Source organism: Prosthecobacter sp. (assembly GCF_044232965.1).
Taxonomy (GTDB): domain Bacteria; phylum Verrucomicrobiota; class Verrucomicrobiia; order Verrucomicrobiales; family Verrucomicrobiaceae; genus Prosthecobacter.
Genome location: NZ_JBIIKX010000006.1, coordinates 1 through 115,343 on the forward strand (window position 1 = coordinate 1; position 115,343 = coordinate 115,343).

Consider the following 115,343-nt stretch of genomic DNA (forward strand, 5'->3'; position numbering starts at 1 on the left):
GGTCCGTCAGCTCCAGGTGATGGATGCCACCCACCCAGCCCTGCGCGATGTCGGTGAGGCGGATCGAGGACTCCGCGTCATCCTCCAGCAGCACGTTGCAGGGGCGCAGGTTGCCGTGCGGCAGGCCATGCTTGTGCAGCCAGGAAAGGGCGTCCGCCACTTCGTAAATGTGCCGCCAGGCCTGCTCCGGCGGCAGACCGCCGCAGGCGGACTCCAGCGTGGGCGTCTGCCACATGCGGCGGCCGTGGTTGTCCTTCGTCATCACGCCGACGAGCGGCATGACGCAGAAGTAAGGCGTTTTTTCAAAGCTGAAATTCTCCACCGGCAGCACACCGCGATGATGCGGCATTTGCTGCAAGGCGCGGAAGGCCGTGGCCAGCGCCTTGCGGTTGATCGCCATCGAGCTGAAGACCTTCACCGCGCAGGCCTTGCCGTTGGTGGAGACCGCCCGGTAAACCGCGCCGCACCTCCCGCTGCCGACCAGGTCCTGCAATTCATGTCCGGCAATTTCGGGCAGACTCATGCGTGCTTCGTGGTCTCTAGGAGTGGAGGGTTGGGTCTCAAACGCCGCGCGCCACAGGTTGGAGCGGCGACGAAGGGCGCGTACGATGGGGGCGGAATGCGAAATCTCAAATCTCAAATGCCGCTTTGCAAAAATCGCGTGCCACAAATGCCAGCACGTCCATGCTGACTCCACGCAGCATGAAAAACCCGAAACCGACCGCGCATCGTGCCGAGATCGAGGCCATCTACGCCGAGCTGGAGCGCCGTCCCCTGCCCCGCCAGTGCGAGATGCGCACAGGCTGCTGCCATTTTCGCATCGCCGGGCACACCCCGCTGCTCACGCGTGGCGAGGCGCTCCATGCCGCCGACGGCGTGCGCCGCAGCGGCCGCAAAGTCCTCAAACCGCACCCCGACGGCGCCTGTCCTCTTCTGGGACGCGATGGCCGTTGCACCATTTATCAGCACCGCCCTTTCGGCTGCCGCACGCACTTCTGCGCCGAGGCCGGTGGCATGTACCCGCGCAAACACGTCGCCGATCTGATCCAGCGCCTCGAAGCCCTCGACGAACGCCTTGGCGGCCACGGCTCACGCCCGCTGGAGGCCGCTGTCAGTGACGCTCTGGCAGAAAAGTAGATTCGACTGCCAGTCGAATCTACGACTTCACGGTGCGCCCGATTCCTGTGCCTGCTTCACGCTCTCCGGGCTCAGTTTCGCCAGCGGATAGGGAACCTCGGCACCGTTCGCGGGCATGCGCAGCACCACGTTTTCACCATCCAAACGCACAAAGCCCGCGCGGATCGTCTTACCCTCCAGATTCGTCCAGCTCATGATCGGCGGGAGGTCTTTCTTTGGCGCGGCGGCCACCATCGGCTTCGTGCCGTCATTCTTTTCAAAGCTCGCCCCCTCGGTGATCCACTCCGTGAGTTTTTTGATGTCACCGCTTGAGAGCTGGTCGTCCGGCGGCATGTGGCGGTCGTGGTCGGGATTCACAATGACCTCCAGAAAGTGGCTTTCCGCCGGCTTGCCAGGCCGGATCTGCGCCACGTCGTTGTCAGCGATGTCGAGCTTGAAGGTCTCCAGCTCGTCAAACACGAAGCCGCCCTTCCGCTTTTTGTTCTTCTCGCTGTGGCACTCGTAACAGTTCTTTTCCAAGATCGGCTCGATGTCCTTTTTGAAATCCACCGCACCGGCGGTGAGGACGGTCAGAAACAACAGAGGAAGCGTGGGGCGGGGCAGGATCATGGGGCGCGTTGGGGGGACCGCTGAGAACGTGCCACCCCGCTTTTCCTTAGCCAGCATGTTCTTCCCGTGGCATGAAGGCCCATGCCACCCCAGCGCCCCGTCACCGAAGCCGCCACGCTCCTGCCTTTTCTCTTCGAGAACTGGCCGGACATGAAGCGCACCCGCATCAAGCAATGCCTCAAATTCGGCAGCGTCCGTGTGAACGACCGCTCCATCACCCGCCACGACCACGCCTTGAAGCCGGGAGACAAAGTGACCATCAAGGTCGAGCGCGTGCCGCAGAAAGCCGCGCCGCCCATGCCCTCCGGTTTAAACATCGTGTATGAGGACGAGTCCATCATCGTGCTCGACAAGGGCGCGGGCTGGCTCACCGTCGCCCTCGACTCCGGCAATGGCCGCACCGCTTACGCCGCGCTCACCGACCACGTCCGCGCCACCGACGCCCGCAACCGCGTCTGGATCGTCCACCGCCTCGACCGCGACACCTCCGGCCTCATCGTCTTCGCCAAGACCCAGCCCGTCAAACGCGTGCTCCAGCTAAACTGGCACAAGTTCGAGAAAACCTACCTCGCCGTCGTCGAAGGCGTCGTAAAGCGCGATTCCGGCACCCTTCGCTGCCATGTTAACGAGGAATTCTCCCTTCGCGTCCGCAGCGTCCCGCCCGACGACGACACCCGCGAGGCCATCACCCATTTCAAGGTGCTCAAACGCAGCCACAACACGACGCTCGTCGAATTGAAGCTCGAAACCGGCCGCCGTCATCAGATCCGCGTCCACCTCTCCGACATGGGCCACCCCATCGTCGGCGACAAGCCCTACGGCGCCGTGACCGACCCCGCCAAGCGCCTCGGTCTGCACTCCAGCGAACTGCGTTTCATCCATCCCGTGAGTGACGAAAAAATGGTCTTCCAGTTGCCGCTGCCGGGCGTTTTAATGAAACTGATTTAATCATCCCCCATGAAAACCTCGCTGCTCGGTTTTTGAAAAAAGCAGCCTGCATGCCGCTGTGGGCGGTTTCAACACGCTGAATCAATGCCAATGACACACTTGGCTGGTTTGGTTCCAGATAAATTGTGCCCATGAATAGGCACCTCCGCTCTGGTTGAGACGCGCGGCCCAGGCAGTGTGGTGCCAAGCTGATACCGGGTTGATTTGCGTAACAAATGGGGCCATTCATGGCTCATGAGTCCGCTTTACGATCCTGCAATCATTGAAAAGCAAGCCCGCATGATGGCCGAGGAGGCCCGGCTAAACGATCCTGGCATCACGGGTGTTTTCTTCTTTCCAACAGATCAGGAAGTGCGTTTGATCGAGGTGGTGTCGGACGTGCCGGTTGCATCAGGCGACCGGGTGAACGTCTTTTACTTCAACCCAGCACCGGATTATGGCATGCCAGCCCTGAGTGGCGTTGGGGTTGTTCGCCCCGATGATTTAGGGCGGGTTGCCTTGCCGGAAGGGTGGGGTGATTGGAAAGACGGGATCGAACTTTATCCGAAACAGGCCGCATGACCTGGAGCGAGGCATTCTTACGGCAGGCGGCCAGCGACTTTGAGGTTCACGAGCTGCTTTCCCGCCAGTCTCATCTGCCGCGCTGTCATGGTCTGCACTATCTCCAGATGGCCGTTGAGAAGCTCGTCAAAAGTTTCCTTTGTCATGGGGCCAGCGGGCCGCCGCGCGAAAGTCATGCCGTGGTAACCAGCTTTATCCGCTCATGCGCTTCGAACCGCTGGCTTCGTGGCCGTTTTCAGATGCAGCATCAGCCATTCAGTTCCATGCTTCGCAAGCATGCTCGGGTGGCGGAATATATCGAAAACCTTGCTCCGGCGATGAGTGACAATGTAAACGCGGAGTATCCCTGGGCGCGTGCTCCAGGCGTAGCCATTGCGCCACGAGATCATCCTTTTGAAGAAGTGTCCGCTACTGAGATGGTCCAGTTTAGGCACTTTGTGGCCGAGTTATTGAAGATACAGGAAGGCAGCCGCTGAATCTCCCATCTTCTCACGCTGCCGCTAGGCGCTGGGCCATGCGCTCATGCACCACGTCACCTGGCGGCGCATGCGCAATTTCGCCGAGCTGTTCTCCACGACGAATCTGACGGTGGAAACGATTTCTCACGAAGTCGGCCACCCAAACAACTTCGTTTTCAGCAACATCTTCAAAAAGTGGATCGACTGGCGGCCAAGTGAGCAACGCTCACGGATGGGCGGGTGATTCAAGACCAAGGTATGTTCGAGCAGATGGATCAGACACGACGCGTTTTGCCGCAAGATTTTTGGAGAATGTTTGAAATTGGGTGGAGGTGCATCCGTTAGCCCAAAGGCTCCCTTTCCACATAAAATTTCGCTAACTCCCAAACTCTGCGTGTAATCATTTGTACGCACGCTTCGTGCCTTACCCAAAAAAACCAAACCATGCAAAACCGTAGATCAAATCGTATTCAACAACGCCTCTTTGAGGAACTATCCATAACTCCCGAAGGCCCAAATCGGACGGCGGTCATCTGCGAAGATTCCATCGCAGTCGAGATGCTGTCTTTCATCGCCAATCATCCCGAATCGGTGGCTTTGGAGGCTTCCGTCCACAGCGAACGACTCGGAGAGAACCTTGGTGTCATCTTCGGAATCAGCTACCCAGATGACAAAGTGAAGCAACTCAGCCGCGAGTTTGTCGCGTCACTGCCTCAAGAGCGGCTTCACGAGATCGAAAACCAGATGAACCAATCATTTGCCCACATTAACCACGCAGCACTATGAGCTACCAACCATTCAGCAAGTATCATGTTATCGTCAGTTCTGGAGACAATCCAGGCGGTGCCGAAAGCCTCTGCCAGGCAGCAGAAAAACAATTTCCAGGACTCATGACAGAGTGTGACGGAATTGAATCCCAACCCACAGGACTCGTGATGGGCCTTAGCGGAGGGAATGCCAAAGAGCGCCAACTGATCAAAGAGTGGTTGATCTCCAAAAGGGAACATTTCTGCTAAAAACCAAACGAGACACTTTCGTGGATCGCCCTACATTCCGCGACGCTTAGATTGCTCATCGCGCATGCGTCGTAGCTGCTCAAGACGCGCACGGATCTCATTGCTATCGTTGTTTGCGTCTAACTGCTGTAGCAGCTTTTCAGCTTCTGTTAAACCTTGCTTTGCAGCTTTCCGAAGCCAGCTAATGGCAGTTGGGACATCCTGCTTAACCCCTTCGCCATTTGCATATAAAACTCCTAGCGCGAGCTGAGAAATGGCAATTCCTTTCGCTGCCGATTTGGAAAGCCAATAAAACGCCTTTGCATGATCCTTTTCTATTCCATTTCCAGATGCGTACGAAACACCAAGAGCACCTTGAGCTAAAGCATTTTCCTGTTCTGCAGCTTTTCTAAACCAATGGTTAGCTTGCACAGCGTCTTCTGGAACTCCGTTACCCTGCATGTAGCATATTCCTAGATTGTGCTGTGCAATTGCCTCTCCCTTTTCAGCAGCCGTGCGTGTCCACTGAACGCCTTCCGCGATGTCTTTTTTAATACCATCTCCAGCAAGCAAGCAGGCGCCTAGTGAAGACTGGGCAAACAATAAACCAGATTCCGCAGCTTTTCTTGTTAGCAGAACTGCTTGCCCAATGTCTTTTACAACACCTTCACCTGATGCGAAGCATTGCGCCAAAGAAAACAGTGCCGTCACATCACCTTGATCTGACGCCTTGCGGAACAACTCGGCTGCGGTAGCGGCATTTTTAACGACTCCTTTACCATTCAAATAACAATCACCCAACGAACCTTGCGCCCATGCTAGGTTTGTCAGTGCTGATTCATTGAATAGCTCGGCTGCTTTTTTTTCGGATTTCAGCACGCCTAAACCTTCTTTATAACACTTACCGAGTGCGGTCTGTGACCAAGCATCTGCTTTTTCAGTATCTGCCAAAAGAGTGGGCACTGCTTTTTGAAACAAGACTTCGGCATGAGCAGAATTCTTGCTGGTTCCAACGCCATCCATATAATTGACAGCGAGACTGTAAAGACCCAGGGCATCATTTTTATCAGCCGCCAAAAGCGCGAGCGACTGTGAAGAATCTGGGTCCACAAGAGTTCCAATTCCAAGACGCTTCATTATTGATTCAATGGCCATTTTGCGCGCTGGTGAATAGAATGTCACCAGAGGCACGCCGGGCTCCGCGGAGTGAAAAATCTCCTCCAAAGGCTTTTGCAGCCTCTGCCAAGCGAAAACTGCAGATTGATCATCCCGCAGGACTGCCACATCACCAAGCTGTGGTGGCCCCTCGCGTTTGGGGCCGATGAGCATTTCGCCTTCCGTCTTGGATTCAACGAGCACCTGAGGCGGGTGAGGAATTGCCAAAGGGACTTGTTGATCTTCATCGACCGCTAGGAGACGCCCCTGCAGCGTTTCCTTCTCCCGCCATTCCAGGCGATACACCCCAGAAGGCACCGTGGTTTCGGCGGGGCCTTTGCGCCAGACATCTTCACCCCAAAGACGCCACTCCGCTTTTTCTGCTGCGGTCACGCGCAGTTTGCCAGACTTCCCGCTTGGTTTTGTCTCATGGATTGGCTGACCATTCGTGCCTGTCAGTGTGCCAAGGCGCAAAACTTCACCACTCACCACTTCAAATGCCTTCGCACCCACCCGCCATGTGCCTGCTTCGAGTGCGAGGCTGTTCGTGACTCCAGACATCCCTGCGGTTTTTACAGAACGCGCGCCCTCAAACGCCACCAGCCCGTCACAGGAAAACTCGACAAGACCGATACCTGCAAATGCGGCTGAGCCACAGATGCAGACGATGAGCACGAGAATGAGTTTCATCATTATTGGGGATCGACTTGGATGCCTTCTCCTGAACCACCAACGGTCATGACACTGCCTTTGGCAAGCGGCTCCCAGCCACATTCCAGCCCGCACTCGACGCAGGCCTGCTGCGCACGCATGAAGATCTCAAAACCCGAGGCATAAACCAGCAGACCCACACGCTCGCTGCCAGCATCAAGGGTTCGCAAAAAGGTTTTGAACTCACTGAGATCAAGACCCTTCTGCAAGTCGGGCTTGAGTGACGCATACAGCGGCCTCGCACGTAAAATCTCGATGTCGATGTGGCCACTGAGCTTCCCATTCATCATCTTGGGAAAGAATTTCCCATCGGCGACAAAAACCAGAGCCGCTTTTTTTGTGCTGGTCTGACGGCTGGGCAGACGAACCTGCTGGGTCAGGGAGCTGAGGTGTTTCTGCTGAGCGGCCTCAAGCGCCGACAGTTCGGTGTTCTTGGTTTCGATGCTTTGCCTTGCCTCCCGCAGAGTGCGGTCGGCGATCTCCAAACGGTTCATCAACGGGTTGGGCGCGACATTCGCCGGGTCTTGAGCGGCAGCCACCTTGCTTTTCAACGTGGCGACTTCAGCCTTGAGGGCGTTTAACCCTGCTGCTGCATTCCGCAGTCTAGCGGCCACGCGTCTGGCGGCATCGATCTGGTCATGCAAAGCCAGGGCCTGCGCATGCGCCGCCGTTACATCTTCAGGCTTTTCCTGCCCCAGACGCTCCTGCAAATCGTTCGTGGAAACAACGATGAGCAGGGTGATCAAAATCATTGAACCCAATGAATTGCACACTGTATCAAGCAGCAGCTCCAGGCTGTCGGATGGGCCTTTGGGCTGCGTATTCATTGGGGCAGGAAGCTGAGCCGTTCGTTTTCACCCACTGCCTGGTAGCCGAAGGTGAAGTCATGCTTTTTGAGGAAGGCCCGCAATTCTTCGAGTAGCTCAATCGAAGACGGTCTGGCATAAAGGACGACATGCACTTTATCACGACTGGTCTGCGAAAGTTTCGCCTGAAACAAGTCACCCTTCAGTGTCCCCCATTTACCATCGGGCGCGGTGACCACTTGGATACTCGCATTCGCTAAGACGGCGATGATAGGAGTGCGATCACCGTGCAGTGGCCGGTAGGCCAGACGAACCGAGCCTTTTTCCTGGCGCATGCGATCGTATTGAGCCTGTGCTTGAGTGATTTGCTCCTGAATCTCACTTCTTGCCTGGGAGGCGGCGTCAATTTCTTTCAACCGCTGCTGATAGGCCTGCTCGGCGGCCTTGGGGTCTGTCTTGACCAGCAGTTGCGTCAGGCTTTCGCGCTCCTGCTCCAAGACCGTCTTTTCACCATTCATTTGCTCAGCCACGGTTTTTTCCGCACGCAGCTTGTCGAGTTCATGGCGAAGCGCCGCAAGGTTTTCCACCTCGCCGACACTGCTGTTGTTGCCAAACGCGGCGAAGAACAGCGCGATCAAAATCATCACGCCAATCAGCCCCATGATGACCGCCTGAAAGGCAAAGAAACTTGGGCCGGGGCCAGGGAGCTGACGGTTTTTCTTCATTACTTCTCACCAAGATAATCCACTCGTTCGGCAATGTACTCCTCACAGAAGTCGGCCACCTCGGCCATGAATTCTTGCTCCTTGTTGAACTGAAACGTATTCCACATCTGCACGAGGATGGCTGCCAGGAGTGCCAGCAGGGTTGTGTCAAAAGCCGTTGAGAGTCCCTGCGTCACGCCAATCAGAGAGTTTTTAACCTCAGCGATTTCCTTCACGCTCTGCAAGGTGGCACCAAAGCCGCCGACAGCCTGACCCAGCCCCAACACCGTGCCGACGAAGCCGAGCACCGGAATCACCCAAACAATGCCACCCAATAAATTAAAGCTGCGCTGCACCGCATCATCGTCGGCTTCTGCCAACTGCTTGAGACAGGCCCGCACCTCGTTCGCTGGCAGGCCGTGTGCGGCGAGATGCAGGGAGCGTTCCGCCCGCCCCAGCAACGCAAACTTTCTAGGATCATCCACGGACTGGTAAAGGCGCTCAAGCAGCTTGGTGCTGGTGGCCTCATCAATCACGACTCCTGAGCCACGCGGCGGGATGCCAACTTCAAAAGCTCTGGCCTGGACCGCCAGTTTCCAGCGCTTGAACACCAAAATGACGAAAGCCCATGACGTGAAAAACACCGTGGCCTGCTGCGTCCACCCGCGCTCAAAAAACAAATCGCAGAGTGTGCGGGCGGCAGGTACGGAAACGCGCAGAAACCACAACACTGCGTAAAAGCCCACGGCAACAAACACCGCAACAGCGAAGCTGAACTGGCGGTTCACCGCTGTCAGACGCCCGGAGGTCACGCCAAGCCGCGCCTCGAAATCAGCCTTGCTGTAGGACAGTTGGGGACCGTCGCCAAGCTGGATTCTCCTTCGCAGCGAAGTAGGCCGGGCATGCGGGGCATCTCCTTCTGGCAGATTTTGCGGTTCTTCGGTCATTGGATGGTGGGATCAAATTACTTGGCGTGGGCAGCATGACAGAACACTGGGCTGCCCAATACTGGATGATCACCCAGCCATTTGATTTTGCCCAAGCTGGAGCGGAAGCCAACAACAGCAGTGCCTTTGCCCCAGGCAAGTAGAACGCACTGCTCCGGCAGATTTCCCAAGTAGTGGATTCTGCCATCTTCGATGACCACACCCGTCTTCCGCCATGATGGCGCGGCTGCAACCAGGAGCTGGAGCGCGGCAGCCTCCTGCTGAAAATCAACGTCCCGGTGGTCCGTGAAATAGGCTTCCAGCAGAACGAGTTTTTCAGCCGAAAGGCCAACGCCTTTGCCCAACAGAGGATCTGGGCTTTTGCCAGCCAGCTTGAGCACTTCACTCAACTCCTTGCTGGCGGACGGACACCAGAACATGCCCCAAGACATCGAATCCTGGCTGATGAGGCCATCCACAATCTGGCAGAGGAGCGCCTTCTCGAATGGCTTCATCCACGGGTCCGCGTAGATGCGATCCAGAAAAAACAGAGCGGATTGATTGAACTGAGGCGCGGAAGTCGCATCCCGCATGGCAGCCCATCCTGCCAAGGAACGTAAATGATACCGATAGGTGTCGGGAGGGTCTGGCGCTGGTTGTGCGGCGGCGGCTTCCAAGGCAGGCAAACGTTCTTTGAGAAAGCTTATCTCTGCCTCCGTGCAGGGACGAGTTGGAAACAGCGCTTTGTTTGAGGCTGCGGTTACACCCATCGTTTGCATGGCCTGCTGATGCAGCACGGCTGCGCTCATGCCTTTTTCCAACACGGCGGCAAAGCCACTTTTGATCCGATGGCTTTCAGGCAGTTTTGCCATCATGCCTTGCAGGATTTGGGCATGAGTTTCGGCGGTGGTGTGTTCTCCGGCCATCTGGTCGAAACTTTTAACCCAGGCCATTGAGCTTGCTTCGATCTGCTGGTGCTTGCTGAGAGCACGCTCCATCTTTTTTGTCATCCGCTCCTCCAACCCAGGTGCCTGCGCTTCAACAACCTTCGCCGCAACACGCCGCATCTCAGGCAGCAGCAACACCAATGGCTCACCAAACACGCCGTCCGCCTGAATCAGGCATGAATCAAGAGCACTCAGCACCACCTCAGCCGAAGATGTCGTCTCACGCAGCCACTCCTGTTTCAATTCGCTTATTTTGGTCGTTAACGCGGCGATCTTCTGTGCGTCAGACGGGTTGAATTCCTTGGCATTGATCTCGTGAAAGGATTGCAGCGTGGAAACATCCTTGATCAAGATGCGGCGCTTTTCTGGCGGCAGGCTGCCCCAGTTTTCAATCTCGGCCTCAACTCTGCCAAGCTCTGTAAGCCATGAGTCACACGCCGTCTTTTTCGTGGCAAGCCAAGCCGCCGCCAGCGAGCGAATCTTGACCGCATTCTCTGCGCCACCTCTGCCAGGCTCAAACCGCCACTTTTCATCAAGCAGTGATTTCACGTCGGCAGTGCTGCCATGCAGAAGCGCGGCCTCCATGCGTGCTGCGTAGTTCTGAAAATGGGCGTTGTATGCGTATTGCCAGCCGAGCAGCATTAACGTGGCACATGCAGCCACAGCGATACCGCCACCCAAAAGCATTTTCTTGGTTCGCCGTTTTTTGATGGCACTGGTTACATGCGATTCAATAACGCCCAGCCGCTCCCAAAAAGGATTCTCCTGATCCACATCCCAGCGCGATGTGCGATTCAGCAAATGAATCTGATGCAGCAGCGCATCCAGGTTTTCGGGATAGCTGGCGAACGCCTCGGTCTCAAGCTGGCTCAATGCCGCCATATGTTCGTCAGCTTGGTTCATCATCGTTTCATCTGGAGCGCGTTTGTTTCTGACAAGTCTCGATTCGTTCGTCAACCGCAAGGCGTTTTCCGTGTTGGCATAAGGGGAGAAGTCATTGAAGTATCTAGTCGCTTAAACCCCTACTAGACCGGACGTTTGAACGAATTTGATCGAATCACTAGCATGAAACCATCACTCCTACTTCTCCTCACTTTCACCACCATCACCCAAGCCGCCGACTGGCCGGTCTGGCGTGGGCCGGACAAGAATGGCATCTCCTCAGAAAAACTGGCCGGGACCGAGGTGAAGCCGCTTTGGAAGGCTCAAATTGGCATCGGCTTCGCATCGTTCACGGTGGCGGACGGGCGCGTGTTCACCTCGGGGCATGAGGACGGCAAGGACACCGTGTTTTGCTTCGACGCGGCGACGGGCAAGGAGGTGTGGAAGCACTCCTACAAGGCGGATCTCGGCGACAAGTATTATGAAGGCGGCACCAGCGCCGGGCCGGTGATCGAAGTGAACAAGGCTTGGCATCTCAGCCGCTGGGGCGATCTGATTTGCTTCGAGGCGGCGACAGGGAAAATCGTGTGGCAGAAGAATTTCCTGGCGGAGACAGAGGCGGAAATTCCTGAGTGGGGTTTCTCGGGTTCGGCGCTCATCCATGGCGCGAATTTGATCCTCAACATCGGCCAGAACGGCGCGGCGTTTGAAAAGGCCACTGGAAAGCTGGTGTGGAAGTCGGAGGCGGACACGGCGGGCTACTCGACACCGCATTTGATCACGGTGAATGGCAAGGAGCAGGTCGTGCTGAGCACACGACGCGCCTACAAAGGCGTCGATCCGAGCAACGGCACGGTTTTGTGGGAGCACACCTGGAACACGAGCTACGGCGTGAACGCGGCCGATCCGATCCTCAGCGGCACGAAGCTCTTCATCTCGTCCGGCTACAACAAAGGCTGCGCCGTGCTCGATCTGGCCTCCGCGACGCCTTCCGAGGTCTGGCGCAGTCGCGTGATGAAGAACCAGTTCAACTCCTGCGTGCTGATCGGCGGCCATCTATACGGCAGCGACGGCGACGAGAGCAAAACGGCCTCACTGAAGTGTATCGACTTCGCCACGGGCACTGAAAAGTGGAATGCGGTCGACGTGGGCTTCTGCTCACTGACGGCTGCGGATGGCAAATTGATCGTTTTGAGCGCCAAAGGCGAATTGATCATCGCCAAGGCCGATCCGGCGAAGTTTGAGCCGATCTCCCGCACGAGCATTTTGAATGGTCGCTGCTGGTCCGTGCCGGTTTTGGCGAATGGACGGATTTATGCCCGCAACGCAGCAGGAGACATGGTTTGCGTGAGCGTGAAGTGATGGGAAATAGTGGTCCGCACAGTCCTCTGTGCGGCGCTCCGATTTCACTCCAAGCTCCATGCCAGGAAAAAACACCTCTGTGAACTCAGTGGTCAAGCGGCCTGCAATGCTCATGAGCTTTTGATGACTTGCAGGACTACGGCGCGCCGCACAGAGGACTGTGCGGACCACTTTGGAGTCACGCGCCACCACCCATGGCTTTGTGGATGCGGACCCAGGCGGCGGTGGCGCGGGTGCGGCTGAGGACGATGTCGTTTTGGGCGCTGAGGGCGACACGTTCGGCGTCCAGGACCGTGAGGAAGTCGGCAACGCCGTCTTGGTAGCGTTGGCGGGCCAAGGTGGCGGCTTCGCGGGCGCTGGCGGCGCTGGCTTCGAGGTGGCGGAGACGCTGGCGCTCGCGGTCGTAGCTGGTGAGGGCGTTTTCGACTTCTTCAAGGGCGAGGAGGACCGTTTGCTCGTACGTCGAGAGGGCGGCATCGGCGCGATTTCCGGCGGCTTTGATCTGCTGGCGCACACGTCCGAGATTCAGGAAGGCCCAACTGATACGTGGACCGAAGCTGTAGGCATTCGAGCCGTATTGGCCGAGGCTGGCGAGGGTCTGGCCTTCGAGATTGAGGCGTCCGCCGAAGGTGACGCGGGGGAAGAGATCGGCGGTGGCGATGCCGACTCGCGCGGTCTCGGCGGCGAGAGCGTTTTCGGCGATGCGGATGTCGGGGCGTAGGCGCAGCAACTCAGCGGGTTTGGCGATGGCAACGCTGGAGGGCACGGCGGGTTGTCGGGTGCTTTTTTGCAGGCTGGAGCGCAGTTCGGAGGGATTGCGACCGCAGAGCACGGCGATGCGATGAATGGCTTTGGCGACGCTTTCCTCGTAAGTGGGGATTTGGGCCTGGGTGGCATTCAAGAGGGCGTTGGCACGCGCGACATCGAGCTGCGTGCCGCGTCCGCCCTTGAGAGAGGCTTCGGCAATGCGCAGGGCTTCGGATTGGTTGCCCGCGTTTTCGCGGGCGACGTTGAGTTGAGCCTGGGCGCCGCGAAGTTCGAGGTAGTTGATGGTGACCTCGGCCTGGAGCGTGATTAGCATGTCCTGCACGTTGGCTTCGGCGGCGGCGCTGGTGGCTTTGGCGGCCTTCACGCTGTTTCGCACGCGTCCGAAGAAGTCGAGCTCGTAATCGGCATCGAAGCCGGTGCGCCAGGTATCGACGGTTCGTCCTCGGAAAGCCGCGTTCATGGAGTTACCGAGTTGCGTCGTGTCATAAGTGCCGCTGGCGGTGACAGTGGGCGCGAAGTCGAACTGAGCCTCACGCCACAAGGCACGGGCCTCCTGCAGACGCGATTTGGCGACGGCGAGGTCTTTGTTTTGCTCGGTGGATTGCGCGATGAGGTTGTTCAGCGTGCTGTCGTTGAGTTTGCGCCACCAGGTCGAGGAAACAGCGGTGGAGTTGGAAGATTTGGAAGCGTAGTCCGCAGGCATCTTGGGCTGCGGTTGGAGGAACTTCGGACCGACGGTGCAGCTCGAAAGCACGCAGAGAAGCAGCGGGATTGATTTAGTGGGCCGCATGGAGTGCTGGAGTGGTGGAGTCTTGATGAGCGGGAGGCTGCTTGCGCTCGCGACGTTCGACGATGGCGCGGAGGATGACATAAAACACGGGCGTGAAGAGCAAACCAAAGACGGTGACGCCGATCATGCCGTAGAACACCGCCGTTCCAAGGGCTTGGCGCATTTCCGCGCCAGCGCCGGTGGCGAGCACGAGCGGGAGCACGCCGAGGATGAAGGCAAAGCTGGTCATCAAGATGGGGCGCAAACGCAGGCGGCAGGCCTCGACGGCGGCTTTGACGCGGTCCATGCCCGCGTCTTGAAGCTGCTTGGCGAACTCGACGATGAGGATGGCGTTTTTGGCCGCGAGGCCGACGAGCACCACCAATCCGATCTGCGTGAAGATGTTGTTGTCCTGCGCGCGCAGCCACACGCCGAGGAGGGCAGAGAGCAGGCACATCGGCACAATCAAAATGATGGCGATGGGCATGCTCCAGCTCTCATACTGCGCGGCGAGCACGAGGAAGACGAAGATGACGCAAAGCGGGAAAATGTACATCAGCGTGTCACCGGAGAGGATCTGCTGGTAGGTCAGATCGGTCCACTCGATGGCGAAACCGGTGGGCAGATGCTCGTTGGCGAGGCGCTCGATTTTTTCGACCATCTGGCCGGAGCTGACGCCGGGAAGCGTGTTGCCGTTGATGTCGGCGGAGTAGTAGAGGTTGTAGCGCTGCACGCGGTCGGCACCGCCGGTCTTGATGACTTTTACCAAGGCACCCAGCGGCACCATGTCGCCGGTTTGATTGCGGATCTTGATGCGGGAGACGTCGGCGGGGTCTTTGCGGAACATCGGATCAGCCTGCGCGGTGACCTGGTAGGTTCTGCCAAAGAGGTTGAAGTCGTTCACATAGACGGAGCCGAGATAGACCTGCAGCGCCTCGTTCAAATCGGCGAGCGAGACGCCCATCGTCTTCGCCTGGGCGCGGTTGATTTCGAGTTTGAACTGCGGTGTGCGGGCGCGGAAGCCGGTGACGAGGGAGATGAGGCCCGGTTCGTTCTGCGCGGCGGCGAGCAGCTTCTGCGTGGCGGCTTCGAGGGCGTCGAGACCGGCGTTGTTGAGGTCCTGCACCTGAATTTTGAAGCCGCCGGCATTGCCGAGACCGCGCAGCGCGGGCGGTGGTAACACGAGCACGCGACCTTCTTGGATCGTGGCAAATTTTTGGCGGATTGTGGCCAGCAGACGGTCGCCTTTGAGCGAGGGATCGCCGCGCTTCGTGAAGTCGTCGAAAACGAGGAAGGCCGCACCGACGTTGGGCTGGTTCGCCTGTAAAATGGAGGAATAACCCGAGATGGCGAAGGTGTGGGCGATGCCGGGAATCTCCCGCGCCATGGCGTCCATGCGGCGCACGACGGCGTCGGTGCGCTCGAAGGCGGAGGCATCCGGGAGCTGCACAAGCACGATGGCGTAGCCCATGTCCTGCGAGGGGATGTAGCCGGAGGGCACGGCCTCAAACACCTTGCCGGTGAGGAAGACGAGGCCGCCGTAGCCAATCAACACGAAAAGCGCAAAGCGGATGAGTTTGCGTACGAGTCCGGCATACACATCGGAGCCGAACTGGAAGATTTTGTTAAAGAGGCGGAAGAACCAGCCGAACAAGAAATTGATGAGCTTCGTGAGCCAGTCGGTCTTGGCACCGTGCGGTTGCAGCAGGATGGCGCAGAGCGCGGGGCTGAGCGTCAGCGAATTGAAGGCCGAGATGACCGTGGAGACGGCGATGGTGAGCGCGAACTGTTTATAAAACTGACCCGTGATGCCGCTGACGAAGGCGGTGGGCACGAACACCGCGCAGAGCACGAGCGCGACGGCGATGACGGCCCCACTGACCTCTTTCATGGCCTGGATGGAGGCTTCACGAGGCGCTAGACCTTTGGCGATGTTGCGCTCGACGTTTTCGACCACGACGATGGCGTCATCGACGACGATGCCGATGGCTAGCACGAGACCGAACAGCGAGAGATTGTTCAGCGAGAAGCCGAAGACCTGCATGACGGCCAGTGTGCCGATGAGGGACACCGGAACGGCCAGCAGCGGGATGATGGACGCGCGCCAGCTTTGCAGGAACAGGATGACGACGAAGACGACGAGCAGCACGGCCTCAATGAGCGTGGTAAGCACGGATTTGATCGAGGCGCGGACGAACTTCGTGGTGTCGTAGTTGATGCGGTAGTCGATGCCGGGCGGAAAGCGCTCTTTCAACTGCGCAAGACGCGCATAGACGGCGTCGGCGGTTTCGATGGCGTTGCTACCGGGAAGCTGGAAGACACGGAGCGAGACGGCGTTGTAGCCGTCCATGTAGGTTTTGCTGGAGTAGTCGCGGGAGCCGAGCTCGATGCGTGCGACATCGCGCAGGCGCACCACATCGCCGATGTCGCCGGTTTTGAGCACGATCTCGCCAAATTCCTCAGCCTTCTTCAGTCGGCCCGGAGCGGTGAGCGTGTATTGGAACTCCAGTCCTTCCGCGGCAGGCGGCTGGCCGAGTGATCCGGCGGCGACCTGCACATTTTGCTCGCGGATGGCGCGCACGACATCACCAGCGGTGAGTCTGACTCCGGCGATCTTTTCGGGATCGAGCCAGACACGCATCGAGTAATCCAAACCACCGAGTGACGAAGCCTCGGCGACACCGGGAATGCGGGCGATCTCGTTTTGAATCTGCAGCGTGACGTAGTTGCTGAGATAGCCGACCTCGCGCGAGCCATCGGGGCTGAAGAACTGCGCGGCGAGCGTGAGGTCGGGCGAGCGTTTGTTCACGATGACACCCAGTCGGCGCACCTCCTCGGGAAGTCGCGCGACGGCGGCGTTCACGCGGTTTTGCACGAGCACCTGGGATTTGTCCAGATCCGTGCCGAGCGCGAAGGTGACGGTGATCTGCACGCGCCCGTCGCTGGTGGATGAGGACGAGAGGTAGATCATGTCCTCCACGCCATTGATTTCCTGCTCCAGCGGCGTGGAAACCGTTTCCGCGAGCGTACGGGCATCCGCGCCGGGATACGTCGCAGAAACGACGACAGTGGGCGGGATGACCTCGGGATACTGCGCCACAGGCAGCGCGAAATAGGACAAGGCACCGAGCATCGTGATGACGATGCTCAGCACGCCCGCGAAGATGGGGCGGTCCACGAAGATGCGGGCGAAGTTCATGGCTGCTTGTCTTTCGTGGGTGCGGCGAGAGCCATGTCGGCGAGAACGGGCTTGACCTTGTTGCCATTGCGCACGCTCATGAGGCCGAGAATGATGACCCGGTCATCAGCCTTCAAGCCGCCGCGCACGACGCGCAGGCCATCGAGCAGCGGCCCGAGTGTGATGGGGCGATAGACGGCCTTGTCCTCGGCATCGAGCACCCACACGTAGCTGCTGCCCTGGTCATCGCCGACCGCGGCATCGCGGATGAGCAGGCCGTCGTATTCGCCACTGCCGGGGATGCGCACTTTGGCAAAAAAGCCCGGCGACATGAGGCGGTCCTTGTTCGGAAACACGGCGCGGGCGCGGATGGTTCCGGTGGCGGGATTGATCTGGTTGTCCACGAAGTCGATCTGCCCTTGGTGCGGCCAGCCGACTTGGTTCACGAGCGCCATCTCGGCGGGGATCAGGCCAAACAAGGCGCTCTCCCGCTCGCCGCTCTTGTGCATCTCGCGGTACTTCAAGGCGGATCGTTCATCAACCTCGATGTCGCAGTAGATCGGGTCGAGCGCGACGATGGTGGTGAGCAGTGTCGCGTCCTTCGTGCCACCTGTGACGAGATTGCCCTCCGTGACTCGCGCATCGCTGATGCGGCCGCTGATCGGCGCGCGGATTTGTGTGAACTCGAGATCGAGCTTCGCCGCGCTGACCATGGCCTCGGCGGCGCGGACGGCGGCCTGCTCCCCTGCGGCGCTTTTCAGACGGCGCTCGGATTCCTCCGTCGAAATGACCTGCCCCTGACGCAGCGTGGTGGCGTTTTTGGCCTCAATGTTCGCCAGCTCGGCGTTCGTCTTCGCCTGCGCCAGCACCGCCTCGGCACGTTGCACGATGGCCTCATAAGGACGCGGGTCGATGGTGAAAAGCAGATCTCCCGCTTTCACCTCGGTGCCCTCTTTGAGGCTGACCACGGTGAGGTAACCCGAGACCCGGGCACGGACCTCGACTTTCTCACGCGAGGTCAGGCGGCCCGTGAACTCGTCCCAGTCCGTCAACCGGCGCGCAATGGGTTTGGCGACGGTGACATCGGGGATCGTGGCCTGCGGCGGACCGGCTGGGCCTTTGGCAGCCGGTTTGCAGGCCGACAGGCTGACCGTGATGAGAAGTCCAGCGGCGAAAGACCGCCAGAACAGCCTGGATGAAGCGCGTGAGGATGACATGGGGTGCATTTCCCTGGTATCTACGAACTTGGGGCGAGCTTAAACAGTGCGCATCCGACATAGCGCTTATACACTAAACGCATGACCCATCTGAATGACCTCCAGCAGATCCGCGAGTTCGTGCAAATCGCCGAGTCGGGCAGCATCTCGGCGGCGGCCAAGATTCTCGGCATGGCGCAGCCCACCCTGAGCCGCCACCTCGCCGCGTTGGAAACACAAATTGGCTCCCCGCTCATCCGTCGTGACACTCACACGATGAGCCTGACCGACGCGGGCCGCATCGTGCTGGCCGATGCCCGCGAGCTGCTAACCCTGGCCGACCGCATGGGCAGCCGCCTGCGCAGCGAACGGCATGCGCTTCGCGGCCATCTGCGCATCGTTTCCGTCGTCGATGTGGGTCAGTGGATTGTCTCGCGCGTGCTGTCCCGTTTTCAAAAACAGCACACACACGTCACCACCGAGCTGCATCTCATCAATCGCCCCACGAAGTTCGTGAAGGAGGGGTTTGACTGCGGGATCATGGTCGGCGGCCCCACCGACCGCCGCGTGAATGTGAAAACCATCGCGCAACTGCATCGCCGCATCGTTGCCGCGCCATCGCTGCTCCAGCAGCACGAAACACCGCGCCATCCCGACGACTTGAGCCGCTTCCCATGGCTGGGCATCCTTCAGCCGCACTTTTACGCCCGTGACCGCGTGGATCTCGTGCGGCACAGCAAGGTCGTGAAGCTCAAATTCGCCCCCGTTATGCTGCTCGACACCGTCACCGCCCTGCGCGAGGCCGCCATCGAGGGCGCAGGCTTCACCAGCCTGCCCGAATGGATGGCCGCCCGCGACATCACCGCCGGCCGCCTTATCCAACTGCTACCCGACTGGCACATCGAGCCCGTCGATCTCCAGCTTGCCCACGCCTCTCACGAGCACCTGCCACAGCGCGTGCAGAGCCTGCTGGAGTATCTGGAGGCCGAGATTCCCAAAGAAATCCAAAAGCTGGACCTCGGGGAGAGGTAAGCCGGGCTGAAATTTCCAGAACAGGCCGGAAGGCGGGAAAAATTCGATGCGCATCGAGCACGCGATGTGCTAGACATCCCGCCCCCGCCGCCCGGCGGCTTTGTTTTCAGCCCCCTTAAAACCCATGCCCAAGCAGACCATTCGTGACCTCGACCTTGCCGGAAAACGCGTATTTGTGCGCGTGGACTTCAACGTGCCCCTGGAAGAAAAAGACGGCCAGATGGTCATCACCGACGACACCCGCATTCAAGAAACACTGCCCACGATCAAGTTCCTGATCGAAAAAGGAGCCAAAATCATCCTGGCAAGCCACTTGGGCCGTCCGAAAGGCCAGCGCGACCCAAAACAGAGCCTCGCGCCCGTCGCACCGGCTCTCAGCGCCCTGATCGGTCAGCCGGTCGATTTCGCCAGCGACTGCATCGGCGAAGAAGCGAAGGCCAAGGCGCTCGCGCTCGGCAATGGCGACGTGCTTTTGCTCGAAAACACCCGCTTCCACGCCGGTGAGGAAAAGAATGATGCCACGCTCGCGAAGGGCATGGCTGACCTCGCGGAGATCTTCGTGAACGACGCCTTCGGCTCCGCGCATCGTGCGCACAGCTCCACAGCGGGCATCGCGGATTATCTGCCGGCCGTTTCGGGCCTGCTGATGGAAAAAGAGCTCACCTGGCTCAATGACGAGCTCGAAAATCCGGACCGTCCGTTCGTCGTCATCCTCGGCGGTGCGAAGGTCAGCGACAAAATCGGCGTCATCAATCGCCTGCTCGAAAAGGCGAACACGATCATCATCGGCGGCGGCATGGCCTACACTTTCCGCAAGATCGTCCAGGGCATCTCCATCGGCAAAAGCCTCTACAAACCCGAGTGGGAACCCATCGCGCAGGCGGCTCTCGACAAGGCCAAGGAGCGTGGCGTGAAGATCCTCATCCCCGTCGATGCGATGATCACCGACGCCTTCGATTTCGACGCGAAGAAGTTCGGCAACATCAAGTTCACCGGCGCGGGCGAAAGCATCCCGGATGGCTGGGAAGGTGTCGATATCGGCCCTGAGTCCGTGAAGCTCTTCGCGGAAGAAATTTCCAAGGCGAAGACCGTCATCTGGAACGGCCCGATGGGCGTGTTCGAGATCAAAGAGGCCTCCAAAGGCACCTTCGACATCGCGGAGGCCATGGCGGCCAATGCCGGCGCGAAAAACATCATCGGCGGCGGCGATAGCGTGAAAGCCGTCAAGAAAGCCAAGCTCGGCGACAAAATGACCTTCATCTCCACCGGCGGCGGCGCCTCCCTCGAACTCCTCGAAGGCAAAATACTGCCCGGCGTCGCCTGCTTGAAGGAAAAATGACGTTAGCCGTGGTTGGCAGTCGTTGGCGATGGTTTGCAATTGCTTAAACCTCCCGACGCTTCTGATAAACCACCGCAAACAACCCTAAACCATCGCAACCCACCGCAAACCTCCCCCCCTATGGCCCTCGCCCACTTCCGCAAACCGATCATCGCCGCCAACTGGAAAATGCACATGACACCCCAGGAGACGGATGATTTCCTCCGTGCCTTCGCCCGTCTCGTGCCGGACAAGATTCCCGTGCAGATCGTCGTGGCCCCGCCGTTCGTCAGCCTGGAGCGCGCGAGCAACGCGCTCGTGGCCGCTCGTGAGCAGAGTGTGGAACTGGCCGCGCAAAACATGAGCGCCCAGCCTGCTGGTGCCTTCACGGGGGAGATCAGCGCCCGCATGATCAAGGAATGCGGCTGCAAGCACGTCATCCTCGGCCACAGCGAGCGCCGCAGCCTTTATGGTGAGACGAACGCCATCGTGAACGCCAAGGTGCTCGCCGCCCTCGAAGCCCGCCTGCACCCCATCCTTTGCATCGGCGAAACACTTGCGGAACGCGATGCCGACCAGCTTGAGCAGGTGCTCGAAAGACAGCTCCGCGAATCCCTGGCCGAGGTCGGCCCACGCCGCATCATCGACTGCGTCATCGCCTACGAACCCGTCTGGGCCATCGGCACCGGCCGCACCGCCAGCGCCCAGCAGGCGCAGGACGCGCATGCCTTCAGCCGCAAGGTGCTCGGCGACATGTTTGGCGAGGACGTGGCCGTGAAAATCCGCATCCAATACGGCGGCAGCGTGAAGCCCGGCAACATGGCCGAACTCATCAGCCAGCCTGACATTGACGGAGCCCTCGTCGGCGGTGCCAGCATGGAGACAGGCTCCTTCTGGGAAATTTGCCGAGCCGCCATCGACTGGGCGAACGCCAACGCGTAGCGGCAGATGCCACATTTGGCATCTGTAAAAATCCAGCCTTGTGTAAAGGGGGAGAATTTGTGCATGATCAAAAAATGCACAAGAAACTCTTCCGGGCGCTTTTGTTCCTGGTCATTCCAGGGGTGATGTCGGCGCAGAACAGCACGGGTTGGAAGGCTGGAGCGGCCCACATTGACATCACCCCGGATCATCCGGTGCGTCTCAGCGGCTACGGCAGTCGGACAACGGAGTGTGACAAGATCGCCGCCCGCATCCATGCCAACGCGCTCGCGCTCCAGTGGCAGGGTGAAGCCCCGGCGGTGATCATCACCGTGGACAACTGCGGTGTTCCGGCAGCCGTGCGAACCGAGGTGCTCAAACGCCTCGCCGCCGCAGGAAAGACCGTTCAGGACGAGCGTTTCGCCCTGCACTCCACCCACACGCACTGCGCCCCCATGCTCAAGGGGGTACTGCCTTTCATGTTTGGCGCGGACTTGCCTGCGGATCAGCAGGAGCGAGTGGATCGTTACACCGAGGAACTGACCGCCCGCATGGTGAAAACCATTGGTGAAGCGCTGGGCAAGATGCAGCCCGCGCAGCTCGACTGGGGCGGCGGAAAAGTTTATTTCGCCTATAACCGCCGCCTGAAGACTGAAACCGGCTTTCAAAATGCGCAAAACTTCAACGGCCCCAGCGACCGGGCCCTGCCCGTGCTGCGGGTGCGGTCCGCCGATGGCAAAAAGCTCATCGCCACCCATGCGAGCTACGCCTGCCACTGCACCACACTGGGCATCGACGAGATACATGGCGACTGGGCGGGCATGGCGCATGCCGAGATGGAACTGCGCTTCCCAGGGGCCGTTTGCCTCGTCGCCATCGGCTGCGGCGCGGACCAGAATCCCTACCCCAGACGTGAACTGCGCTTCGTCACCAATCATGGTGTCAATCTCGCGAAGGAGATCGTGCGTGTCATCAACCAGCCCATGCGCCCGCTGACCGGCCCGCTCAACTGCGCCACCAGCGAGGTCATGCTCCCTTACGACAACCTGCCCACCAAAGAAGAGTGGCAGGCCAGGGCGGCTGACAAAAACAAACACACCGCCCACCATGCGAAGAAACATCTCGAAATGCTCGAACGCGGCGAGAAAATCCCGCCCGCCCTGCCTTACATGGTGCAGGTATGGCATTACGGCGACGACCTGCTCACCATCAACCTGCCCGGCGAGGTCGTGGTGGATTACAGCCTGCGCTTCAAACGCGAATTCGACCACGCCCGCACTTGGGTGAACGGTTACACCAACGACGTGCCCTGCTACATCCCCTCCCAGCGAGTGTGGGAGGAAGGCGGCTACGAGGCTGCTGACGCGATGATTTATTACGGCCGCCCCACTCGCTTCGCCTCCGGCATTGAGGGCATCATCGCCAGCACCGTGAAAAAGCTCGTGCCGCAGAACTTTGTCACGGAGCGGGTTCAACTCATGTCACCGGATCCGCTGAGCAGCAGCGTCAAACGCTGAGCCGCAGAACCCGCAGCAGTTCACGCCCTTCCCGGCCCGGATACGCGGCTTCCGGCGTGTAGCTCTCGATCACCTCAAACTGATCCGCAAAAAGCGCGGCCAGCTCCTCAGGCGAGATGCCAAACGGCGGCCCGCTTTCACCTGGATCCATCTCGGGATTCACGAACCAGGTGCCGATCAGCAGCCCGCACGGTTTCAGCAGCCTTGCCACCGCGTCCCGATACCTCTCCCGCCACTCCGGCGGCAATGCACAGAGGCAGGTGTGCTCGATAATGGCGTCAAACTCGCCCTGGTGCTCAAACAAATCCGCCAGCACAAACCGCTCCGCCAGTTGAGGGTAACGCTCCTTCGCCCTCGCAATCGCCGTAGGTGCGATGTCGAGCCCGTGCGCGTCGATGCCAAGCGAGACAAGATGCGCCACGTCATGACCCACGCCGCATCCCGGCACCAGCACGCGCCCCGCGAGTTTGTTTCGCGCCAACCACTCCACCAGCGGCGGAGAGGGCTGCCCCTTGTCCCACGGCGTGAAGTTTTCCTGATAAGCCTGGTCCCAGTTGGTGATGTTCATGACAACAGTCGTTCGTGAATGAGTTGTTCGCCGCATGGCGTGAAGGCGACCACATCGCCTTCCAAGTCATGCGTGACGAGTTTACGCGCATCATGCTCGTAACGGGCGATTTGATAGCCGTGTGACCGCAGAAAGCCGAAAATCTCCGCCTCCGTGACGCCGTAGCGCTCATACGAGTGATTCATCTCGAACAGGATCACCGGAAGGTGTCCGGCCCGCATCGCGTTTTCCGCGCCTTGAAACACGGACAGCTCAAAGCCCTCCACATCCACCTTCAGCAGCGAAATTTCACCCTCGGGCAAGATCGAGTCCAACGTGCGCACCGGCACCCTCGGACCGTCTCCGTCCAGTTCGACATGTGCGAGCGCGTCCGCGTCGCAGAAGGCCATTTCGCCCGCTTTTTCACCCAAGGCGCAGGCTTCGACCATCACGCTCGTGATGCCGTTGAGCCGCAAATTCTCCTCCAGCCGCTCCCGGTTCCGCAAACTCGGCTCCACGGCCACCACTTGACCCCGCTGGACGATCCTCGACGCCGGCAGAGTGTACAACCCGATGTTCGCCCCCACATCGACAAAAGTGTCCCCTGCCCTCAAGAACTCCGTGATGAACTTCGCCGTGTCCCAGTCATGAAACTCCCCACGCTGCACCACATGCAACGCGATGATGCTGTCTGGATAACAGCGCAGTTTCAAATCACCAAACACCGGCAGCGTCCACGGCCCGCGCAGCGTTTTCTTGTTCACCAGCCACAGCACACTGCGCAGCAACACCTTCAGCCGCCGTCCGCGATTTCCAGGCGCGCGCCAGATGCGCTTCACAAGCTCCCAATAACTGCTCACGGCGCTTTTTGCTTCTCGTGCTTGATCGTTCCTTCCAACGTCGTCTGCCCCGCGTCGCCAGTGAAGACGACCTTGCTCTCAATCACGTCTTTCTGCTCGCCTTTGAAGCTGTCGAGCACGGTGATGCTGCTCTGGCCGTTGCCAGTGACGGCCTTCAGTTCAAGCGTGAGGTTCACCTCGGAGACATTGCCTTCAAAACGGATCGTTTGGGAGGCATCCGCGCCGCTGAGGATGGCCTCAAACATGTCCGTGCCCGCGTTATGCGTGATCGTCCACTTGAACGGCTGCGTGTCGCTGTTCAGCGTGCGCGTGCCTTCGATCAGGAAGCCGTTTTCGCCATCCGCCTTGCCCGTCCACTCCTCCGTGATCGTGACAAGATTGTCGTTCTCGCCTTTCAACTCGCCCGCAGCCTTCCAGGTGCCGATGAAGTGCTTGAAGAACGCGTGCGTGGACAAATCTGCCCAGGCGGGTGTCGCGAGCAGAACAATGAGGAGAAGCGTCTTCATGCGATGATGTCGTGAATGACTTTGCCGTAGCTGATCGGCACGTCGCGGCCGATCACGTCTTTGACCATGGTTTCGGAGTGGATGCCGAGCAGGTGATACATCGTGGCCGCGAGATCATCGGGCTTCACCGGCTTGTCGGCAGGATGCTCGCCGTTCTTGTCAGACGCGCCATGCACAAAACCGCGCTTCACACCGCCGCCGGCGAGCAGCGCGGTGTAGCACTGCGGCCAGTGGTCGCGGGAGATGTTCTTGTTGATCTTCGGCGTGCGACCAAACTCTCCGACCCACACGACGAGCGTCTCGTCCAGCAGACCGCGTTCATCGAGATCGGTCAAAAACGTCGGCAGCGTCTGCTCGGTGATCGGCAGGTGATACTTCTCGATGATCGGGAACATGCGCGTGTCATTGAACCCATGCGTGTCCCAGCCGCCCTCGGTCGTGCTCTGGCCGCCTATGCTCTGCGCGAAATTCACCGTGACGAATTTCACCCCTGCCTCGACCAAACGCCGCGCCATCAGCAAACTTTGCCCGTAAGGCGAGCGGCCGTACGCATCGCGCACCTTGTCTGGCTCCTTCGTAAGATCGAAGGCGGCGCGCAGTTTCTCGCTGTGCAGCATCGCGAGCGCCTTGTCGTAGTAGCTTTCGATCCCGCGTGCCTCGGCGGAGAAATCGAGCATCCGCGTCTGCGCATCGACGAGCTTTTGCAACTCACGCCGCGCATTGAGGCGCTCGAAGCTTACGTTGCTTGGAAGGCTCAGCTCCGGGAGCGCAAAGTCCTTTGCCGAAGGATCGCGCAGCACGATGAAAGGATCGTGCTCCTTGCCGAGAAAGCTCGCCCGCTGCCCCGGCGTCACGGAACCATCGCTCACAATGTATGGAAAGGTCGTCGCCGTCGGAATTTCGCCTTCCAATGGAGCCAGGGCATCCACCACGGACGAATAGGCAGGAAACAGGTCGGGCGAATCTTTGAGACGCTGGTCATCACTCGGTGGCGCATGGCCGCTCAGCGCGTAATAGCCCGCGCTGTTGTGATTCTTCATCGTGTGATGCACGGAGCGGACCAGCGTGACCTTGTCCATCACCTTCGCCGTCTTCGGCAGCTTCTCCGAGACCCAGATGCCGTCCGCGCTCGATTTGATCGGCTTGTGAAAACCACGGATGCCTTCGGGAGCATCTGGCTTCATGTCAAAGGTCTCCAGATGACTCGGCCCGCCCCACTGGAAGCAAAAGATCACCGACTTCGCCTTCGCCACGAGCTTCTCCAGCGGCTGATGCTCCGCAGCACGCAGAAAGCGCGGCATCGTCAGCCCGAACATCCCCAAACCGCCTGCGGAGAGCAGTTGGCGGCGGCTGATGCGCGCGCAGGCACCGGTGGGATTGAGGCGAAGGGACATGTGCGAAAGCAAACGTGGTGCAGCATGGCGCTATTTCCTCACGATGCCAGCAGGCGGATTGACATCCGGCAGCCCGGTTGTTTGCTTCGCCCTCATGACCAGCGATCCTTCGGTACGTCGTCCATTGAAGTCGCGCAGCACGGCTTGGGCACAATTTTTTTCGCGTGGCATGCTGCATCTAGGGTTAAAGCCGAACACCGTTTCCTTATTGGGAATCGTTTGCGCGGCTGTCGGTGGTGGCGCGGCGTTGATGGCGGCCCGGTCGGATTCGGCGTGGGTGTTCTGGCTCATCGCGGCCGCAGGAGTGCAACTGCGCCTCTTCTGCAACATGATGGACGGCCTGCTCGCGGTTGAAGGCGGGCTCAAATCGGCCACGGGCGAGCTTTTCAATGAGATCCCCGACCGCATCGACGATGCCTTCATCCTGGTGCCGCTGGGATACGCCGCAGGCACCGAATGGAGCATCGCGCTGGGCTGGGCGGCCATGGGCGGCTCGGTGTTGACCGCCTATGTTCGTGCGCTTGGGGCCAGCCTCACCGGCAAACACGATTTCTGCGGTCCGATGGCGAAACCGCACCGGATGTTCACGGTGACGATGGGCTGCCTGGGAATGCTGACGCTGGACTTGATGCAGGTCACATGGCCGCTGCTGACCTGGACCATTGCTGTCATCAATGCAGGTATCGTTATTACCGTCTGGCGTCGTGTCAGTCATCTGGCGAAAGTCCTTCATCAAAGACCCTCATGAACTCAGAACGCCTCCAATTCACCACCGACGACGGACTCTCGCTGCACTACAAAGCCTGGAACGTCCAGGGAGCCACGAAGGCGCTGGTGCTGCTGCATCGCGGCCATGAGCATGCGGACCGCTGGGACACGGTAGTGCCCTCGCTTACAATGCCGGACACGGCGATCTATGCCTGGGAGGCACGCGGTCATGGCCTTTCGCCAGGAAGGCGCGGTCATGCGGCGGGTTTCATGGAGTATGTGCGGGATCTCGACACGTTTTTCCATCACCTTCAAAAAGCGCACGGTCTGACGCCGGAGCGCACCGTGGTGGTGGCTCACAGCGTCGGCGGAGTTGTGGCGGCGGCCTGGGTGCATGACTTTGCACCGCGCATCGCGGGTCTGGTGCTCGCCACACCAGCGCTGGAGGTGAATCTGATCGTTCCGGGGGCGCTGACGAGCATCCGAGTGATGCAGAAGCTCAAACCCGACGCCACGATCAAGAGTTATGTTCGCGGCTCCTGGCTCACCCGCGATCTGAGCGCCGCCGCCGCTTACGATGCCGACAAACTCATCTCGAAGGACATCTCGGCCAAAATCCTCGTCGATCTCTTCGGCACCGCGCAGCGCGTGATCAGCGACGCGGAAGTCATGGACCGCCCGCTGCTGCTTTTTTCCGCCGGAGCTGACAAAGTGGTGAAGCGCGAGGCCATCGACGCGCTCTACACCAACTACGGCTGCGAGCAAAAAACACACCTCACGCTCAAAGGCGCGCGCCATGCCATCTTCCACGATCTTTGCCGCGATGAAGTGTGCGGCGCGATCAAACGCTTCGCCGAGCGCTGCATCGCGAATTTCACGCCTCCACGCCTGGAGGCCGATTTGACGCATCCGGCGACGAATGCGGAGTTTGCGAGCCTGAAGAAGCCGCTGCCATCCCCCTCGCTGCGCGGGCTTTCATTCATTTTCCAGCGCGCAGCTCTCGGCACGACCGGCAGGCTCAGCCAGGGCATCCGTATCGGCCATGCGACGGGTTTCGACTCCGGCGAGTCGCTCGATTACGTTTATGACAACAAGCCGCGCGGCAATCTGCTCGTCGGCAAAGTCATCGACTACTTTTACCTCAACGCCATCGGTTGGCGCGGCATCCGCCAGCGCCGCGCGTGCATGAATCAGGCGCTGCGCTTTGCGCTGAAGCAAGTTCGAGAGGCGGGCATGCCGTTGCAGCTCATGGACATCGCCGGTGGAGCAGGGCGTTACTTGCTGGACGTGCTCGATGAGCCCGATTTGAAAATTCTGTGCCGCGACTGGAGCGAATCCGCTCTGGCACGCGGCCGTGAGTCCGCGCAGCAGATGGGTCTCAGTGAGCGCATCACGCATCTGCGTGGCGATGCCTTTGACGAGCAATCGCTGGCCACCGTCGAGCCGAAGCCCTCCATCGCCGTCGTTTCCGGCCTGTATGAGCTGTTTCCAGAAAACGACAAGCTCCAGCGTTCGCTGCGCGGTCTCTTCAGCGCGGTGAATCCGGGCGGCTGGCTCATCTACACCGGCCAGCCATGGCATCCGCAGGTCGAAATGATCGCCCGCACGCTCACGAATCGTGACGGCCAGTTCTGGGTGATGCGCCGTCGCCCGCAGGGTGAGATGGACGCGCTCGTCGAGCAGGCAGGCTTCAAAAAAGAGAAGCAGTGGATCGACGACTTCGGCATCTTCACTGTCAGCATCGCCCGCAAGCCCGCATGAACCGCGCAAAACGCGAACCCGGCCTGTTCTGGCCCGCGATCTGGCGGCTCGCGCTCGCGGGAGCGACGTTTGTGCTCGTGTACAGCGGCTGTAATCACTTCACCGCCACGCGTGGTGATGTGCCGACGCTGATGTTCGAATGGGAGCGGCACATTCCCTTCGTGAGGGAGCTGGTGGTGCCGTACTGGTCGCTCGATCTGTTTTTCTGCGGCGCGTTTTTTCTCTGTGGCAGCAAGCTGGAGCTGAATCTGCTCACGAAGCGCCTCATCGCCGTCACCATCGCCAGCGGTGTGTGCTATCTGCTGTTTCCGCTGAAGCTCGCCCTGCCTAGGCCGGAACCAGTGGGCTGGACTGCGCCGCTGTTTCACGCGCTCTACTTCAACGACCTGCCCTACAACCTCGCGCCGTCGCTGCACATCAGCCTGCGCTCGCTCGTGTGGGTGTTTTACGGTGCGCATCTCACCGGCCGGCTGCGCACGGCGGTGAAGGTGTGGTTCATCCTCATCGGCCTCTCCACGCTGCTCGTCTGGCAGCATCATCTGGTCGATGTGGCGGGCGGTTTCGTCATGGGCTGGGCCATCGCGGCCATCTTTCCTGATTCACGGCAGCTCGGGACCAGAAATCCTTCCTCAAAATACGGACAACGCTACGGCATCGGTGCCGTGGCATGCACGGCGCTGAGTTTTGTCTCGATCTTCTTCGTCTGGCCCGCCGTGGCGTGCGGGATCATGACGCTGGCGTATGCCACGGGCCTGTCGCGACTGCTGGGCAAAGAAAACGGCACGCTCTCGCCTTCCGCCGAGTGGTGCCTGCTGCCGGTGCTCATCGCGACGGCACAAATCCAGCGCAAGTGGCTCCAACGAAAGCCAGGATGGCATGAAGTCACGCCCGGCGTGCTCTTTGGCCGCAAAGTCACCGCCAAAGAGGCCGCAGCACTCGTGCGCGAAGGCGAACTCGCTGTTCTCGACCTCACCGCCGAAACCAACGCGCCCGTGGCCTTCCGCGAGCATGCGCATTATCACAATCTGCCGCTGCTGGACCTCGTGCCGCTCAAACCAGAGCACATCACCGCTGCGCTGGACATCATCCGCGAACAGCGGGCCGCTGGACGCCGTGTCTTCATGCACTGCCAGCTCGGCTTGCAACGCTCCGCGCTCATCGCCGCGCATTGGCTGGTGGAAAAAGGCGTTGCGGCCGATTTGGAGGCGGCGAAGCACAAGATTCGCGCATTGGAACCCAGCGTGGTCATTTAGAGCGCTTGCCCTCGCGAATCGTCCGGCTAATCAAAGAACCATGCCCAACCTCACCGCCCCTACCGGATTCAAAGAATGGTCCTTCGTCTGCGATGCCCTCGTGCAAGGCCAGCTCAGCATCATCCTGCGCAAAGGCGGCATCCATGAAGGCCGTGGCGGCTTTGAGTGGAAGCATCGCGAGTTCTTCCTGTTCCCGACCTGGTTTCACAATCAGGCCGAAAAGCTCAGTTGGGCACCCGAGAACACGCAGCGTGCCTTTCCGCCGGAAGAAGAACGCCAAACTGTCGATATCGACGGCTGCGCGACGCTGGAACAGGTCTGGAAAATCACGGACTGGGACAAGGTGGCCGCGCTGGCCCCGCTGCACATCTGGAACGAGGACGTGGTCAAAGAGCGCTTCATTTACGACGACGAAAGCTGCCTGCATGTCGCGCTCGTGCGCGCCTACAAGCTCCCGCAGCGCTGGCACTTCGCGTATGCGAAGAGCTACGGCGGCTGCCGCTCATGGATCACACTGCCGGAGGAAGGTCTGCTCATGGCCGCCGCGGCGATACCAGCATTGAGTGATGAAGCGTTCGCTGATGTGTCAGCGAAGTTGAAAACGATCCTCGGCTGATCGGCTCAGCGCATGAAGACCGTGATCATCTCCTCGACGACCGGTTTCACAGCGCGGAGCTTTTTGTCCGTGGAGGAGATCTGCTTGTCACCGATCAGGTAATCCGGAATTTCATCCGTGCTCGGATTGAAGCGCAGGCTCACCTTGGCCTCGAGCTTGCCGCCCTCAAAGTTGGCGTAGCCGCCGTAGTCCCAGCTAAAACCCATCACCTTGAAGGGCTTGCCGTTGATCTTCTCGACCTGCTCGATGGTCATGCCCGCCTTGAGTCCGTTTTCAAACTTCCAAGCCTTGCCAATGACACGAACGTCGAAGACGATCTTCTTCGACTCCTTCTCAGGATCCCAGACGATCTCCAACTCGCGATCACTGTCTGCGAAGAGCTTGGCTCCGGGGAAAGTCGATCCTTCGGGACCGGGAAGGTCCATGTTTTTGAGGTTCTTCTTCCCGTAAGCACGCTCAATGTCGCTGCTGCTCATGCCGGGCTTGATCAAGCCGACCCGCTGGCCCAGAACGATCGTGTTGTCCGCGGGATCGAACTCATCCGCATGAAGAAAGGCTCCAAACAACAGCAGAACGGCGAGGACACGTTTCATGCCTCAATTACAGAGGCAGCGGGACTTGAAATCAAGCCATCATTCCCGCCAGACTTCACAATCCACCTTGGCAAAACCTCGGCCACCTCTCACAATCCGTCCGTCATGCCCGCCGCTGCCAAAAAAAAAACCGCACGCCCGAATCCCGCCCGCGAACTCGTGTTTGGCGATCTGTGGGAGTTTGATCCCGCGCCGGAGACCGCTGATCCGAAGCTGAAGAAGCGCTACGATTTGTTCATCAACGGTTCCTTCCTGGCACCGAAGAAGGGCAGATATTTCGCCACGATCAATCCGGCGAGTGAAACGAAGATCGCCGACATCGCGCTCGCAGACGCGCAGGATGTGGATGCGGCCTGCAAGGCGGCTCAAAAAGCTTTCACGAGTGTGTGGGGCAAGATGCCGGGCAAGGAGAGAGGCAAGTATCTCTATCGCATCGCGCGGCTGCTGCAGGATCATGCGCGGGAGTTCGCCGTCGCGGAGACGATGGATGGCGGGAAGCCGATCAAGGAATCCCGCGACTTCGACATCCCGATGGCAGCGGCGCATTTCTTTTATCATGCGGGCTGGGCGGACAAACTGGAGTTCCTCGCGCCCGGTCGCCAACTCGCACCTCACGGCGTCGTGGGGCAGGTCATTCCGTGGAATTTTCCGCTGCTCATGCTCGCGTGGAAGATCGCCCCGGCGCTCGCGGCAGGAAATTGCGTCGTGTTGAAGCCTGCGGAGACCACCAGCATCACCGCGCTGAAGTTTGGCGAGATTTGTCAGGAAGCCGGACTGCCAAACGGCGTCGTGAACATCGTCAGCGGCGCGGGCGAGACCGGCGCGGCGGTGATCAATCATCCGCTCACGTCGAAAGTGGCCTTCACCGGCAGCACCGAGGTCGGGAAGATCATCCTGCGCAGCCTCGCGGGCACGGACAAGAAGCTCACGCTCGAACTCGGCGGCAAGGCCGCGAACATCGTCTTTGACGACGCGCCGCTCGACCAGGCCGTCGAGGGCATCGTGAACGGCATCTTCTTCAATCAAGGCCATGTCTGCTGCGCGGGCTCGCGACTGCTCGTGCAGGAAAGTGTGGCGGATGAAGTGCTCGCGAAGCTCAAGCGCCGCATCGCCGTGCTGCGCGTCGGTGATCCGATGGACAAAAACACTGATCTCGGTGCCATCAACAGCCGTGAGCAACTCACCAAGATCACCGACCTCGTGCAAAGCGGCGTCGCAGAAGGTGCTGAGATGCATCAGAGCGCGTGCCGGCTGCCGACGAAGGGCTTCTACTTCAAGCCCACGCTGTTCTCCGGCGTCAGCATGAGCCACCGCATCGCCCGCGAGGAAATCTTTGGCCCGGTGCTCAGCATCCTGACCTTCCGCACGCTCGAAGAAGCCGTCGAAAAGGCCAACAACACTTCCTTCGGCCTCAGCGCCGGAGTGTGGACGGACAAAGGCAGCCGCATCCTCAAAATGAGCACGCTGCTCAAAGCCGGCGTCGTCTGGGCCAACACTTACAACAAGTTCGATCCCGCGAGCCCCTTCGGCGGCTACAAAGAGTCCGGCTTCGGTCGCGAAGGCGGCAAGCAAGGGCTGCTGGATTATTGCAAACTCGTCTAAACCGCCATGTCACGACTTCACATCACCAAAACCCCCAAGTGCTACGTCGGCGGTGCCTTCATCCGCAGCGAGAGCGGACGCGTGGCCGAGTTGCATGATGCCTCCGGTGCGTTCTTCGCCAACATCCCGCAATGCACGCGCAAAGACCTGCGCAATGCCGTGGAGGCTGCGGCGAAAGCTGGGCCGAGCTGGGCGAAGCGCACGGCTTTCAATCGTGGGCAGATTCTTTACCGCATGGCGGAGATGATTGAGGCGCGGGGCGTCGAGCTGGCTGACAGCATCACCTTGAGCGGTGTTTCGAAGGCGGAGGCCTCGCGCGAGGTCGCGGCGGCGATCGAGCGCGTGGTGCATTTCGCGGGCTGGGCGGACAAATACGAGCAGGTGCTCGGCAGTGTGAATCCGGTGGCCTCGGCGCACTTCAATTTCACCGTCACCGAGCCGATGGGCATCGTCGGCATCCTCGCGCCGGATGACGCGCCCGTTTTGGGCCTGCTGTCGCTGATTTTGCCCGCGATCACGAGCGGGAACAGCGTCGTGGCGCTCGCCAGCACCACGCAGCCGTATCCGAGCATTCTTTTGGGCGAAATGCTCGCCACCAGCGACCTGCCCGGCGGCGTGGTGAACCTGCTCACCGGCGTGCGCAGCGAGCTGATCCCCACTTTTGCCACGCACGAGCACCTCCGCGCCCTCAGCGGCGTGGCGAACGAGGACGAACGCAAGGCGCTGCGCCTCGGCGCGGCCGAAAGCGTGAAGCGCGTGCATCTTCGCAAGGCCGAGGAGCCCATCGACTGGCTCGCGGACAAGATGCAGGGCGCGGAGGAGATCCGGGCGCTGATCGAGTTCAAGACGACGTGGCATCCGGTGGGGGCTTGAATGTCGGGAATTGAATTGATTGAGAAAATCACGTTTGCTAATCTCAAACCATGAATGTCCTCAAAATCCTGCTTGTTCTGCTTGTGTTTGTCTCTGGTGCACATGCTAACCAGCCCAAACTCACCGAGGCGAACGACCGGCTGGAGAACGCACTCAGGCAAATATTGAACAGCGCTGAGGGGAAAACGAAGGCTCACCTCGAAAAGGCCAAAACGGCCCTGCAAATGGCCCAGTCCAGCCTAGAAACTGCCGCCAAAAACAAGGGAAGCCACACACATGTTGCGATTGAAAAAGTTCAAGCCGCCATCAAGGAGATCGACAAGTTGCAGGGCACCTCTTCGAACCGAGACAAGACAGTCGAAGAGATCAAGTCTGCCATTGAGGAAGTGAAACAGGCGCGGCGGGCAGGTAACAGATAATTCTGTGGACGCATCTGCGTCGACTATGATGTGACTTGCTAGGCAGCGTGTTCTCGCCACGGCTTCACGCATGACCGCCTATCAATCCCTTTGCGACGTTGTTTCTGAAATTGCCCTGATCACCTCCACGGAGTCCGTGTTGGGCTGGGATCAGGAAACTTACATGCCGGAGAAGGCGCTGGAGCATCGGGCGCGGCAGTTGTCGTATCTGACGGGGAAGGCGCATGGGCTGCTGACCTCAAAAAAGACACTGAAGCTGTTGGAGCGTGCGGAGACGGAGATGCCGGAGAATGCGACGCAGGCGGCGAACGTGCGCGGATTGCGACGTGACATCGATAAGGCAACGAAACTGCCGCAGAAGCTCGTGGAGGAGGAAAGCCAGGTGACGACGCTGGCGAAGGCGGCGTGGGTGGAGGCACGGTCGAAGTCGGATTTCGCGATGTTTGCGCCGCATTTGGAGAAGGTCCTCACCATCGCGAAAAAAAAGGCGGATTTGTTTGGCTACGAGGACGAGCCGTATGACGCGCTGCTGGATTTGTATGAGCGTGGTGCCAAGACACGCGAGGTGGCGGCGCTGTTTGCCAAGCTGCGGCCGCAACTGGCAGAGATCGCCCGTGAGGCGGTGGCGAAATCGAAGAAGGTGAAGCCGGGCGCACTCAAGGGGTGCTATCCCATCGAGAAACAGCAGATTTTGAACCGCGAGATCGCGGAGAGCCTGGGGTTTGATTTCGAAGCAGGCCGCATCGACACGACGGCGCATCCGTTTTGCACCACACTCGGCCCTGGCGATGTGCGACTGACGACGCGGTATGACGAGTCGGATTTTCTATCGTCGCTGTTCGGCGTGATGCACGAGGCGGGGCACGGTTTGTACGAGCAGGGGTTGCCAGGACTCGATTACGGCCTGCCGAGCGGTTCAGCGGCCTCGCTGGGCATTCACGAGTCGCAGAGCCGGCTGTGGGAGAATCATGTGGGCCGCAGCCGCACGTTCTGGGCGAAGTGGCTGCCGCGGGCGAAGGAACTCTTTCCGCATCTGCGGAAGGTGAAGCTGGAGGCGTTTATGAAGGAGATGCTGCGCAGCGAATTCAGCTTCATCCGGGTGGAGGCGGACGAGGCGACGTATGACCTGCACATCCTGCTGCGCTTTGGCATCGAGCGTCGTCTGGTGAAGGGCGAACTGGCCGTGCAGGACGTGCCGAAGGTGTGGAACGACGAGTATCGCGAGCTGTTCGGCATGACGCCGCCGGATGACCGTCGCGGCTGCCTGCAAGACATCCATTGGAGCATGGGCGGTCTCGGTTACTTCGCGACGTACACGCTGGGAAACCTCAATGCGGCTCAACTCTTCGCGACGGCGAAGAAGCAGAAGAAAATCGCCGCCGCGCTGGAGAAATGCGACTACGCGCCGCTGCTGAAGTGGCTGCGCGACCATGTGCATTCGCAAGGCGGTGCGCTGCTGCCGCAGGAAATCATCACGCAAGCAACGGGCAAGCCGACGGATGCGAAGTGGCACATTGCGCACCTGCGGGAGCGGTATGTGGGATGAGGTGAGTCAAGAGGTCAAGGAGGGGCCAAGCGTCGCGACTTTCACTTCTTGACCATGCTTGACTCCTTGACGGCGCAGCCTTGACAAAACTCACGCCTTCTACTCCCGCCGCATGTGCCGGATGAGGCCGATCATGACCCCTTGAATCATGAGCTCACGCACCGGAATGAGATCGGGGAACTCGGGGTTCTCGGCCTTGAGGAAGGACTGTGAGTCTTTGACGAGGTAACGCTTCAGAGTTGTTTCGCCGTCGATGAGCGCGGCGACGATGTCACGGGGGCGTGGCTCTTTGATTTCGAGGATGACGAGATCGCCATCGCCGATGAGGGCGCCGATCATGGACTCGCCACGCACCTTGAGCGCGAAGCTTTTTGCGCTGCGCGGGATGCCGAGGGTGTTCACATCCACGGAGATGCATTTCTCGGCGTGCTGCACCATGTCCGCCGCGGCCATGCCTGCAGGGATGCTGCCAAAGACAGGAATGTCGATGATTTCTGCGCGGTCGAGATCCTCAGGAAAGACGACGGCGCGGGCCTTGTGCGCATGGCGCTGGATGACACCTTTCTTTTCCAGCGCGCGCAGGTGGCTCATGGCGGCGGTCTGGCTGGAGAAGCCGAAGTGGCGCTGGATGTCACGCGTGGAGGGCATGACGCCCTCACTGCGCTGGTAGCTGCGGAGGTAGTCGAGCAGCTCCTGCTGACGGGCGGTGAGACGGGTGTCGGTGTCGGGCATCATGGCGGCGATTGGGCTGTTCGGGCGAACATTCCTGTTCACAAGGCATGCGCAAGGAGTTTTCCTGCGCCGCTTTCTGCGCATGGTCGGGGAATGAGGCTCCTCAAATTGATCCAAATCTCCGTGCTGACCCTGCTGGCCATTGCTGGTCATGCCCAGGAACTCGCGCCGATGACCCCGGCCAACATGAACAAAACCGGCATGCTGCCGCCGCACACCAAGGTGCTGGGGGAACGCGCCGTGGCGTATTTTGCCAGAAAGGACTGGGCCGGAGCTCGCAAGGCCTACCAGGAGATGCTGGAACTGGATGATGGCAACGCGCTGGTATGGGCAAACCTCGGCGCGGTGGAGCAGCAGGCAGGCGAGGTGAAGCGCGCCATCGAGTGCTTTGAAAAATCGGTGCAGTTCAATCCGCAGCTCGCCCCATCATGGACAGCGCTGGGCTTGCTGCTGCAACGGCAGGGGGACACCTACCGTGCGATTTCGTGTTTCACACGGGCCATTCACGAGGAACCGGAGGATGCGCGAGCGCACAACTTTCTGGCAATCACGATGAAGGAGTTCGGTTGGGCGGACGCGGCGGAGGCCGAGCTGCAAAAGGCGATCGATCTGAAGCCCGACTACGGCATCGCACACTTCAATCTCGCGCTCATGCTGCTGGAACACCGCCCGCCGGCAATCGAGCTGGCACGACGGCATTATGACAAGGCGCTGGCCCTCGGTGTGGCGAAGGATGACGTGGTGGAGCGTCGTCTGAAGGAATAAAGCACATGGACTCCTGGAACATCGCCGCACGGCTCGATGAACTGCGCGCGCAGGGCCTGTGGCGCGAGCTACGGCCTCTGGATGAGGCGAACGGCGCGATCGTGCGCTCCGGTGGGCGCAAGTGGGTTAATTTTTCCTCGAATGACTATCTTGGCCTGGCGGCTTCGTCGCAAATCCGTGCTGCGCTTGAAGAAGGCGTGGCAAAACACGGCGGCGGCTCAGGCGCGTCTCGTCTGGTGTGCGGCACGCATCGTGCGCATCTCGATCTGGAGGAAGCGCTGGCGGATTTCAAAGGCACCGAGGCCGCCTTGACCTTCAACAGCGGCTTTGCGGTGGCGCTGGGCGCCATCCCGGCGCTCGTGGGACCGGGGGATACGATCATTCTCGACAAGCTGTGCCACGCCTGCCTCGTCGATGCGGCTCGCTTGAGCGGGGGGACGATTCGCGTGTTTCCGCACAATCATTTGGAAAAACTCGAACGCCTGCTCGGCACGGCGAAAGGACGCGTGCTCGTCGTCACCGAGTCGATTTTCAGCATGGATGGCGATGCCGCACCGCTGCGGGAGATCGTCGAGCTCAAATCAAAGCACGGAGCCTGGCTGATGGTCGATGAGGCCCACGCCGTGGGAGTGCTCGGACCGCAAGGACGCGGTCTGGCGGCAGAACTCGGTGTGGACCAGCAGATCGAGCTGCACATGGGCACATTGAGCAAGGCCTTCGGCCTCAGCGGCGGCTATCTGGCGGCCTCACGACAAGTCATCGACCTGCTGATTAATCGCGCTCGCAGTTTCATCTACACCACGGCACCGCCGCCGCATCTGGCTCATGCGGCGCTCACAGCGCTGAATCTTTTGCGTGGTGAGCAGGGCTCTGCTTTGCGAAAGGCGCTGCGTCGAAATGCGCAGGCGTTGATGCCGATCCTGCGCGGCAGCGAAGTGAAAGCGGCGATTCTGCCGCTGATTCTCGGCACGGAAGCGGCGGCCATGAGTGCGAGCCAGACTCTGAATGATGCAGGTTACCTTGTTCCCTGCATCCGCTATCCCACCGTGGCACGCGGCAGCGCCAGGCTGAGGCTCACCGTCAGCGCGTCACACGACATGGCACAGATCGACGCCTTAAAGCAGACGCTCAAGGCTTTGCCGATGGATGAACCGCCGCAGGCAAGCGCCTTGTGACGGCTTACTTGGCGGGTGGCGTTGGCGTCTTCTGCTGCTCGTCCTTCTGGATCTTCAATGCAGGCAGCAGTTCTTTGGGAATAATCCTGATTTGCCCGTCTTGGAGGGTCGGCGCGGCGGGGGGCGTGGGGTTTTTGTCTTCGTTGGGAAGAATGAGCGCCGGCCCGTTTTTTTTGAGCTTCTGCGACTCCGGAAGTTGATCGTGTCGGCGTATGGACAGCACCCGCGCCTTTTCACCGGATGTGACAGTGGCTACGGGAGCTTTCACCACCGGATTCGGTCTGACACTGGGAGCTTTGATTTGCGAGGCAGTCATCCCAGGGATGGCCCGGGGAACCAGCTTCACAGGTTCGGCAGACGGCATGCGATCCATGGCCAGCAGGCAGCCAGCGCACACAAGCCACCCACAGCAGGTCGGGAAATGCATGAGAGGACGGCTGCCCGCGCGACAATACGCCGGATGACGAGCATCCTCGTGGCTGGGATTTTGGCTCATGTGTGGACTCTAGCGCCTAACCTTGCCCATTAAAACTGGGAAGATCTCTTGATCTGCACCGCGCGTTGTCGCGCCGCCTGGATTTCCTCCTTGTTTAGCTCCGTGCCGCGCAGGCCGGGAGCCATGAGGCATTTGCGGTCCTCCCGGTGTTTCAAGGTCAGCGCATGGCCCAGTTCATGCGCGGCCACACGGCCCACCGGATGCTCCGAGCCACCACGAACACTCCTGGAAGTCGTCACCTCGCTGACGACAGCCGGCTCACCGTAATAAAAGCCATTCGGCCCCATGTCATGGATGAAGCACACGTTCAGAACCCCGGAAACCAACTGATCCATCGGCAGGGCCTCCTTCACCCAGTTGCGCGAGCGTTGGAAAAAGCGCTTGGGAGGGATGTTCAGCGCCTGCATCTCACGGATGCCCTTCACCTCGAAACGAATGCCCGCCGGAGCCCAGATGCGGTTCACCTCGGCGAAGACTGCCTGGATCTCGCTCTCAGTGATGGCGCATTGAAGCCAAGGATGCACCGCCGAGCGCACTAAATGCACCTGCACGGGCAAAGTAACGAGTTCCACCGGCTCCTGCGCCGGCAGCATGGCTGGAAAGAGCAGGCATGAGATTAAAACACGGAACATGGCGCGCATCTTGGATGCTTAGCGCCGGGACGAGAAAGCTGCAATCCTCACTCACCGGCGTTTCATTTTGCGCTTCAACAATCCTCCCAGGTGAGGCAAGATACGGCACCATGGCCTCCCTGCTTTCCTCACTCTGCGGCACCTGCGGCCGGAACTATCAGTCATTGATGCTGCGGGCGGCGAAGGCGGGCGGGCCGCTTTCGGGCATGGTCGGGCTGGCGGCGGATCTGGGCACGCCGGTGGCAAATTTCATCCTGTGGCTCACGATTGGCGCGGCGGGACTGACGGTGATCGCGGGACTGCTGTGGTTCGGCGGGCATCAGCGACAACTGCGTCGCGCGATGGCGGACGGAAAGGTGACGCAACAGGAACTTGAGCAGGCCACCGAGCACAATGTCTGGAGTGTGAGCTTTGCCTTTGGCCTCGTTTCGACGGTGGTTCTGTGCCTGTTCATGGGCGCTCAAAAACTCGCGGCTGAGGAGGACAAAGGCGTGCTCGCCACGCTCGTGCCGGCGCTGGAGCAGGCGCAGAAATCGCTGTTCAAGATCGAGAAGGACGTGGTGGAAGTGAAGGAGACGACGGAACGCATCGAAACCAAGACCGATCAGGTGCTCACGAAGCTGGAAGACATGAGCGCGGTGTTTGAGCAGGCCACGAAAGGCGGCGCGATCATCGCCAATGCCACCACACCGGCAGAGCACTACCACAACGCCCGCATGTTCGAGCTGAAGTCCGACTTCGCCAGCGCCCGCAAGAGCTACAACGCCTATCTGGCGAGCGGAGTGGATTTCATCGACCCGTATCTGGCCTACACGGACATGTTGAAAGTGCAGGACGGTCTCGAAGGTGCGCGTGAGGTCGTGGCGGCGATGCGGAAGAGCACCACCAGCACGAGTTTGGAGATCGCGGCAGCCCTGCTGCTGCCGAAGGAGCAGCGCATCGCCGCTTTGAAGCAAGGTGTCGAGAAACACGCGGATTTTGCGCCGGCGGTGTATCTGCTGAGCCGTGAATTCTCTGTGGAAAAACTCGGCGACCAGACCCTTGCCGACAAGCGTGAGGAAAAGGCGCTGCTGGAGAAATTCCGTGCCATGGACTCTGCCGGAAAGTTCCAGCGTTACGTCATGGACAAAAAGCAGGCGAAAGCCTGGCTCGATGACGCGGAATCACGACTCGCCAAGCTCACGGCGATGCCAGCGGCGGTGTTGGAGAATCCGGTGACGCTTTCAGCGAACCAATCGAACCAAGGCTGGATGCTCACGCTGGGCTTCGCCGACTACAAAATCAAAAACGTCGAGTACAAGCTCGATGGCGCGGGCGAGTTCAAGTCCACCGGCTTCGCCAACATGACCAACCCGCAGACCGGCCTGCCGATGCCGTCGCAGACCATCATGGTCGCCACACTCGCGCCGGGCGAGCACACGCTCGAAGTGCGCTACACCGACATGACTGACAAGATGAACGGTCCCTTTGTTTTGAAGCTGAACACTGCCGAGGCCACGCTCAAGGCCGGCAAAAACATGCTGGACATGACCGCCACCTCCTGGCTGAGCATTCAGAACGGCAATGTCTATTTCACCGGCTTGCTCACGCATCGCGGCATCCTCAAATCCATCCGCTATTCCTTCGACAGCGAGAAGCTCGACCAGGAGTTCCCCTTCTCGCCGCCAAAGCCCGGTGAAGGCCCCTATGAGATCGGCGAGGGCCTGCCTTACCTTAAAGCGCCAGATGGCTTGAAGTTCGTAGCGCTGCAACTGACCTTCGTGGACGGCTCGAAGTCGGAGGTGAAGAAGTATCCGGCTCCGTGATCAGTGCTTGGGCCCCGAAGGCTTCCAGTCACCCGGTTTCTCCTCGCGAATGTCCAAAGCGACGATGCCCGGACGCGTAAACTCGATGCGGCGCTGCTTATAAAGCGAACCCAGGGCTTGTTTGAAGGCCTTCTTGCTCGCTTCAAAGTGATTGCGAATAACCTCGGGCGGGCTGTCATCATCGAAGTCAAGTTTGCCGCCGTTGTTTTTCAGCGCTTCAAGAATGCGGTCCGTCAATGAAGCCACACGTTGATAACCGGACGCGTCGAGGCTGAGGTCGATCTTCCCGCTGGGATAAACGGCGCTCACGAATCCGTTGAGCTGCTGCCCCACCTGCAACGGCGCACCGACATTCGAGTGGTAGAGCAGTCCGACATGCGTTCCTTCGACAATCGCGTTGTAGCCGAGCGGCGTGCGGGCGGTGATGAGCAGCGCCACCGGCTGCGCAGGCTTGAAGGGCGGCCGTTGGCGGCTCAGATGGCGGTTCAGCCGCGTGGTGGCGATGATGCGGTCCGTTTTTTCATCCAACATGATATAGGCGACGACTTTGTCGCCCACACGAACCGGGTCCGCCTGCTCACGAAACGGCAGCAGCAGATCCTTCAGCAGCCCCCAGTTCAAGAAAGCCCCGACATTGCGGTTCACACTCACCACTTCCAACGTCGCAAACTCGCCCACGGTGGCGAAGGGCTGCTCCGTCGTCGCGACCAGTCGGTCTTCCGAATCGCGATAAATGAAAACATCGAGAGCATCGCCCAGACTCGTGCCCTTCGGGATGTAGCGGTTCGGCAGCAGAATCTCCCCATGCTCGCCTCCATCCAGATAAATGCCATGCGGCGTACTGTGGAGGACGGTGAGTGAGTTGCGTTTGCCAATCTGGGCCATGAGCAGCAGACTAGACGCGGTGAAGCATCATTCCAGCAGTTGCTTTCGTCCCAGGCGACCCAGCCAGGGCTTAAGCGTCAAAATCACGAAGAATGCTCTGATTGGGTATCCAAATGAATGATCAAGAAGCATCAATCCCAGTGGAAAGCTTCCAAACCAACGCGAATGAAAAAGGATGACACGCGAATGGCCGCAAATCCGGCTTCTCCACCTGATTCGTGGTCATTCGCGGCCCATTTGGCTTGGATTCGCGTTAGCCACCATCATCAGTTGCTCATTTCATGCGTAAGCCCTGCGATCCAGCACAGTCAAAAATAACTCGCCTCACACACGGCGGCTCAATTAGAGTCATCCCGCCCATCGCATGAATCCTGATCCCTCTCGCGAAGACACCCTTCCTGCCGCCACCGATCTGGATGCGACGATTCGCATGGATGTGCGCGCCACGCTTCCTCAGGGACTGGAGCAGCCGGGTGACATGCTCGGACGCTACAAACTTATCGAGCCTCTTGGCGAAGGTGGCTTCGGCACTGTCTGGCGGGCGGAGCAGAGCGAGCCGATCCGACGTGAGGTAGCGCTGAAGGTTATCAAGGCCGGGATGGACTCCCGCGAAATCATCGCCCGCTTCGAGGCGGAGCGGCAGGCGCTCGCCTTGATGGATCACCCCAACATCGCCGCCGTGCTCGATGCCGGCACCACCGACAGCGGACGGCCCTACTTTGCGATGGAGTTGGTGAAAGGCATGCCCATCACGGAATACTGCGACGCGCGTCAATTCACCATCCGCCAACGCTTGGAACTGTTCATTCCGGTATGCCGGGCCGTGCAGCATGCGCATCAGAAGGCCATCCTGCATCGTGATCTGAAGCCCACCAATATCCTCGTCATGGAGGTGGACGGCAAACCCGTGCCCAAGGTCATCGACTTCGGCATTGCCAAGGCACTCGGCACCTCGCCGGAGGCGGCCTGGCAGGTCAGCCTGCCGCAAACGCAGGCCGGAGTCGTCATCGGCACGCCGCAATACATGAGTCCCGAGCAAGCCGGAGCCACGCAGGATCTCGACACGCGCAGCGACATCTACACCCTCGGCGTCATCCTGTTTGAACTGCTCACCGGCGACACGCCGCTCGCGCGCGAGTCGCTACGCAAGGCCGCGCTGGATGAAGTGCTGCGGCTGGTGCGTGAGGCAGAGCCCAAGCGCCCCAGCAGCCGCTTGACTCGGGTCACAGATGCGGTCACACAGACCTGCACGGCACGGCAGACCGAGCCTGCGAAATTGACGCGCTCGCTTCGTGGCGATCTCGACTGGATCACGCTCAAGGCTCTGGAGAAGGAACGCGAACGCCGTTATGGCAGCGCTGCCGCATTCGCCGAAGACTTGGAGCGTCATCTCAGAAATGAACCCGTCGAAGCCGGCCCGCCCAGCGCGCTCTATCGCTTCCGCAAGCTGGTGCAGCGTAACCGGCTGGCGGTGGGATCAGCGGCGGCGATGGTGACGCTGTTGCTGGCAGGCATCGCGGTCAGCACCTGGCAGGCCATCAGAGCTGCGCGCGCAGAACAGATTGCTAGATCACAATTGGAGGAAGCGGCGCGATCAGACCGGTTGATGGCTGGGGAGCACTTCCTCAAGAACCAGATGGCCCATGGTTTTGCTCGTCTCTCTCGTGCCCTTTCTTATAAGCCCAATGCCATTTACCCGGCGGAAATGGCCGTCGCAGCCATGAACAATGCCTCGTTCGAGCCCATTCCGGTTAGGATTCTGCGCGGCACCCCGCGCAGTTTGACAAATGCGGAGTTCAGCCCCGATGGCGAGCTTGCATGCACTAATGGTCACGACGGCATCACCCGGCTTTGGAGGGTTGCCGACGGTGTCATGGTGCATGCTCTGGACACGAAAAGCACCATCGTTGGAAAGGCAGAGTTCAGCCCTGACGGACGCCGTCTTGTCGCAAGCTCCGCAGACAACGTGATCCGTGTCTGGGATGTGCTGTCCGGGAACATCGAACGGACGCTGCAAGGCCATGAAGGTGCGGTCAAGAACGTGCGCTGGTCTCCGGATGGCACGAAACTGATCTCATGCTCAAAAGACACGACTGCGAGGATATGGGATTGGAGCAGTGGCAGGTTGCTCCACACGCTGGCTGGTCATCAGGCTGAGCTTCGGGAAGCGCGCTTCAGTCCTGATGGCGAACGGGTTGTCACGGCCTCGGCTGACAAGACGGCGCGACTTTGGAATGCGAACACTGGGAAACTACAGGTGGAGCTCAACGAGCATTCATCTCTTGTGGGCGGCGCACGTTTCAGTCCGGATGGAGAGATTGTTCTGACCATGGCATCGGAAGCCATTCTGTGGAATTCGCACACCGGCAAAAGAATCGCTTCCGTACCCTACAACGGGAATGGGGTTGATGCGGCGGATTTCAGTCCCGATGGACACTATATGGTCTCGCCCAGAGGTGACTACGAGGTTCGGGTGTTTGAAGTTCCCTCCTGCAAGGAATTACTGGCTCTGCCCGGCCACACCAAGAGCGTTGCGAGGACACGCTACAGCCCCGACGGCAGAACCATTCTGACCTGCGCCATGGATGGCACTGCCCGCGTTTGGGATGCCAGAACTGGCAAGGCGCTGTCAGTGCTGCGAGGCCATGAGAACGGCGTGATGGATGCGCAGTTCAGCAAGGATGGGGAATTCATCATCACGGCATCATGGGATTCCACATCTCGAATCTGGGAGGCGGCCCAAACCCAAGCTTCCCATGTATTGCCGCATAACACCACTGTTTATGAAGCTTGTTATACGCATGATGGGAGCCGCATTGCCACCCTGTCTTCGGACGGCAAGGTCAGACTTTGGGATGCCGCGACGCACAGGGCTGAGATGGTGCTCGATGCGCAGCCGTTTGCGCAGGTTGGCGGGATCGTGCAGCCGGGAAGCATCAGCGACATTCGCGGGCTAGCCATGAGTTCCGATGACAAGCTGGTGATGGTTTTCAAAGACGGGATCGTGAGAACCTGGGAGGCTTCGAGCCAGCAGTTGTTATGGACCTTCGGTGGCAATGAAGCCGCGGTGACCGTTGCATGCTTTAGTCCAGATGGACGGCTCGTGTTAACCTGCCCGACCAACAGTGCGTATGAGGTCCTTGATGCGCTTACCGGAAGGCCTGTGGCTGCATTGAAAGGACAGCACGGCAGGGCGAAAAGCGCTCAGTTCAGCCCTGACAGCAATCGAGTAGTGATTGCCACCGATCCGAACTTTGTAACCCTCTGGAGTGTGCCGGAGGGGACTTTGCTCGCAAATCTAAAAGGTCACCGTGGTCAAGTGAACGAAGTTCGGTTCAGTCCGAACGGAAAATGGATAGTGACAGCGTCAACGGATCAAACCGTGGGTATCTGGGAGACGGCAACGGGACGCCTTTTGCAACAGTTGCGCGCGGACCAGTCCGTTACCTGTGCGGCCTTCAGTCCTGACAGCAGCAAAACAGCCGCAGGCACCTTCAACGGCAGTGCGTTTGTTTGGAACGTCGAGGATGGAAAACCGATTGCCTCGTTGCTCAAGCATGAAAGCCATCTGGCGAAAGTTGAATTTACCCCCGATGGACAGCGGTTGGTGACGGCTTCCTCTGACAAGATGGCACGATTGTGGGATGCCAGCACTGGCAAACTCGTGGCAACGCTGCCCGGACACGGGAACATGGTGAGGCAAGCGCTCGTGCATCCCGACGGAGCGGCCATTCTGACAGTGTCGAACGATGGCACGGCGCGTTTGTGGGATATTCTGCCGCCAAACGCAGGCGCTCCACCAGCATGGTTTTGCGATTTTCTGCATTACTTGGCCCAAGAACGGGTGAACTCAGAAGGTGAGTTTGAAATGTTGGGTGCCGAAGAGTGGCTGGCTTTGCGTGACAGACTTCGTAAGCTTCCTAGGACAGCCTCGCGCAATGATCCGTATCTGCAGATTCTGCGCCGTTGGTTGAAGATTCAGTAGATGCAATTGAACTAACTTGGTTCACTTCACCTTCAGCACGACCATCTTTTCCGCATCGCGGGCATAGAGCAGGCCGTTTGAAAAGGCCGCATGGCTGCGGTGGCCGGCGCGGGTGATCTGGGTGCTGCGCAGAAGCTGGAATTTTTCGGGCGTGGCCTGGATGATCCAGAGTTCGCCGAATTCGGTGTGCAGAAGCAATTTGTCGCCAACGACGATCAAGGTGCCACCCTGGAGGCGATCCGGCGCTTCCCAGGCGACTTTGCCATCGACTACGGAAATGCAGCGCAGCGTCATGCCGCTTTCCTGGCGGCCATGCAGGCCATAGACATGGCCGTCGTGATAAACCGGCGTGGTGTAGTGGCAGTCGAGCGCATCGGCTTTTTTCCACAGATTAACCAGTTTGCGTTCCGCCTTGTTCCACTGCCACAAGGCGGCTCCGACATCGTAGGCGGCGGAGAAAAGCAGTTTGCCATCGCCACAAGCCACGGGAGCGGCAGCATTGACGGAGGCGTCGATCTCGGCGCGGAAGAACTCATCGGCAAGCACCTTGCCATCGCTGTTTTGCGTCAAAACGATGCCGCTGCGAGTGAAGAACGCGCTCACGCCGGTGTCTTCAGGGATCAAAATCGGCGACGCATAGCCCGCCTCATGATCCGTGGCCTGCCAGACGCGTTTTCCACTCTGCAAATCAAGCGCGATGATGCCCGCGCCGCCTTTGCCGCCGACATTGAGCAGCACCCTGCCCTCGGTGACGAGCGGCGAGCAGGCGCGGCCAAAGTAACCCTGCGGTGATTCGAGTTCAGCGACGGTGTCGTAGCTCCACAGCAGCTTGCCTGTGTCAAAATCGAGCGCCTGCACGATGCCTTCCGGCCCATGGGTGATGACTTTGCCCTCGGCAATGCAGGGCACGGCACGCGGACCGTTGTCGAAGCCAAAGCTGTCGCGATACGTGGCGGGATAGGTCTGTTTCCAGACCGCTTTTCCATCTGCCGCATCAAGAGCCTCGGTGACCATGTCGGCCCCCTGGCGGTGAAAGACAATCACGCGGCCTTTGGCGACAACGGGACCGGCGAAGCCAGTGCCCAGCATGCGCTTCCACAGCATCTCCGGCTCGGCATCCCCCGTGATGGCCGCCTCATCCTGAGCGGTGCCACCGCGCTGAGGGCCGAGGTATTGCGGCCAGTCGCCAGCGTAAAGCTGACCCAAAGCACAAAAGATGAAAAGCGGCAGACGCATTGAGAAGTGGATGCAGAGTGAACCACCAATGCCGCATTTGAAAAGGTCGTTTATTCATGTTCAAGCCGGAGGTGATTCCTCAATAGCAAAGGGAAGGCCCCGAAGATTTGCTTCATTATTTCAGCCGCAGCACCAAGCGCACGGCATCAAGACGCAAGGCGGAAGATTCAATGGCGAAAGCGAGCGCATCACGTTGATCACTTAAGGCACTGATCTCCTCAGCGCGAATGTGCGGATTGCGGGACTGGAGATCTTCGAGACGGATGATCTCCTCATCCAGGTGCTTGCGCATCGTGATGATAGCACGTTGCTGGAGCGCTTTGAGCTGTGTCTCGGCGAGCTGCTGCGCTTTGCCGAGCATGGTGGGCATCAGCTTGTGGCGGACGGTTTCGTTTTCGACGGTGCGGGTGGGGTCGCCGGGGGTGAGTTTGGCGCGGGTGAAGGCGGGATCGGCGGTGAGATCGCGGCCTTGATGGTCGATGGCGATGCGGATGGGTGTGGCAGGCAAGAAACGTGACGCGTGCAAGGCGGGCGGGGCGATGGATTCGGCAATAAAGCTGGCTTGCAGCACCAATCCTTCGCCACCCGAGGCTTTCCAGAAGGCGAAACCGGCATTGCCTGCGTGCGAGCCGAGCAGGACGTCGAGCGCACCGCAGACGAGCGGGTGATCCCAGGTGAGAAAGGCTTCGTGCTCGCGGGAGAGAGCGCGTTCGCGATCGAAGGTGAAGGTGAGGCCTTCATCAGGCAGCGCGGGCAAGGCATCGGTGATGAGATTGTCGGGACGGATGAACCAGGTGCGGTTGGTCATCTCCTCGACGTGCATGCCGAAATGATCCAGCAGGCGGATGAAGAAGCGCTCGAAATCGAGACCGGCATCGACATCGCGGATGCGCTCAATCAAGCGTGCGGCAAGGCGGGGCTTGCAGGAGTTGAGTTCAAGCAGGCGGTTGTGGCCGCGTTCGAGCTTTTGCCGCACTTCGAGGCGCAGTTTGCTGCTGCGTTTGATGAGGCTTTCGAGTTTGGTGGCATTGAACTTGGCGCAGAGGGCTTCGATTTCGTCCGCGAAGCTGTGGAGAAGCTGCGTGGCACCTTGCAGGCTGTGTTCAAAGGCGTCGAGGCCTTCGTGATACCAACGTGCGAGGATTTCGCCCTCAGAACCCGCGATGTAGGGCACATGGATGTTGATGGTGCCTTTTTGGCCGATGCGGTCGAGGCGGCCGATGCGTTGTTCGAGGAGTTCGGGATCGCGTGGCAGGTCAAACAGCACGAGATGTTGCGCGAACTGGAAATTTCGGCCTTCGCTGCCGATTTCGGAGCAGATAAGCAGGCGTGCGCCTTCGGGATCGGCAAAAGCAGCGGCGTGGCGATCCCTCTGCATGAGAGTGAGGCCTTCGTGGAAGAGAACGGCATGCACATTGATCTCACGCAATAGGCGCTCGTGGATGTCTTCGGCGAGTTTGCGGGTGCGGCAGATGAGGAGGACTTTGGACTCGCCGAGTTCACGCAGCTTCGCGGCAAGCCAGCGGATGAGCGTGTCTTCAGGAGTCGAATTTGGCTCGATGCCAAGCAGGCAGGTATGGCATTGGCGCGGCGGAAATCCCTGGATGACGGCACGGGTGTTTCGAAACATGACGCGGCCAGTGCCAAATTCGTCGAGAAGGTCAGCTACGAGGCGCTGACGGGCTGATTCATCGCCTGCGGTGAGCTGGGCGGCGTGCTGTTGAACGCGAGGCGAGTGGCGGGAGAACAGACCGCGTTCTGGCGAACGCAGCCACGAATCACCGCCTCGAAGAATTTGATCGACGAGACTTGCCACCTCCTCGTAGTGAGTGGATTCGGTGAGGAATTCGTTCAGATCGCCGTAGCGGTCGGGATCGAGGAGGCGAAGGCGGGCGAAGTGACCTTCGGCACCGAGTTGCTGCGGCGTGGCGGTGAGAAGCAGGATGCCGGGAACGCGTTGGGCGATGGCTTCGACGACTTGATAGGCGACACCGGGTGTTTCGACGGTCCATTCGAGATGGTGGGCCTCATCGACGATGAGGAGATCCCAACCGGCGTCTGCGGCTTGTGCGGCACGTTTAGACGAACCACTAAGCAGAGAAAGCGGGCAGAGGACGAGCTGGCTGTCGAGGAAAGGATTGCCCTCGGGGTCACCGGCTTCGATGGCGGCACAGCGCTCTTCATCGAAGAGGCTGAACATGAGATTGAAGCGGCGCAGGAGTTCGACGAACCACTGGTGCGGCAGGGCATCGGGCACGAGGACGAGGATACGTGAGGCGCGGCCAGTGAGGTGAAGACGGTGAAGGATGAGACCGGCTTCGATGGTCTTGCCTAGGCCGACTTCATCGGCCAACAAGACGCGCGGGAGGAGGCGTCCGGTAACATCCGCCGCGATAGACATCTGGTGCGGGATGGGATCGACGCGGCCACCGATGAAGCCCCGCACGAGCGAGGCCTGCATGCGGCAGCGCCATTCGACGGCTTCGGCACGAAGGGCGAAGGCTTGCAGGTCGTCGATGTTTGCGGCGAGAAGACGCTCCTGCGGGCCGCCGAGACTGAGAGTGTCGGCGAGTTCGGCCTCAGGGATGCTACGGCGGCCGCAGTGGTAGGTCAAAACGCCGTCCTGGGAGGTGACGGAGGCGATGGGGTGCTTCGAACCGTCGCGATGCGTGAGTGTATCGCCCGCCTGAAAGCTGGCGCGGCGCAAGGGAGCGCCGCTTCGTGCATAGCGGCGTTTTTCGCCTGCGGCAGGAAAGCGCAGGTCGATGAAGTTGCCTTCGATGCTGGTGACGATGCCGAGACCGAGTTCGGGCTCGCTTTGACTGATCCAGCGCTGGCCGGGTGCGGGTGATTCCATCCAGACGGGGCGCTGTTACTTGTCCTTTTTGCCAAAGAGGCGGCCGAAGAAGGATTTTTTCTTGGGAGGCTCGGGGGCGGGTGCCTGGGCCTGCGGCTGCGCGTATTGGCCGGCAGCAGGCGTGCTTTGCGTGAAGTCGATGACACCCGGCTTGATGGAGGGAGCGGCGCGGGGATCGACATTGATGACCTTGGGCGTCTTCGCCTTGCCGTCGGCCCCGTATTCATAAACGACCTGCTGGTAGCACTGGCCGTTGAGATTGAAAGAGCGCATTTCCTTGGCGCGGCCAAACTCATCGAAATAGACCTGAGAACGGGCGACGAGGTTGCCACGGCCGTCGTAGATGTGGCCCTGGGTGGGCAGGCCGCGCTCATTGAGCAGATAGTGCTTCTTGCTGATGAGAGCGCCTGCGGCGCTATAGGTGGCCTCGGTGAGCTCGTTGGTGGTTTTGTCCACGACGGTCTCGGAATGCGAGTTGTCGGGGTGGTAGGTGCTGCGGGCGGAAATGGGCGCCACAGGCGAGGACGGCTGTGCCTGGAGGGCAGATGCCAGTCCAAGAACGACAAAAAAAGCGGAGCAGGTTTTCATGAAACAGACCAAGATAGCGCGAGAATAACGCCCCCTCCCTGCCGCGACAACGACAAATCCCAAATCCCTCCCTCCCAATGCCCTCCACAGCCCTTTCCTGGAACGATTTCCTCGCACAGACGATCGCTGAATTTGGCTGCACGACTGGGACTCTTCACCGGCTGGATCCAGCGGACAAACATCTCAAGCTGGTGGCGCACCAGGGCATCCCGGAGGCACTGATGCCGATCATTCAATCGATTCCCGTGGGCAAAGGCATCGCGGGCACGGCAGCGGAACGGCGGGAACCGGTGGAAATGTGCAATCTGCAAACCGACACCTCCGGCGTGGCGAAGCCGGGTGCGAAACAGACCCAGGTGCAGGGCACGCTGGCCGTGCCGGTGCTAGACGGCCAGCGCCTCTGCGGTACGCTGGGCATCGGCAAGCTGACACCCTATGATTTCACAGCGGAGGAAAAGGAGAAGCTTCTGAAGACCGCCAGCGGGATCGCGTCCCGGCTGCTGCCGAGTTGATCCAAAAGCATCCCACGAAAAGCCCGGTCACGCCTGATTAGCGGACCGGGCTTTTTGTGGGCTGCGCCCGATTGATTACAAGGAGCCGGTGCGACGGCGGCGGCGGAAGAAGAGGCCAAGGAGGCCAAACATCAGAAGCAGCATGCGGGAAGGCTCAGGGACGACAACCAAGACGCCGTAGGTGGCAAAAGCGGAGGTGTCCCAGAAGAGCTGAGGTGCCAGTGTTGGCAGGTCAAGATCGCCCCAGACTCCACCATTGGTGAAGAAATTGCCTCCATTGATTCCGGTGAAGGTGCCGCTCATTGTGACACTCTGCCAATCGAGAAGATTGAACACATCCCCCTGGACACCGGTGTAGCCCCCCAGGCTCGTGATCGACACCGTGCCATTGCCCAAGGTGCCGCTGGAACGAGTTCCCAAGGAAATCGTGCCGTTGGTGAGATTGAGGTAGTCGTGATTGCCGGGAGAGACTCCAGAGGTTGCCGCCCAGGAAGGAGTGGTATTCGTAATGTAGTCCGAAGCACTGAGATAAGTGGCAGCAGCCAAGGCACCCAAGATACCCGCATCCGCCGCGACGGTTGCCGTGGTGATGCCCATCTGAATCTGCGATCCACTGGCCACCGTCAGGGCTGTCCCGGAAGCCGTCAGGGTCAACGTGCCAATCGCCGCAGGGGTGGCACCCGGAGCGATGATGCCGACGCTGGTCGGACTGCCGACGGTGACCGCACCGGCGATGACACCGGTGGTGGTGCCGTTGCCCGCACCTGCCAGAATCGCGGGAGGCGTGCCAATGGCACCGCCAGTTTCGCCGACGGTCACAGCGCCGGTTCCAGTCAAACTGCCAGTGATACGCAATTCGCCATTGCTGACGTTGGTGCTGCCAGAGTAGTCGTTGGTGGTGTTGGACAAGGTGGTAATGCCCGTTCCTGCCTGCTGGAAGGAACCCGATCCAGTGATTTGTTGTGCAAAGGCGAGTGCGGTTGGTGTGGCCAGATTCACCACAAGCGCACCATTGTTAGTGACAGGCCCAACAGAGGTGCTGATGGTGCCGGTGGTGCCACCATCGCCGATCTGCAAGGTGCCCGCATTGATAGTGGTCGTTCCAGTATAGGTGTTGGTTCCAGAGAGGATGACCTTGCCGTCGCCGACTTTAGTCAGATTCGTGCCCGTGCCAGAAATCACACCACTGATGGTGAGAATATCTGATGCGCTGGCGGCTCCGACGGAACTGCTGGTAGCCATGACGACTGATGCGCCGCTCAAGGTGGCGGTGCCTGTGCCAGTGAGGGCACCGTTGCCGCCAAAACCAGCGCCGTTGAGTGTCACGGGCGTTTCGGCCACGGTCACCCCGCTGATGTTAAGTGTCGCGCCGGCGGCGACGGTGGCACCGCCTGCGACAGTGCCCAAGCCAAGAGCATTCGAAACGACCACCGTGCCGCCGTTGATGGTGGTGGCACCGGTGTAGGTGTTGGCGTTGGCGAGGGTCAGTGTGCCTGTGTCGTTCTTGATGAGAGTCCCAGCACCGGTTCCGATGATGCCGTTGATCACGGTATTGCCCGCGCCTTCGACGGTCAGCGGGAAGGCACCGGTAATGCCGCCGTTGATGTTCAAGGTTCCGGCGTCGGACTGGAGGGTCGCGCCGGGGGTGCCCAAGGTGATGGCACCGGTGACGATGTTGTTCCCGCTGAGGTTGCGCAGGGCACCGCCGCTGGTGTCCGCACCCACGGTGGCCCCGTCGCCTGTCAGATTCAGAGTTTCGAAGGCGATGGTGACATTGCCCTGAACTTCGAGAGAGCCATTGTTGGCCACGGTGGTGTTGCCCGGTGCCGTGCCGAGAGCGAGGTCGTTGGCGGCGCTGAGGATGCCGGCGCTGATGGTGGTCGCGCCCGTATAGGTGTTGGCTCCGCTGAGGACCAGGGTTCCGGTGCCGGTCTTGGTCAGTGAGGTTGCCGCTCCGCTCACCTGTCCGGCGAGGGTGAGCGTGTTCGCACTATTGACCGCGATGGTCGGAGTGGCGTTCGTCAGGGCGATCTTGTTGTTAAAGGTGGCTGCGCCAGAAGTTGCATCCGAGGTAATCGCTGCGGCTCCACCGATCGTGAGGGTGTAATCACCCGTGCTTTGGAGAACCACTGGAGTCCCGCTGGTGGCATTGAGCGTCAGGCTGTTGATGCTCATGTTGGAACCGAGGACCATGTTATTCTGATCGGTCGGAGTGGTGACCGAGAGGAACACGTTGGTCGTGGAGGCGGGAACAAGACCCGTATCAGCTCCAGCGAGGTTGGTGGCCCAGTTGCTCTGGCTCGAGCCGTTGGAAACCGCCCACACATTGGTGTTTCCGGCGAAGCCGCCCTTCCAATAGGCATCGGCGAGGGCAGTGGCAGCAGCCACATCGAACTGAACAAGGGTGTTGGTCGCGGTGATGCCGGTGACGGTGAAGTTGGTCACGTTGTAGAGGTTACCGACGGTGTAGGTGCCACCACCGCTTGTCAGACCGCCGCCCTGGGCGACGAGGATGTCCGACTTGCCCGCGTGGGTGACGATGCCCGGGAGGAAGTAGGCATCCACCGTCACGTTGCCCGTCACGGAGGCCACAGCACCTGGATTGAGGCGGATGCTGCTGCCGGTGTTTTCACCCGCGTTGCTGCCGACGTTGGTGCCGGTGTTGGGACCAACTTCGACACCTAGGCGGCTGCCGCCAGCGAGTTCGAGGGTGGTGCCGCTGGTGCCCGCGAGGGTCAGGGTGCCGCCGATGCTACCGGTCACCGCATTGAAGGTTGCTCCGTTAGCAACGGTGAGCTTGGAGGTGTTTTTGATGCCGTCGATCACGGCGGTGCCTGCGGTGCCGGTGGCGTGGGTGACTTCGAGGATGCCGCCGTTCACATTGGTCTCACCCGTGTAGGTGTTCACGTTGGTGAAGATGAGTTTCTGGCCACCGGCCTTCGTCACGGCGACGTTGTTCTGGATTACACCGCCGTAGGTGCTGCTCGCCGTTGGGGTGACGGTGAGGGTCTTCATGACCGTGGCACTGTTGGTGATGAAGCCTGCGGAGCTGTTGAAGACGGCCCCGGTGATGACAGAGCTGCTCAGATTGCCGATGGAGGCATTAAAGCCGCCGAGGTCAAGGACACCGCGACCGGAGGTGGTGACGTTGGTGCCGGTGGGCAGGGCGGTTCCGGAACCGAGGCGGAGGGTGCCGTTGGCGACGTTGGTCGCGCCAAGGTAGGTGTTGGTACCGGAGAGGATGACGGTGTCAGAGCTCTGTTTGGTGAGGCCGCCTGCGCCGCTGATGTCCCCCTTGATTTCGAGGATGGCTCCGCGGGCGTTGGCGACGAGTTCGCTGTTGTTGTTGGTATCGGGGCCGACACCGGTGGTGATGTCCTGAGTCCTGCCGTTGTCGGTGCCGTTCGGGCCATCGGTGAAGGCGTTCTGGCCGACGAAGGAGTTGCCGAGCAGGCTGATGCTGACGCCGGAGCCGAGGGTGCGGAAGACGAGGCCGTTGTTGCCGCTCGACACGTCATCGGTGCGGAGGAAGCCTTCGATGGCACCGCCGTTCATCTGAATCGTCGCGGTGGTGGTGTTTTGGTCGGCGTTCACTTGGAGGGAACCCGCGCCGAGGTTGATGGTGCCGCTGCGGGCGTTGTCCACGCTCCAGCGCTCGATGGAGCCAGCCTCGTAGGTCACGGCATTGGTGAAGCCGGTGGTGAGGATGTCGAGGATGCCGTAGCGCTTGGCCGTGATGCTGGCGGCGTTAACGAGGGCGTTGGCGTTGGTGATCCCCAGCGCGCCTTGCTCAATGCTGACGTTACCCGTAAAGCTGGTGTTGTTGCCGCCGACCCAGAGGTTGCCGTTGCCCCACTTGATGAGGTCGCGGCTGCCATTTAGGCCGGCGACGTTTAGACCGGTGCCAGTAGTGCCCGCGGTAATCTGATTGTTGAAGCCGCTGGCATTGATGGAGAGGATGGAGTTGCCCGCGCCGGTGAGGAAGAGGGTTCCAGCATTGAGGGCGGAGCGAACGCTGGCCAAGTTGACGCTGAGGCGTGCGGGGGAGAGTCCAGTCGTGTCGGTCGAATGGACTTCAAGGGCACCGATGCCGATGGCTGTATCCGTGCCCGGAGTGGCGGCGACGATGGCGTTGTCAACTGCGATGATGCGGCCCATGGTGTATTGGCCGTTGAGCGTGCTACCGGGGGCGGCAGACAGGTTCAGGGTCGTGCCGGAACCGGAAGTGATTCCGCTGGCGTTCAGGGTGATCGTGCCGCCGTCACCGGAAGCGCCGAAGGTGTTCAGGGTCAGGGCACCGCCATTGACGGTCCAGTTACCCGCAAAGCCGGTGCCGTTGGCGGCGGCGGTCTGGTCTTTGGCGATGGTCAGCGTGCTGCCACCGAATTTGGTGATGCTGCCTGCGTAGATGTCACCGCTGAGGATGGTGTTACCAGCCGTGTAGATGATACCTTCCTTGGTGCCCGTGGTGCCGAACCTCAGGTTGGTCGCGATGGTCGGCGTACCGGTGGTGATGAGACCACCGCGCTCCGCATCGGTCGTGCCATCCGCGAAGGTGAGGGTGTTGTATTGGCCAACCCCGCTGCTGATGTTCTGGTTGGTGCGCAGGGCATACACGGTCTGGTCCTGGATCAGGACCATGGCGGCGGTGGTGACGTCCACCACGCTGGTGCCGGTGGTGGCGGCCGTGAACGTGCCTGCGTTGAAGGTGTTGCTGTAGGCTGCGTTGACGAAGCCATTGGCACCATAGGTCACGAAGGTGTTGTCGGTGGCGTTGACGTAGTAGGCCGGCTTGATGCCGCCGACGATGGCTCCGGTGCTGGTTCCGGTGACGACCACGCGCTCCGAGTCATTGTTACCTGCCACACCGAGGTTCCCGGCGGTGGAGATGATGGACAGCGTGCTGCCAACACCCGAGCGGATGAGGTTGGACGTCGTCAACTGCATGTCACCGGCGGCAACACCCTTCTGAACGCGGATCGAGGCACCTCGGCCGAAGGTGATGTCTCCAACGACTTCCGTCGAGGTCAGAGCTGCGTTGTTTATCGAGCGCAGGTAAAGTTGAGCACCGTCCAGATTGACGGGGGTGGTGTCAAACCAACGGTTCTGGGTGGAGGCTTCGTTGTCCAGCCACAACACCGAGCCGGGGTGGAGGTTGACGGCATACTGATTAGCCGTGCCAGCAAAGTTAAGCAGCGTGGCACCACTGTAGAGACGGACCTGACCGAAGATGTCCACGGCACCACCGTTGCCGAGGGGGCCATTGGCTCCGGTCGTCGCAGTGCGGGTCAGGAGGCTGGAGGAGCGGCTGATGACGGTGCCGCCGGTGTAGGTGTAGATGTCACGGATGTCCGTTTCACCGCTGTTGCCGTTGCCGGCCTGATTTCCAAACAGCACCCGAGTGCCCGGCGCTGCTCCTTCGACGAAGACGCCTATCACGGATGGCGAATCGAAGTTGAGACGGGCACCACCGCCGCCGATGCGATAGATGTTGTCGGCCCCGACGCCCAGGGTTTCGGCGGTGTAGTCGGCGTTGGCAGTCGCACCAAAGAAGGAGCGACCGTTGCCGATGGTGGCGAGATTCAGCGGATTGGCGATGGAGGCATTCAGGGCAATCACGCCTTGGGAGTTGCTGCTCAGCGCATTCTGCAGGAAGGCCTGGTTCAATGCTGCGCTCTGCACGCGGAAGAGAGACATCTGTGAGCCGGAACTGAGGAGCTCCACCTGACCCGTGCCAAAGTTGATGTTGGCCGGGTTGGTGAGGAAGATGCCGCCGGTCGGATTGATCCGGATCGTGCTGCCGCGAAGCATGGTGTCCAGGTTCATCGCGGTGCCGTTCTCGCTGTTCACATCACCGAAGCGGAGCAGGCCGCCGTTGACGACGATGCCGAGGCCGTTGGCGCTGGTCGATCCGGCGTAGAGTCCGCCGAAGGTGCTGGTGGTGCCGTTGAGCCAGATGCTTGCGCCACCGCCCTTAATCATGGCTTGGCCGATGGTGCCAGGAGCGGAGCCTGCGCCGTCGTTGATGGCACCGTTGAGGAGCATGTCACCGCCGACATTGAGAAGCGGGGTGCCCGTGAGGTTGGTATTACCGTTCATTTCGAGAAAGTAGCCGTTACCAGCCGTGACCGTCAGCGTCGAGCTGCCGATGGTGAGATCCTTGAAGACGAGGTGCTTGTTTGCGGCGGTGCCTGCGACATTGCGGTTCACGGTCACGGTGGAGGAGCCGTTGATGATCAGGTTGTTGCCTGCGGCGTTGTTGCCGACCACGTAGCGCTCGCGGGTGGTGGTGTTGGCACCGTCGATGAGGAGGTTCAGGGTGCCGGAATACATCGTCACGTCGCCGGAGCCGATACCGCCGTTGTTGATCCCGCTGAAGAGGGTGGCGAAGTTGGCCGGCGTGCCCGTGGTGGTGCCGCGGACGTTCACGGTGCCCTGGACGTTTTGGATGCCGCCGGTGAAGGTGTTGATGCCGTTGTTGAAGCCGGTGAAGCCGTTGCCAAGTTCAAGCAGACCGCCGCCGGTGTGGATGAGGGAAGCTCCTCCCGTGACCTGACCGTAAACCGTGAGGGTTGGGTCGGTGCGGATGAAGTTGTAGGCGGGCGCGCCTTCCATAGTGGCGGCGCTGAGTGCGAGCGGGCCATTGACCTGGAGGGCGACGTTGTTCGCCGCGTTTTGCATCAACAAGGACTGTCCCTGCTCGCCGGGGGAACCACCGAAGCGGATGCCACCGGTGAGGATGCTCAGCACGTTGGCGGTGCCAGCGGCGCGATCGTTGCTGATTAAGGCGAGCGGGTTGCCCTCGCCGATGACCAAACCGAGGTTATACACGGTATTGGCCACATCGGAGCGGAGACCGAACACACTGCCGTGGTTGTTGATGACGACGAGGCCGTTGGTGCCGGCGTTCATCTGGGCGAGCGTCGCGGTGCCGCCGAGGTTGGTCTGAATCGTGGTGGAGCGGAAGAAGATGCTGCCCTGGTTCACGATGTAGTTGCCATTGAAGCTGTCCTGCTTGGCATCGATGAAGAGGTTGCCCCCGCCGTGCTTGACGATGTTCGTGGCGTTCGTGATCTGGCCGGTGGTGTTGCCGGCTGTGGCGAGGGTGCCGATGATCAAGTTGTTGTTGTTGAAGATATTGGCTTCCTGCGGTGCCGTGCCGAAGGAAATGCCTGGGGCAATGGCTGCTGCGGCTGTGTTCGCGATCAAGCCGCCGCTCCGAATTTGAATCCGATCCGTGGCTGCCGCAGTGCCGGAGGCAAAGGTGATGCCAAAATCGAGACGCAATGCATAGGTGTCGAGGGCGAGGCCGCCGCCGCCGATCATCGAGGCTGCCGCATTGATGAAGGTGCGCTCCGTCGGGACGCTGGTGGTCCCTAGGGCACCACTGCGGACGCCATCAAAGCCCGCGTTCACAAAGCCGTTGTCTGCGGTGTAGGTGAGGAACTGGATTTCACCACCGTTAATGATCCAAGGGGCAACCATGCCGTTGGTGATGCCGCCGAGGGCGACGAGGCCGGTGGCTCCGGTGCCGCCGAAGAGCTTGATGCGCTCGTCGCTGCCGAGCTGGCCACCGTTGGCTGGGTTGATCTGGAGGGTGCCGACGTTGCCGGTGATGGCGAGGCCGTTGTTGGTCTGGGGGGTCTGGCGGGTGATGTCCGCTCCGGCTCCGCCGCCGACGACGAGGGTCACGGTGCGGTTCAGCAGATCGCGCTGGATGGCGAGCTGGCCGAACTTGCCGACGGTGAGGTCGCCGATCGTTTCCGTGACTTCGATGTCGCGGTTGCCGAGGAGGCGGACTGTGGAGTTATTGAGGACAACATTGGTGTCGTCATCCCAACGGCCCTGACCGCCGTAGCCTTCGAGGCGGTTGGTGGCGAGGAGACCGGTGGAGTAATCAAAGCGGAGTTCGGAGGTGTTGCGCAACGTGATGTTGGCCGTGAGGGGGGCGGTGCCAGCCGCGTTCATGAAGGTGCCGCCGAGACCCCCGGCAGTCAGGGTGCCCCAAGTGTCGAAGCTGCTGGTGGTCAGGCTTCCGCGGAACTCGAGGGTGCTGGCGCGGTTGACGGTGGTGGCTCCGCCGTAGTTGTTGTTGGTCATCAGCACCACGGTGCCGCGACCATTGCCGCCGGTGATGGTGTCCGCGTTCAGGCCGCTGTGGGGCATGCCGACGGTCAGGGCCGCACCCGTGCCGGTGAGCACGTTGCTGTTCGCCATGTCGCTGGCGACATAGAGGATGCTGCCACCCGCGCCGAGGCGGTAGGTGTTGCCTGCGCCAACGCCGAGGGTGGCGGCGTTGTAGCTGCCGTTGAGGCCGACGCCGTTGGTGGTGGAACCGAGGAAGGCGGTGCCGTCACCGATCTTGGCGAGGTCGATGGTCTGGGTATAGACGGTGTTGAGGGCGATGATGGCGCTGCCTGCATTCTTGCCGCCGCCGTTGAAGCCATTGCCACCGGCAAGACCGAAGTAGGAGGTATCTTGAGGTCCGCCGAGGTTACCGATGAGGAGATTAAAGTCGGAGAGCGGGGCATTGGCAGCCATGCGCAGGATACCGTAGTTGGCCATCGCGTTGCTGCGGAGATCGACGCTGCCAGAACCGACCTTGTTGTCAGTGCTGTTGAACTGGATGGCGGTGGCGGGCTGGATGAGTGCGTTACCGGTGCCGTAGTTGGAAGACGCCACGAGACCGGGGATGCTGCCGGGGGTATCGCTGAGAGTGATCACGTTGCCTTCAAAGGTGCCGAAGAAGGTGGTGCCGCCTGCGCTCACAAAACCGCCCGCGAAGGTGGCCGCGTTGTTGCTGTTGATAAAGAAGTTGCCGCTGGCGGTTTTCTGGATGGTGCCGTTGCCGCTGATGTTGCCGTTGATGGTCAGGTTCGGGCTGCCGGTGCTGAGATCGATCAGGGCGTCCTTGACCAAGGTGAAGGCACTGACTTCCATGTGATAGCCATTCGCCATATTGACCCTCAAGCTCGGCGTACCGAGCGGACCACCGAAGTTGAGGTCGCCAAACTTGATGGTCTTGTTGGAGGCACCTGCGCCCGTGCCGCGATCCAGACTAAGCACGACCGCGCCGCTGCCGATGTAGCTGCCGCTGCCGATTCCGGCGGTGGAACCGATGGTCAGATTATTGTTCGCGAAGGTGGTGAGCCTCTGCATCGCGGAGGTGTTGTCACCGTCGTGACGGATGTTAAGAGTGGCACCGTTGAGCGTGATCGGGGCAACGGAACCGAGCGGATTGGAAGCGCCATTGGAGAGGCGGACTTCGGTCGTGCCAGCCATGAGCCTCCAAGCTCCCACGTCGTTGGCACCGGACCCGGTGTCGCCGTTGGTGAGGAAAAGGTTGCTGGCACCGGTCTTGACGAGGGTCTTGCCAGCCGCGTCGATCTTGCCGCTGATCACACCTTGGTTGAGGGTATTGAGGAAGGTCTCCCCTGCCCCGTTCACGGCGAGGGTGCCGTTGATCTGGACGTTGGTGTTCTGACCGCCGGTCCAGGTGAGGTTATTGGCATTGAGCGTGACGTTATTGATCAGGTTCCAGGCCACAGGAGCCGCGCCGGTGGCGAGAGCTGAAGTGGTGTTGGCCTGACCAAAGCTATTCAAGGCATCAATCGTGACGTTGTAGCCGCTGCCGGATCCGAACTGGATGGTGGGGATGCCGTCGGTGAGTTCGCCTGCGGCGTAGCCGTTGCCAGCGATGGCAGCGAGGTCGAGGATACCGCCTCTGAGGGTGATGGGGCCGGTGCCGAGGGCGAGGGTGTTACGGACGGCGAGGGTGCCAGTGCTGACCGGGGCGACGGCGTTGGCGCTGGTGACGCGGCCTGCATTGATGATGGTGCCACCGCTGTAGGTGTTGGCGAGGGATGCGCCATCGGCGTTGCGTGGTGGGTTCAGGGTCAGGGTGCCGTCGCCGGACTTCGTGAGGGCCAGGGTGCCGTTGAGGGTGCCGGTGAAGGTAGTGCTCTGGCCGATGCCGGTGTTCACCGTGAGGGTGTTAGAGGCACCGCTGTTGATCACGCGACCGTAGCCGGAGAGGCCGCCGACGGTGATGGTCTGGCCATTGAGGTCAAAGCCGTTGGCACTGCTGTTGACGACGAGGTTGATCAGGCCGGACTGCGGGACGCTGCTTTGGCCAGCGAAGCGCACCGTGCCTTCCTGAATGCTCAGATTGCGCAGACCGGTGGTGAGCGGGGCCATGACATTGGCCGTTCCGGAGAGGAGGAGGGTTCCTGCGCCGCCCTTGGTGAAGTCGGCGGCTTCAAAGTTACCAGAAATCGTGGAAGCACCAGCCTGACCGCCGCTGCCCCAGACGAGGGCTTCCTGAGCGGTGCCGCCGATGCCGAAGCGGAGATTGCTGCTGATGACAGGAGCCACTCCAGTGCCAGCAGCGCCGTTCATGATGAGACCGCCATTGGAGAGACGGAGGAGCGAGGTGCCATCGGTCGCGCTAATGTTAGAGCTGGTGCGGAGGGCGAGGAGATCGATTGTGCCGGCAGCCACAACTTGGGCAGCGCTGAAATCACCCAGAGAGGTAGCGGCGGACACGCTGAGGTCGGAGGCCAGGGACGCATTGTGGAGGAGGAAGCCGTTGGTCACGTCGTAACGGAGGAAGTTCAGCGAATTCGTATCCGCACCGGTCGAGGCGCGACCAACGATAGAAGGAAGGGCGAGGATGCCGCTGCCGTTGGTCGGAGGCGTCGTGGTGACGGTGAAACGCTCATTGGTGCCGAGGTCTGTGGCCAAGTTCGACGAGACAATCGTCGCCATGCCGTTGCTGCCGCGGGTGAGGGTGCCGCTCAGATTCAAAGTCGAGGTCACTCCGGTGCCCTTGGTGAGCTGGATGCGACCGGCGTTGTAGGTCATGGCGGTGGCGGTGAGAGCTTGGTTGACGACGCCGAAGGTAAGGGCCTGACCGGAAGCGATGGCTGCCGTGGTCGGCGCGCTGATCGTGATATTGTTGCCGGAAACCCCCGTCACCACAGCGCCGGCCGGGATGCTGGCGTTGGTGATGGTCATACCGGGGACGATGCCTGCGTTATTGCCGACATTGATGATGTAGCTGGCTGCTGCTTGAGCGGTGCCGACGACGACGCCGACTGGAGCAGTGCCCACGGTGCCTTGAAGGGCCAGGGTTCCATCGGTGACGGTGATGGCACCTGCGCCAAAGGGCGTACCAGTGGTCATCTGCGTGAGCACAGTGCCGCCGCCGCCGGGAACTCCGCCGATGGTGAGGCTGGTGTTCACATTCGGGGTGGAGTTGAGGACGAGAGTGCCGGTGCCGATCTTGCTGAGCGCCTGGGCGGAGCCGGTGTTCGCAACGCTGATAGGGAGGACGATGCCAAAGGTATTGCTGCCGGAGACCTCAATGGAACTGGCGGCCGTGTTCAGGAGGAACTGGTGCGCCGAGGTGAAGGAGCCGCCCACGGAAAGTGTACCGCCGCGCAATTGCACGTCGGAAGGCAGGCCCGCCACGATGTGGGCGGGGGTGCCAACTGCAAATAGAATGGACGTGTCACCGAGGTTGTTGTCATTGGTCACGCGGAGTTGACCGGCATCAATGAACCATGAGGTGCCGTAGTTGGCGTTGGTGGTGATTCGGTTCGACGCCTGATTGGTGCCGGTATAGACCAAGATGCCGCCACCCTGCTTGACCAAGTTGGTGCCTTCAGTCGCAGTCAACGTGAGGTTCGCATCAAGCTGGATCACGCCCTGGGTCGTATTGACCACCAAGTTCCGCTGACGGAGGGTGGTGGCTTCGGTGTTGAGGTTCAGCGCGGTGGTGTTGATGAAGGTGAGGTTGCCACGGCCTTCAAAGGTGACCGGCAAGGTGGCAGCGGTTCCCATGCCAGCGAGGGCATTCGCGATGATGCGGTTGGCACCATCTGAGCCGATGGACGTGCCGCCGTTGCTTGATCCAGAGCCGAAGAGAACGGTACCCGTGCCGAAGGGGCTGCTGATGATGGTCAAGAGATTCGCCGGGCCAGAATAGAGGGAATCCGCGCCAATGACGATGCGGGCGGCATCCAAGAAGGTGGTTCCAGAATAGGTGTTCTGCGAGAAGCCATTGGCATCCGCGCCGAAGTAAACGACACCCGAGCGGATCGCGGTGGCGGCATTGTCACCGATACGGACGTTAACGGCACCGTTGCTGGTGATCGGGCCGAGCAGTTCGAAGCGACCGGTGTTGACAGCCTGGAACTGGGTGATGCGGTTGGTGCCGCCCGCGATGATGCTGGTGCCACCGGTGAGCTTGGAAGTGTAGAGCGAGTTACCAAGGATGGAGACGTTGGTGGTATCTGTGGTGTTGCTGACAATGATGTCGCGTCCAAAAGTGATCTGCCCACTCAGAGCAATGCCGGCGTTGTTCCCAGCCTGACCCGCCCCATTATAGAGGAGTGGGGTGTTGCTGTTACCAAGAGCACCAGCGACGTTTGGAAGCACGTTGGTGCCAATCACCAACCCGGAGAATGCCCCAGCTTGCTGACCGGTAGGCGCCAGTGTGGTGGTGCCGGTGTAGGTGTTCAGGCCATTGAGGACGAGGGTCTGGTTGCCGCTCTTGATCAGGTTACTGCCGTTGCCGCTGATGATGCCGTTGATACCGACGAGTGAGGGCTGGGTTCCGATGCCGACTTCCAGAACACGGGTGCCACCAACGCCGCCAGGGGCGAGGTTGACGTTGCCACGGAAGACGAGGTCGCCATTGCCCTGCCAGCGGAGATCGGCGGCGAGGTCAACATTGTTCAGGGGACTCATGGCACCACCGAAGGTCTGGAGCGCGCCTTCCGATGCTTGCCCGATGTTCACGCCAGTAGCGCTGGTGTGATTGACGATCAACTTGCCGGAACCGAGGGCGAAGTTGTTTTCGAGATTGAGCGTCGTTCCACGATTGGCCCAGGTGTCACCGGTGTAGTTGTTCCGGTTGGCGAGGGAGAGGTTGAAGTTACCGTTGATGACGGACTGATTGTTGTAGGCATTGCTGCCAACATCGCCGACGAGGGCACCAATGTGGACGGTGTTACCGCCGGTGAGGACGTTTTCAAAGGCAGCGGCACCGATCCGCAGGGTGCCCTGGTTGCCACCACCGCCGAGGCGATAAATGCCGTCGGTGGAAGCTCCGAGGGTCGGAGCGAAGTAGAGCTGGTTGATCGCACCGCTGGTCATGGTACCGAGCCGGAGGTGCTCGACGGCACCGCCGTCGGCGTTGAGGGCGGTTTCCATAGCTCCGATGTTCAACGCGCCATACTGGACGCCGTTGTCGAGGGAGATGACCCCGCGGGTGCTGCCGGTGGTGAGCAACTGGATCTTGCCGTCGGTGGCGGCACCGCCCGTCAGGATGGAGAGGATGTTCGCCTGGGTGAGGGCCGCGCCGTTGTTGTTGTAACCGATGGACACGCCGGAGTAACCCCAGGCATCGCTGTTGGAGATGACCCTCTGGTTGGCGATGTTGGAGGCGTCCGCGAGGCGGATGAGGGTGCCGGGGAGGAGATTGATGTCACCCACACCGAAGGGCGTGCCGGTGAGCGAGGTGCTCATGACCGCGCCGGTGGCGGTGACCTGGGTGGAGGCCCAGACTTCGAGGCCGATCGCACCATCGGTGCCGAAGGTGTTGGCGCCATTGGCAAAGGTCAGGCCACCGTTCCCAGTCTTGACCAACTTGCCGCCGACGGCGCCCGCACCGCTGACGATGCCTTCGAGGATGCTCTGGTTGGAGGCTCCGAAGGCGGAGTTGATGAAGGTGGTGTTGGCTCCCAGGGTGGTGGTGCCGGTGACAGTGAGGCCGTTCTGGACCAGGTCGAGGTAGATCGGCGAATTGGCTCCTAGATCGGCAATCGTCAGATTGTTGATCCGCTGCATGAAGGCCTGGTTGTTGCTCGTGATGCGGGAATCCGCATTGACGAAGACATTGCTGCCGATGTTGCCGGTGAGGCGGATGCCACTGGCGATGTTGGAGTCGCGACCCGCATTGTTGGAAAGCAGGCTGTCGATGACGAGCACGCTGCCGACGCCGGTGTGGCCGTTGAGGATGATGTTCTGGCTGTTCGTGGCGCTGGCGATGGCGGTGCCGGAGTTCGAGACCGGATTCTGGAGGAACAAGGTACCCTGGTTGACGGTGATGTTGCCCGTCAGTCCGCTATTGCTGGAACTAATGAGGAGCTGGGAGCCGCCGAACTTGGTGAGGCCGCCGCTGCCGGTGATCTGGGCATTGATGACGGCATTGCCGCCGGTGTAGATCATGGCCTCACGCGCGCCGAAGGCGAGTGTCATGGCGAGGGTCTCGGCCTTGGTCGTGGCGGTCGCCGCGATGACGGGGCTGACGGTCGGGGTGCCGGTGAAGAGCAGACCACCGAAGGCGGCATCACCACCCGCGAAGGTGATGGTGTTGAAGGTGGCGGTCGGGGTGAGGTTGCCGCTGATGCGGGCGGCGTAGGTGTTGATGTTCACACCGAGGGTTTCTGCGGCGGCGATGTCGATCACGCTGCCTGCACCGGGATCCACGTTGATGGTGCCAGCGGCGATGTTATAAACGTGGCTGTAACCGACCTGGCCGGAGCCTGGAGTCGCACCCACACCATTCGTGGAAGCGGTCTGGCTGCTGAGGAGGGACTGGAAGCCGCTGTTAGCCACCCCAAGAGTGTTGGAGGGGCTGTAGGTGACGAAGGTGTTGTTCTGGGAATCAATGACCCAGGGGGCGACGATACCGGCTGCGGTCACACCGGTGCCGAGGCGAAGACCGGTGCCAGCAGTGGCCGGAGCAGTGCCGGAAACCACGAGACGGGCAAAGGAGGTCGGAGCAGTCGTGCTGGTGTTATTGATCAGACCCAAGGCGCTGGATTGCGTCGTGGTGTTCACGGTGCCGACGAGGGCCAGTGAGCTGTCCGAGATCAGGAGCGTGCCATTGGTGCCGCGGACGAGGCCAGCGGCCGACAACGTCACGGAGCCTGCACCGGCAGGGCGGGCTACCTGGATGGTGGAGCCCTTGTTGGCGGTCAGTGTGCCGACCTGCTCAAAGGACTGCGCATTGGCCACACCGACGTAGCGGAAGACACCGCCATTGATATCCTGACCGGTGGCATCGGCCCAGCGGCCCTGGCCGTCGGCGACGGCACCGAGCTGGTCTTGAATGGTGAGCACGCCGCCGGGGCGGAGCTGAATGACGTTGCTGTTGGCGTTCGTGTTTGAGTTGTAGAACGACGGACTGTTCAGGCCGCCGGGGGCGCCCAGGGTCAGAGTGCCATAGACCTCGACGACGCCGCTGCCGAGCGGGGTGGCGGTGGAGCCGGTGTCAATTAAGACGGCTGAGCCCTTGCTGATGGAGGTGCCGCCGGAGTAGTCGTTGGAGTTGCGGAAGATGACGGTGCCGCTGCCGTTGGTGATGCTGCCGCCGCTGAGGTTGCCGAGCTGGGTGCCGATGATGACGCGGGCTGTGCCAGCGCCGCTGGCGGAACCGAGGACGTTGTCAGAGCCGACGAAGGCGAAGTTCGGGCCGTTATTGGCACCAATGCGGTAGGTGTTGCCCGCGCCGACACCGAGGGTCGGGGCCATGTATTGGATTTCATTGCTGCCGTAGCCGCCGAGGAAGGAGCTACCGTTGCCGAAGGTGGCCATGTCCAGGGCGGTGTTGAAGGCAGGCACAGAGAGCTGGAGTGAGGCTCCGAAGCCGCCGTTGAGCTTGATGATGGAATTCAGCCCGGTGCCGGGATTGTAATCGGTGTCGAGGACGAGCGCCGGCAGGTTGTTGACGTTGCTGTTGAGGTTCAGCGTGGCGACGCCACCGAGGCTGCCATTGCCCGCGATGCGGAGGGCCGCGCCAACATTGACGCTGACGACCGCATTGCTGCCCGATCCACCGAGCGGGGTGCCGGTGGTGCCAGTGATCTGAAGGGCACCGGTCTGGACGGTGGTGCCGCCCGTGTAGTTGTTGGCGGTGCCGGAGATGCGCACCGTGCCGAAGCCGTCACCGCCGATTTTGTTCAGCGAACCCGCGCCGGTGATCGTTCCGGCCAGTTCGAGGTAAGTCGGTACACGAGTGGTGGTGGTGAAGTTGGCGTAAGCGCCGCCGAGGGTGGTGGTGCCGGCGACTTTGAGACCGTAGCTGTTACCCCCCGTGAGGATGAGGGTGTTATTGGCGACGGAGAAGTTGCCGATCTGGATTTGGTTGCCGGTATTCGCGCTTACGCGGTCCACGTTGATGGTGCTGTAACCGGTGGAGACGACATTGAGGCCATTGGGCGTTCCGGCGGACTGACCATAAACAATGACGCCGTTCGGGCCGCCACCATTGCTGTTGAGGGCGAGGACGCCGCTGGTGCCGGTGCTGCCATTGAGAGTGACCGTGCCGGGTGTGGTGCCATTGGCACCGCCGAGGCCGAGCGGATCACGAACGGTGATCTGGCCCTGATTGATGGTCACGCCGCCGGTGAAGCTGTTCTGGCCGGCGAAGGTGTTGTTGGCGGTGATGGTTTCAAGGATCAGCGTGCTGGTGCCGTTCTTGACCAGGGCGGTGGTGCCGGTGCCTCCATTGATACCGTCCACAATATTGCCGAGGAAGGTGGTGCCGGTGATGCCGCTGATGGTCAGCGTGCCGGCGGTGTTGGCGGCGTTGCCGACGGTGCCAACGGTGCCAGCGAGGCTGGCGATGGTGGTGTTTCCGCCGTTGACGTTGAGTTTGGCGGTATCGTTGAGGACGAGGGCTGTGGTCTGTTTGACGGTGGCTCCGCTGCCGAGGGTCAGCGTGCCGTTGTTCACGGTGAGAGCACCGTAAACGCTGTTGTTGCCTGAGAGTGTGAGGGCGCCCGCACCGGTCTTGGTGAGGGTTCGGCCGATCACACCGCCGCTGATGGTGCCGGCGACCCCTGCATTGCCACTGACGTAGATGATGCCTTCACTGGCACCCGTGGTGGCCGAATTGACGGCGAGAGTGAGGTTTGAAGCCGTGGCGGTAGCTGCAACACTGATCGTGATGGTGGTGCCGCTGGCGATAGTGGCGATGGTGGCTCCGGCGGGGATGCCGGGACCGCTGATGCCCTGGCCAACGACGAGACCGGCGGTGCTTGGCAGGGTGACGGTGGTGGTCGCATTGGTCGAGGCACCGGTGAGGTTCACCGAAGGCGCGAAGCCATTGAAGAGGACATTGGAACTGATGGTGCTGGTGCCATTGATGATGAGAGCACCCATATCATTGAGGTTCATGCTGCGCACACTCAGCGTGCCGCCGGAAATGTTGGCGGTGGTGGTGACACCAAAGACACTGGCTGTGCCGGTGATTGCGGTGGCCGAGGTGATGTTGGCGATGGTGGCATCGGTGGAGCCGGTGAAGGTGTTCGTCAGGGCCGAAATCGGGCTGGCGCTGATGAATCCGAGGACCGGGTCGTAACTGACGAAGCTGGCGGAGGCATCCGTGCTGGAGGCGAGGCGGAGAATGGAACCAGCGGCGGCATTGACATTGAGGCCGTTGAAGCCGCCGATGTTGTTGAGGGTGTCGAGTTGCTGGAAGGTCGTGGTGACTTGACCGAGGATGGTGCCACTGAGGACGCGGGCGTCTGCGCCGACGGTGTTGCCGAGGTTGCCATCCACACCGGGGACGATGGCCAGGGTGCCTGCACCGACACGAGCCAAGGTCGTCGCGGTAAGCTGGATGTCATTGCCCATCATCGCATCAAGGCGGATGAAGGAACCACCGGCGAAGTTGACGGTCGGGATGGTGAAGGCGGCACCGGGGCCATTGGTGTTCACGCGAAGGGAGCCGCCGTTGATCGTGACAGCGACATCGCCGAAGGGCGTGCCGGTAGTGGCCTGGGTCAGCAAGGTGGCACCGTTGCTGATGGCGGTGTTGTCGTGGAGATTGCCACCGGTCTGGTTGCCGTTCAGGATGACGGTGCCGGGGCCGTTGATGGTGAGGAGGCCGGTGCTGTTAGCAGTCAATGCGTTGTTTGTGTAGGTCTGACCTGCGGCGACATGGATGCTGCCCGCACCCGTCATGGTCAGCACGCGGTTGGAGGTGTTCGTGGCCGTGACCGCGAGATGGCCGCCGCCAAAAGCGACCCCGCCGGGCGTGACATTGAGTCCGCCGACGCTGCCGAGGTTGTTGTCGGCGCTGATGCTGAGGACACCGGCATTGATGGTGGTGGCACCAAGGTAGGTGTTGGCTCCGCTGAGGACCAAGGTGCCGAGGCCGGTCTTGGTGAGGCCGGTCTGCGCGCCGATGAAGGTGAAGTCACCGCTGATGATGCCGCTGGCCGTCGTCGTGGTGGCCGCGCCCACATCAATGGTGCTGTTCTGGATCAACTGCATGTTGTTAGTGACCGTAAAATCGCGGTCCCAACCGGCGAGGGTGCCGGAGTTGAGGAGGATGTTGCCGGGGAGATTACCGGTGGCACTGAGGGCCAGGGTGCCCTGGCTGATGGCGGTGTTGGTGTAGGTGTTGCCGGGGTTGGTCAGGCGCAGGATGCCGACACCGGTCTTGACGAGGGTGGAGGCACCGGAAACGACACCGGAGAGGGTGACGATGCGTGAGGCATCCGCCACGCTGAGGGCGCGGTAGGTGGCACCGGCGAGATTCACCCCGCCACTGAAGGTCAGGTCAGCCTGGGGGGCACCGGAACCGATGAAGCCATCCGCCGCGAAGGCACCAATGAGATTGCCTGATCCGGCGAGGGCGCTGAGGACACCCGTGCCGGTGAAGTTGACGGCGTTGTTGATGTTAAACGGCTGGAGCATGGTGATGTGGCCCACTCCATTGCCAAGACCGGATTGGTTGCCCTGCAGGGTGCCGCTGTTGAAGGAGATCGTGCCGGAGCCGAGCGCTCCAGCGTTACCGACCTGGACGACAGCGTTGCCATTGATGGTGGTGCCGCCGGTGTAGGCGTTCGGGGTGTTAAGAACGACCGTACCGCCGTTGCCGATGAGGTTGGCTCCGGGTGTGCCGGAAACCGCGCCGACGATGACGGAGTTGGCTCCGGTGAGGACGGATGAGTTGATGGTGAGCGTGCTGCCGCCGGTGCCGAGGCGATAGGCGCTGCCCGCACCCGCGCCGAGTGTGGCGGCGGTGTAGTTACCGCCTGAGGTGGAACCGAGGAAGACGCGGTTGTTGGGTCCGAGTGCGCCGAGATCCACCGCTGTGCTGTAGCCGAGCACGTCGATGGCGAGGGTGCCGTCCACCGTGCCGCTGGTGGTTGCGAAGGTGACCGAGCCTGGAAGCGCACCATTGTAACCGAGGCCGAAGGCACCGATGCCGTCGTTGTTGGTGTTCACCGTGGTGGCGGTGGCACCGATGTTGGCGGCGCTAAGGACACGGAGGACCGCGCCAGGATTCACCGTGATGGTGCCAGCGGAAGTGAGCTGCTCATTGGCAGCAACCGTGCTGCCGACGCGGGCTTCGAGGGCACCCTGGTCCACGATGATGTTACCTGCGTAGGTAGAAGCACCGCCGAGGATGATGTTGGACACGCCCTGCTTGGTGATGGACGGGGTGCTACCAGCAAGGGTGCCGAGGACGTTCAACTGGTTGAAGGTGTGCAGCGTGCTGGCCGTCGCGCCGTCCATGGTGAGGGCACCGAAGATGGTGGTGGTCTGGCCACCTTGGATGCCGAGGGCCGTGCTGCCCGCAGCCATGGTAACGGGACCGACTGCCGTGGAGCCGACCGAAGCCTGCAGGATGCCATTGGCACCGTAGTTCACCGCGTTCTGGACGAAGACGTTGGTGATGTTATTGCTGTATGAACCGCCATTGAAATTGAGGGCGGGGCCGGCGGTGTAGTTGGAACCACCGAGTGCATATTGGTTCCCGACACCCAGCCAGCCATCATTGATGGTGATCGGAGCGGTCAGCGTGGCATTTGAGACGGCATTGACGTTCAACGCTCCGGGGCCGGTCTTCGTGAAGGTGTTGAAACCGCCGCCCGCCGCGAAGGCCGCACCGATCGTCGTGGTAATGCCGCCATTGCCCGCAAAGTTGTTTTCGACGTTGATGGTCGGATTGGCGGTGCCGAAGGTGATGATACCGTTCAGGGTCAGGTTTTGCGCGGAAATACCCGAGATGAGCTGCGTGTTGGCGGTGATGTTATTGGCGATCACGCGCGCGGCCCCACCGGCGAGGATCTTGGCGCCGTCGGTGATGACCAGATTGCCCAAACCGACTGGGCTTGCGGTGATGACGGCACCGACGGTGTTCGGCGTGCTGTCCGCACCGAAGATCAGGGAACCGCCTTGCAGGTTGACGGATGTCGAGCCAATCGCGCCAAAGGTATTGGCACCCGCGAGGACCACACTGCCGGTTCCGGCGAGGTTGAGGACGTTCGTGGCACCCGCGCCGGAAATCACGGCATTGACGATGAGGCTGTTTGGCGAAAGGCCGCCGGTGGTGATGGTGCGGGTCGCATTGTTCAGGGTCATGGTGCCGGCGATGGTCGGCGTGAAGCTGAAGCTGTCATTGTTGGCAACGATGTTGTTGCTCAGAGTCAGAAGACCGCCCGTGGTGACGGTTGGAGTAGCGGCACCGCCAGTGTTATTGAAGGTCAGCGTGCCGGCCATCGTGTTGGCACCGGTGTAGGTTAGAGAAGAGCCACCATTCAAGATGATGTTGGCACTGTTATGAATGGTGGCGGCTACAGTCTGCGTGACCGTGGCATTGTTGATGATGAGCGTGCCATTCGGGACGGAAACCGTAGTGGTGCCGTTGGCGCTGGCCGTGCTGAGAGTCAGAGTGCCCTGATTGACGACCGTGTTGCCCGCGCCGCCACCGTAAGTGTTGTTGCCAGTGAGAGTGAGGCCACCCGCGCCAGATTTCACGAGGCTGACACCCGCTCCACTGATCACACTGCTGACGGTCGTGGTGTTGGCGTTGATGTAGGCGAAGAGCTCCGACCCGCCGGAAGTGAGGTTGCCACCATTGACGGCAAGGGTTTGGTTGGCTGCCATGAGGAGACCGCCGGTGCCGAGGGTGAGGGTGTTGGCGGCGGTAATGTCGATGTTCGTCGCGGCAACCGAGTTGACCCGCAGGGAGTTGATGGTGCGGGTGGTGACCCCTGTGGTGCTGGCGGCGGTGACGAGGATGTTGTTAGTCGCTGCACCTGCGGTGAGTAGCGCGGTTGAATAGGTCGGATAAGCCGTGCCGGGTGTGCCGAGCGCACCGACGCCGCCCGCAGTACCGGATGGGGCGAGGTAACCGGCGAAGTCCGTGCCGTTGACGACGGCCCAGCCGCCGAGGATGCCATCGTCCAGGGTGATGGCACCGCCGTTGATCTGGGTGAGGATGATCTGGCTGTTGTTGGTGCCGCCCGCGCCAGGATTGGTGCCGGTGAAGTTTACCGTGGTGCCCGCATTGCGGATGAGGTTGGCGATGGTCAGGGTGGACGGCAGAACCGTGCCCGCGGCCGGAGTGACGTTGATGACGTTGGCACCACCGGAGCCTGCGCCGCCGGTGAGAGAGACCGTGCCGACCGTGGCGGCGCTCTGGACACCCGTGTAAGCGAGCGTACCGCCCTGCATCGAAATCGGGGCGGAACCGACACGATTGGAGATCACATACAAACCGCCATCATTGAGGGTCAACTGGCCAAACTGGTTGGTGATGCCGGAAGTGCCGGAGAGCTGGCCCTGATCCTGAAGATTGATCACGCCGCCGCGGATGATGGTGGCACCGGTGTAGGTGTTGTTGCTGGTAAATGTGGTCGTGTTGTTGCCCGAGCGCGTGAAGTTCATCACGCCAGCGCCGTCCTGGATGACACCCGCGAAGGTGATGTTGCCGGCTGCGGCAGAGGTGAGAGTGACCGCCGTTGCGCTGGAGTTGGTCACGATGCCGCCGGTGCCCGGCAGGGTGCTGGTCGAGTCAAGCGTACCGATAGCCTGGTTCCTGCCGAACAAATCCAGCGTGCCACCACCATTGACACGCACCGTCTGGAGGGTCGGCGTCGTGGCCGTCGCGATCACGGTCAGGGTGTTGTCCACGCCGCTGTTGAGCTTGAGCAGACCGTTGTTGATGGTGGTCTGGCTGCTATTGGTGAAGAACTGCTGCTTGTTGATGCTCATGGCACCCGCACCGGTCTTGATGAAACCATTGCTGCCGAGGACCTGGGCGTTGAAGTCGAGGGTGTTCACCGTGTCGAGCTGATGAATGATCATCTGGTTGCCGCCGGACTGGATCAGACCACCAGTGAAGTCCGTGCCGCTGGCGTCAAGGACGAGGATACCGCCGCTGCCGATGTTGAGGATGGCCTGGTCGCGGATGGCGTTCAGCGCGGTGGCACCGGAGAAGGTGAGGCTGTTCGTGGTGACTGAGCCGTAGAGCTGGGTGCTGTTGAGTGCGACGTTGGATGCCGTGGAAACGGCGCGGAACAGGCCGGGGGCCAGTTCGGAGGAAGTCAGCGGACGCACACCGCCGATGGCGGAGTAGGTGGCGAAGGCGATGCCGTTGCCCGTGGCGCTAGTGTCTGCGACGGTGTCCACACGAATGTTGATGGTGTTGGAGCCGTTACCCGTGCCGCCGCCGATGAATCCGTTGGCCATGTTTGGAGTGAAGAGATTGGCCACGCCATTGCCCGGAGCGGCACCGAGGTTGTCACCGCGGATGAGCAAGGAGCCACCACCAGAGAGGTTGGCGATGTTGCCGGTAGTGAGCGTCAAGGATTGGGCGGCGTTGGCATCAAGGGTGATGATCGAACCGCCCGACTGAACGCCAATTGAACCGTTGCTGCCGAGGTTGAGCGTTTCCACGGTCGCCGCAGCGGCGTTGCCGATGATCTTGAACTCACCACCCTGCATCGTGATGTTGCGCACCAAGGTCGCGCCGACGGCGAAGTCGGTGCCGCCGAGGCGGTTGTTAAGGTTGGTGCCGCTGTTGTTGAGGATGAGCGTGCCGCCCTCGGGAAGGGTGTAGGTGGTGAACTTCGTGCTGCCAGCCGTGCCACTGAGGACGGAGGTGCCCTGGGAAGTGGTGAAGGTGCCGATGCCCATGGTGCCCGTGCCAGCAGCACTGTCGATGGTCATGATGCCGGTGCCGATCTTGTTCAGGTTGAAGTTCGTGCTCGCCTGGTTGGCGGAGCCGAAGCGACCGGAGAAGGTGAAGCTCGAGTCATCGAAGCCGGTGGCCAGGGTGGACGCACCTGCGTTGTTGGTGACCAAGCCGGTGCCGGAGATAGAACCGGTGACGACGTTCGTCCCATTGATGTCCAAGGTGCCCCCGGTGGCGAGGTTGATGTTGGAGAAGCGGGACAGGGAATTGGTGGCACCAGAGCGGAGGGTGCCGTTGTTGACCTGCGTGATCCCGGTGAAGTCGTTCGCGATGTTGCTGAGGGCGAAGATGCCGGCTCCTTCCTTGGTGAAGGCGAAGGTGCTGGTGTATTTCGCACCCAGCGTGCCCACCACGGCGGGACTTTCAACATTCACGGTGAGCGAACCCGCCACGTTCGGGGTGATCACACCATTGAGGGCCAGATTGTTCGAGGAGACGCCGCCGATGATGAGCGTGTTGTCCGCGAGGGTGACCGGGTTGTAAACCGTCGTGCCAGCACCAATGAGCTTGAGGCCGGAGGCCACCGTGAGCGTGCCCATTCCGAGAGGACCGGCCGCCTTGATGCCGGCATTGAACTGATCGCTCGCACCGATGATCAGGCTGCCAGCGTTCAACGCAACACCGCCGGCGAAGGTGCTGTTGTTCGAGGAGAGGGTCAGCGCCCCGTTGCCCTCTTTTGTGATGCTGCCGTTCTGGACGATGCCGGAGATCACCAGCGAGTTCGGCGAGAGCCCGCTGGTGGTGATGGTCCTGGCCACACCGCCGAGGTTGAGGGCGCTGCTGATCGTCGGCGTGGTGCCGAAGGCGTCATTCACCGCCGTGATCGAACTGGTACTCCCGAGGTTCACGACACCCGGAATGGTGAGGGTGGTGGTGGTCGCGGAGGCGGTGGCCGGTGCAGAGATGGTGATGGTGGTGCCGTTAACAATGGATGCGATAGTAGCACCAATCGGAATACCGGTTCCGGTGATTGGCTGGCCGACGGCGAGACCTGCGCTGGCTGAAACCGTGATGGTGGCGCTGCCGGTGACGGTGGTCGAATTGGTCAGCGAGAACCCGGTGGCGGCGATGGTCGGCCCGGCAGTGCCGCCCTGGTTGTTCAGGGTGATGGAGCCGTTGACGGTGTTGTTGGCTCCGAAGTATGTCAAAGAACCGCCGCCATTGATGATGATGTTGTTGTTGGCACCGATCTGACCGGCATTCAGCGTCATCGTGACTGCCGCATTGTTGATGGTCAGCGTGTTGCCACCGATTGCGACCGGATTGGGGATGGTGACTACGCTGGCCGCGCCGTTTAGGCTGAGGGCGGAGTTGACGACGGAGTCACCCGTGTAGGTATTGGGTGCCGTGAGCGCCACGGTGCCGACACCGGCGATGACCAAGCGAGTCTGGCCGACACCGTTGTCGATGATGCGCGAGTTCACGGTCAGGGTGTTCTGGTTGTTCATGAGGAACAACTCACTGATCCCCGCGGCCGTGCCGCCTGCGGTCAGACGACCGCTGTCAGCGGCGGCACCAATGGTGTTGGCCGTGTTGCCACTCTTGAGCAGACCGCCGGAGACAAGGTTCAAAGTGTTGGTAGCGGTGGCAAAGGTGAGATTAAAATCACCCGGCATATTCAAGCTGTTCAGCGTATCAGCTGTGCCGACTGCGGCTGTCGCAGCGAGTCGGATATTATGAGTGGGATTGGAGCCAGCGGTGATTGTCGTGCCGGTGTAACCCGCATAACCCGCACTATTCAATGCGCCGACGCCTTTAGGAGCAGTCCAAGAGGCGAATTCCGTGCCGTTGACCACCGCCCAGCCGCCGAGGAGGTTGCTCGCCAGCGTCGGGGTGGCTCCATTGAGGTTGGTGAGGAGGATCTGGGAACTGCCGATGTCGGCAAAGCCGAGGTTGACGCCAGTGAAGTTCACGCGTGAACCGCTGCCCGCCGCACGGACGAGGTCGGTGATGGTGAGCACGGCGCGTCCGGTGTTACCGGGGGTGGCGGTGATGGTGCTGTTCCCGTCCAATACGGTGACGGTTCCGAGGGTTTCTGTGACCGTCTCGCCCTGAATGCCGGTGAGGGTGATGGTGCCGCCGCGGGTGCTGATGGCGTTGCCCGCGAGGATGCGGTCCGCGAGGTTGGCAGGGGCGGAGTTGAACGCGGTGCCGGCGTTGTCGATGTTCAGGGCACCGAACTCGAGGTTCAGACCGGCGGTGCTGGCGAGGGTGGCGCTGTCGCGGAGTTGCAGCGTGCCACCACGGACGTTGGTGGCACCGGTGTAGGTCTGGGCGCTGGTGAGCAGGGTCGTGTTATTGCCAGAACGGTCAAAGGTGATCGCGCCGCCGATGACGCCGCCGAAGGTACCGCCGCCGGTGGAGGTGAGGGTGGCTGGGGCGACGCTGGTGATGAGGCTGCCAGTGCCGGGGAGCGGGTTATTGATGCTCGCGATGGCTGCGAATGCCTGGTTCTGACCGTTGAGATCGACCGTGCCGGCATTGGCTGTCAGGGCGATGGTGGTCACCGCCGTGGCGGTGGGGGCGACGAGAAGGGTGTTGGCCGCGCCGCTGTTGAGCGTGGTGGTGCCGTCGTTATTGTTCAGGAAGCCGCTGAAATACTGGGGCCGGTTGAAGGAGAGATTGCCCGCACCGTCCTTGGTGATGCCAGTGCCGAGGACGTAGCTGTCCACGGTGAGGTTATCGAGCGCATGGATGAACATGGAGCTTGCCCCCGGATTAATCTGACCACCGGAGAAACCCAGGTTGCCCGTCTTGGCAAGGATACCGATGGAAGAGATGGTGAGTATGCTGCCGGCGTTGAAACCCGTGAGCTGGCCGCCGGAGTTTAGTGTGACGGTGGCCACATTGTTGGTGGTGAAGGTTTCGTTCGCGCTCTTGGCCAGGTTCGCCGTGGTGGTGAACATGTTGTTGATGGTGGCAAGCGTTTCATTGGCCCCGAGCACCCGGAAACCCGAGCCGGCGGTGTAGGTGAGGAAGCCGGTGCCGGTACCGGTCGCGGAGGCGTCGCCGACCATGTCGGGGCGGGTGCTGATGTTGGCGAGACCGGCGATGGCATTGCCGCCGCTGAAGGCGACGGAACTGGCAAACACATTGGCCACGCCACTGCCGGGCGTGGAGCCGAGGGAATCACCGCGGACGAGGTAGGATCCTCCGCCGCCAAGAGCATGAACGCTGGCAAAGTTCAGCACGGTGGAACCAGCGCCGGGGACGAGGGTGATGACACCGCCGCCGTTTGGCAACGCCAGTGCGCCGAGGGACTCGGAGCTGCCAGCCGCGTTGCCTTGGATTTTGAATTCACCACCGGCCACGGTGAGGTTTTTGAGCAAGCCGCCGAGGCGGTTGTTTACGTTGGTCGTGGTGTTATCGAGGATGAGGGAGCCAGTCTGGTTGACGAGGTTGCTCCCGAAGGCCGTGCTGGCGGTGCCGGAGTAGGTGACCGCGCCGCCGTAGATGTTGAAGTTGGCGGTGGAGGTGCTGACACCGCCAGTGAGGCCGAAGGAGCCGGAGCCGATTTTGCTGACGTTGAGCGTGCTGAGGACCGCATCGTTGAAGGCGAGGAAGCGGCCATCGAAGGTGGTGTTGGCATTGTTGAGACCGAAGGTCAGCGTGCGGCCCGAGCCGGAGTTGTTGGTGATGTCGCCCGAGCCGGAGAGCTGGCTGAGAACTTGCTCAAAGTTATTGAGGTCCAGTCGGCTGGTGCCAGCCATGGTGAAGGTGGAGGCATAGGGAATGGCGTTGGTGGCACCGAGGAAAAGGGTGCCTGCATTGAGGGCGGTGGCCCCCGTGTAGTAGTTCACACCATCCAAGCGGAGCCCGGAGGTGCCTTCCTTGGTAATGCCCGCCGTGGTACCAATCATGGTCGGCAGGATCAGGGCCAAAGCGGCATTGCCATTCGTAGTGATGGTGCGCGTGGCGGCACCGATATCAATCTTGCCGTTCGTGCTGACGCTGAGCAGCGGGAAGGTGGCCAGGCTATCGCTGGTGGAGGTGATGTTGTTGTTCAGCGTCAAAGTACTGCCAAATGTCACCGTGACATCCGTCGCCGCTCCGGTGGCCGGCTGCGAGAGCTGGACGGTGGTGCCGGAAAGGATTGCCGCAACTGTAGTGCCGGCAGGAATATTCGTTCCTGTCACCGGCATGCCAACCGCCAAACCGAGCGTTGAACCAGCACCGGTAAGGGTCAGGGTCGTATCGTTGGCCGCAGTGATGGAGTTGTTCGAGGTGACACTCTGGGTGCGGAAGGTCGGATTGCCCGCGCCTCCTGAATTGTTGAACGTCAGGGTTCCGTTTTGCGTGTGATTGCCCCAGAAGTTGATGACCCCACCACCGTTGATGGTGATGTTGTTGGCGCTGTTGATCTGGTTCGGACTGCCCGCGATCATCGTCGCCGTGGCGTTGTTGATCGTCAGGCCGCCTGCGGGAATCGTCTGATTGGCGACACCGATGAGGTTCGTCGTGGCCGAGTTTAAGACCGTACCTCCTGTGTAGGTGTTTAGCGCGGTGAGGGTGACGTTCGAGGCACCTGCGACCACGAGGCGGGTCTGGCCGCCCGAGGCATTGTTGACGATGCGGGAGTTAATGGTCAGCGTGCTCTCGTTGTTGTAGATATACAGAGAGTTCACGCCAGTGCTGGTTCCACCTGCGGTCAGACGACCGCTGTCCACCGTTGCGCCGATGTTTCCCGTGAAGTTGCCCGACTTGAGCAGGCCGCCGGAGGTCAGGTTAAACGTATCCGCACCATCCGTGAAGTTGATGCTCTGACCGGCCGTATTCGTGAAGAAGCTCAAGCCATTGAGATTGTAAACACCCGCGCCCGCCACATCTGGAATCGAGAAGCTGTTGTTTGCCAACCGGATGTTCTGGGTGGCATTCCCGGGCGTACCCGGCAATGCTGCGCCATTGTACCCAGGGAACCCGCTTACATTCAGAGCCCCAAGGCCATTGGTATTGTTGTAGCTGGCGAACTCCACGCCAGCTGAGGTTCGGACAACCGCCCAGCCGCCAATGATGTTGTTGGTGAGTGAGGCGGCACTGAATGGAGAACTATTGAGGTTGCTCACGAAAATGCGTGAATTGTTCACCCCCGGCTGGCCCAGGCCGTCCGAGTTCACGTCTTCATTCCTAGAGCCACGGAACTCAATGACTGCATCCGCCGCACGGTTGAGATTGCCGATGTTCAGGGTAAGCGCCGAACTGGAGTAGGCGTTGGACATGATGAAATTGCGACCTGCTTCGACATTGACCGTCTGCAGAGCAAGGGTTGAATTGGCGTTGGCAGTGCCGCGTATCTGGAGATTACCCCCCTGAAGGGTAATGGGCGCGGTTGCTGCGATGCGGGTAGGTCCGGTCGTTCCCGGATTGACTCCGTTGTAGTCATCCCAGATAAGGCCGCCGAACCGGACGTTTACAGCAGTGGAGTTGGCAATGGTGCCGCTGCTTTGGAGGACAAGGTTGCCACCGCGAACCGTCGTGGTTCCTGTGTAGGTATTGGCCCCCGAGAAGGTGGTGGTGTTGTTTCCGGCCCGGTCAAAATTCAGATTGCCATTGATGGTGCCAGCAAAGGTGCCGCCGCCGGTGGAGGTCAGGGTGGCCGCCGCGCCGTTGTTAACGATGGAAGCGGTGACACCGGGGGTGATGTTGTTAGCCGCCAGTGTGCTCACCACCTGGCTGTTCCCATTGAGGTCAAGGATGCCACCGTTGACGTTGAGGGCATTGGCCCCGCCGATGGCGTTGACGAAAAGCGTGTTATTGCCGCCGTTGAGCACCAAAGTGCCGTTGTTGACTGAAGTGGCCCCCGTGTAGAACTGGGCACGATTGAGATTCAGGGTGCCGGCACCGGATTTGGTCATGCCAGCGGAGCCGGTAATGCCTGCGCTGAAATTAAGGCCGCCGATGGCGTGAATGAATGCCGGAGTGCCCCCAACCGCCAGCAAGCCGCCGCTAATGCCGCGATTGCCCGCTTGCGCGATGATGCCACCGCTGGTGATGGTAAGAACCGTGCCCTGTGAGATGGGACCTGCAGCCCTGGTGCCGCCATGCTGGTTGAGCGTGAGGCTGTTGATCGTGGTGCCAGCGATGAAAGCACCGCCATGCTGATAGCCTAGAGCAACGTTGGTCGTGGCACCGCTGGAGAGGAAAGGAGCGAGTTCGTTGGCGGCGAGGAGGCGGAATCCGTTGCCACCTGCCACGTTCACGACTCCCCCTGCCCCGATGTAAGTGACGAAACCTGTGCCGCTGCCGGTCAGGGAAAGGTCACCGAGGATGTCAGGACGGATGCTCATGGTCGTGGTGCCCACGGCCCCGGCACCACCGATTTGGCTGATGGCACCACCCGTGGCGATGACGAAGTTACTGGTGCCAACACCAATGGTGCCACCGAGGTTGGTGCCACGAAGCAGGGCCGTGCCGCCCTGAGCGACCGTGCCGAGAGTATGGGCGGTCAAAGTCACGTTCTGGGCGGAGGTTGGCTCCAGATTGATAATGCCGCTGCCGCCCACGAGGTTCAGGGTGCCAACTGACTCCGTGGTGCCAGCGGAGGCATTGCCGACGATCCGCAGGGTGCCGCCGCTGAGGTTCAGGGTGCCGTTGGCGGCCGCCGTGACGGCCATGTTAAGCCTGTTGTTAACGTTACTCGAAGCATTGTTCAGTGTCAGGGTTGAATTCCTCTGAACGGTCACTGTGCGGAAGGTGGTGGCTCCTGCTCCAGAATACTCGATCACGCCGCCAGAAACCGTCAACGCGCCAGTCGTCCCGTTGGTTGTCGATGTCGCGCCGTTGATGACAGTCGTGCCGCTGCCGTATTTCTGGACATTCAGCGTATTGGTGAAGGCGTCAGAACTGCGATTGAACACGCCAGAGAAGGTTGTGTTCTGGTTGTTGAATCCAAAGCCCAAGGTGACAGCGCCGCTGCTGAGATTGCTTACCGTGCCAGAGCCGGAAAGACCGCCGATGACAGTGCTGGTGCCTAAAAGTTCGAACTGAGTTCCAGAAGCGAAATTATAAGTGGAGAAACGTGAACCGGCATTGCCTATCGATCCAAGCACAATGGCACCAGCTTGGACATCGGTAAGGCCCGAGTAGGTCTGGGCGGTGCGCAAACGAAGGGCACCGTCTCCCAGTTTCACAAAGCCGCCAGTGCCGATGATGCCTTCCATTGCGAGAGCCGGCTGGAGAAGGGTCTGCTGTTTGTCGTCAATCTTCGTCGGATTGACCGTGATGTTGTGATTGGTGGCCCCAAGATTGATCACGCCAAAGGTGATGATGGGAGATTCATTGCTTTCCACGCGCACAGTAGAGGCGGAGGCGGTGATGTCGCCCGTCAGGGTCAGCACCCCGAAGTGATTGACATTGTTGCTGATGTTGGTGCCAATGTTGAGGGTGGTATTGCTGCCATCGGCGTCGAATATGAGGCCAGCCAGGGTGTTGTTGCCAAACAAGTTCAAGGTGGCCGCACCACGCATGGTGACCACGTTGGAGGCGTCAATCTGGTTGTTGAAGCCGTTCATGGTCACCGTGGCGCTGCTGATGGTGAGCCCGCCACCAGGAAGCACTACTCCCGCTGCCGCGTTGCTCAGGTTCAGGGTGCCGGAGTTCACCACCGTACCCCCTGTGTAAGAGTTGTTGGTATTGGTCAGGGTGACCGCACCACCGCCGGACGTGATGAGGCGGACGGCTCCGCCCGCATTGTCCACAATGCGGGAGTTGATCGTGAGGGTATTTTGGTTGTTGAAGACGAACAAGTCGGAGTTGGCAACAGAACCACCCGCCGTCAGGCGGCCGCTGTCCACCGTGGCCCCGATGGTGTTGTTAAAGGCACCACTCTTGAGCAGACCGCCTGAAATCAAGTTCAGGGAATCCGTCGCTGTGGTGAAGGTCAAATTGGCGTTGCCGGCGATGTTCAGGCTGTTCAGGCTGTAGCCTGCGACAGTTGGCACCGCACCGGAGGCGGTGATGCGGATGTTCTGGGCAGGTTGGTCGGCGGCAGGGAGAGTGGTCCCGCTGTAGCCGGGGGCACCCGCTGCATTAAGTGCTGCGATGCCAAGTCCATCAATGTAAGTGGCAAACTCTGTGCCCCCGACCGTGGCCCAGCCACCGAGGATATTGTTCGTCGTATTGCCAGCGAAAGTATGTCCAGCAATGTGAATGCGGGCATTGCTGCCGATGGAGCCAAGCGTTCCGGCACCGGACTCGAAGTTCACCGTGGCACCGTTGGCCGCGGTGCGACTGAGACCGCCCAACGTGAGATCTGCGGAGACCACACCACCGGCTGCACCACGATCTGCGCGGATGGTGGAGAGGGAGTCTGCGAGGGTGACTACACCCAGAGTTTCCGCCGAGGCGGAATTGGCACGACCAAAGAATTGCAGGACACCGCCCTTGAGCGTGACAGCGGCGCTGTCGTTGATGCGGTCGGTGGACTCGTAGAGGCCTGTATTGTTGATGGCAAACGTGGCCCGGCTGATGGTCAGGCCCGTGATATTGGCAAAGGAACCGGCGTCAATGAGGCTGGTGGTGGAGCTCAGCAGGATGAGCTTGCCAGTCGTCGTGTTCGCATTCGTGATGTTCAGCGTGCTCGATCCGGTGCGGGCAAAGGTCACATAATCATTGGTGCTGCCGCCGATATTGCCCGCCCAGGTGCGGGCGGTGTTTTGCTGGTTGGCAAGGAGGACACCGTTGCCGCCCGTGCTAATGATCTCGCCACCGTTGATGGTGCTATCCGTCATCAGCTCACGCGTGTACTGGCTGGTCGAATTCAGGTCAAGCTTGCCTCCGTTGATCACCATCGGGGCGCGGAAGTAGAGCGTATTGGTGCCACCAGCGAGTTTCAGGGTGCCTTCGTTGACAAAGTTGATGTTGTTGTCCGTTTCGTCACGTCCCATCATGCTTGGCTGGCTGATCGTCAGGGTGCCCGCACCGGCCTTGACCAGACCCCGCATGCCCAAGAGAACGCTGTTGATGTTTAGATCACCAAGCGTATGCACATAGAGAGGGCGTGAGTTGGTCGCCACATTGACGTTGGCGAGGATCACACCTCCCGTAATTCCGGTATTGCCCGCTTTGGCCAAAATGCCGCCGCTCTGAATGGTGAGCACCGGGACATTTGGGAAAGTGCTGGTGAGGGTGACGCCACCACCAGAATTCAGAGCCAGGGAGTTGATGCTGACGCTTACCGCCGAAGTCGCAGCGGCGCTCAATTCCTGGTTCACGTTGGCAGTCAAGGTGGTCGTGGTCAGTTTCTCGCCTGCGGCAAGAAGACGAATCACACCAGTGGCCGAGTCTGCCGTGGCAAAACCAATGGTGCCAGCCGTGGTATTCTCAGCCAACGCCCAAGGCAGGATGCCCTTGGTGTTTGCCCCCACGGCACCGTTCTGCCCCACGAAAGTGAGGTTGCCCTTGATCGTGGCATTATTTGCACCGGCAGCCAAGCCGAGGTTGGTGCCCGAGAAGCGGACCGTGCCGCCATTCTGCGGGTTGTTCGTCGCAAAACTGCCAAAGGTGAGGTTGGCTCCCCCGGCCCCTGCGGTGACGCTGATGTTGGACTGGCCGCGACCAAGCGTCCAGGTGCCGAGCGTTTCGTTGGTGGCGGCGGCGTTGCCGATGAGGGTCACATTGCCTCCCGAGAGCGTGATGGGTCGGCTACCGAGCCGGTTGGTGACAGCACTAGCGGTATTGTCAATGAGCAGCGTGGCACCAGGATTGATGGTGATCGCTCCAGTTCCTCCCAACACGCCTGCACCACTCACGGCGAAGGTTCCCTGACTAGCGGTGATCGCGCTGACAAACAGTGAGTTCGCCACCCCGAGAGTAGCCGTTCCGGTACCGATCTTAGTAAGACCAGTCACGTTTGCATTCAAAGCGGTGGAAATCAGGATGTTCCCCGCCCCGGCCAGCGTCAGACCAAATGCGCCGCTGATGCCAGTGGCACCACCGAGAGTGAGAGTGTCGAAGTCCGAACCGATGGTCGCGGCACTTTGCAGGGTGATGGGGCCAGTCCAGGTGTTGTTGCCGGAGAGGTTCTGCAACGCGCCCCCATTATTGATTCCCGTGCTGTTCAGGTTCAAGGGTTCCGCCGCGTAGGTGATCCCGGCTCCGCTCAATTGCAGGGCGGCACCGACAAAATTGCCCACGGTCGTCGCGCCACCGGTCGCACCCAGGGCGTTTGCATCCGAAATATTGACCGCACCTGCGTTGATCGTTGTCGTCCCTGCCCAGGCACCGTTCGAAACGGCAATGGTCATGGTGCCATTGTCTGCTTTGACAAAGCCATTGGCACCGCCAAAGGCGGAGTTCAGCGTTAGCGTGCTACCCTGAATCACCTCGATGACGTTGTTCGCGGCAGTGGCGTTGTTGAAACTGATGACGCGACCGGCGTCGAGATTAATGTCGCCCGCTGCCCGGAAGGTTGCCACCGCACCGGTGCCGGAGGCGCTGAGGTTGATGTCGTTGGCGGTATTGCCCAAAGCACCGTCGCTGGTCGCGGCGAGGACGCCGCGGACGATGGTCATGTTCCCCGTGAAATCGTTGGCCACGTTCGAGAGCAGCAGGGTACCGCCAATGCCGCCGTCCGCCGCCGCGCCACCGCCAGTGCCCACATTGATCGCTCCCGTGCCGGTGACCAGCCCACTCAATTCAAGACCCGCAACTACATTGGAGGTGTTGGCAGTGGTGGGATTGAGGATGATGAAGGTCGAAGGCGCACCGCTCAGAGTGGTCGTGCCGGTGAACTTCAGACCGTAACCGTTAAGATTATTGATGCTGAGGGTGTTGGTGCCAATGGTGAGATCGCTGAGCTGGATCGTTTTGTTCAGTGCTGTGGAACCAGGAAAACCCGCTACCCCCGTGCGATCCACCGAAATAGTACTGTTGCCGGTAATTGTCACATTGTCACCAAAGGCGATGTCCTGCCTCTCGCCGAAGCCAGAGCCGTTATCGCGGAGGGCAAGCGTGCCACCAGCAAGGAAGAGCTCATTTGCACCGCCGCTGTATAGTGAATCCGCGCCCACGGCCGCCAGGGTGCCACTGTTGATAGTGACAGTGCCAGTGAAGCTGTTATTACCTGCCAGAACCGTCACACCGTTGGAGCTAGCCGCCACCCCACTCACGGTGATATTACGCGGACCGCCTGTCTCTGTAATCGAACCGCTGAGGATGAGTTGGCCGGTTAAGTTAGCATTCAAGTTCGAGATGGCCAAGTTGTCGTTCAAAACAATCCCGGCGGAAATGACATCCGTGGACGTTGCTGCCGCAGCCTTTGCCAAGGTGGCTCCCAAGCTTCCGTTATCGAAAGTCAACGTGCTGGCATTGCTCGACTGTAATGTGTAGCCAAAGAAAGCGGTGGTTGGATCTCCAATGTTCAACGTGCCGGTCGTGGCGTTAGTGTCTAAATTGATGCTTTGCGCCGCAGTAAGATTGGCAGTGAGATTGATGACATCCCCTGGCGCATTGGCAGGCACCCCACCCGTCCAGTTGCCAGCGGTGCTCCAAGTGAAGGGACCGGCACCAGTCTGATTCCATGTAAATATCGCTCCCTGTGCGATTGGTCCAGGCAGCCATGTTGCCATCAGGCAAGTCATGAACCATCCAATAAGTTGGCGGTGGCGACGTAGTGTCTTCATAGTCATAAAGTAAAGTTAGATGGCACGATCAATGCCCTTCGAGAACAGAGCGGGTACTGCGCAAAGGTTGATGGGAGTTGTCGCGCCAAAGTTGGCGGCCATTTCCGGAATTCCGCCACATGCAGGACAGGTTCGCGACGACGTGGTCGCGAAGACAGATTTGCGTGAGAACGCATGACTGCATAAACTGCTGTGGTTGGACATGAATAAATTAAGCCTCATCAAACCACAAAAAACGCACCAAGGACAAACCTTTTTATCCACTTTGAAAAAAAGATTCAAATTATTGATTATGAGCGACTTAACATAACCACAAGAGCCCTTATTTTGACTCAGCATAAACCCTAGACAAGCACTGTGTAATGACACTTACCGCATTAGGTGTTGGCGCTTATTGCCAGCTCGATTGAGTCAATTTGACACGCACAAGCATGATGCGCTTTAGCGTGGTATCCCGGACAGGAATCGAACCTGTATTTAGAGTTTAGGAAACCCTCGTTCTATCCATTGAACTACCGGGACGCATTGATTTTCAAACAACTAAATAACGTAACGTTGCCAAAAAACACTTTTTGAGCAACCCTCATTGTGATTTAAGACTAGAAACACGCTGACTCAAGCGCTTTGCTCGCACCCCTCATTTTCATGCCAAAATCAGTCTTTATTCTTAAAGTAATATACGAATATAGTTATCAAAAATAGGCGATACGATCACCACTTTGGAGGAATTTAAGGTGCGCCATCCCGTCATTCAACCATCTGGCAGCAGGCGTTCCCACAGCGTGTCATTCATGAGAACATTGCTGATGAACTCTCGGCTGTCGTCTGTGGCGCTGGTGGAGGTGGGGGCGGCGGAAGGAAGTACGATATTGAATGTCAGTCCTGTACCACTACGCGGGGAGGTAATGCGGCCACCGAGGTGGTGATCGTCACGTTTCCGCTGACCCCGCCAACCTCATGAACACAAACCCGCTCTCCCGCCGCCATTTCCTCAGCCGCACCGCCGGTCTCGCCGCCACCACCTTCGCCGGTCCGAATCTCCTGCTTAGCGGCCAGGACACGGCCTCCAAACGCCTGAACCTCGCCATCATCGGCGCAAACGGCAAAGGCCAGTCCGACACCCAGGCCGTGACGCTCGCGCACAACATCGTCGCCCTCGTCGATGTGGACTCCAAGCGCCTGGAGGAAGCCGCCAAGCGCCGGGAAAAAATCCACGCCGAGTCCAACGCCTCCGCCCCGAACGTGCCGAAGCTCTACCAGGACTTCCGCAAGATGTTCGACGAGATGGCTGGTGAGATCGACGGCGTCATCGTCTCCACGCCCGACCACACCCATTACCTCGCCGCCATGCACGCCATCAAGCACGGCAAGCACGTCTGCGTGCAGAAACCTCTCTGCAACTACATCGGCGAGGTGCGTGAACTCCACCAAGCCGCCAAGAACGCCAAAATCGTCACCCAGATGGGCAACCAGGGCCGCACCATGGAAGGCCAGCGCCTAGCCAAAGAGTGGATCGAGCAGGGAGTCATCGGCACCCTCAAGGAAATCCGCCTCTGGACCAACCGCCCCGTCTGGCCGCAGGGACCGATCAAAAAGAAACTCGTCGAATGCCCCGCCAACCTCGACTGGGATCTCTGGCTCTCCTCCGAACCCAGCGAACCCTACTTCGAGTTCGACCTCGACGAGGCCGCCGCCAAGAAAAACAAGCGCAGCCCCGGCCCTCACAACTTCAACTGGCGCGGCTGGTGGCAGTTCGGTTCCGGTGCCCTCGGCGACATGGGCTGCCACATCATGGACGCCACCTTCAGCATCCTCGGCCAGCTCATCCCTGAAAAAATCGACGCCGAAAGCGGCCCCATCACCGATCTCAACGCCCCGGCCTGGAGCAAGCTCGTTTATCACATGCCCGCCGGCAAACATCCCGCCCTCAAGGTCTCCTGGCACGACGGCGAAATCGACGGCCAGCCCAACAAGCCCGAGCGCCAGCCCGACATCCCCGAGGACACCTTCAAAAAAGCCAGCAGCGGCATGATGTTCATCGGTACCGACGGCGTCATCTTTGAAGGCGATGCCTACTGCAAGAGCCCGGTAATCTACCCGCTCGAAAAATTCACCCAGGTCCGTCTCGACATGCAGGCGGGCAAAATCAATAAAACCGAGACCCGCAGCGCCATGCCCGACAATCCGCAGGGAGAATGGGCGCACCACATCGTCAACGGCGGCCTCCCCAGCTCAAACTTCGACTACTCCTGCCCCCTCACCGAGTTCGTCCTCCTCGGCAACCTCGCCATCCGCGCCCAGCAGACCGTGCAGTGGGACAAAACCGCCATGAAAGTCACCAACGCCGAGGCTCCCAACAAGTTCATCACTCGCCCCTCGTATCGCCCCGGCTGGAAACCCGCCTGAGCACGCTGATCGACTGAGCGGTCTTCACTTCGCCTTCCTCCTGCCCTTCGCCGGCCCAGCGCCTAGCGAAGGGCCGTTATCCGGAGGCATCGACTGATGCCATGCCAGCAACGCCTGGGTCATGCGATTGACGATCTCAGGATGATGCGCGGCAAGGTTGGCCGTCTCGCCGCGATCTTTGGCCAGATCGTAGAGCTGGGGCTTTGTGCCGTCGTATCCGCAGAGCAGCTTCCATTCTCCTTCGCGCATAGCTAGGTCAGGAAGTCGTTCGGGAAGCGCGGCGGAGGCCGTTTTACGATCCGGCGGACGACGCCAAAAGATCGGAGCAGCGCGGGAGACTTCGCTTTGGCCGAGAAGAGCTGGTGCGATGTTTTCACCATCGAAGGCGATGTCTTTGGCTTCGATCTTGGCAATGGAAAGCAGCGATGGAGCAAGATCAAAGGCGGCAAAGATAGAATTTGTGTTCACGGAGCCTGCTTTCGCTTTTTCGGTCAATCCAGGCCCCCACACGATGAGCGGCGAACGAGTGCCGCCTTCGTAGAGTGTCGTTTTGCTGCCGCGAAATGGTCCCGCGCTGCCTGCGCCAGGCTCGGGGCCGTTGTCGGAGCAGATGAGCAGGAGCGTGTTGTCGCGGAGTTCGGGGTTGGAGCGCAGGTGATCAAAGAGTTTGCCGAATTGGCGGTCCATTTCTTCCAGCACGGAGAGATAGAGGCCGCGTTTGCCTTCGGCCCATTTGTCCGTCGGCGGCCACCACGGACCGTGGACGTCATCAGGCCAGAGATTGATGAAGAAGGGCTTCTTGGCAGCGGCGGCTCTGTCGATGAAGGGAATCGCGCCGTCGATGAAGCCGCTGGTGATTTTGGAGCGCTGCATCCAGGTCACCGGCTTGCCGAGACGCTCGGCATCGGCCCAGATTTTGCCGGGTTCTGTGTCGCCGGGCTTCATCGTGAGCGGCAGGAGCTTCGGCCCCATGCCTTCGAAGTTGGTGAGCGATTCATCAAAGCCATACGCGGTGATCGGCGGCGCATCATCGACATCGCGCTGACCGCCGAGATGCCATTTGCCGAAGTGGCCGGTGGCGTAGCCGTTTTGTTGGAGCACTCGGGCCAGCGTGGGCGCTTTCGGATCAAGCCATTGGGCGCAGCCACGACGCTCATTGTCGGCCCGATTGTTCAGGAAGGAATGGATGCGCCAGCGCTGCGGATACTGCCCGGTGGTCAGCGCACAGCGCGAGGGCGAGCAGATGGGCGAGTTCACATGAAACTGCTCGAAGCGAATGCCCTCGGCCGCGATGCGGTCGATGTTCGGTGTTTGCGCGTCTTTGTTGCCGAAGCACGAGAAGTCGCCCCAGCCCATGTCGTCGATGAAGACCATGATGATGTTGGGCTTCTGTGCGGCCGTGGATGAACCACAGAGTCCGCAGAGGAGCACAGAGAGAATGAAAAGGTGTCTCATGGCTGTTTCTGCTTTTTCGCTTTGGCCTTTTTCGCTGCACCGGGGTCGATAAGTGTGACAGGTTCGCCTTGGAGGAGCGGTTTGCCGAAGACGGTTTGGGTGTCCCCTTGCTGTTTCATCCAAGCATCGAGATCCGCACTCATCTTGGCGAGTTGCTCGGCATGTTTCGGGTCGGTAACGAGGTTGTGCAGTTCGTTCGGGTCGTTGGCGAGATCGTAGAGTTCCTCGGCGGGCCGTGTGGTGAAGCGTTTCACCGAGGCGGCGGCTTTCGGATCATTCTCGGCGGCGCTGAGCCATGTTTTCCAATACGCGAGTCCGCTCGGGCCGGAGGAGCGCGAGATGTGGCTGTGATGCTGAAACTCGGGATGGAGGTTGCGAATGTATTTCCAGTCCTGCGTGCGGACGCTGCGGATGGGATAAACATTGAAGTCGCCGTCGCCGCTGTGGGTGGTGAAGATGCGGTCGCGATGCGTGGTGGTGGTGCCGCGCAGGATTCCGGCGAAGGATTTGCCGTCGATGCCTTCCGGCACTTTCCCGCCGCCGAGTTCGATGAAGGTGGGAAGCAAATCGGGCCAGCAGACCATCGCATCGCTGGTAGTGGCGGGTTTCAGCGTGCCAGGCCATGCGATGATGAGCGGAATACGGATGCCAGCGTCGTAGAGGTTCCATTTGCCAAAGGGCCACTGGCCGCCGTGATCGGCGGTGTAGATGAAGAGCGTGTCGCCAGTGATTTTTTCGCGAGCGAGGGCACGGACCTCGCCGAGCAGCGTGTCGGCCTTAGTGATATCCGTGAGATAGCTCGCACGCTGCTCGCGAGTGACTGCGGTGTCCACAAGCGTGGGCGGGATCGTGACTTTCGTCGGATCGTAACTTCGTTCTTCACTCCACGGCACATGCGGATGGCGTGTGCCGACGAAAAGGCAGAGCGGCTTCTTCGATGTGCGTTTAGTGAGGAACTTCGCTACTTCGGCCGTGTCAGAGATCCCCACCGGTGGCCCGATCACCATGTCGAAGTCATAGAACTTGGCCCAGTCGCCGTGCGCGACCTTGCCGATGATCGCCATTTCATAACCGAGGCTGCGGAGCACCGTCGGTAACGATGGAACCTCCGGCCGCTTAGCCTTGTGATTGGCCTCCGCGCCATTTCGAGCCGACCAAAGGCCCGTCAGCAGCGCTGTGCGGCTCGGCCCACACGCTGGCGAGGCGACAAAGGCATGCGTGAACTTCAATCCTTCCTCCGCGAGCCGTTTCATGTTCGGCGTACGGACTTCTGTGGAGCCATACGCCTGCGAATCGAGCTGGCTGTGATCATCCGAGATGAAAACAACGATGTTCGGTTGCGCAGCTAAAGCGGAGAGTAGAGGGCAAAAAGCGAGGAACAGCAGGAGGCGTTTCATGATCGGCGGGGCCTGTGAACTGGCTCGTCGGGGCGAATGTTGCGGCTTTTTGCGAAGCACAGTAGCCCTCTTGCTCCGCAAGAGGAGCTTTGGGTTCCGTTCTGCTCCCAAAGTTTTCGAACTTCGAGAATCTTCCCTGTCGGCGGAAGCGCATAGTTCATCTCGCGGAGCGAGATGGCTACTTTGTCTGGCCCGCTCTCTGCTGCAACAATCTAGCCTTCCTGCTCGTTCCCTTTGCCCGAAATCCCCCCTCATGAATCGTCGTCATTTCCTTCTCAGTTCGATTGGCACCACGCTGGCGTTGCCGAGCATGTCTTCTCTCATGGCGAAGTCCGTGGGCGGCTCCGTGCAGGCGGCGAAAGGCGCGGGTATGGGCGCTCGGCGCTTTGTGGCGATCGGGAACCTGCTCGGCTACCAGACGAAGAGCCTGTTTCCGACGACGCAGGGGCGAAATTACGAGAAGACGGCGTTGCTGGAGCCGGTGTGGGATGTGCGGGACAAGATGACCGTCTTCCGCGGACTCGATCATGGCGTGAAAGGCGGCCATTTCGCGGTGCATTCGTTCCTGTCCGGCGTGCTGCACTCCGAGGCGCAAAATCGGCCGGATGGCAATGTGACCATCGACCAGTTCCTCGCGGACGAGGTGGGCTTTGAGACGCGGTTTCCATCGCTCACGGTGGGTTCGGAAGGTGGCATTCATGGTGGCTGCCAGATCGCGTGGACGAAGTCGGGCGTGCGGGTGCCGCCGGTGACGAATCCGGCGGAGTTGTTTGAGAAGCTTTTCGTCACCGACTCGAAGGAGCGTCAGGCTCGTCGGGCGCAGGAGAATCAGGTGCAGGCCTCCATTCTCGACTCCGTGCTGGAGGAGGCGAACCGCCTTTCCAAGAAGGTGAACCAGGAGGACAAGGACAAGCTCGACGAATACCTGACCTCCGTGCGTGATGTGGAGAAGCGCCTCGAACTGCGCCAGCGCTGGACGAACCAGCCGAAGCCGAAAGCGCCCTTCGACAAGCCTGCGAACCGCAACGCGGTCGAAGATCTGCCGCTGCTGTATGAGCTCATCGCGCTCGCTTTGCAAACGGACAGCACGCGCATCGCCACGCTGGAGATCGGCGGCGACTTCATGCCGCAGCATCTCGGCATCAAGAAGGACTGGCACGGCCTCTCCCACCACGGCAACGATGAGGAAGCCATCGCGGACCTCATCACGCTGGAGAAGTATCAGATCGAGCACTATGGCAAATTCGTCGCCCGGCTCGCGAAGATGAACGATGGCGAGCGTACGCTGCTCGACTCGACGACCGTGCTTTTCGGCAGCGGCATGGGCGATGGCAATTCGCACAAGAACTCCGACCTGCCCATCCTCCTCGCTGGCGGCGGTTACAAGCACGGCGAATTCCGCGAAGTGCCGCGTGAAGGCATCAACAAGGTGCCGCTGTGCAATCTCTTCGTCGATATCGCCCAGAAGATGGGCGTGGAGACCGATTCGTTCGGCAACAGCACTGGGCGGTTTGCTTGAGCGGGTGGTATCGGAGTCTATTTTGCGGCGGGAATGCTCGATTTGTCCCAACCGCCGCCGAGGGAGCGATAGAGTTCGATGGTGGCGGCGATTTCATCGAGGCGGGCGCGGGCTTGAGAGAGTTCTGCAGCGAAGAGTTCTTGGTCGTTGTAGAGGACTTCGAGGTAGGCGGAGGCTCCGTTGTCGTAGCGCTCGCGGATGAGGCCGAGGGCAGACTGGCGGGCTTGGACGACTTGAGATTGGGCGGCGCGGACGCCTGCGCTTTTTTGGCGGGAGATGAGGGCGTCGGAGACTTCACGTAGGCTCTGGAGGACGGTTTTGCGGTAGTTGGCCTCGGCTTCGTCGCGTGCGGCTTTGCTGCCGCGGATGGCGGCCATGAGGCGGCCACCGGTGAAAATGGGGACGTTCACGGCGGGGCCGAGCTGCCAGATGCGTGTGGGGTTGTCGAAGAGGCCGGAAAATTCCCGGCTGCGTAGTCCGGCGCTGGCGGTGAGGGTGAAGCTGGGGAGCAGGCGTGCCTGGGCGACGCCGATATTGGCTGTGGCGGCGATGAGGAGCTGCTCGGCAGCGCGGAGGTCGGGGCGCCGTTGGAGCAGGTCGGAGGGCAGGCCTGCCGGCACGGTGCTGACGATTTGGATGGAGTCGAAGCTGCGGGTGCGGCGGATGGCTCCCGGTGGGCGTCCGGCGAGGTAGCTGATCTGGTGCTCGAGCTTGGCGATCTGCTTTTCGATGGTGCGCATGGCGGCGTTGGCTTCGGCGATGAGGACTTCGGCCTGGCGTACGTCGGTGAGGGGGCTTTGGCCGCCTTTTTGCCGCTGGGTGATGAGGCCGAGCGAGGTGGTGCGTGCGGCTAGGGTGCGGCGGGCGATTCCGAGCTCGTGATCTTGCTCGCACAGGGTGACGTAGGCGGTGGCGATGCCTGCAATGAGGCCGACCTGCACCATTCGGCGGCCGTCTTCGGTGGCGAGGACTTGGGCGCGGGCGGCTTCCGAGGAGCGGCGGATTTTGCCCCAAAAATCAGCTTCGTAGTCGAGGAGGGTGATGCCGATGCTGTGGTTCTGAGTGGCGTTGGTGAAGTTGGTGAGGTCGCTGCGGTTGTAGTTGTAGCCAGCTCCGATGGTGGGGAGAAATTGCGAGCGTACGGCGGCGAGATTGGCCTGGGCCTGGAGCACGCGTGCGGAGGCGGCCTGGAGGTCGAGGTTGTTGGCGAGGGCTTCATCAATGAGGGCACGCAGGGCGCTGTCTTGGAAGACGCTGCGCCATTCGAGGTCGCCGAGGCTGCGGGTGCTCTTTTTGCCGCCAAAACGAAAGACGGAGGGTTCAGCAAGGTCTGGACGGCTGTAATTGGGGCCGACTTTGCAGCCGGTGAGCAGCGCGGCGGTGAGGATGAAAAGATAAAAGCGTGAGCGGGACATGCAGGGAAAAAAGGAAGAAGTGGATCAATGCGTGGCGGCTGTGGCTGGCTTTTTGCCACCGCTGGTGAGCCGCATGACAAAGGCATAGCAGGCGGGGATGACGAAGACGCCGATGAGGGTGGCGATGGTCATGCCAAAGACGACGGCGGTGCCCATGACCTGACGAGACTGGGCACCGGAGCCAGTGGCGATGGCGAGCGGCACGGCACCGAGGATGAAGGCGAAGGAGGTCATCAAAATGGGCCGCAGGCGCAGCCGTGCGCCCTCAATAGCGGCGTCCATAAAGGGCATGCCTTTTTCGTGCTCCATTTTGGCGAATTCGACGATGAGGATGGCATTTTTTGCGGCGAGGCCGATGAGCATGATGATGCCGATCTGGGCATAGACATTGTTTTCAAAGCCGCGCATGAGCAGGCCGAGGTAGGTGCCGAGCACGACGAGTGGCGTGGCCAGCAGCACGCTAAAGGGCAGAGACCAGCTCTCATACTGCGCAGCGAGCAGCAGGAAGACAAAGATGATGGCGAGACCAAAGATGAAGATGGCCTGGCCCTCGGCTTTCTTTTCCTGGTAGGTGAGGCCGGTCCACTCATAGCCGAAGCCTGCGGGCAGCACCTCGCGGGCGACTTCTTCCATGGCAGTCACGGCCTGGGTGGAGCTGTAGCCGGGCGCGGGCGCACCGCTGATCTCGACGCTGCGGAAAAGGTTGTAGCGTGTGGTGAAGCCGGGACCGCTGGTTTGTGTGACTTTGACGAGGGTGTCGAGCGGCACCATGTCGCCGTTTTTATTCCGCACATAGAATTTGGCGATGTCTTCGGGCTTGCTGGTGAATTGGGACTCCGCCTGCAAATAGACGCGGTAGATGCGGCCAAAGCGGTTGAAGTCATTCACATAGGCTCCGCCAAGGTAGGACTGGAGGGTGGTAAAGACGTCGTTCACATTCACGCCGAGCACGCGGCACTTTTCGCGGTCGAGGTCCACCTTCACCTGCGGCACTGCGGGGCGGAAGCCGGTGAAGAGGCGGCTCAGCTCTGGGCGCTGGCCTGCGGCGGCGAGGAATTTTTGCGAGGTGGCGGCGAGTTCTTCGATGCTGCCACCGCTGCGGTCCTGGAGCATGAAGTTGAAGCCGGAGGCATTGCCGTAGCCGGGCAAGGCGGGCGGGCCAAAGGGTATGATGCGGGCTTCGGGGATCTTTTGAAACTGCACCATGAGCTGGAACATGATGCCGCGGACGTGGGTCTTCCGCGTTTGCCTCTCGTGCCAGTCTTTGAGGCTGACGAAGAAGGTGATGGCATTCGGCGAGGACACGCCGGTCATGCTGCTGAAGCCGGAGATGTTGAGGTAGGACTCCACACCCTCCATTTTCGCGAGCAGGTCTTCGATTTTTTTGCCCACGGCCTGGGAGCGTTGCAGGGAGGCGGCATCCGGCAGCTCGGCGGAGATGAAGAAGTAGCCCTTGTCCTCATCCGGGATGAAGCCACCGGGCACCTCCTGGCTGATGTAGTAGATGCCGATGCTGGCAGCGACGAGGATGAGCATGGCCCGCGCAGAACGACGCACGAGAAAACCGACGACGCCCGTGTAGCGTGCCGTCACGGCATCGAAGGTCTTGTTGAAGAGGCGGAAGAAGGCTCCCAGCGGCCCGCGCTGCGGTGCGGGCGGGCGCAGCAGCATGGCAGCGAGGGCGGGGCTGAGGGTGAGCGCATTGATCGCGGAGAAGATGACGGACGCGGCGATGGTGATGGCGAACTGCTGATAGAGCGTGCCCGTGAGGCCGGGCATGAAGGCGACGGGCACAAAGACGGCACAAAGAATGAGCGCGATGGCGATGACGGGGCCGGAGACCTCCTTCATAGCTTTTTTCGTGGCCTCCACGGGGCTGCTGCCGTGCTCGAGGTGGTGCATCACGGCCTCCACGACGACGATGGCGTCATCCACCACGATGCCGATGGCGAGCACGAGGCCAAAGAGCGTGAGCGTGTTCACCGAGAAGCCGAGCAGCGGGAAAACCATGAAGGTGCCAAGCAGGGCGACGGGCACCGTGAGCATGGGGATGAGCGTGGCGCGGAAGCTCTGGAGGAAGAGATAGACGACGAAAATGACGAGCACCATGGCCTCGAAGAGGGTGTGGACGATGGACTCCATGGAGGCCTTGATGGGCCGGGTGGAGTCGAGCGTGATCTGGAGCTGCACGTCCGGTGGGAAGCTCTGTTCCATCAACGCGAGCTGTTGCTTGATGGCGTCCGCCGTGGCGAGGGCGTTCGCTCCGGGGGCCAAATAAATGCCGAGGGCCGCTGCGGGTGCTCCATTCACATTGGCGGTGCTTTTATAGACCTGCGCACCCATCTCGATCCGGGCCACATCTTTGATTTTCACCTGCGAGCCATCCGGGTTGGAGCGGATGATGATCTGCTCAAACTGCTCCGGCTCCTGCAGCAGGCCGCTGGCGACGACGTTGTATTGAAACTCCTGCCCTTTCCTTGCTGGCTCCGCGCCCACGAGTCCGGCAGCGGCCTGCACATTTTGCTCGCGCACAGCCGCGACGACATCGGATGGCGTGAGTTTGAGCGAGGCGAGGCGGTCCGGGTCGATCCACAGCCGCATGGCGTAGTCCTGCGAGGTGAAGTTCTTCACGTCGCCCACGCCTTTCACACGGGCGATGGCATCGACCATGTTCAGCGTGGCATAGTTGGAGAGGAAGACGGCGTCATAGCTACCCTTGGGCGAGAAGAGGCCGATGACCATGAGGATGTCCGGGCTGGAGCGCTTCACACTGACGCCCTCGCGTGTGACGGCCTCCGGCAGGCGTGGAAAGGCCAGCGAGGCACGGTTTTGCACGTTGACCTGGTTGATGTTCGAGTTGGTGCCGAGATCAAACGTGGCAGTGAGGGACATAGAGCCATCAGCGGCATTGACCGACTTCATGTAGATCATGTCTTCCACGCCATTGACCTGCCCTTCGATGGGGGTGGCCACAGAGGACTCCACGGCCTGCGAGGCCGCGCCACGATAGTTCGCAGTGACATTGATGACGGGCGGGCTAACCTCGGGATACTCCGAGATGGGCAGTCCTGTGAGCGTGAAAGCCCCCACGATCACCATCAGGATCGAGAGCACCATCGCGACGATGGGGCGGCGGATGAAAAATTCGGCCATCGGGTCTAAAAGTGGGTGGAGGGTGGCTTAGTTTTTCGGGGCCGGGGCGCTCGGAGCTGGCTCGGTTTTCGTTCCAGGCACGCTGGCGAGCAATTCGAGCAACGGGGCGTCGTCGATCTGCACGTCCTGCGCCTCCACTTGGCCGCCATCGCGGGCTTTTTGCAGTCCTTCGATGATGATTCGCTCCTCGGCGGTCAAACCGGACTCCACCACCCACAGAGAGCCGATTCGGCGTCCCATCTTCACCCGCTTGAAGGCCGCTTTGCCATCCGCCGCGACGACGAAGACATTGTGCAGCCCTTGCAGCTCCTGCACGGCACGTTGCGGGATGAGCAGCGAGTTTGGCAGCGTGCGGGTGAGCACGCGCACGCGGCAAAATTGGCCCGGACGCACGATTTTTTCGGGATTGGGGAATTCGACGCGGATTTTCAGCGTGCCGGTCGTCGCATCGACCAGACGGTCCACAAAGGCCAGTTTGCCGAGATGCGGATGCACCTGGCCGTTGGCCAGCACGAGGGCAAAAGCGGGCGAGTTTTTCGGATCCTTCATTTTGCCCGCGCTATTGAGGTAAGCGACCTCGCTGACCTCGAGATTGGCCCAAATCGGGTCCACAGGTGAAATCGTTGCCATCACCGTGGGCTGACCTTTGCCGACGAGTGAGCCGACGTCCACTTGCTTGGCCCCGATGATGCCCGCGACTGGTGCTGCGACATCTGTGTAGCCGAGATCGAGCTCCGCAGAGGTGACTTGCGCTTTGCCTGTGTCCAAAGCGGCTTCCGCCTGCTTTTGCACGGCGAGAGCGGTATCGAGGTCTTTTTGTGGCACCGCGCCTGATTTGGCCAGCGGCGTGAGCCGCTCCACATCCTGCCTTGCACGACCGAGCGCGGCATCCAGCTGGCCGAGATTGCCCTCCACGGCGGCGAGTCTTTGCTCGATGGGCTTTTTATCGAGCAAGAAGAGCGGATCACCCGCTTTCACCTCCGAACCCTCCACAAAGAGGATTTTCTCCACCATGGCCTCCACACGGGCGCGGACTTCGACATTCGCGGTGGCCTCTGTCTGCGCGATCACCTCCGCCACCACGGGCACGTCCCGTTGCAGCGGTTTGGCGACTTGAACGACCGGAGGCCCGGAAGGCAATTGAGGTGGTGTTTTTTTGCAAGCTGCCAGACAGAGCGGGAGGAGCAGAAGCGAGGAGAGGTGTCTCATGGCATGGAGGTGTGAAAAAGAGAGGCGTTACTTCAATCCGAGTTTCTTCAGATGCAAATGCAGGATGCGCCGCATCTCCTGGATGGCCTCAGGGCGCTCATGCACGCTGTGGTCGGAGGTGACGATGAGTTCGGACTCGACGCCCTGGAGGTGGGAGCTGATGTAGGGAACAAAGCCATCGGAGCACTTCGGATCAGTAAGTGCCTTGCCATCATGATTGCCGATGATGGAGTGAAGATGCACGCCAGCGCGGAAAGGGAGTGTGTTGGCGACTTTGACATAAAACGAGTGCGGGGAGAGATTGTCCACGCTCGTCGGCATGCCATGCGCGAAGACTTTGGAGAGCATGGGATCGCGCTGAGCGATGTTTTGCACGACCTGCAAGGTGCCACCGAAGGCCTGAACTGGCAGGCTGACGAGCTTGCGGCCAAAATGAGCCAGTCGCGAGTCGGCGACTGCGCTGCCGCGATGCGGTGTGGCGGCGAAGATGACGCGGCTGATGTTGGGATTGGCCTCGAACTCAAAAAACTTCCTCAGCTTGTCGTGTTCCTTTTGGCCGATGCGGAGAAGCTCGGGCGTGGTGCCGAGGGCCGAGCCCCAGCGTTGTTCGCTGCTGCTCTGCACCTGCGCCTTGCTCACGAGTCCGCCCATGCTGTGGCCGATGAGCACCATGTTTCTCGCCGTGCTTCCCGCTCCTTCTTTGACAAGAATGCTGTGCAACGTGGCGAGGTTTTCCCGCAGTTTTTCCGAGCTATATCCGATGGGGACGCCGGATGGATAGCGAAACACAAAAATCTGATAGTGACGACGAATCAGCGGGTCCATCGTAAACTCATGGATAACGTTTTCCCACGTCGCAGGCCGTGACATGAGGCCGTGGACGAGCACGAGCGGGATTTTGCCTGGGGCAGGGTGCTCCAGGGAGAGTAGGCCGAGCTTGTCCATGTAGTTCGCACTCCTGAGCAGTGCCTTGAGTCCCGCCATCCGCGCTTGTTTGATGGAGGCGAGGTATTCGCCATGAGCGGAGAAATCAGCTGCGAGCGGCTGGTTTTTCCCCTGGAACCGGACGGCGTCCGTCACGCGAGCATCATGCAGGGTGAGTATCGCGGTGTGTCGTCCGTGGGCGGCCTGGCTGAAGTCGAGCGTGGCCGTGACGGGCGAGATGTGGCCTGCTTCCGGCATGAATGGCTCGGAGGCTTTTCGTTCCGCCGTATATTTCCAATGGGCGACCATTGGCGCGCCCACGCCGTCACGCAGATGGCGGGTTTTGAACTCCTTGCTCTTGATCGACGCGGCGGGAATGAGCTCGTCGAAGCGCAAATGAGCCGGATAACGCGATTCCAACATGTAGCGTGGCCCCACGTTCATTTTGGATCGTTTGGCGTCCGAAAGTGAAAGCCACAGCGAGCTGACACGCCCCACAACCGTCGCATAAGCCTGCCGCTGCTCCGCCGATCCGATCCCGCGCGCTAGGATCCGCTCGGCTTCAGCGAGGGCTACACTGAGTTTGTCATTCTGGATGTCCAAGCTGGCTCCATGAGCAGCGGTGCGGTTTTGCGGCGGTGAACTGCAAGATGACAAGCCCAGCGAAAGCAGAGCGATGAGTAAAAAAATGCGGGAGAGCATGGATTTGTGTGTGAATCAGGGCTTGTCACAGCCAGGTGATGCGCCCGGTGTGCAGGTCATAGACGCCACCGATGATTTTGACCGTGCCCTTCTTAAGCGCCTCAGTGATCATGGGGTCGCGGTACAGCTGACGGATCACCAGCTTCACATTCTCCGTCACCCCACGAGCGACACGATCATCATGCGAACCGTGTTTGCCGACTTTTAAAATTGCGGGCCGGATGTCCTCGACCAGCTTCTGCACCTCTCCCTCTGCCCTCTGGTGGGCGTCCGTCACATCCAGCGCCGCCGTGACCGCACCGCAGCTCTCGTGGCCGAGCACGACGATCACGGGCGTCTTGAGGTGCTCCAGCGCATACTCCAGACTGCCCTGCGTGGCATCATCCGCGACATGACCGGCCTCACGCACGACAAAGAGATCACCGAGACCCTGGTCAAAGATGATTTCCGGCGGCACACGCGAGTCTGCACAGGCCAAAATACAAGCGATGGGATGCTGTCCGGTGGCGAGTTGGTGAATGCGCTTCCCGTTTTGGTCAGGGTGCTTCTGGTGATGCGTGGCAAAACGGCGGTTGCCCTGTTTCAATCTGGCGATCACTTCCGAGGCGGTCGGCATCTGTGGGGCAGGCTGGGCAGCAGAACCGGAAGCGGTGCCGGTATGAATCGTGCTGCAACTGGCGAGCGGATAGAGGGCGCAGCTGAGTGCAAGGAGCCGGATCTTCATGGATGACGCTGCGTGGATGGAAAGGTTAATAATTTGCCCTTGCCGTGTGAAAATGAGGCGGGACTCGCCTTTTTTCCGGAATGGGACTAATGCCTTTGCTCGCTTGATCGGCACTCTGCAAGTCCTCAGCGGAGGTTTAGATTGTCTTTTCCGTAACAACTCGACACTGTCGGCGCCTCGATGAAAAAGCTGGCATCCATCGCACTCAAAGGCATCGCTTGGTTGATCACGCTCGGCGGCGTGGTTTGGGCGTTCGGTGGTTTGCATTTCGACTTTCCGTTTGGGCGTGTGGTGGTGCCATGGGCTTACCTCATCGCCGTCGTGGCCGTGCTCGTCTGGGTGCGGCCCATGCTGAAAAAGCTGGCCGCAGTGGGTTCGCTCTTTGCCGTGGTTCTCGGCTGGTGGCTGACGCTTCAGCCCAGAAATGACCGCCAATGGCTGCCAAACAACGCCGAAGTGGCCTGGGCGGAGGTGGCTGGTGATTCGGTGACGCTGCATCACGTGCGCAACTTTGACTACAAGGCAGGCAACACAGAACCTTCGCCGAGATGGGAGACCCATACCGTGAATCTCACCCAGCTCACCGGGGTGGATCTTTTCATCAACCAATGGGGCGATCCGCTGATGGCGCACCCCATCGTCAGCTTTCAGTTCGCGGATGCGCCGCCCGTGTGTTTTTCCATCGAGACGCGGAAGGAGGTCGGTGAAGGCTACTCTGCCATCGGCGGCATCTACCGGCAGTTTGAGCTGATCTACATTGTGGCAGATGAGCGCGATGTGATCCGGGTGCGGACCCAACTCACCAACGGCGAGACCACGCGCCTCTACCGCACCGCGTTTGGTCCCGTCGCAGCGCGTGAGCGCTTCATGGAATATATCCACTCCCTCAACAGCCTGAAAGACCACCCTCGCTGGTACAATGCTATCACCACCAACTGCACCACGAGCATTCGTGCCCAACACCCCTCTCAGGAGCGTGCTCATTGGGACTGGCGAATCCTAATCAATGGCTCTCTGGACGAATTTTTGGCGGAGCGCGGGGCGATTCTCACCGACGGCCTTCCGTTGGCAGAACTCAAAGCCAAAGCGCTCATCAACTCCGTGGCACTGGCAGCGGACCTTGATCCTGATTTTTCAAAACTCATCCGCGAGGGACGGCCTGGATTTGGGGCCAAACCGGTTCCGTAAGTGCTCCCTTCGGCACCAACAGAAGGCATTGCACGCAAAAGAATCCTAGATTCAGAAACTTGGCGTTATATCAGCTGCCGATGGGCAGTTTAGAAGTGCCCTCCCGCCGATGCGCCAGCAAAGTAGCCATCTTGCTCCGCAAGCTGAGCACAACGCTCTCGCTAACACCTCACGTTTTTCCGCTCGATGACCAAATCTCCTTTCACCGCCACACGCTCCTCTCGCGGAGCGAGAGGGCTACTTTGCTTCGCGATTGCGACCACTTTGTCCCACGCCGCAGACGACACCCCGAAGCTCGTGCAGCAGTTCATCGGCAAATACTGCCTGGAGTGCCACGACGCGGATGTGCAGAAGGGCGACCGCGCTTTTGATGCGTTCGCGCTGCCGCTGAAGTCGGTCGCGGATCTCATTGAGGCACGCGACATCATCGACCAGCTCACGCTGAAGGAGATGCCGCCGAAGAAGGCGGATCAGCCGCAGGACGACGAGCGTATCGCGATGATCCGAGCGCTGCGTGATGGCACCGTGGCCGCGCATGCGAAATTTCAGGCCACCGGCAGCCGCACGGTGATGCGCCGCCTTTCCAGCCGCGAGTATGAAAACACACTCGCGGTGCTGTTTGGCCGTCGCGTGGACACGCTGGGCCTCACGGCGGATTTTCCGAAGGAGAAAACCACCGAGCACATGGATACCATCGGCAAGTCGCTCGTGACCTCCGGCTTCCTCGTGGATCAGTATTTTCAGTCCGCGAACCGCCTCGTCGAAACACGCCTCGGCAAACCGGCGATGGAGCCGAAGGATTGGAAATTTAACAGTCACTTCGTGCAATACGAGGAGCTGAGCGGCTCCCACAAAAGCGCCTTCAATTACCGCTACCTCAACCTCTACGAGCAGCCGAACACCGACACGCGACAGGGCGGTTACGGCCACATCGAGGACTTCCTCAAAGGCGTGCCCGTCTCCGGCCTTTACGACCTTGAAGTCGAAGCCACGGCGCTGCATCGCGACACGCATTACGATCCCGCCATCTTCGGCATCGACTTCTCCGAGCCCTTCATCCTCGGCGTCGTGCCGGGCGATGTCACCAAAGGCCACATCCATTACCCACAGGCCATCGAGCCGCTGCTCGCCAGCGCCGTCGTGCCGGACAACACGCCGACGTGGTTCAAATTCCGCGTGTGGCTGGAGGCGGGGCAAACACCGCGCTTCATCTTCCCAAACGGCCCGTTTGAATCCCGTGCCTCCGTCGTCACGATTAACAAAAAATACAAAGACGAGTTCAAGAGCGATGTCGGCTCCTCCGGTGTCGGTCGTGCGCACATTTTAAAAGAAGGCAAGCTCCCGCACATCCGCATCAGCGAGATCAAGATCCACGGCCCCGTGGCCGAAAAGCCCAGCGCCGAAGAAGTGGCCGTTTTCGGTAAAGAAGGCTTCCAAGAAGCCAAAGCGCTCGATCAATTGAATGCCTTCGCCGAGAAGGCCTATCGCCGTCCGATCACCGACGAGGACAAAAAGCCGATTCGTGCGCTCTACGAGAAGCGAATCGCCGAAAAAGCCGCGCCACGTCAGGCCGCGCTCGATGCGCTCAAGTTGATCCTTTGCTCGCCGAGCTTCCTTTACCTCAGCGAGATCACCGACGAGTCGGAAAAGCGCCTCAAGCCCTACGACCTCGCCTCGCGCCTCTCGTATGCGCTTTGGTCCTCACCGCCCGATGACGCGCTTTTGGCCGTCGCGAAGTCCGGCAAGCTCACCGAGGACGCAGAGCTCAAAAAGCAGATCCAGCGCATGATCGCCGATGAACGCATCAACGGCTTCGTGAACGGCTTCATCGACAGTTGGCTCAATCTCCGCGATCTCGGCAGCCAACCGCCGCCGCGCGAAACCAACCGCGCCTACTACGCCGAGGACCTGCCCAGCTCGATGAAAACCGAGGCGCGCCTGTTTTTTCGCGATCTGCTCAAAAACAACGGCTCCATCGCGCAGTTCATCGACTGCGAGCACACCTTCGTGGACAAGAAACTCGCGAAACTCTACGAACTGCCGGAGAAGGACAAACTGCGCCTTGCCGACGGCTTCCAAAAAGTCAGCCTCAAGGGCAACAGCCATCGCGGCGGCCTGCTCGGCATGGCCGCGGTGCTCACCGTGAGCGCCAACGGCGTCGAGACCTCGCCCGTCACGCGCGGGGTGTGGGTCACGGAGAATTTCCTCGGTGTCCCGCCGCCACCGCCGCCGGATGTCGTGCCCGCGATTGATCCCGATGTCAGCGGCGCCACCACCATCCGCGACCGACTCGCCAAACACCGTGCCGATGCCGCCTGCGCCGAGTGCCATCGCAAGATCGACCCGCTCGGCTTCAGCCTCGAAGCCTACGATCCCGTCGGCCGCTGGCGCAAAAAGTATCCCGCCGCCAACAAGAAGGCCAAACCCGCCGAGATCGACACCACCGGCGAATTCCCCTCCGGCGAAACCTACGCCGACTTCACCGGCTTCAAACGCGTCATCCGCGACACCCGCGCCGACCTCTTCAGCCGCCACCTCGTCCGCCAGCTCCTCACCTACACCACCGGCCGCACCATGGAACTCGCCGACGACCTCCCCCTCGATCAACTTCACGAAAAAGTGAAGAAACAAGGCCTCGGGCTTAACACCGTTATGGTCGAGTGTTTGATGAGCGAGATTTTCCGGTCGAGGTGAGGCGGGCGTGGCAGCACCGGATTATTTTTTGCTCACCTTGTTACCTTTCTTCTTCGCTGCCCCTTCCAGGCGATGCTCCTCGCCCCAGTCGTTGCGGAGTTCGCCAATCCATTCGTCCACAAAACTGCTCGCGGCCCAGTCTTCCCACTGACGGATGAGGTGCTGGCTCAGGGCGGGGAATTTGGTGATGAGGTCCTGCTGCTCCGTGCGGTCGTCGTCGATGTTGTAGAGCTCCCACGGGCCTTTGAACTTCTTCACGAGCTTCCATGGGCCGCTGCGCAGGGCGCGGTTGCCCTCGTGCATCCAAAAGATGGGTTTCACGCGATGCAGCGGCTCGCCTTGGATCGCTGGCATGAGCGAGAGGCCTTCGGCTGGCAAGATCTTGTGCCCTTTGAACTCGCCGGGATAGACCGCGCCGGTCACATCGCAGGCGGTGGCCATGATGTCGATGAGATGCGCGGGCTGATGCTCCAGCTTGCCATTTCGCGTGGCCGGAATGCCCGCAGGCCAGTGCGCGATGAGCGGCGAACTGATGCCGCCTTCGTGCGTGAAGTGCTTGTAGCGGCGGAAGGGCGTGTTGTTCAGCGTGGCCCAGGTCATGCCGAGGAAGACGCTGCTGTCTGGCCCGCCGAGATCGGGGCCCTGCGTGATGCCGCGCGGGCCGCCCTCGGCGTTGCCGCCGTTGTCGCTCATGAAAAAGATGAGCGTGTTCTCAAATAGGCCGCGCTCCTTCAGACCGGCGATCATGCGGCCAACGCTTTGATCGACGCAGTCGAGCATGGCGGCGTAGATTGACATGAGCAGGTCGTAGCGGTCCTTGTCGTCCTCGCTCAGCGAATCCCACGCGGGCACATCCGCCGGACGCGGTGCGAGCGGCCACTTCGCATCGACGATGCCGAGCTCGATCTGTTTCTGGTGACGTGCCTCGCGCAGCTTGTCCCAGCCGATCTTGTATCTGCCGAGATACTTGGCGATCACGTCCTTCGGTGCCTTCAGCGGGAAATGCGGCGCTCCATGCGCGAAGTATTGGAAGAACGGCTTCCCGCTCGCTTTGGCATCATCGAGGAATTTCAGCGCCCAGTCGGTGAACATGAAGGTGGAATACCACTCGCCGCTGCCGACCTCCGGCGAATCGGCCGCAACCTTGCGTCCATCGAGGTAAACCCACTTGCAGGCGTCCTTGCTGCGCTCCTTCGGGAAATACAGCTCGCCGAATTGCGTGGTCGCCGTGCGCTGAAAGCCGCGCTCCCACGGCGGCGTGCCGTTTTGCTGCCCGAGATGCCATTTCCCGACTATGGACGTGTGATAGCCCGCCGCGCCGAGCACCTCCGCCATGGTCACACATCGGTCATCGAGTTTCGCATGCGTGCCTTTCGACTCTGGCAGCTTCAAGCCATCGAGATAGCCCATCCCGGCCTGATGCGGATACAAACCGGTCATCAAAGCTGCCCGCGTCGTGCTGCAACGCGCCGTGTTGTAAAACTGCGTGAAGCGCACGCCGCCCGCCGCGAGCGCGTCGAGGTTTGGCGTCGGAATTTCACTGCCGTAGCAGCCGAGATCGCTGAAGCCCATGTCATCGACGAGGATGACGAGGATGTTCGGCCGCCCCGCGGCGAATGACGAATGCAGAAGGACGAATGACGAAAACAGGAAGATCAAGAGTTGGCGCATGGCGTGGTAACGCCTTGCCCCTGATTTCTTTTCTCGTCGAAACGCGCATGCGCCTATTCGACATGCACCTTCACCGCAGATTCACCGCGCCGCCGTCGAGCGTGTAGTTCGTGCCGGTGGCGAAGGAAGCCTCGTCGCTGCATAGGTAGAGCGCCAACGCCGCGATTTCGTCAGGCTTGGCCATGCGACCGATGGGCTGGGCCTCGCTGAGCTTTTGAAACATCTCCGCCTCCTGGCCTGGATAGGTCTTCGCGAGATAACCATCGACGAAGGGCGTGTGGACACGGGCTGGCGCGATGCAGTTGCAGCGGATGCCGTCTTTGATGAAGTCCTTGGCGATTGAGTAGGTCATCATCAAGACCGCGCCTTTGGTCATTGAGTAGGCGAAACGATCTGCCAGGCCCATCTGCGCTGCGATGGAGCACATGTTGAGGATCACGCCTTTTTTGCGGGCGGTCATGTGCGTCAGTGCCGCCTGGGCGCAGGCATGCACGCCTTTGATGTTCACGCGATGCAGACGGTCCATGTCCTCCTCGGCAGTCGTCAATGCAGTGCCGATGTGGGCGATGCCCGCGTTGTTCACGAGAATGTCGATCTTGCCATGTTTGGCCGCCACAGCGTCAAACAGGGCCTTCACACCGGCGTAATCGCCCACGTCGCAGGCGGTGGCGTTCGCGCTGCCGCCGGCGGCCTTGATTTGATCCACGGTTTCCTGCGCGGACTCCTGCTTGAGGTCGAAGACCTCGACGTGCGCTCCCTGTTTGGCGAAGAGAACGGCAATGCCCTGGCCGATGCCTGAGCCTGCGCCGGTGATGATGACGGTTTTGTTGGCGAGTGAGAACATGAGTGAAAGGAAACAGCGTTTGGCGGGCCTTTTTTACTTCTTTCCTTTTTTTCGGCCAGCCAATTCTGGCGCTCCGGGCACAAAGGCGGCAAAGCGGCTCTCGAAGCGCTTGGGGATCACGCATTGGATCACCGCGCGGCCGCTGTCGTAGTCCTCGCTAAGCACCTTGCCCTCCTGATGCGCCAGAGCGACGAGATCCATGCGGTCCAGCGGCAGATCGAGCTCCAGGCGCACCACGCGGTCGATCAAAAACTCGTCCAGGCGATGCAGCAGCTCTTCCATCCCCTGCCCGGTTTTCACGGAAATCGCCAGGGCTTCAGGAAACTCGCGCTTCAGCTCCATCAGCCGCACGTCATCCACCAGATCGACCTTGTTGAGCACCAGCAGCACGCGCTTGTCGCCCGCGCCGAGTTCCGCGAGCACCTGAGTGGTGGTTTTGTAAAAATCGACGGCCTGCGGTGAGCTGGCGTCAATAACATGGAGGAGAAAATCCGCCTGCGTGGCTTCTTCGAGCGTGGCGCGGAAGGACTGCACCAGATCATGCGGCAGATTGCGGATGAAGCCGACGGTGTCGGTGACGAGGAGCGCCTGGCCGTCCGGCAGCTCCATTCGCCGCGTGGTGGTGTCGAGCGTGGCGAAAAGCTTGTTTTCCACATAGGCATCGGCGGCGGTGAGCTTGTTCAGCAGCGATGATTTTCCCGCGTTCGTGTAGCCGACGATGGCCACATGCGGCACGAAGACGCGCGTGCGGTCCTTGCGCATCGTGTCACGCTGCTTCTTCACGTATTCGAGATCGGCGCGCAGTTTATCCAAGCGTTTGCTGGCGAGACGGCGGTCCACTTCGAGCTGGGTTTCACCCTCACCACGCGCCGCACCGGCTCCGCCGACGCCACCACCAGCACCGCCGCCCTGACGGTCCAAATGCGCCCACATGCGCGTCAGTCGTGGGATGGAGTACTCCATCCGCGCCAGCTCCACCTGGAGACGCGCCTCACGCGTCTTCGCACGCATGTTGAAAATATCGAGAATGACCTCGTGGCGGTCGATGACGCAGATGTTGCCCTCGCTTTCCCACGCCCGCTGCTGCCCTGGGCTGAGTTCGTTGTCCCACACGATGCAGTCAGCGCCGATGTCCTTCGCCTGCTTCATCAACTCCTCCGCCTTGCCACTGCCAATCAGGTAGCGGGCCGTGTGCTCACGCGCAAAGACGAGTTCCTTGCCGATGATATTGATGCCCAGTGTTTCCACCAGCTCGGCCAGCTCTTCGAGCAAGTCGGAGGCCTCCTGCTTGTGGCGGCGGTCAAAGTAAGCGCCGATGAGGAAGGCGTTCTCGACCATGTTGGGTTTTTCGCGGATGTCGAACATGACGCGATCATGGAGAGCGGCGCTGCATTGCCAAGCTGCGTATTCCATGCCATGAACACAAACATGACACGCCGCCAAGCTCTCCTCGCCACGCTCTGCCTCGGTCTCGCCGCCTGCGATTCCTCAGACAAGGCTCCTCTGCCGCTGAATCTTTATGAGTGCGATGCAGGAGAAGCTGCCGTGCGCCATCTCATCAGCAAACTGCCGAATCTGAACCCCGGCGTCGCCAAAAGCCACTCCATCGTGCTCGGCGAGATCAATCGTGACGGCATGACGCCCGCCAGCGATGCCTTCACCGCCCGTTTTGCCGATCTGAAACTGAAATTCGTCAACGCCCAGAACCTCAAGGACATCGAGCCCGCCCACACTATCGCCGATCCCGACACACGCCTCGCCGCTTTCGTGCTCCAGCTTCGCAAGCTCCAGCAAACCAGCGCGACCACCTGGGAAGTGGAGGTCGGCTGGAGCTACAAGAAGGAGTTTGGACGCATGAAAGTGGGACTTGAGGCCAAAGACGGGAAGACGGTCGTTCTCAGCGAGGAGAGAATCACCCCTTAGCTCAGCGGACTTTCGTCGTGGCTGTCCACGTCGAGTTCGCGGACGCGCTTGCGATCACGCTCGGCCTGTACGGCGGTGCGAAGCTTTTCACGGACCTGTTCGGCACCTGGAATGGCGCGCATGGATACCGTCGGCGAGGTGGCATCCGAAGTGACCATCGACAAATTACCGAGCCCTACGAGGCGCAGCATGAGGGGCTGCTCAATGGAGTAGTCTTTGACACGATACAGCTCCAATTCATCGACCCGCTTGTTCAGAATGCCGGTGCTGATGCGAAGGCGCTGGGTAGTCAGCTCATAATAAGTGCATTTGGTGACCCACCAGCGAATGAGCCACATCAGCAGCGGGATGATGAGAGCGGCGTAAGCCAGTCCGCCCGTGAACAGGGCCGGAATCGTGGCGGCAAAGGCGATGCCGACAGCGATCACGATGCAGAACAGGTAATACCAGAAGTGAACCCACTGGGAGGTGTGGCCGGACCACAGGACCGTTTCCGAGCCTGCAGGAGTGATGGGAGTGTCGTCGGTGGGCATATGTGTGGTGGTTAGCGTTGAACGGACGGTTGGAAAATCAGAGCATGGAAGCGATCTCGTCGAGCGCCTGCTTGGTGCGTTTGATGCCTTCGATCTCGGGGTGCTTGTCGCCCTCGTATTCGATGCCGATGTAGCCTTTGTATCCGGCTTTGACGACGATGTCGATGAGACGCTGGAAATCGAGGGTCATCTCGCGGCCTTCACGGCGGTCCTCGGTGTAGAACTTGCCGGCACCGGTGTCCCAGTCATAAGCCTTGGCGCTCATGCCCTGCTTCACCCATGGCATGAACTCACGCAGGCCTTTGTAGGGGTTGTAGAGTTCGCCTTTGACGCGGTCGGTATAGAAGTTGCCGAAATCCGGCAGAATGCCGACGCGAGCGTGGTCGGCGGCTTTCATGACGCCCGTTAGCCAGAGGCCGTTGCTGGAAAGGCCGCCATGATTTTCCACGACGACGAACAGTCCACGCTTGTCGCCCTCGACGCAGAGACGATGCAATCCGTCGGCGGCGAGCTTCATCTGCTCGTCCCAGCTCAACTTCGGGTCGCTGGCGGCGTTCACGCGGATGCTGTGGCAGCCGAGCGTGGCGGCGGCATCGAGCCATTTGAGGTGGTTCTCGACGGTTGTGGCACGCTTCGCTTCGTCGGGATCGCCGAGATTGCCCTCACGGTCGCACATAATGAGCAGGCCCTTCACTCCCTCACCTTCCTGGCGTTTTTTCATCTCGGTGAGATAGGCGGCATCCGTGGCTTTTTCGAAGAACATCTGGTTCACATACTCGACACCGTCGATGCCGAGGCTGCGGGCGATTTTGGCGAAATCGAGGTGCTCATGCCGCTCGGCATTGCCTTTGCCAAAAATGCCCTTGTTCAGCGACCATTCGGCGAGGGAGATCTTGAAGGGCGGCTCCTTGTCTGCCGCGATGATGTGGCGTGAACCGGCGGCGGCGGCAGCGGCGGTGGCGATCTTCTGAATGAAATGACGGCGGGAGGAGATGCGGGTGCTCATGGAAAGGACGGGCGCATTATGGCGCGATTGCGCGGCAATGCTCCAGAAGAATTTTCTCTCCGGCTTTGTAACAAAAACGCCCCGCAATCCCGGTCAGGCCGCCTTGCGCTCGATACGCTTGCGCATGAGCGGGGCGCGCTCGCCTTTGACGACGCCTTCGTTGATGGTCACGCCGCGCACATCCAGACGGCTCGGCACGTCATACATGACGTCGAGCATGATGCGCTCAAAAATGCTGCGCAGGCCGCGCGCACCGGTGCCGCGTGAGACAGCCTCCTTCGACATGGCGAGCATGGCATCGCGGGTGATGGAAAGCTCCACGCCGTCCATGTTCATGAGCTTGGCGTACTGCTTGATGAGGGCGTTTTTCGGCTCGGTGAGCACCCGCATGAGTTCCTGCTCGGTCAGCGCCTCCAGGGCGCAGACCACGGGCAGACGACCGATGAACTCGGGGATCAAACCAAACGACAGCAGGTCTTCCGGCTCCACACCCTGGCGGACTTTGGCGGCTTCGATGGCTGGCATCTCATGGGTGCCGACAAAGCCCATGGTCTTGCGGCCACGGCGACGCTCGACGATTTTGTCGAGTCCCACGAAGGCTCCGCCGCAGATGAACAGGATGTTTTCCGTGTTCACCTGGATGTACTCCTGCTGCGGATGCTTGCGCCCGCCCTGCGGCGGCACGTTGCAGGTGGTGCCTTCAATGATTTTCAGCAGCGCCTGCTGCACGCCTTCGCCAGAGACATCACGCGTGATGCTGACGTTTTCGGTCTTGCGGCCGATCTTGTCGATCTCGTCGATGTAAATGATGCCGATCTCCGCCCGCGCCACATCGTAGTCGGCGGCCTGAAGCAGGCGCAGGACGATGTTCTCCACATCCTCGCCGACGTAGCCGGCTTCTGTAAGTGTGGTGGCATCGGCGATGCTGAAGGGCACGTTCAAAATGCGCGCCAGCGTCTTGGCCAGCAGCGTCTTGCCGCAGCCAGTGGGGCCGAGGAGCAGCACGTTGCTCTTTTCGATCTCGACATCGTGCGGATCAGGCAACGCGGCGGTGATTTTCTTCTGCGCCCCGCCGTTGCGGGCGGCCTGCTGCTGGGAGTGCAGGATGCGCTTGTAATGATTGTGGACGGCGACGCTGAGCACCTTCTTCGCATGCGGCTGGCCGATGACATGTTGGTCGAGCAGCGCGGCGATGTCCGCCGGGCGCGGCACCAGCAGCGAAGGGCTGCCGCCTTCCGCGTCGTTGGAGGCCTCCTTGTCGAGGATGTTTTTGCAGACGTGGATGCAGTTGTCACAAATGTACACGCCCGGCCCGGCGATGAGTTTTTTCACCTCCGCATGGCTTTTGCCGCAGAAGGAACAAAGAGTGACGTTGGAGCCGCGTGCCATGATTTGAATGAGATAGGTGAATGTCGCACGGAAGCGTGTCGCACGTCAAGGTGGCGCTTCAATAGTACGCAAAACAACCCGTCCATGGTCATCGCTCCCATAAACAGCATGGAACTGGATCTCGGCCACGGGTTGCTCCATCAAAAAATGCTCTTCCACCGCCAGCGAGGGCTTTCGATCTTTCAGCATCCTCCATTCGTCCCAGACTGTGATCCCCAGGCCATGAATCACCGCGCCCGGCGGCACGGCAGTATCGTCCATCACCCACGCCTGCGGCACGATGGTCCTGAGTTCGTCGAAATGATGCTGCCGCAGTTCCTGCCGCCAAAAGCTGCGCAATGCGGGCAGATGCAACAAGGCGCGCTCCAAAGGCATGCCCGGCAGATCATTCGGGCCGCCTTGCAGCCAGATCTGGTCCAGCATCAGGCCAAAACTCAGACGTAGTTCCGCAGCCTGCACCCTCGTCCGCTCCCCAGCCCCCCAAAGATCTAAAAAGTCAGCCAGCGCACCAGGAAGGCGCTGTTTGACCAAACGTCGGCCGAGCACCTCGCGTGCGGCAGCCCAGCGTGTGACCCGATAACCAGCCGACTCCACCGCAGCACGGCAGCGCGGGGAAACAAATTCGGGATCGGTGAAAGTCATGAGTGAGCTTTTTTAGCCGCAGTCTTGCCTTAAGCATAACGAGAGATTGCACCTGTTGGTTACTTATGGTAATTATAGACCTGTGTTGAGCATTCACCCCCAGCCCTCTCTCATTTTCCCTGCCCCACCCAAACAGGTTAGGGGCTTTTCCTTGATCGAGGTGCTGGTCGTCATCGCCCTGCTCGGCGTCCTCAGCGGTGTCTTGATCGGCTGGTATGCCAGTTATCACCATGAGGTGATCCAAAAAGTCACCCGCCAGCGCAACGCTCAGGAAATCGTCTCCATCGGCGTCTGTGCCACGATGGGGGGCGCGAACTTCGTGGTGCCGGGAGACAAGCGGGCGACCATCGAAAATCTGATCAACGGCACCATCGGCCAAACGGGATTGTGGAAGGGCAAAGTCTTCCGCCTCACCAGTCTGGAGCCTGCGGCACTGCCGGGCGCTCTCGAATATGTGTCGTTCGATGCCAACTTGCTGCTCTACGAGCCGTCGGGCGGTCAGCTATAGTCAGTCCGCTTTCACTTCCAAACTCAGCGTCGGCAGTAGTTTCGACGCCTGCGTAGCGTCCTGTGCTGCGGGTTCATCAGGAAAGATCACCACGATCTCGCGAATGCCGCCCTTCTCGTAATTTTTTTGCTCCTTGAGCACCCACTGCTGCACAAACTTCGCCACCGACTGCCGCGCCGCCTCGCGCACGGTGCGTATTTTCCCAGGTGCGGTCGCCCGGCGCTCAAGCACCGCCGTCATGCCCTTTTCTAGCTCGGCCAGGCTTTCCACCGCGTTGAAGCGCAGCCAGCCCGCCGCTGATTTTTTCTCCACCGTCTCGGTGCGGATCGCCGGCGGCTGTGAAGGGCGCACGGCCGGGGCCACAACCACACAGCGCCCGTTTTCCACATTCAGCCGCCAATCGTCCGAGAGCTTCAAATGATAGCGATACACCACCATCGCCCGGATTTCCGACTCCGTAGTGCCGAGGTAAACCACATCGAAGAGCGTCTTGGAATCAAACCGCGTGATCGTCTCCTCCGTGTCCAGCACCGCCAGCTCCAGCACATCCCCGTTCGTCGAGGTGATGCGTTTGATGTTCTCACGAAAAGCTTCGGTGATCGTCTGCTTCTGAAAATTCTCCGCCAGCCACTTCATGCCGAAGCCTGAGTCCACCACCTTCCACACCACAATCCCGCCGATGATCAGCGCCGCCAGAAACGTCAGCATCAGCGTCATGAGACAACCTGATCTTCGGCGTGGAGCGTTCGGGGTGACGGCGTTCGGATCAGACATGGGACAGCATGATAACGCAGCAACCATGCCGCAACCGCCGCAGGCTGCCAAACACGAATCCGCCTAAAACCATGCCTTGACGCACGCAAGCCCTCGCCGCCACACTGCCGCCGCATGAAGCGCTCCTTCACCTCACCCGTCGTGCTGCTCGCCTGTCTGGCAGTTTTTTCCACCGCCACTGCCCAGCAACCCGCTCCCGCCGGTGCTCCGGCCCAGCCCACCAAGGAGCAGCAGGAGGCGGAGATGAAACAGGTGCTCGCCGAAATCGAGTCCTTCGGCTGGACCCGCAAAGGCACCGGCAAGCTCGGCGACAAGGCGCAGATCTTCATCCCCAACGGCTACCGCTTCACCGAGGGCGAGGGTGCCCGCAAACTGAAGCAGATCTTTGGCAATCCGCCCTCCGACATTGAACTCGGCGTCCTCACCACCGAGGGCATCGGCCACTGGATTCTCTTCGAGTTCGAGGAATCCGGCTATGTGAAGGACGATGAAAAGGACAAGATCGACGCCGACGCGCTGCTCAAAAGCATGAGCGAAGGCCAGGCCGCCGCCAACGAACGCCGCAAAGAGATGGGCATGACCGAGTTGGTGCTCGACGGCTGGGCCGTGCCGCCACGCTACAACACCAAGACCAACAACCTCGAGTGGGCGCTGCGCGTGAAGTCCCTTCCCGACGGCGGCGTCTCCGTGAACTACAACACCAAGCTCCTCGGCCGCAAAGGGGTGATGAGCGCCAAGCTCATCTGCGATCCCGAGGAACTGCAGTCCCTGCTGCCGCAATACGAGCAGATCATCGCCGGTTACAGTTACATCGACGGCGAGCGCTACGCCGAGTTCCGCGAGGGTGATCAGGTCGCGAAATACGGCCTCACCGCGCTCATCGCCGGCACCGGAGCCTTTGCGGCGGCCAAGATGGGCCTGTTTGCGAAGCTCGGCGTGTTTTTCGCCAAACTGGGCAAAGGCGCGATCCTCATCGTCATCGGGGTGCTCGCCGGATTGAAAAAACTGCTCGGCAAACTCTTCGGCGCGCGCCAGCCTCCGCCCGCAGTCTAGCGCATGACCGACGGCCAGACGCTTTTCGCGGTCTTCGCACTGCTGTATCTCATCGAGTGCCTGCGCCTCGTGCCCTCCGCCGCATGGATGGCCGCAGGCGGGGAAAAATCGCGCTGGGGTGTGGTTCGGCCCTGGTCGCGTTTGCAGATCGCCAGCGGCTCACCGCTGCTGCTTTCCGCCTTGCCTCCGCATCAGGCACACACATTCGGCCTGCCGTGGTTGTTCGTGCCAGAGCTGGAGGCGCTGCGTGTGCGGCTGACCGACAGCCAATGCGTGTCCATCGCCTGGGATAAACTCGCGCCGCAGGCCGAGCAATCCACGCTGCATCTCGATGCCGCCACG

70 protein-coding genes and 1 tRNA gene (1 of these 71 running past the window's edge) are annotated in these 115,343 nt (G+C 60.6%); 32 read left to right on the forward strand and 39 right to left on the reverse strand.

The window, feature by feature from the left end; all coding sequences use genetic code 11:
- Nucleotides 1–523: protein kinase domain-containing protein (locus tag ACILSI_RS04145; RefSeq protein WP_395720585.1), on the reverse strand; the 523-nt coding region annotated here is incomplete at its 3' end.
- Nucleotides 524–684: 161 nt separating this feature from the next.
- Between ACILSI_RS04145 and ACILSI_RS04150 the strand changes: the two genes are divergently transcribed.
- The gene (locus tag ACILSI_RS04150) at nucleotides 685–1,137 is read left to right on the forward strand and encodes a YkgJ family cysteine cluster protein (RefSeq protein ID WP_395720586.1); all 453 of its coding nucleotides are present in this window, start codon (nucleotides 685–687) and stop codon (nucleotides 1,135–1,137) included.
- Nucleotides 1,138–1,164: 27 nt separating this feature from the next.
- On the opposite strand, the gene ACILSI_RS04155 is transcribed toward ACILSI_RS04150, so the two are convergent.
- A complete protein-coding gene (locus tag ACILSI_RS04155) occupies nucleotides 1,165–1,746 on the reverse strand; it encodes a c-type cytochrome domain-containing protein (RefSeq protein WP_395720587.1) in 582 nt (193 codons plus the stop codon).
- An 81-nt stretch (nucleotides 1,747–1,827) separates the two neighbouring features.
- Between ACILSI_RS04155 and ACILSI_RS04160 the strand changes: the two genes are divergently transcribed.
- From ACILSI_RS04160 to ACILSI_RS04180, 5 genes are all read left to right on the forward strand, one after another.
- Nucleotides 1,828–2,694 (forward strand): RluA family pseudouridine synthase, encoded by an 867-nt coding sequence (locus tag ACILSI_RS04160; protein WP_395720588.1) that lies wholly within the window; start codon nucleotides 1,828–1,830, stop codon nucleotides 2,692–2,694.
- Nucleotides 2,695–2,928: 234 nt separating this feature from the next.
- Nucleotides 2,929–3,255, forward strand: a complete 327-nt coding sequence (locus ACILSI_RS04165; RefSeq protein ID WP_395720589.1) for a hypothetical protein — start codon at nucleotides 2,929–2,931, stop codon at nucleotides 3,253–3,255.
- Nucleotides 3,252–3,731 carry a hypothetical protein gene (locus tag ACILSI_RS04170; protein WP_395720590.1) on the forward strand — a complete coding sequence of 160 codons (480 nt, stop codon included), beginning with the start codon at nucleotides 3,252–3,254 and terminating at the stop codon, nucleotides 3,729–3,731. Before ACILSI_RS04165 ends, ACILSI_RS04170 begins: the two co-directional genes overlap by 4 nt.
- 46 nt (nucleotides 3,732–3,777) lie before the next feature.
- Nucleotides 3,778–3,957 carry a hypothetical protein gene (locus ACILSI_RS04175; protein WP_395720591.1) on the forward strand — a complete coding sequence of 60 codons (180 nt, stop codon included), beginning with the start codon at nucleotides 3,778–3,780 and terminating at the stop codon, nucleotides 3,955–3,957.
- A gap of 200 nt (nucleotides 3,958–4,157) precedes the next feature.
- Nucleotides 4,158–4,499, forward strand: coding sequence for a hypothetical protein (locus ACILSI_RS04180; RefSeq protein ID WP_395720592.1), 342 nt, complete (start codon nucleotides 4,158–4,160; stop codon nucleotides 4,497–4,499).
- 260 nt (nucleotides 4,500–4,759) lie between these two features.
- Here the strand turns inward: ACILSI_RS04180 and ACILSI_RS04185 are convergent, their stop codons facing one another.
- From ACILSI_RS04185 to ACILSI_RS04205, 5 genes are all read right to left on the reverse strand, one after another.
- A complete protein-coding gene (locus ACILSI_RS04185; protein WP_395720593.1) occupies nucleotides 4,760–6,556 on the reverse strand; it encodes a tetratricopeptide repeat protein in 1,797 nt (598 codons plus the stop codon).
- Nucleotides 6,556–7,326: a hypothetical protein gene (locus ACILSI_RS04190; protein WP_395720594.1), complete on the reverse strand. Its 771-nt coding sequence runs from the start codon at nucleotides 7,324–7,326 to the stop codon at nucleotides 6,556–6,558. The genes ACILSI_RS04185 and ACILSI_RS04190 overlap by 1 nt, the downstream gene beginning before the upstream one ends.
- 71 nt (nucleotides 7,327–7,397) lie before the next feature.
- On the reverse strand, nucleotides 7,398–8,105 hold the full coding sequence (locus tag ACILSI_RS04195) for a hypothetical protein (protein ID WP_395720595.1): 708 nt from the start codon (nucleotides 8,103–8,105) through the stop codon (nucleotides 7,398–7,400).
- On the reverse strand, nucleotides 8,105–8,872 hold the full coding sequence (locus ACILSI_RS04200) for a MotA/TolQ/ExbB proton channel family protein (protein ID WP_395720596.1): 768 nt from the start codon (nucleotides 8,870–8,872) through the stop codon (nucleotides 8,105–8,107). The genes ACILSI_RS04195 and ACILSI_RS04200 overlap by 1 nt, the downstream gene beginning before the upstream one ends.
- A gap of 176 nt (nucleotides 8,873–9,048) precedes the next feature.
- The gene (locus ACILSI_RS04205) at nucleotides 9,049–10,863 is read right to left on the reverse strand and encodes a hypothetical protein (RefSeq protein WP_395720597.1); all 1,815 of its coding nucleotides are present in this window, start codon (nucleotides 10,861–10,863) and stop codon (nucleotides 9,049–9,051) included.
- 159 nt (nucleotides 10,864–11,022) lie between these two features.
- Here ACILSI_RS04205 and ACILSI_RS04210 point away from each other — a divergent pair, with 159 nt between their 5' ends.
- Nucleotides 11,023–12,201 carry a PQQ-binding-like beta-propeller repeat protein gene (locus ACILSI_RS04210; RefSeq protein WP_395720598.1) on the forward strand — a complete coding sequence of 393 codons (1,179 nt, stop codon included), beginning with the start codon at nucleotides 11,023–11,025 and terminating at the stop codon, nucleotides 12,199–12,201.
- Between the two features lie 178 nt (nucleotides 12,202–12,379).
- Here ACILSI_RS04210 and ACILSI_RS04215 read toward each other — a convergent pair whose 3' ends face one another.
- Genes ACILSI_RS04215 through ACILSI_RS04225 form a run of 3 tightly spaced genes read right to left on the reverse strand, consistent with a single transcriptional unit; the run spans nucleotide 12,380 to nucleotide 18,133 of the window.
- Entirely contained in the window at nucleotides 12,380–13,759 is a 1,380-nt protein-coding gene (locus ACILSI_RS04215) for an efflux transporter outer membrane subunit (RefSeq protein ID WP_395720599.1), read from the reverse strand.
- The gene (locus ACILSI_RS04220; RefSeq protein ID WP_395720600.1) at nucleotides 13,746–16,937 is read right to left on the reverse strand and encodes an efflux RND transporter permease subunit; all 3,192 of its coding nucleotides are present in this window, start codon (nucleotides 16,935–16,937) and stop codon (nucleotides 13,746–13,748) included. Before ACILSI_RS04220 ends, ACILSI_RS04215 begins: the two co-directional genes overlap by 14 nt.
- On the reverse strand, nucleotides 16,934–18,133 hold the full coding sequence (locus ACILSI_RS04225; protein WP_395720601.1) for an efflux RND transporter periplasmic adaptor subunit: 1,200 nt from the start codon (nucleotides 18,131–18,133) through the stop codon (nucleotides 16,934–16,936). The genes ACILSI_RS04220 and ACILSI_RS04225 overlap by 4 nt, the downstream gene beginning before the upstream one ends.
- A gap of 81 nt (nucleotides 18,134–18,214) precedes the next feature.
- On the opposite strand from ACILSI_RS04225, the gene ACILSI_RS04230 reads away from it, so the two are divergent.
- The 4 genes from ACILSI_RS04230 (at nucleotide 18,215) to ACILSI_RS04245 (ending at nucleotide 22,900) form a co-directional block, all read left to right on the forward strand.
- Nucleotides 18,215–19,144, forward strand: coding sequence for a LysR family transcriptional regulator (locus ACILSI_RS04230; protein WP_395720602.1), 930 nt, complete (start codon nucleotides 18,215–18,217; stop codon nucleotides 19,142–19,144).
- A 124-nt stretch (nucleotides 19,145–19,268) separates the two neighbouring features.
- The gene (locus ACILSI_RS04235) at nucleotides 19,269–20,483 is read left to right on the forward strand and encodes a phosphoglycerate kinase (protein WP_395720603.1); all 1,215 of its coding nucleotides are present in this window, start codon (nucleotides 19,269–19,271) and stop codon (nucleotides 20,481–20,483) included.
- 120 nt (nucleotides 20,484–20,603) lie between these two features.
- Nucleotides 20,604–21,404, forward strand: a complete 801-nt coding sequence (gene tpiA, locus ACILSI_RS04240) for a triose-phosphate isomerase (RefSeq protein WP_395720604.1) — start codon at nucleotides 20,604–20,606, stop codon at nucleotides 21,402–21,404.
- 74 nt (nucleotides 21,405–21,478) lie between these two features.
- On the forward strand, nucleotides 21,479–22,900 hold the full coding sequence (locus ACILSI_RS04245; RefSeq protein WP_395720605.1) for a neutral/alkaline non-lysosomal ceramidase N-terminal domain-containing protein: 1,422 nt from the start codon (nucleotides 21,479–21,481) through the stop codon (nucleotides 22,898–22,900).
- On the opposite strand, the gene ACILSI_RS04250 is transcribed toward ACILSI_RS04245, so the two are convergent.
- The 4 genes from ACILSI_RS04250 to ACILSI_RS04265 are packed head-to-tail and all read right to left on the reverse strand — an operon-like array spanning nucleotide 22,890 to nucleotide 26,207.
- The gene (locus ACILSI_RS04250; protein WP_395720606.1) at nucleotides 22,890–23,468 is read right to left on the reverse strand and encodes a methyltransferase domain-containing protein; all 579 of its coding nucleotides are present in this window, start codon (nucleotides 23,466–23,468) and stop codon (nucleotides 22,890–22,892) included. The genes ACILSI_RS04245 and ACILSI_RS04250 overlap by 11 nt on opposite strands.
- Nucleotides 23,465–24,307, reverse strand: coding sequence for an FkbM family methyltransferase (locus tag ACILSI_RS04255; RefSeq protein ID WP_395720607.1), 843 nt, complete (start codon nucleotides 24,305–24,307; stop codon nucleotides 23,465–23,467). Before ACILSI_RS04255 ends, ACILSI_RS04250 begins: the two co-directional genes overlap by 4 nt.
- Complete coding sequence (locus ACILSI_RS04260) at nucleotides 24,304–24,813, reverse strand: hypothetical protein (protein ID WP_395720608.1); 510 nt, start codon at nucleotides 24,811–24,813, stop codon at nucleotides 24,304–24,306. The genes ACILSI_RS04255 and ACILSI_RS04260 overlap by 4 nt, the downstream gene beginning before the upstream one ends.
- On the reverse strand, nucleotides 24,810–26,207 hold the full coding sequence (locus tag ACILSI_RS04265; protein ID WP_395720609.1) for a DUF1501 domain-containing protein: 1,398 nt from the start codon (nucleotides 26,205–26,207) through the stop codon (nucleotides 24,810–24,812). The genes ACILSI_RS04260 and ACILSI_RS04265 overlap by 4 nt, the downstream gene beginning before the upstream one ends.
- Here ACILSI_RS04265 and ACILSI_RS04270 point away from each other — a divergent pair.
- From ACILSI_RS04270 to ACILSI_RS04285, 4 genes are read left to right on the forward strand one after another with little or no spacing between them, the layout of a single operon-like run.
- Entirely contained in the window at nucleotides 26,206–26,955 is a 750-nt protein-coding gene (locus ACILSI_RS04270) for a CDP-alcohol phosphatidyltransferase family protein (RefSeq protein WP_395720610.1), read from the forward strand. The genes ACILSI_RS04265 and ACILSI_RS04270 overlap by 2 nt on opposite strands.
- Nucleotides 26,952–28,676, forward strand: coding sequence for a bifunctional alpha/beta hydrolase/class I SAM-dependent methyltransferase (locus ACILSI_RS04275; RefSeq protein ID WP_395720611.1), 1,725 nt, complete (start codon nucleotides 26,952–26,954; stop codon nucleotides 28,674–28,676). The genes ACILSI_RS04270 and ACILSI_RS04275 overlap by 4 nt, the downstream gene beginning before the upstream one ends.
- Complete coding sequence (locus ACILSI_RS04280) at nucleotides 28,673–29,929, forward strand: phosphatase PAP2/dual specificity phosphatase family protein (protein ID WP_395720612.1); 1,257 nt, start codon at nucleotides 28,673–28,675, stop codon at nucleotides 29,927–29,929. The genes ACILSI_RS04275 and ACILSI_RS04280 overlap by 4 nt, the downstream gene beginning before the upstream one ends.
- A 40-nt stretch (nucleotides 29,930–29,969) precedes the next feature.
- Entirely contained in the window at nucleotides 29,970–30,545 is a 576-nt protein-coding gene (locus ACILSI_RS04285; RefSeq protein ID WP_395720613.1) for a DUF1802 family protein, read from the forward strand.
- A gap of 5 nt (nucleotides 30,546–30,550) precedes the next feature.
- Here ACILSI_RS04285 and ACILSI_RS04290 read toward each other — a convergent pair whose 3' ends face one another.
- Complete coding sequence (locus tag ACILSI_RS04290; protein ID WP_395720614.1) at nucleotides 30,551–31,138, reverse strand: hypothetical protein; 588 nt, start codon at nucleotides 31,136–31,138, stop codon at nucleotides 30,551–30,553.
- Nucleotides 31,139–31,243: 105 nt separating this feature from the next.
- Between ACILSI_RS04290 and ACILSI_RS04295 the strand changes: the two genes are divergently transcribed.
- From ACILSI_RS04295 to ACILSI_RS04310, 4 genes are all read left to right on the forward strand, one after another.
- Nucleotides 31,244–32,740 (forward strand): aldehyde dehydrogenase family protein, encoded by a 1,497-nt coding sequence (locus ACILSI_RS04295; protein WP_395720615.1) that lies wholly within the window; start codon nucleotides 31,244–31,246, stop codon nucleotides 32,738–32,740.
- A gap of 6 nt (nucleotides 32,741–32,746) precedes the next feature.
- Nucleotides 32,747–33,613, forward strand: coding sequence for an aldehyde dehydrogenase family protein (locus tag ACILSI_RS04300; RefSeq protein WP_395720616.1), 867 nt, complete (start codon nucleotides 32,747–32,749; stop codon nucleotides 33,611–33,613).
- Nucleotides 33,614–33,663: 50 nt separating this feature from the next.
- A complete protein-coding gene (locus tag ACILSI_RS04305) occupies nucleotides 33,664–34,032 on the forward strand; it encodes a hypothetical protein (protein WP_395720617.1) in 369 nt (122 codons plus the stop codon).
- 70 nt (nucleotides 34,033–34,102) lie between these two features.
- A complete protein-coding gene (locus ACILSI_RS04310) occupies nucleotides 34,103–35,578 on the forward strand; it encodes a carboxypeptidase M32 (protein WP_395720618.1) in 1,476 nt (491 codons plus the stop codon).
- Nucleotides 35,579–35,677: 99 nt separating this feature from the next.
- On the opposite strand, the gene lexA is transcribed toward ACILSI_RS04310, so the two are convergent.
- Nucleotides 35,678–36,313: a transcriptional repressor LexA gene (gene lexA, locus ACILSI_RS04315; protein ID WP_395720619.1), complete on the reverse strand. Its 636-nt coding sequence runs from the start codon at nucleotides 36,311–36,313 to the stop codon at nucleotides 35,678–35,680.
- Between the two features lie 105 nt (nucleotides 36,314–36,418).
- Here lexA and ACILSI_RS04320 point away from each other — a divergent pair, with 105 nt between their 5' ends.
- Together ACILSI_RS04320 and ACILSI_RS04325 are read left to right on the forward strand one after the other, a co-directional pair.
- Nucleotides 36,419–37,075, forward strand: a complete 657-nt coding sequence (locus ACILSI_RS04320) for a tetratricopeptide repeat protein (protein ID WP_395720620.1) — start codon at nucleotides 36,419–36,421, stop codon at nucleotides 37,073–37,075.
- Between the two features lie 5 nt (nucleotides 37,076–37,080).
- Nucleotides 37,081–38,250, forward strand: a complete 1,170-nt coding sequence (locus tag ACILSI_RS04325; RefSeq protein WP_395720621.1) for an aminotransferase class I/II-fold pyridoxal phosphate-dependent enzyme — start codon at nucleotides 37,081–37,083, stop codon at nucleotides 38,248–38,250.
- 4 nt (nucleotides 38,251–38,254) lie between these two features.
- Here the strand turns inward: ACILSI_RS04325 and ACILSI_RS04330 are convergent, their stop codons facing one another.
- Complete coding sequence (locus ACILSI_RS04330) at nucleotides 38,255–38,518, reverse strand: hypothetical protein (protein ID WP_395720622.1); 264 nt, start codon at nucleotides 38,516–38,518, stop codon at nucleotides 38,255–38,257.
- Between the two features lie 257 nt (nucleotides 38,519–38,775).
- Entirely contained in the window at nucleotides 38,776–39,378 is a 603-nt protein-coding gene (locus ACILSI_RS04335; protein ID WP_395720623.1) for a matrixin family metalloprotease, read from the reverse strand.
- Nucleotides 39,379–39,488: 110 nt separating this feature from the next.
- On the opposite strand from ACILSI_RS04335, the gene ACILSI_RS04340 reads away from it, so the two are divergent.
- Complete coding sequence (locus ACILSI_RS04340) at nucleotides 39,489–41,183, forward strand: hypothetical protein (RefSeq protein ID WP_395720624.1); 1,695 nt, start codon at nucleotides 39,489–39,491, stop codon at nucleotides 41,181–41,183.
- Here the strand turns inward: ACILSI_RS04340 and ACILSI_RS04345 are convergent, their stop codons facing one another.
- The gene (locus ACILSI_RS04345; RefSeq protein WP_395720625.1) at nucleotides 41,184–42,068 is read right to left on the reverse strand and encodes a S1 RNA-binding domain-containing protein; all 885 of its coding nucleotides are present in this window, start codon (nucleotides 42,066–42,068) and stop codon (nucleotides 41,184–41,186) included. It lies immediately after the preceding gene.
- Nucleotides 42,069–42,432: 364 nt separating this feature from the next.
- On the opposite strand from ACILSI_RS04345, the gene ACILSI_RS04350 reads away from it, so the two are divergent.
- Nucleotides 42,433–46,053 (forward strand): protein kinase domain-containing protein, encoded by a 3,621-nt coding sequence (locus ACILSI_RS04350; RefSeq protein ID WP_395720626.1) that lies wholly within the window; start codon nucleotides 42,433–42,435, stop codon nucleotides 46,051–46,053.
- Nucleotides 46,054–46,074: 21 nt separating this feature from the next.
- Here the strand turns inward: ACILSI_RS04350 and ACILSI_RS04355 are convergent, their stop codons facing one another.
- From ACILSI_RS04355 to ACILSI_RS04365, 3 genes are all read right to left on the reverse strand, one after another.
- On the reverse strand, nucleotides 46,075–47,289 hold the full coding sequence (locus tag ACILSI_RS04355) for a PQQ-binding-like beta-propeller repeat protein (RefSeq protein ID WP_395720627.1): 1,215 nt from the start codon (nucleotides 47,287–47,289) through the stop codon (nucleotides 46,075–46,077).
- Nucleotides 47,290–47,404: 115 nt separating this feature from the next.
- On the reverse strand, nucleotides 47,405–50,146 hold the full coding sequence (locus tag ACILSI_RS04360) for a helicase-related protein (RefSeq protein WP_395720628.1): 2,742 nt from the start codon (nucleotides 50,144–50,146) through the stop codon (nucleotides 47,405–47,407).
- 15 nt (nucleotides 50,147–50,161) lie between these two features.
- Entirely contained in the window at nucleotides 50,162–50,662 is a 501-nt protein-coding gene (locus ACILSI_RS04365) for a hypothetical protein (protein WP_395720629.1), read from the reverse strand.
- A gap of 149 nt (nucleotides 50,663–50,811) precedes the next feature.
- Here ACILSI_RS04365 and ACILSI_RS04370 point away from each other — a divergent pair, with 149 nt between their 5' ends.
- Nucleotides 50,812–51,246 (forward strand): GAF domain-containing protein, encoded by a 435-nt coding sequence (locus tag ACILSI_RS04370; protein ID WP_395720630.1) that lies wholly within the window; start codon nucleotides 50,812–50,814, stop codon nucleotides 51,244–51,246.
- Nucleotides 51,247–51,321: 75 nt separating this feature from the next.
- Here the strand turns inward: ACILSI_RS04370 and ACILSI_RS04375 are convergent, their stop codons facing one another.
- Nucleotides 51,322–85,434, reverse strand: a complete 34,113-nt coding sequence (locus ACILSI_RS04375; protein WP_395720631.1) for an autotransporter-associated beta strand repeat-containing protein — start codon at nucleotides 85,432–85,434, stop codon at nucleotides 51,322–51,324.
- Nucleotides 85,435–86,319: 885 nt separating this feature from the next.
- Nucleotides 86,320–86,394: transfer RNA gene (locus tag ACILSI_RS04380), tRNA-Arg, on the reverse strand.
- Between the two features lie 435 nt (nucleotides 86,395–86,829).
- Here ACILSI_RS04380 and ACILSI_RS04385 point away from each other — a divergent pair.
- Entirely contained in the window at nucleotides 86,830–88,278 is a 1,449-nt protein-coding gene (locus tag ACILSI_RS04385) for a Gfo/Idh/MocA family protein (protein ID WP_395720632.1), read from the forward strand.
- A gap of 24 nt (nucleotides 88,279–88,302) precedes the next feature.
- Here the strand turns inward: ACILSI_RS04385 and ACILSI_RS04390 are convergent, their stop codons facing one another.
- Complete coding sequence (locus tag ACILSI_RS04390) at nucleotides 88,303–89,733, reverse strand: sulfatase (protein ID WP_395720633.1); 1,431 nt, start codon at nucleotides 89,731–89,733, stop codon at nucleotides 88,303–88,305.
- A complete protein-coding gene (locus ACILSI_RS04395) occupies nucleotides 89,730–91,130 on the reverse strand; it encodes a sulfatase (protein WP_395720634.1) in 1,401 nt (466 codons plus the stop codon). The genes ACILSI_RS04390 and ACILSI_RS04395 overlap by 4 nt, the downstream gene beginning before the upstream one ends.
- Before the next feature lie 253 nt (nucleotides 91,131–91,383).
- On the opposite strand from ACILSI_RS04395, the gene ACILSI_RS04400 reads away from it, so the two are divergent.
- Nucleotides 91,384–92,649, forward strand: coding sequence for a DUF1552 domain-containing protein (locus tag ACILSI_RS04400; protein WP_395720635.1), 1,266 nt, complete (start codon nucleotides 91,384–91,386; stop codon nucleotides 92,647–92,649).
- Nucleotides 92,650–92,666: 17 nt separating this feature from the next.
- Here ACILSI_RS04400 and ACILSI_RS04405 read toward each other — a convergent pair whose 3' ends face one another.
- From ACILSI_RS04405 to ACILSI_RS04425, 5 genes are read right to left on the reverse strand one after another with little or no spacing between them, the layout of a single operon-like run.
- The gene (locus ACILSI_RS04405) at nucleotides 92,667–94,064 is read right to left on the reverse strand and encodes an efflux transporter outer membrane subunit (RefSeq protein ID WP_395720636.1); all 1,398 of its coding nucleotides are present in this window, start codon (nucleotides 94,062–94,064) and stop codon (nucleotides 92,667–92,669) included.
- A 24-nt stretch (nucleotides 94,065–94,088) separates the two neighbouring features.
- The gene (locus ACILSI_RS04410; protein ID WP_395720637.1) at nucleotides 94,089–97,217 is read right to left on the reverse strand and encodes an efflux RND transporter permease subunit; all 3,129 of its coding nucleotides are present in this window, start codon (nucleotides 97,215–97,217) and stop codon (nucleotides 94,089–94,091) included.
- A 27-nt stretch (nucleotides 97,218–97,244) separates the two neighbouring features.
- Entirely contained in the window at nucleotides 97,245–98,426 is a 1,182-nt protein-coding gene (locus ACILSI_RS04415; RefSeq protein ID WP_395720638.1) for an efflux RND transporter periplasmic adaptor subunit, read from the reverse strand.
- A gap of 27 nt (nucleotides 98,427–98,453) precedes the next feature.
- Nucleotides 98,454–100,052, reverse strand: coding sequence for an esterase/lipase family protein (locus tag ACILSI_RS04420; protein ID WP_395720639.1), 1,599 nt, complete (start codon nucleotides 100,050–100,052; stop codon nucleotides 98,454–98,456).
- A gap of 25 nt (nucleotides 100,053–100,077) precedes the next feature.
- Nucleotides 100,078–100,776, reverse strand: a complete 699-nt coding sequence (locus ACILSI_RS04425) for a carbonic anhydrase (protein WP_395720640.1) — start codon at nucleotides 100,774–100,776, stop codon at nucleotides 100,078–100,080.
- A 180-nt stretch (nucleotides 100,777–100,956) separates the two neighbouring features.
- On the opposite strand from ACILSI_RS04425, the gene ACILSI_RS04430 reads away from it, so the two are divergent.
- Both ACILSI_RS04430 and ACILSI_RS04435 read left to right on the forward strand, forming a co-directional pair.
- Nucleotides 100,957–101,964 (forward strand): DUF4105 domain-containing protein, encoded by a 1,008-nt coding sequence (locus tag ACILSI_RS04430; protein ID WP_395720641.1) that lies wholly within the window; start codon nucleotides 100,957–100,959, stop codon nucleotides 101,962–101,964.
- 186 nt (nucleotides 101,965–102,150) lie between these two features.
- Nucleotides 102,151–104,658 (forward strand): DUF1592 domain-containing protein, encoded by a 2,508-nt coding sequence (locus tag ACILSI_RS04435; protein ID WP_395720642.1) that lies wholly within the window; start codon nucleotides 102,151–102,153, stop codon nucleotides 104,656–104,658.
- Between the two features lie 21 nt (nucleotides 104,659–104,679).
- Here ACILSI_RS04435 and ACILSI_RS04440 read toward each other — a convergent pair whose 3' ends face one another.
- The 3 genes from ACILSI_RS04440 to hflX form a co-directional block, all read right to left on the reverse strand.
- Nucleotides 104,680–106,329, reverse strand: a complete 1,650-nt coding sequence (locus ACILSI_RS04440; RefSeq protein WP_395720643.1) for an arylsulfatase — start codon at nucleotides 106,327–106,329, stop codon at nucleotides 104,680–104,682.
- Between the two features lie 70 nt (nucleotides 106,330–106,399).
- Nucleotides 106,400–107,173 carry an SDR family NAD(P)-dependent oxidoreductase gene (locus ACILSI_RS04445; RefSeq protein WP_395720644.1) on the reverse strand — a complete coding sequence of 258 codons (774 nt, stop codon included), beginning with the start codon at nucleotides 107,171–107,173 and terminating at the stop codon, nucleotides 106,400–106,402.
- 33 nt (nucleotides 107,174–107,206) lie between these two features.
- Nucleotides 107,207–108,538 (reverse strand): GTPase HflX, encoded by a 1,332-nt coding sequence (gene hflX / locus ACILSI_RS04450; RefSeq protein WP_395720645.1) that lies wholly within the window; start codon nucleotides 108,536–108,538, stop codon nucleotides 107,207–107,209.
- A gap of 63 nt (nucleotides 108,539–108,601) precedes the next feature.
- Here hflX and ACILSI_RS04455 point away from each other — a divergent pair, with 63 nt between their 5' ends.
- The gene (locus tag ACILSI_RS04455) at nucleotides 108,602–109,096 is read left to right on the forward strand and encodes a hypothetical protein (protein WP_395720646.1); all 495 of its coding nucleotides are present in this window, start codon (nucleotides 108,602–108,604) and stop codon (nucleotides 109,094–109,096) included.
- On the opposite strand, the gene ACILSI_RS04460 is transcribed toward ACILSI_RS04455, so the two are convergent.
- The 4 genes from ACILSI_RS04460 to ACILSI_RS04475 all read right to left on the reverse strand — a co-directional run bounded on the left by ACILSI_RS04460 (nucleotide 109,093) and on the right by ACILSI_RS04475 (nucleotide 112,666).
- Complete coding sequence (locus ACILSI_RS04460) at nucleotides 109,093–109,629, reverse strand: PH domain-containing protein (RefSeq protein ID WP_395720647.1); 537 nt, start codon at nucleotides 109,627–109,629, stop codon at nucleotides 109,093–109,095. The genes ACILSI_RS04455 and ACILSI_RS04460 overlap by 4 nt on opposite strands.
- 37 nt (nucleotides 109,630–109,666) lie before the next feature.
- A complete protein-coding gene (locus ACILSI_RS04465; RefSeq protein WP_395720648.1) occupies nucleotides 109,667–110,635 on the reverse strand; it encodes a sugar phosphate isomerase/epimerase family protein in 969 nt (322 codons plus the stop codon).
- Nucleotides 110,636–110,728: 93 nt separating this feature from the next.
- A complete protein-coding gene (gene clpX, locus ACILSI_RS04470) occupies nucleotides 110,729–112,024 on the reverse strand; it encodes an ATP-dependent Clp protease ATP-binding subunit ClpX (protein WP_395720649.1) in 1,296 nt (431 codons plus the stop codon).
- A 45-nt stretch (nucleotides 112,025–112,069) separates the two neighbouring features.
- Nucleotides 112,070–112,666: a hypothetical protein gene (locus tag ACILSI_RS04475; RefSeq protein WP_395720650.1), complete on the reverse strand. Its 597-nt coding sequence runs from the start codon at nucleotides 112,664–112,666 to the stop codon at nucleotides 112,070–112,072.
- Between the two features lie 82 nt (nucleotides 112,667–112,748).
- Here ACILSI_RS04475 and ACILSI_RS04480 point away from each other — a divergent pair, with 82 nt between their 5' ends.
- The gene (locus ACILSI_RS04480; protein WP_395720651.1) at nucleotides 112,749–113,174 is read left to right on the forward strand and encodes a type II secretion system protein; all 426 of its coding nucleotides are present in this window, start codon (nucleotides 112,749–112,751) and stop codon (nucleotides 113,172–113,174) included.
- Here ACILSI_RS04480 and ACILSI_RS04485 read toward each other — a convergent pair whose 3' ends face one another.
- Nucleotides 113,175–113,948: a hypothetical protein gene (locus ACILSI_RS04485; protein ID WP_395720652.1), complete on the reverse strand. Its 774-nt coding sequence runs from the start codon at nucleotides 113,946–113,948 to the stop codon at nucleotides 113,175–113,177. It abuts the gene before it with no gap.
- A 114-nt stretch (nucleotides 113,949–114,062) separates the two neighbouring features.
- On the opposite strand from ACILSI_RS04485, the gene ACILSI_RS04490 reads away from it, so the two are divergent.
- Complete coding sequence (locus ACILSI_RS04490; protein WP_395720653.1) at nucleotides 114,063–115,001, forward strand: DUF2167 domain-containing protein; 939 nt, start codon at nucleotides 114,063–114,065, stop codon at nucleotides 114,999–115,001.
- Between the two features lie 3 nt (nucleotides 115,002–115,004).
- Nucleotides 115,005–115,343 carry the 5' end (the start) of a hypothetical protein gene (locus tag ACILSI_RS04495; protein ID WP_395720654.1) on the forward strand. 738 nt of this gene lie beyond the right edge of the window, so 339 of the gene's 1,077 nt are visible here — the first part of the coding sequence; the start codon lies at nucleotides 115,005–115,007; its stop codon lies off the right edge, out of view.

Excerpts from the sequence above, each read along its gene's own strand:
- ACILSI_RS04185 (WP_395720593.1), bottom strand. The coding sequence starts at position 6,556 with ATGATGAAACTCATTCTCGTGCTCATCGTCTGCATCTGTGGCTCAGCC.
- ACILSI_RS04190 (WP_395720594.1), bottom strand. The coding sequence starts at position 7,326 with ATGATTTTGATCACCCTGCTCATCGTTGTTTCCACGAACGATTTGCAG.
- ACILSI_RS04235 (WP_395720603.1), top strand. The coding sequence starts at position 19,269 with ATGCCCAAGCAGACCATTCGTGACCTCGACCTTGCCGGAAAACGCGTA.
- hflX (WP_395720645.1), bottom strand. The coding sequence starts at position 108,538 with ATGTTCGACATCCGCGAAAAACCCAACATGGTCGAGAACGCCTTCCTC.
- ACILSI_RS04435 (WP_395720642.1), top strand. The coding sequence starts at position 102,151 with ATGACCAAATCTCCTTTCACCGCCACACGCTCCTCTCGCGGAGCGAGA.
- ACILSI_RS04390 (WP_395720633.1), bottom strand. The coding sequence starts at position 89,733 with ATGAGACACCTTTTCATTCTCTCTGTGCTCCTCTGCGGACTCTGTGGT.
- ACILSI_RS04455 (WP_395720646.1), top strand. The coding sequence starts at position 108,602 with ATGACACGCCGCCAAGCTCTCCTCGCCACGCTCTGCCTCGGTCTCGCC.
- ACILSI_RS04170 (WP_395720590.1), top strand. The coding sequence starts at position 3,252 with ATGACCTGGAGCGAGGCATTCTTACGGCAGGCGGCCAGCGACTTTGAG.
- ACILSI_RS04360 (WP_395720628.1), bottom strand. The coding sequence starts at position 50,146 with ATGGAATCACCCGCACCCGGCCAGCGCTGGATCAGTCAAAGCGAGCCC.
- ACILSI_RS04225 (WP_395720601.1), bottom strand. The coding sequence starts at position 18,133 with ATGTCATCCTCACGCGCTTCATCCAGGCTGTTCTGGCGGTCTTTCGCC.
- tpiA (WP_395720604.1), top strand. The coding sequence starts at position 20,604 with ATGGCCCTCGCCCACTTCCGCAAACCGATCATCGCCGCCAACTGGAAA.
- ACILSI_RS04300 (WP_395720616.1), top strand. The coding sequence starts at position 32,747 with ATGTCACGACTTCACATCACCAAAACCCCCAAGTGCTACGTCGGCGGT.
- ACILSI_RS04430 (WP_395720641.1), top strand. The coding sequence starts at position 100,957 with ATGAAAAAGCTGGCATCCATCGCACTCAAAGGCATCGCTTGGTTGATC.
- ACILSI_RS04290 (WP_395720614.1), bottom strand. The coding sequence starts at position 31,138 with ATGAAACGTGTCCTCGCCGTTCTGCTGTTGTTTGGAGCCTTTCTTCAT.
- ACILSI_RS04385 (WP_395720632.1), top strand. The coding sequence starts at position 86,830 with ATGAACACAAACCCGCTCTCCCGCCGCCATTTCCTCAGCCGCACCGCC.
- ACILSI_RS04295 (WP_395720615.1), top strand. The coding sequence starts at position 31,244 with ATGCCCGCCGCTGCCAAAAAAAAAACCGCACGCCCGAATCCCGCCCGC.
- ACILSI_RS04465 (WP_395720648.1), bottom strand. The coding sequence starts at position 110,635 with ATGAGCACCCGCATCTCCTCCCGCCGTCATTTCATTCAGAAGATCGCC.
- ACILSI_RS04155 (WP_395720587.1), bottom strand. The coding sequence starts at position 1,746 with ATGATCCTGCCCCGCCCCACGCTTCCTCTGTTGTTTCTGACCGTCCTC.
- ACILSI_RS04195 (WP_395720595.1), bottom strand. The coding sequence starts at position 8,105 with ATGAAGAAAAACCGTCAGCTCCCTGGCCCCGGCCCAAGTTTCTTTGCC.
- ACILSI_RS04355 (WP_395720627.1), bottom strand. The coding sequence starts at position 47,289 with ATGCGTCTGCCGCTTTTCATCTTTTGTGCTTTGGGTCAGCTTTACGCT.
- ACILSI_RS04160 (WP_395720588.1), top strand. The coding sequence starts at position 1,828 with ATGCCACCCCAGCGCCCCGTCACCGAAGCCGCCACGCTCCTGCCTTTT.
- ACILSI_RS04335 (WP_395720623.1), bottom strand. The coding sequence starts at position 39,378 with ATGTTCCGTGTTTTAATCTCATGCCTGCTCTTTCCAGCCATGCTGCCG.
- ACILSI_RS04250 (WP_395720606.1), bottom strand. The coding sequence starts at position 23,468 with ATGAACATCACCAACTGGGACCAGGCTTATCAGGAAAACTTCACGCCG.
- ACILSI_RS04425 (WP_395720640.1), bottom strand. The coding sequence starts at position 100,776 with ATGAAGATCCGGCTCCTTGCACTCAGCTGCGCCCTCTATCCGCTCGCC.
- ACILSI_RS04280 (WP_395720612.1), top strand. The coding sequence starts at position 28,673 with ATGAACCGCGCAAAACGCGAACCCGGCCTGTTCTGGCCCGCGATCTGG.
- clpX (WP_395720649.1), bottom strand. The coding sequence starts at position 112,024 with ATGGCACGCGGCTCCAACGTCACTCTTTGTTCCTTCTGCGGCAAAAGC.
- ACILSI_RS04415 (WP_395720638.1), bottom strand. The coding sequence starts at position 98,426 with ATGAGACACCTCTCCTCGCTTCTGCTCCTCCCGCTCTGTCTGGCAGCT.
- ACILSI_RS04440 (WP_395720643.1), bottom strand. The coding sequence starts at position 106,329 with ATGCGCCAACTCTTGATCTTCCTGTTTTCGTCATTCGTCCTTCTGCAT.
- ACILSI_RS04310 (WP_395720618.1), top strand. The coding sequence starts at position 34,103 with ATGACCGCCTATCAATCCCTTTGCGACGTTGTTTCTGAAATTGCCCTG.
- ACILSI_RS04345 (WP_395720625.1), bottom strand. The coding sequence starts at position 42,068 with ATGGCCCAGATTGGCAAACGCAACTCACTCACCGTCCTCCACAGTACG.
- ACILSI_RS04205 (WP_395720597.1), bottom strand. The coding sequence starts at position 10,863 with ATGATGAACCAAGCTGACGAACATATGGCGGCATTGAGCCAGCTTGAG.
- ACILSI_RS04265 (WP_395720609.1), bottom strand. The coding sequence starts at position 26,207 with ATGTCCCTTCGCCTCAATCCCACCGGTGCCTGCGCGCGCATCAGCCGC.
- ACILSI_RS04400 (WP_395720635.1), top strand. The coding sequence starts at position 91,384 with ATGAATCGTCGTCATTTCCTTCTCAGTTCGATTGGCACCACGCTGGCG.
- ACILSI_RS04340 (WP_395720624.1), top strand. The coding sequence starts at position 39,489 with ATGGCCTCCCTGCTTTCCTCACTCTGCGGCACCTGCGGCCGGAACTAT.
- ACILSI_RS04490 (WP_395720653.1), top strand. The coding sequence starts at position 114,063 with ATGAAGCGCTCCTTCACCTCACCCGTCGTGCTGCTCGCCTGTCTGGCA.
- ACILSI_RS04245 (WP_395720605.1), top strand. The coding sequence starts at position 21,479 with ATGCACAAGAAACTCTTCCGGGCGCTTTTGTTCCTGGTCATTCCAGGG.
- ACILSI_RS04270 (WP_395720610.1), top strand. The coding sequence starts at position 26,206 with ATGTGCGAAAGCAAACGTGGTGCAGCATGGCGCTATTTCCTCACGATG.
- ACILSI_RS04260 (WP_395720608.1), bottom strand. The coding sequence starts at position 24,813 with ATGAAGACGCTTCTCCTCATTGTTCTGCTCGCGACACCCGCCTGGGCA.
- ACILSI_RS04180 (WP_395720592.1), top strand. The coding sequence starts at position 4,158 with ATGCAAAACCGTAGATCAAATCGTATTCAACAACGCCTCTTTGAGGAA.
- ACILSI_RS04405 (WP_395720636.1), bottom strand. The coding sequence starts at position 94,064 with ATGTCCCGCTCACGCTTTTATCTTTTCATCCTCACCGCCGCGCTGCTC.
- ACILSI_RS04410 (WP_395720637.1), bottom strand. The coding sequence starts at position 97,217 with ATGGCCGAATTTTTCATCCGCCGCCCCATCGTCGCGATGGTGCTCTCG.
- ACILSI_RS04220 (WP_395720600.1), bottom strand. The coding sequence starts at position 16,937 with ATGAACTTCGCCCGCATCTTCGTGGACCGCCCCATCTTCGCGGGCGTG.
- ACILSI_RS04445 (WP_395720644.1), bottom strand. The coding sequence starts at position 107,173 with ATGTTCTCACTCGCCAACAAAACCGTCATCATCACCGGCGCAGGCTCA.
- ACILSI_RS04460 (WP_395720647.1), bottom strand. The coding sequence starts at position 109,629 with ATGCCCACCGACGACACTCCCATCACTCCTGCAGGCTCGGAAACGGTC.
- lexA (WP_395720619.1), bottom strand. The coding sequence starts at position 36,313 with ATGATGCCCGACACCGACACCCGTCTCACCGCCCGTCAGCAGGAGCTG.
- ACILSI_RS04370 (WP_395720630.1), top strand. The coding sequence starts at position 50,812 with ATGCCCTCCACAGCCCTTTCCTGGAACGATTTCCTCGCACAGACGATC.
- ACILSI_RS04395 (WP_395720634.1), bottom strand. The coding sequence starts at position 91,130 with ATGAAACGCCTCCTGCTGTTCCTCGCTTTTTGCCCTCTACTCTCCGCT.
- ACILSI_RS04475 (WP_395720650.1), bottom strand. The coding sequence starts at position 112,666 with ATGACTTTCACCGATCCCGAATTTGTTTCCCCGCGCTGCCGTGCTGCG.
- ACILSI_RS04285 (WP_395720613.1), top strand. The coding sequence starts at position 29,970 with ATGCCCAACCTCACCGCCCCTACCGGATTCAAAGAATGGTCCTTCGTC.
- ACILSI_RS04305 (WP_395720617.1), top strand. The coding sequence starts at position 33,664 with ATGAATGTCCTCAAAATCCTGCTTGTTCTGCTTGTGTTTGTCTCTGGT.
- ACILSI_RS04350 (WP_395720626.1), top strand. The coding sequence starts at position 42,433 with ATGAATCCTGATCCCTCTCGCGAAGACACCCTTCCTGCCGCCACCGAT.
- ACILSI_RS04275 (WP_395720611.1), top strand. The coding sequence starts at position 26,952 with ATGAACTCAGAACGCCTCCAATTCACCACCGACGACGGACTCTCGCTG.
- ACILSI_RS04150 (WP_395720586.1), top strand. The coding sequence starts at position 685 with ATGCTGACTCCACGCAGCATGAAAAACCCGAAACCGACCGCGCATCGT.
- ACILSI_RS04175 (WP_395720591.1), top strand. The coding sequence starts at position 3,778 with ATGCACCACGTCACCTGGCGGCGCATGCGCAATTTCGCCGAGCTGTTC.
- ACILSI_RS04215 (WP_395720599.1), bottom strand. The coding sequence starts at position 13,759 with ATGCGGCCCACTAAATCAATCCCGCTGCTTCTCTGCGTGCTTTCGAGC.
- ACILSI_RS04420 (WP_395720639.1), bottom strand. The coding sequence starts at position 100,052 with ATGCTCTCCCGCATTTTTTTACTCATCGCTCTGCTTTCGCTGGGCTTG.
- ACILSI_RS04210 (WP_395720598.1), top strand. The coding sequence starts at position 11,023 with ATGAAACCATCACTCCTACTTCTCCTCACTTTCACCACCATCACCCAA.
- ACILSI_RS04230 (WP_395720602.1), top strand. The coding sequence starts at position 18,215 with ATGACCCATCTGAATGACCTCCAGCAGATCCGCGAGTTCGTGCAAATC.
- ACILSI_RS04325 (WP_395720621.1), top strand. The coding sequence starts at position 37,081 with ATGGACTCCTGGAACATCGCCGCACGGCTCGATGAACTGCGCGCGCAG.
- ACILSI_RS04485 (WP_395720652.1), bottom strand. The coding sequence starts at position 113,948 with ATGTCTGATCCGAACGCCGTCACCCCGAACGCTCCACGCCGAAGATCA.
- ACILSI_RS04165 (WP_395720589.1), top strand. The coding sequence starts at position 2,929 with ATGAGTCCGCTTTACGATCCTGCAATCATTGAAAAGCAAGCCCGCATG.